The 115,083-nt window shown below is 70.6% G+C and carries 98 protein-coding genes (1 of these 98 only partly in view); 50 read left to right on the top strand and 48 right to left on the bottom strand.

The window, feature by feature from the left end; translation table 11 throughout:
* Both FHS08_RS10975 and FHS08_RS10980 read right to left on the bottom strand, forming a co-directional pair.
* A partial coding sequence (locus tag FHS08_RS10975; protein WP_424960798.1) for an LGFP repeat-containing protein occupies positions 1 to 1,273 on the bottom strand: 1,273 nt, incomplete at its 3' end.
* 115 nt (positions 1,274 to 1,388) lie between these two features.
* Positions 1,389 to 2,936 carry a glycosyltransferase family 39 protein gene (locus FHS08_RS10980; RefSeq protein WP_167038896.1) on the bottom strand — a complete coding sequence of 516 codons (1,548 nt, stop codon included), beginning with the start codon at positions 2,934 to 2,936 and terminating at the stop codon, positions 1,389 to 1,391.
* A gap of 156 nt (positions 2,937 to 3,092) precedes the next feature.
* Between FHS08_RS10980 and FHS08_RS10985 the strand changes: the two genes are divergently transcribed.
* The 4 genes from FHS08_RS10985 to FHS08_RS11000 all read left to right on the top strand — a co-directional run bounded on the left by FHS08_RS10985 (position 3,093) and on the right by FHS08_RS11000 (position 6,682).
* Entirely contained in the window at positions 3,093 to 4,292 is a 1,200-nt protein-coding gene (locus FHS08_RS10985) for a nucleotide sugar dehydrogenase (protein WP_167038898.1), read from the top strand.
* A complete protein-coding gene (locus tag FHS08_RS10990; protein ID WP_167038900.1) occupies positions 4,289 to 5,050 on the top strand; it encodes a glycosyltransferase family 2 protein in 762 nt (253 codons plus the stop codon). Before FHS08_RS10985 ends, FHS08_RS10990 begins: the two co-directional genes overlap by 4 nt.
* Complete coding sequence (locus FHS08_RS10995) at positions 5,050 to 6,078, top strand: NAD-dependent epimerase/dehydratase family protein (RefSeq protein WP_167038902.1); 1,029 nt, start codon at positions 5,050 to 5,052, stop codon at positions 6,076 to 6,078. Before FHS08_RS10990 ends, FHS08_RS10995 begins: the two co-directional genes overlap by 1 nt.
* A gap of 97 nt (positions 6,079 to 6,175) precedes the next feature.
* Complete coding sequence (locus FHS08_RS11000; protein WP_167038904.1) at positions 6,176 to 6,682, top strand: GtrA family protein; 507 nt, start codon at positions 6,176 to 6,178, stop codon at positions 6,680 to 6,682.
* Positions 6,683 to 6,752: 70 nt separating this feature from the next.
* Here FHS08_RS11000 and FHS08_RS11005 read toward each other — a convergent pair whose 3' ends face one another.
* The 3 genes from FHS08_RS11005 to rfbA are packed head-to-tail and all read right to left on the bottom strand — an operon-like array spanning position 6,753 to position 10,008.
* Positions 6,753 to 8,141: a sugar nucleotide-binding protein gene (locus tag FHS08_RS11005; RefSeq protein ID WP_167038906.1), complete on the bottom strand. Its 1,389-nt coding sequence runs from the start codon at positions 8,139 to 8,141 to the stop codon at positions 6,753 to 6,755.
* Positions 8,141 to 9,139: a dTDP-glucose 4,6-dehydratase gene (rfbB, locus tag FHS08_RS11010; protein ID WP_167038908.1), complete on the bottom strand. Its 999-nt coding sequence runs from the start codon at positions 9,137 to 9,139 to the stop codon at positions 8,141 to 8,143. The genes FHS08_RS11005 and rfbB overlap by 1 nt, the downstream gene beginning before the upstream one ends.
* Entirely contained in the window at positions 9,139 to 10,008 is an 870-nt protein-coding gene (gene rfbA, locus FHS08_RS11015) for a glucose-1-phosphate thymidylyltransferase RfbA (RefSeq protein ID WP_167038910.1), read from the bottom strand. The genes rfbB and rfbA overlap by 1 nt, the downstream gene beginning before the upstream one ends.
* A gap of 183 nt (positions 10,009 to 10,191) precedes the next feature.
* Between rfbA and FHS08_RS11020 the strand changes: the two genes are divergently transcribed.
* A complete protein-coding gene (locus tag FHS08_RS11020; protein ID WP_167038912.1) occupies positions 10,192 to 12,339 on the top strand; it encodes a hypothetical protein in 2,148 nt (715 codons plus the stop codon).
* Here FHS08_RS11020 and FHS08_RS11025 read toward each other — a convergent pair.
* The 3 genes from FHS08_RS11025 to FHS08_RS11035 are packed head-to-tail and all read right to left on the bottom strand — an operon-like array spanning position 12,300 to position 15,059.
* On the bottom strand, positions 12,300 to 13,232 hold the full coding sequence (locus tag FHS08_RS11025; RefSeq protein WP_167038914.1) for an NAD-dependent epimerase/dehydratase family protein: 933 nt from the start codon (positions 13,230 to 13,232) through the stop codon (positions 12,300 to 12,302). The genes FHS08_RS11020 and FHS08_RS11025 overlap by 40 nt on opposite strands.
* Positions 13,213 to 14,232: a glycosyltransferase gene (locus tag FHS08_RS11030; protein ID WP_170283196.1), complete on the bottom strand. Its 1,020-nt coding sequence runs from the start codon at positions 14,230 to 14,232 to the stop codon at positions 13,213 to 13,215. Before FHS08_RS11030 ends, FHS08_RS11025 begins: the two co-directional genes overlap by 20 nt.
* On the bottom strand, positions 14,229 to 15,059 hold the full coding sequence (locus FHS08_RS11035) for a glycosyltransferase family 2 protein (RefSeq protein WP_167038916.1): 831 nt from the start codon (positions 15,057 to 15,059) through the stop codon (positions 14,229 to 14,231). The genes FHS08_RS11030 and FHS08_RS11035 overlap by 4 nt, the downstream gene beginning before the upstream one ends.
* Before the next feature lie 159 nt (positions 15,060 to 15,218).
* Here FHS08_RS11035 and FHS08_RS11040 point away from each other — a divergent pair, with 159 nt between their 5' ends.
* Both FHS08_RS11040 and glf read left to right on the top strand, forming a co-directional pair.
* On the top strand, positions 15,219 to 15,716 hold the full coding sequence (locus FHS08_RS11040; RefSeq protein WP_167038918.1) for a GtrA family protein: 498 nt from the start codon (positions 15,219 to 15,221) through the stop codon (positions 15,714 to 15,716).
* Between the two features lie 102 nt (positions 15,717 to 15,818).
* The gene (gene glf, locus FHS08_RS11045) at positions 15,819 to 16,955 is read left to right on the top strand and encodes a UDP-galactopyranose mutase (RefSeq protein WP_167038920.1); all 1,137 of its coding nucleotides are present in this window, start codon (positions 15,819 to 15,821) and stop codon (positions 16,953 to 16,955) included.
* Positions 16,956 to 16,959: 4 nt separating this feature from the next.
* Here glf and FHS08_RS11050 read toward each other — a convergent pair whose 3' ends face one another.
* Entirely contained in the window at positions 16,960 to 19,005 is a 2,046-nt protein-coding gene (locus FHS08_RS11050; RefSeq protein ID WP_167038922.1) for an SGNH hydrolase domain-containing protein, read from the bottom strand.
* A gap of 187 nt (positions 19,006 to 19,192) precedes the next feature.
* Positions 19,193 to 21,475 (bottom strand): hypothetical protein, encoded by a 2,283-nt coding sequence (locus FHS08_RS11055; RefSeq protein WP_167038923.1) that lies wholly within the window; start codon positions 21,473 to 21,475, stop codon positions 19,193 to 19,195.
* Between the two features lie 80 nt (positions 21,476 to 21,555).
* Between FHS08_RS11055 and FHS08_RS11060 the strand changes: the two genes are divergently transcribed.
* The 4 genes from FHS08_RS11060 (at position 21,556) to FHS08_RS11075 (ending at position 24,270) form a co-directional block, all read left to right on the top strand.
* Positions 21,556 to 22,350: an ABC transporter permease gene (locus FHS08_RS11060; protein WP_167038925.1), complete on the top strand. Its 795-nt coding sequence runs from the start codon at positions 21,556 to 21,558 to the stop codon at positions 22,348 to 22,350.
* Positions 22,350 to 23,093 carry an ABC transporter ATP-binding protein gene (locus FHS08_RS11065; protein WP_167038927.1) on the top strand — a complete coding sequence of 248 codons (744 nt, stop codon included), beginning with the start codon at positions 22,350 to 22,352 and terminating at the stop codon, positions 23,091 to 23,093. Before FHS08_RS11060 ends, FHS08_RS11065 begins: the two co-directional genes overlap by 1 nt.
* A 106-nt stretch (positions 23,094 to 23,199) precedes the next feature.
* On the top strand, positions 23,200 to 23,877 hold the full coding sequence (locus FHS08_RS11070) for a glycosyltransferase family 29 protein (protein WP_208382258.1): 678 nt from the start codon (positions 23,200 to 23,202) through the stop codon (positions 23,875 to 23,877).
* Between the two features lie 84 nt (positions 23,878 to 23,961).
* On the top strand, positions 23,962 to 24,270 hold the full coding sequence (locus FHS08_RS11075; RefSeq protein WP_167038932.1) for a hypothetical protein: 309 nt from the start codon (positions 23,962 to 23,964) through the stop codon (positions 24,268 to 24,270).
* Positions 24,271 to 24,277: 7 nt separating this feature from the next.
* Here FHS08_RS11075 and FHS08_RS11080 read toward each other — a convergent pair whose 3' ends face one another.
* The gene (locus FHS08_RS11080; protein ID WP_167038934.1) at positions 24,278 to 24,991 is read right to left on the bottom strand and encodes a cytidylyltransferase domain-containing protein; all 714 of its coding nucleotides are present in this window, start codon (positions 24,989 to 24,991) and stop codon (positions 24,278 to 24,280) included.
* A gap of 39 nt (positions 24,992 to 25,030) precedes the next feature.
* Here FHS08_RS11080 and FHS08_RS11085 point away from each other — a divergent pair, with 39 nt between their 5' ends.
* Positions 25,031 to 25,513 (top strand): GNAT family N-acetyltransferase, encoded by a 483-nt coding sequence (locus FHS08_RS11085; RefSeq protein WP_167038936.1) that lies wholly within the window; start codon positions 25,031 to 25,033, stop codon positions 25,511 to 25,513.
* Here the strand turns inward: FHS08_RS11085 and pseI are convergent.
* From pseI to pseB, 3 genes are read right to left on the bottom strand one after another with little or no spacing between them, the layout of a single operon-like run.
* The gene (pseI, locus tag FHS08_RS11090; protein ID WP_341800387.1) at positions 25,491 to 26,519 is read right to left on the bottom strand and encodes a pseudaminic acid synthase; all 1,029 of its coding nucleotides are present in this window, start codon (positions 26,517 to 26,519) and stop codon (positions 25,491 to 25,493) included. The genes FHS08_RS11085 and pseI overlap by 23 nt on opposite strands.
* Positions 26,520 to 26,527: 8 nt before the next feature.
* Positions 26,528 to 27,658 (bottom strand): DegT/DnrJ/EryC1/StrS family aminotransferase, encoded by a 1,131-nt coding sequence (locus tag FHS08_RS11095; protein ID WP_208382259.1) that lies wholly within the window; start codon positions 27,656 to 27,658, stop codon positions 26,528 to 26,530.
* Entirely contained in the window at positions 27,658 to 28,677 is a 1,020-nt protein-coding gene (gene pseB, locus FHS08_RS11100) for a UDP-N-acetylglucosamine 4,6-dehydratase (inverting) (RefSeq protein WP_208382260.1), read from the bottom strand. Before pseB ends, FHS08_RS11095 begins: the two co-directional genes overlap by 1 nt.
* Positions 28,678 to 28,725: 48 nt before the next feature.
* Between pseB and FHS08_RS17155 the strand changes: the two genes are divergently transcribed.
* Positions 28,726 to 29,730: a glycosyltransferase gene (locus FHS08_RS17155; RefSeq protein ID WP_167038940.1), complete on the top strand. Its 1,005-nt coding sequence runs from the start codon at positions 28,726 to 28,728 to the stop codon at positions 29,728 to 29,730.
* A 7-nt stretch (positions 29,731 to 29,737) separates the two neighbouring features.
* Here FHS08_RS17155 and FHS08_RS11110 read toward each other — a convergent pair whose 3' ends face one another.
* From FHS08_RS11110 to FHS08_RS11120, 3 genes are read right to left on the bottom strand one after another with little or no spacing between them, the layout of a single operon-like run.
* On the bottom strand, positions 29,738 to 30,736 hold the full coding sequence (locus FHS08_RS11110; RefSeq protein WP_167038942.1) for a glycosyltransferase: 999 nt from the start codon (positions 30,734 to 30,736) through the stop codon (positions 29,738 to 29,740).
* A 12-nt stretch (positions 30,737 to 30,748) separates the two neighbouring features.
* Positions 30,749 to 32,083 (bottom strand): O-antigen ligase family protein, encoded by a 1,335-nt coding sequence (locus FHS08_RS11115; protein ID WP_167038944.1) that lies wholly within the window; start codon positions 32,081 to 32,083, stop codon positions 30,749 to 30,751.
* On the bottom strand, positions 32,080 to 33,495 hold the full coding sequence (locus tag FHS08_RS11120; protein WP_167038946.1) for an O-antigen ligase family protein: 1,416 nt from the start codon (positions 33,493 to 33,495) through the stop codon (positions 32,080 to 32,082). The genes FHS08_RS11115 and FHS08_RS11120 overlap by 4 nt, the downstream gene beginning before the upstream one ends.
* A gap of 42 nt (positions 33,496 to 33,537) precedes the next feature.
* Here FHS08_RS11120 and manA point away from each other — a divergent pair, with 42 nt between their 5' ends.
* From manA to FHS08_RS11140, 4 genes are all read left to right on the top strand, one after another.
* Positions 33,538 to 34,710 (top strand): mannose-6-phosphate isomerase, class I, encoded by a 1,173-nt coding sequence (gene manA, locus FHS08_RS11125; protein ID WP_167038948.1) that lies wholly within the window; start codon positions 33,538 to 33,540, stop codon positions 34,708 to 34,710.
* 196 nt (positions 34,711 to 34,906) lie between these two features.
* Entirely contained in the window at positions 34,907 to 35,224 is a 318-nt protein-coding gene (locus tag FHS08_RS11130) for a WhiB family transcriptional regulator (RefSeq protein ID WP_167038950.1), read from the top strand.
* Between the two features lie 146 nt (positions 35,225 to 35,370).
* Positions 35,371 to 38,226 carry a glycosyltransferase gene (locus FHS08_RS11135; protein WP_167038952.1) on the top strand — a complete coding sequence of 952 codons (2,856 nt, stop codon included), beginning with the start codon at positions 35,371 to 35,373 and terminating at the stop codon, positions 38,224 to 38,226.
* Positions 38,223 to 39,629, top strand: a complete 1,407-nt coding sequence (locus tag FHS08_RS11140) for a DUF5719 family protein (protein ID WP_167038954.1) — start codon at positions 38,223 to 38,225, stop codon at positions 39,627 to 39,629. The genes FHS08_RS11135 and FHS08_RS11140 overlap by 4 nt, the downstream gene beginning before the upstream one ends.
* Positions 39,630 to 39,718: 89 nt before the next feature.
* On the opposite strand, the gene FHS08_RS11145 is transcribed toward FHS08_RS11140, so the two are convergent.
* Complete coding sequence (locus FHS08_RS11145; RefSeq protein WP_170283197.1) at positions 39,719 to 40,162, bottom strand: metallopeptidase family protein; 444 nt, start codon at positions 40,160 to 40,162, stop codon at positions 39,719 to 39,721.
* Between the two features lie 221 nt (positions 40,163 to 40,383).
* Between FHS08_RS11145 and FHS08_RS11150 the strand changes: the two genes are divergently transcribed.
* Positions 40,384 to 40,590, top strand: a complete 207-nt coding sequence (locus FHS08_RS11150; RefSeq protein ID WP_167038956.1) for a DUF3499 family protein — start codon at positions 40,384 to 40,386, stop codon at positions 40,588 to 40,590.
* Between the two features lie 41 nt (positions 40,591 to 40,631).
* Positions 40,632 to 42,104, top strand: a complete 1,473-nt coding sequence (ahcY, locus tag FHS08_RS11155; RefSeq protein ID WP_167038958.1) for an adenosylhomocysteinase — start codon at positions 40,632 to 40,634, stop codon at positions 42,102 to 42,104.
* A gap of 35 nt (positions 42,105 to 42,139) precedes the next feature.
* Here ahcY and FHS08_RS11160 read toward each other — a convergent pair whose 3' ends face one another.
* Positions 42,140 to 42,982: an RDD family protein gene (locus FHS08_RS11160; protein ID WP_167038960.1), complete on the bottom strand. Its 843-nt coding sequence runs from the start codon at positions 42,980 to 42,982 to the stop codon at positions 42,140 to 42,142.
* A gap of 16 nt (positions 42,983 to 42,998) precedes the next feature.
* Here FHS08_RS11160 and FHS08_RS11165 point away from each other — a divergent pair, with 16 nt between their 5' ends.
* The 3 genes from FHS08_RS11165 to katG all read left to right on the top strand — a co-directional run bounded on the left by FHS08_RS11165 (position 42,999) and on the right by katG (position 46,867).
* Entirely contained in the window at positions 42,999 to 43,994 is a 996-nt protein-coding gene (locus FHS08_RS11165) for a stage II sporulation protein M (RefSeq protein WP_167038962.1), read from the top strand.
* A gap of 99 nt (positions 43,995 to 44,093) precedes the next feature.
* Positions 44,094 to 44,528 carry a Fur family transcriptional regulator gene (locus FHS08_RS11170; RefSeq protein WP_167038964.1) on the top strand — a complete coding sequence of 145 codons (435 nt, stop codon included), beginning with the start codon at positions 44,094 to 44,096 and terminating at the stop codon, positions 44,526 to 44,528.
* A 50-nt stretch (positions 44,529 to 44,578) separates the two neighbouring features.
* On the top strand, positions 44,579 to 46,867 hold the full coding sequence (katG, locus tag FHS08_RS11175) for a catalase/peroxidase HPI (RefSeq protein WP_167038966.1): 2,289 nt from the start codon (positions 44,579 to 44,581) through the stop codon (positions 46,865 to 46,867).
* Positions 46,868 to 46,946: 79 nt separating this feature from the next.
* On the opposite strand, the gene aqpZ is transcribed toward katG, so the two are convergent.
* From aqpZ to FHS08_RS17305, 6 genes are all read right to left on the bottom strand, one after another.
* A complete protein-coding gene (gene aqpZ, locus FHS08_RS11180) occupies positions 46,947 to 47,744 on the bottom strand; it encodes an aquaporin Z (RefSeq protein WP_167038968.1) in 798 nt (265 codons plus the stop codon).
* 103 nt (positions 47,745 to 47,847) lie between these two features.
* On the bottom strand, positions 47,848 to 49,146 hold the full coding sequence (locus FHS08_RS11185; RefSeq protein WP_167038970.1) for a DUF58 domain-containing protein: 1,299 nt from the start codon (positions 49,144 to 49,146) through the stop codon (positions 47,848 to 47,850).
* A 142-nt stretch (positions 49,147 to 49,288) separates the two neighbouring features.
* Positions 49,289 to 50,260 carry an AAA family ATPase gene (locus tag FHS08_RS11190; protein ID WP_167038972.1) on the bottom strand — a complete coding sequence of 324 codons (972 nt, stop codon included), beginning with the start codon at positions 50,258 to 50,260 and terminating at the stop codon, positions 49,289 to 49,291.
* Positions 50,257 to 51,615: a DUF4350 domain-containing protein gene (locus FHS08_RS11195; RefSeq protein ID WP_208382262.1), complete on the bottom strand. Its 1,359-nt coding sequence runs from the start codon at positions 51,613 to 51,615 to the stop codon at positions 50,257 to 50,259. Before FHS08_RS11195 ends, FHS08_RS11190 begins: the two co-directional genes overlap by 4 nt.
* Positions 51,612 to 52,292 (bottom strand): DUF4129 domain-containing protein, encoded by a 681-nt coding sequence (locus tag FHS08_RS17300; protein WP_167038974.1) that lies wholly within the window; start codon positions 52,290 to 52,292, stop codon positions 51,612 to 51,614. Before FHS08_RS17300 ends, FHS08_RS11195 begins: the two co-directional genes overlap by 4 nt.
* Positions 52,283 to 53,749, bottom strand: coding sequence for a DUF7847 domain-containing protein (locus tag FHS08_RS17305; RefSeq protein WP_167038976.1), 1,467 nt, complete (start codon positions 53,747 to 53,749; stop codon positions 52,283 to 52,285). The genes FHS08_RS17300 and FHS08_RS17305 overlap by 10 nt, the downstream gene beginning before the upstream one ends.
* Before the next feature lie 164 nt (positions 53,750 to 53,913).
* On the opposite strand from FHS08_RS17305, the gene mtrA reads away from it, so the two are divergent.
* The 5 genes from mtrA (at position 53,914) to hpf (ending at position 59,527) form a co-directional block, all read left to right on the top strand.
* A complete protein-coding gene (mtrA, locus tag FHS08_RS11210) occupies positions 53,914 to 54,594 on the top strand; it encodes an MtrAB system response regulator MtrA (protein WP_167038978.1) in 681 nt (226 codons plus the stop codon).
* An 8-nt stretch (positions 54,595 to 54,602) separates the two neighbouring features.
* Positions 54,603 to 56,291: an MtrAB system histidine kinase MtrB gene (mtrB, locus tag FHS08_RS11215; RefSeq protein WP_167038980.1), complete on the top strand. Its 1,689-nt coding sequence runs from the start codon at positions 54,603 to 54,605 to the stop codon at positions 56,289 to 56,291.
* Positions 56,288 to 57,958 (top strand): LpqB family beta-propeller domain-containing protein, encoded by a 1,671-nt coding sequence (locus FHS08_RS11220; RefSeq protein ID WP_167038982.1) that lies wholly within the window; start codon positions 56,288 to 56,290, stop codon positions 57,956 to 57,958. The genes mtrB and FHS08_RS11220 overlap by 4 nt, the downstream gene beginning before the upstream one ends.
* A 92-nt stretch (positions 57,959 to 58,050) precedes the next feature.
* Positions 58,051 to 58,776, top strand: coding sequence for a ComF family protein (locus FHS08_RS11225; protein WP_167038984.1), 726 nt, complete (start codon positions 58,051 to 58,053; stop codon positions 58,774 to 58,776).
* A 91-nt stretch (positions 58,777 to 58,867) separates the two neighbouring features.
* Positions 58,868 to 59,527 carry a ribosome hibernation-promoting factor, HPF/YfiA family gene (gene hpf / locus FHS08_RS11230; RefSeq protein WP_167038986.1) on the top strand — a complete coding sequence of 220 codons (660 nt, stop codon included), beginning with the start codon at positions 58,868 to 58,870 and terminating at the stop codon, positions 59,525 to 59,527.
* 76 nt (positions 59,528 to 59,603) lie between these two features.
* On the opposite strand, the gene FHS08_RS11235 is transcribed toward hpf, so the two are convergent.
* The 10 genes from FHS08_RS11235 to FHS08_RS11280 form a co-directional block, all read right to left on the bottom strand.
* The gene (locus FHS08_RS11235) at positions 59,604 to 60,812 is read right to left on the bottom strand and encodes a YeiH family protein (protein ID WP_167038988.1); all 1,209 of its coding nucleotides are present in this window, start codon (positions 60,810 to 60,812) and stop codon (positions 59,604 to 59,606) included.
* The gene (locus FHS08_RS11240; RefSeq protein ID WP_167038990.1) at positions 60,812 to 60,952 is read right to left on the bottom strand and encodes a hypothetical protein; all 141 of its coding nucleotides are present in this window, start codon (positions 60,950 to 60,952) and stop codon (positions 60,812 to 60,814) included. The genes FHS08_RS11235 and FHS08_RS11240 overlap by 1 nt, the downstream gene beginning before the upstream one ends.
* Positions 60,953 to 61,162: 210 nt before the next feature.
* Positions 61,163 to 62,506 carry a hypothetical protein gene (locus FHS08_RS11245; RefSeq protein ID WP_167038992.1) on the bottom strand — a complete coding sequence of 448 codons (1,344 nt, stop codon included), beginning with the start codon at positions 62,504 to 62,506 and terminating at the stop codon, positions 61,163 to 61,165.
* 154 nt (positions 62,507 to 62,660) lie between these two features.
* A complete protein-coding gene (locus FHS08_RS11250; protein WP_167039842.1) occupies positions 62,661 to 64,352 on the bottom strand; it encodes a DEAD/DEAH box helicase in 1,692 nt (563 codons plus the stop codon).
* A 528-nt stretch (positions 64,353 to 64,880) separates the two neighbouring features.
* A complete protein-coding gene (locus FHS08_RS16940) occupies positions 64,881 to 67,712 on the bottom strand; it encodes an FtsX-like permease family protein (RefSeq protein WP_167038994.1) in 2,832 nt (943 codons plus the stop codon).
* Positions 67,709 to 68,470 (bottom strand): ATP-binding cassette domain-containing protein, encoded by a 762-nt coding sequence (locus FHS08_RS11260; RefSeq protein WP_167038996.1) that lies wholly within the window; start codon positions 68,468 to 68,470, stop codon positions 67,709 to 67,711. Before FHS08_RS11260 ends, FHS08_RS16940 begins: the two co-directional genes overlap by 4 nt.
* Positions 68,467 to 69,093, bottom strand: a complete 627-nt coding sequence (locus FHS08_RS11265) for a PadR family transcriptional regulator (RefSeq protein WP_167038998.1) — start codon at positions 69,091 to 69,093, stop codon at positions 68,467 to 68,469. Before FHS08_RS11265 ends, FHS08_RS11260 begins: the two co-directional genes overlap by 4 nt.
* A gap of 258 nt (positions 69,094 to 69,351) precedes the next feature.
* Positions 69,352 to 70,557: an ABC transporter permease gene (locus FHS08_RS11270; RefSeq protein ID WP_167039001.1), complete on the bottom strand. Its 1,206-nt coding sequence runs from the start codon at positions 70,555 to 70,557 to the stop codon at positions 69,352 to 69,354.
* Complete coding sequence (locus FHS08_RS11275) at positions 70,554 to 71,411, bottom strand: ATP-binding cassette domain-containing protein (RefSeq protein WP_167039003.1); 858 nt, start codon at positions 71,409 to 71,411, stop codon at positions 70,554 to 70,556. Before FHS08_RS11275 ends, FHS08_RS11270 begins: the two co-directional genes overlap by 4 nt.
* Positions 71,408 to 72,337: an efflux RND transporter periplasmic adaptor subunit gene (locus FHS08_RS11280; RefSeq protein ID WP_167039005.1), complete on the bottom strand. Its 930-nt coding sequence runs from the start codon at positions 72,335 to 72,337 to the stop codon at positions 71,408 to 71,410. The genes FHS08_RS11275 and FHS08_RS11280 overlap by 4 nt, the downstream gene beginning before the upstream one ends.
* A gap of 225 nt (positions 72,338 to 72,562) precedes the next feature.
* Between FHS08_RS11280 and secA the strand changes: the two genes are divergently transcribed.
* The 3 genes from secA (at position 72,563) to FHS08_RS11295 (ending at position 77,086) form a co-directional block, all read left to right on the top strand.
* Positions 72,563 to 75,385 (top strand): preprotein translocase subunit SecA, encoded by a 2,823-nt coding sequence (secA, locus tag FHS08_RS11285; RefSeq protein WP_167039007.1) that lies wholly within the window; start codon positions 72,563 to 72,565, stop codon positions 75,383 to 75,385.
* 49 nt (positions 75,386 to 75,434) lie between these two features.
* Entirely contained in the window at positions 75,435 to 76,661 is a 1,227-nt protein-coding gene (locus FHS08_RS11290; protein WP_167039009.1) for a pyridoxal phosphate-dependent aminotransferase, read from the top strand.
* A 71-nt stretch (positions 76,662 to 76,732) separates the two neighbouring features.
* Positions 76,733 to 77,086 carry a hypothetical protein gene (locus FHS08_RS11295; RefSeq protein ID WP_167039011.1) on the top strand — a complete coding sequence of 118 codons (354 nt, stop codon included), beginning with the start codon at positions 76,733 to 76,735 and terminating at the stop codon, positions 77,084 to 77,086.
* Between the two features lie 53 nt (positions 77,087 to 77,139).
* Here the strand turns inward: FHS08_RS11295 and FHS08_RS11300 are convergent, their stop codons facing one another.
* A complete protein-coding gene (locus FHS08_RS11300; RefSeq protein ID WP_424960807.1) occupies positions 77,140 to 77,571 on the bottom strand; it encodes an Rv3235 family protein in 432 nt (143 codons plus the stop codon).
* A 137-nt stretch (positions 77,572 to 77,708) separates the two neighbouring features.
* Between FHS08_RS11300 and FHS08_RS11305 the strand changes: the two genes are divergently transcribed.
* Positions 77,709 to 78,314, top strand: coding sequence for a hypothetical protein (locus tag FHS08_RS11305; protein ID WP_167039015.1), 606 nt, complete (start codon positions 77,709 to 77,711; stop codon positions 78,312 to 78,314).
* A gap of 149 nt (positions 78,315 to 78,463) precedes the next feature.
* On the opposite strand, the gene FHS08_RS11310 is transcribed toward FHS08_RS11305, so the two are convergent.
* Positions 78,464 to 78,745, bottom strand: coding sequence for a helix-turn-helix domain-containing protein (locus FHS08_RS11310; protein ID WP_167039017.1), 282 nt, complete (start codon positions 78,743 to 78,745; stop codon positions 78,464 to 78,466).
* A 99-nt stretch (positions 78,746 to 78,844) separates the two neighbouring features.
* Here FHS08_RS11310 and FHS08_RS11315 point away from each other — a divergent pair, with 99 nt between their 5' ends.
* The 3 genes from FHS08_RS11315 to FHS08_RS11325 all read left to right on the top strand — a co-directional run bounded on the left by FHS08_RS11315 (position 78,845) and on the right by FHS08_RS11325 (position 82,412).
* Positions 78,845 to 79,474, top strand: a complete 630-nt coding sequence (locus FHS08_RS11315; protein WP_167039019.1) for an SAF domain-containing protein — start codon at positions 78,845 to 78,847, stop codon at positions 79,472 to 79,474.
* Positions 79,471 to 80,751 (top strand): nucleotide-binding protein, encoded by a 1,281-nt coding sequence (locus FHS08_RS11320; RefSeq protein WP_167039021.1) that lies wholly within the window; start codon positions 79,471 to 79,473, stop codon positions 80,749 to 80,751. Before FHS08_RS11315 ends, FHS08_RS11320 begins: the two co-directional genes overlap by 4 nt.
* Positions 80,752 to 80,924: 173 nt before the next feature.
* Positions 80,925 to 82,412 (top strand): histidine kinase N-terminal domain-containing protein, encoded by a 1,488-nt coding sequence (locus FHS08_RS11325; protein ID WP_167039022.1) that lies wholly within the window; start codon positions 80,925 to 80,927, stop codon positions 82,410 to 82,412.
* A 53-nt stretch (positions 82,413 to 82,465) separates the two neighbouring features.
* Here the strand turns inward: FHS08_RS11325 and FHS08_RS11330 are convergent, their stop codons facing one another.
* Complete coding sequence (locus FHS08_RS11330; protein WP_018171995.1) at positions 82,466 to 82,714, bottom strand: WhiB family transcriptional regulator; 249 nt, start codon at positions 82,712 to 82,714, stop codon at positions 82,466 to 82,468.
* A gap of 248 nt (positions 82,715 to 82,962) precedes the next feature.
* On the opposite strand from FHS08_RS11330, the gene FHS08_RS11335 reads away from it, so the two are divergent.
* Entirely contained in the window at positions 82,963 to 83,379 is a 417-nt protein-coding gene (locus FHS08_RS11335; protein WP_167039024.1) for a histidine kinase, read from the top strand.
* A gap of 124 nt (positions 83,380 to 83,503) precedes the next feature.
* Here the strand turns inward: FHS08_RS11335 and bcp are convergent, their stop codons facing one another.
* From bcp to aroA, 3 genes are all read right to left on the bottom strand, one after another.
* Positions 83,504 to 83,977 carry a thioredoxin-dependent thiol peroxidase gene (bcp, locus tag FHS08_RS11340; RefSeq protein ID WP_167039026.1) on the bottom strand — a complete coding sequence of 158 codons (474 nt, stop codon included), beginning with the start codon at positions 83,975 to 83,977 and terminating at the stop codon, positions 83,504 to 83,506.
* A 134-nt stretch (positions 83,978 to 84,111) separates the two neighbouring features.
* Positions 84,112 to 85,155 carry a ribosome small subunit-dependent GTPase A gene (rsgA, locus tag FHS08_RS11345; protein WP_167039028.1) on the bottom strand — a complete coding sequence of 348 codons (1,044 nt, stop codon included), beginning with the start codon at positions 85,153 to 85,155 and terminating at the stop codon, positions 84,112 to 84,114.
* Positions 85,152 to 86,528, bottom strand: coding sequence for a 3-phosphoshikimate 1-carboxyvinyltransferase (aroA, locus tag FHS08_RS11350; protein ID WP_167039030.1), 1,377 nt, complete (start codon positions 86,526 to 86,528; stop codon positions 85,152 to 85,154). The genes rsgA and aroA overlap by 4 nt, the downstream gene beginning before the upstream one ends.
* A 36-nt stretch (positions 86,529 to 86,564) precedes the next feature.
* Between aroA and FHS08_RS11355 the strand changes: the two genes are divergently transcribed.
* Both FHS08_RS11355 and FHS08_RS11360 read left to right on the top strand, forming a co-directional pair.
* Complete coding sequence (locus FHS08_RS11355; RefSeq protein ID WP_167039032.1) at positions 86,565 to 87,239, top strand: sigma-70 family RNA polymerase sigma factor; 675 nt, start codon at positions 86,565 to 86,567, stop codon at positions 87,237 to 87,239.
* On the top strand, positions 87,236 to 87,478 hold the full coding sequence (locus FHS08_RS11360) for a zf-HC2 domain-containing protein (protein ID WP_167039034.1): 243 nt from the start codon (positions 87,236 to 87,238) through the stop codon (positions 87,476 to 87,478). The genes FHS08_RS11355 and FHS08_RS11360 overlap by 4 nt, the downstream gene beginning before the upstream one ends.
* Before the next feature lie 104 nt (positions 87,479 to 87,582).
* Here FHS08_RS11360 and FHS08_RS11365 read toward each other — a convergent pair whose 3' ends face one another.
* Complete coding sequence (locus FHS08_RS11365) at positions 87,583 to 88,491, bottom strand: diacylglycerol kinase (protein WP_167039036.1); 909 nt, start codon at positions 88,489 to 88,491, stop codon at positions 87,583 to 87,585.
* Positions 88,488 to 90,137, bottom strand: a complete 1,650-nt coding sequence (locus FHS08_RS11370; protein WP_167039038.1) for an FAD-binding oxidoreductase — start codon at positions 90,135 to 90,137, stop codon at positions 88,488 to 88,490. The genes FHS08_RS11365 and FHS08_RS11370 overlap by 4 nt, the downstream gene beginning before the upstream one ends.
* Positions 90,138 to 90,172: 35 nt before the next feature.
* Here FHS08_RS11370 and FHS08_RS11375 point away from each other — a divergent pair, with 35 nt between their 5' ends.
* From FHS08_RS11375 to FHS08_RS11385, 3 genes are all read left to right on the top strand, one after another.
* Positions 90,173 to 90,760 (top strand): TetR/AcrR family transcriptional regulator, encoded by a 588-nt coding sequence (locus FHS08_RS11375; RefSeq protein ID WP_167039040.1) that lies wholly within the window; start codon positions 90,173 to 90,175, stop codon positions 90,758 to 90,760.
* Positions 90,757 to 92,304: a glycerol-3-phosphate dehydrogenase/oxidase gene (locus FHS08_RS11380; protein ID WP_167039042.1), complete on the top strand. Its 1,548-nt coding sequence runs from the start codon at positions 90,757 to 90,759 to the stop codon at positions 92,302 to 92,304. Before FHS08_RS11375 ends, FHS08_RS11380 begins: the two co-directional genes overlap by 4 nt.
* Positions 92,305 to 92,538: 234 nt before the next feature.
* Entirely contained in the window at positions 92,539 to 93,840 is a 1,302-nt protein-coding gene (locus FHS08_RS11385; protein ID WP_341800388.1) for an APC family permease, read from the top strand.
* A 213-nt stretch (positions 93,841 to 94,053) separates the two neighbouring features.
* On the opposite strand, the gene FHS08_RS11390 is transcribed toward FHS08_RS11385, so the two are convergent.
* Positions 94,054 to 97,770 carry a multifunctional oxoglutarate decarboxylase/oxoglutarate dehydrogenase thiamine pyrophosphate-binding subunit/dihydrolipoyllysine-residue succinyltransferase subunit gene (locus FHS08_RS11390; RefSeq protein WP_167039045.1) on the bottom strand — a complete coding sequence of 1,239 codons (3,717 nt, stop codon included), beginning with the start codon at positions 97,768 to 97,770 and terminating at the stop codon, positions 94,054 to 94,056.
* A 177-nt stretch (positions 97,771 to 97,947) separates the two neighbouring features.
* Between FHS08_RS11390 and guaB1 the strand changes: the two genes are divergently transcribed.
* Entirely contained in the window at positions 97,948 to 99,405 is a 1,458-nt protein-coding gene (gene guaB1, locus FHS08_RS11395; protein ID WP_167039047.1) for a GMP reductase, read from the top strand.
* A gap of 1,225 nt (positions 99,406 to 100,630) precedes the next feature.
* Here the strand turns inward: guaB1 and FHS08_RS16945 are convergent.
* The gene (locus tag FHS08_RS16945; RefSeq protein ID WP_243847279.1) at positions 100,631 to 101,584 is read right to left on the bottom strand and encodes a hypothetical protein; all 954 of its coding nucleotides are present in this window, start codon (positions 101,582 to 101,584) and stop codon (positions 100,631 to 100,633) included.
* A gap of 773 nt (positions 101,585 to 102,357) precedes the next feature.
* On the opposite strand from FHS08_RS16945, the gene FHS08_RS11405 reads away from it, so the two are divergent.
* Together FHS08_RS11405 and FHS08_RS11410 are read left to right on the top strand one after the other, a co-directional pair.
* The gene (locus FHS08_RS11405) at positions 102,358 to 103,683 is read left to right on the top strand and encodes a hemolysin family protein (protein WP_167039847.1); all 1,326 of its coding nucleotides are present in this window, start codon (positions 102,358 to 102,360) and stop codon (positions 103,681 to 103,683) included.
* Complete coding sequence (locus FHS08_RS11410; protein WP_167039050.1) at positions 103,676 to 104,734, top strand: hemolysin family protein; 1,059 nt, start codon at positions 103,676 to 103,678, stop codon at positions 104,732 to 104,734. The genes FHS08_RS11405 and FHS08_RS11410 overlap by 8 nt, the downstream gene beginning before the upstream one ends.
* 386 nt (positions 104,735 to 105,120) lie before the next feature.
* Here the strand turns inward: FHS08_RS11410 and FHS08_RS11415 are convergent, their stop codons facing one another.
* Positions 105,121 to 106,191, bottom strand: coding sequence for an NADH:flavin oxidoreductase/NADH oxidase (locus FHS08_RS11415; protein ID WP_167039052.1), 1,071 nt, complete (start codon positions 106,189 to 106,191; stop codon positions 105,121 to 105,123).
* 33 nt (positions 106,192 to 106,224) lie between these two features.
* Here FHS08_RS11415 and FHS08_RS11420 point away from each other — a divergent pair, with 33 nt between their 5' ends.
* The 5 genes from FHS08_RS11420 to FHS08_RS11440 all read left to right on the top strand — a co-directional run bounded on the left by FHS08_RS11420 (position 106,225) and on the right by FHS08_RS11440 (position 110,904).
* Complete coding sequence (locus FHS08_RS11420) at positions 106,225 to 107,070, top strand: ADP-dependent NAD(P)H-hydrate dehydratase (protein ID WP_167039054.1); 846 nt, start codon at positions 106,225 to 106,227, stop codon at positions 107,068 to 107,070.
* 75 nt (positions 107,071 to 107,145) lie between these two features.
* Positions 107,146 to 108,423 (top strand): glycosyltransferase 87 family protein, encoded by a 1,278-nt coding sequence (locus FHS08_RS11425; RefSeq protein ID WP_170283246.1) that lies wholly within the window; start codon positions 107,146 to 107,148, stop codon positions 108,421 to 108,423.
* Positions 108,424 to 108,449: 26 nt separating this feature from the next.
* Positions 108,450 to 108,767, top strand: coding sequence for a thiamine-binding protein (locus FHS08_RS11430; RefSeq protein WP_167039056.1), 318 nt, complete (start codon positions 108,450 to 108,452; stop codon positions 108,765 to 108,767).
* 92 nt (positions 108,768 to 108,859) lie between these two features.
* Complete coding sequence (locus FHS08_RS11435) at positions 108,860 to 110,098, top strand: MFS transporter (RefSeq protein ID WP_341800389.1); 1,239 nt, start codon at positions 108,860 to 108,862, stop codon at positions 110,096 to 110,098.
* Between the two features lie 29 nt (positions 110,099 to 110,127).
* The gene (locus FHS08_RS11440; protein ID WP_167039058.1) at positions 110,128 to 110,904 is read left to right on the top strand and encodes an NUDIX domain-containing protein; all 777 of its coding nucleotides are present in this window, start codon (positions 110,128 to 110,130) and stop codon (positions 110,902 to 110,904) included.
* A gap of 70 nt (positions 110,905 to 110,974) precedes the next feature.
* Here the strand turns inward: FHS08_RS11440 and metX are convergent, their stop codons facing one another.
* Positions 110,975 to 112,180: a homoserine O-acetyltransferase MetX gene (gene metX, locus FHS08_RS11445; RefSeq protein ID WP_167039060.1), complete on the bottom strand. Its 1,206-nt coding sequence runs from the start codon at positions 112,178 to 112,180 to the stop codon at positions 110,975 to 110,977.
* Between the two features lie 184 nt (positions 112,181 to 112,364).
* Here metX and FHS08_RS11450 point away from each other — a divergent pair, with 184 nt between their 5' ends.
* The gene (locus FHS08_RS11450) at positions 112,365 to 113,303 is read left to right on the top strand and encodes a hypothetical protein (RefSeq protein WP_167039062.1); all 939 of its coding nucleotides are present in this window, start codon (positions 112,365 to 112,367) and stop codon (positions 113,301 to 113,303) included.
* 68 nt (positions 113,304 to 113,371) lie between these two features.
* Here the strand turns inward: FHS08_RS11450 and FHS08_RS11455 are convergent, their stop codons facing one another.
* Entirely contained in the window at positions 113,372 to 114,694 is a 1,323-nt protein-coding gene (locus FHS08_RS11455; protein WP_167039064.1) for a bifunctional o-acetylhomoserine/o-acetylserine sulfhydrylase, read from the bottom strand.
* Positions 114,695 to 114,818: 124 nt separating this feature from the next.
* Between FHS08_RS11455 and FHS08_RS11460 the strand changes: the two genes are divergently transcribed.
* Positions 114,819 to 115,083 carry the 5' portion of an SDR family oxidoreductase gene (locus tag FHS08_RS11460; protein WP_167039066.1) on the top strand. It continues 512 nt past the right edge of the window, so the window shows 265 of its 777 coding nt (coding positions 1-265); it begins with the start codon at positions 114,819 to 114,821; its stop codon lies off the right edge, out of view.

Here is a 115,083-nt window from a genome sequence, read left to right on the forward strand (position 1 = left end):
CGCCGCCGGCGAGTCCGCATCGGACTGCGCTGATCGGGTAGCCGAGGCCGCGTTCGTAGTCGTTGGCGATCCAGACTTCCCTGACCGTGCCCCGGATCGCGTACGTGCCGCTGGTGGACGCGTAGATCACGCCGTTCTGGAAGTCCTGATAGCAGGCGCCGCCGGCGAGTCCGCACTGGGTTGCCCTGGTCGGGTAGCCGAGGCCGCGTTCGTAGTCGTTTGCGCTCCAGACCTGTCTAACGGTGCCCCGGATCGCATACGTGCCGCTACCGGATGAGTAGATCACGCCGTTCTGGTAGTCCTGGTAGCAGCCGTCGCCGACGAGGCCGCACCGGACGGGACTCGTCGCCCCGCCGATCTCGCCAGGAACGCCGGGTGACGCATAGACACCTGCGATCGCCTTCCGAGCAACCGACATGCGCGACAGCGTCTGCGTCGATCCGAACCAGTCGGTGAAGTAATTGTAGAAGTTCCGGTTGCCGTAAGCCGAGCAGGAGTCGCCCGTTCCGTAGCCGGCATTCAAGGCTGCTGCGTTGGGCTGGTACGGCGTGTAGTAGTAGAGGTTCGCCGTCGCCTGGTTGGCGATGAAGACAGGGGATGAGCCGCACGCCGAGTTGGGGTTGTAGAGCACGTTCCATGTCCTGCCGGGCGCGTACCAGGTGAAGTACAGGCTCGTTCCCGGCGGGTTTGCGTACCGCTTGAGCTGTCGCGCGGCTCCATACACCTGATTGAAGAAGCCGTTGTACGTCGTATCGCAGGCGGCCGTGTCAGGGCATCCCTGGCCCATGGCGATCGTATACCGCCACTCGCTCGGCCATACGTGCGTGACGAGACCCTGCTCCTTCTGCAGCGTCACGAGGAGGACCTGCGGGTTGATCCCACAGGCCTGAGCGACCTTGTAGATGATGGTGGAGGCGCGCTCGCGCGAGCCGCCGCTGTAGGGCCCGCACATGGGGTCGGCGGGCGTGCTTCGCGTCGAGTCGTATCGGTCTCGAAGGCACGTGTACCCGGACTGGCAGGCGGGCACCTTCTGCTCGAGGAACGCCTGGATCTCTGCCTCGCCCATCGACCACGTGTCGAAGAACACGCTGTCGCTGATGATGTTGCCCGCGCTGAATCCGGCGAGGTTGGCGGTGATGGCCGGGCCGAGGACGGTTGGCGCAGGGGAACTCGTCGCCGACGCCCCGGTTGGGACGCCGACGATCAGGAGGACGCTCGTCACGGCGGCGAGGATACGGACAGTCGTCGACGAGAGCGCCTGCTTGATGCGCATGAGCACCATTGTGACGGAAGTGAAGCCGACTGTCAGGACCCTCCTGGGTTTTCATGCCCGTCCATCGCGATCATCTGCGCTTTGCGACCATCCTCCCCACCGCGAGGGGACCAGGTCACGACGCCGGCGGATCGATGCGGAAGATCGTGTCCGTCACCGGTATGAGTCGTGTCCCGGCGGGCAGGAACGCCGTGGCGTCGGCCGAGACATCGCACGTCGCGAGATAGGGATAGTCGTTGATGTCGTTGACAGACCAGAACCACTGCCAGTCAGCGTCCGCGCGGAACATGACGCCCTTTCGGTCGGCGTAGTAGAAGATCTGCGGACCCCAGTCGCAGCCCACCGCGACGATCAAGTCGTCGGGCGACGTCTCCGCTTGAAGCGCCAGGGCCAGAGGAGGCAGCGGCTGCGACTTGAGGAACGTGCGAATGATGTCTCCCGCGGCTGGGGTCAGGTACACCGACACGAGGAGGACTGCGACGCCCCCGATCGTCAATGCAATGCGGCGAGCGGGGGCCGAACTGAGCAGGGACGCGATCGACGTGATCGCGTAGGCAGTGATGGCGACCAATGCTGCGACGACCGCCGAGAGGTAATAGGAGTGCACCCAATACAGGTTGAAGAACACGAACGGCCCCGCGAACGCGACCAACGCGAGTCCAGAGAGCGCGAGACGCTCTCGCAGGCTGCCCCGCAGGACGGCACCGATGATCGCGACCGCGATCACGATGGCGATGGGCCCGGTGATCGTCGTCGCGATCCGGTCGAAGATCGTGGCCCACTTGCCGGGGTCGAGCCGGTCCTGCAGAGTGCCGAAGTTCCACTCCCGCAGCGCGGTGCTCGTGACAAAGGGCGTGAGCGGCTGTGCCTCCTTCACAGCATCCGCGTGCTTCGTCCAGAGGGCCGCCGCGACGAGACCCGGAACGATGCCGGCGACGCCGATGGCGCCCCGCATGAGGCCGCGGCGAGTGCCGAGTTCGCGAAGGGCGAGGATGCCGGGAACGATCAGGAACAGACACCACAGGGGTGCGGTCGTCGACTTGACGAGGAAGGCGCCGACGCCCGCCAGCCCCCCCACGACGAGCCAGGGAATGCTCCCCCTTCGCAACCAGTCGTCGACGCCCAGCACCATCAGCAGGGCGAGGGCCACCGCGAAGAACTCCATGAGATGCGCTGCGCCCCACTGCACAGTGAACGGGACGAACTGGAACAGCACTGTCGCCACGATCGCCGTGGGCGTCCCGAAGTACCTCTTGATCAGTATCGCGAGGAGCACCGCAGACACCTGGAAGAAGATCAGAGACAGGATGCGTCCCGCTTCGTCGAGCCCGACGCCTGCGTTGTGCACCAGTGCGACAAGAGCCTGAAAGAGAGGCATCTCCATGGGGACGTCGGAGTGCGGACCGAAGACGGGCAGGGGCGAGGTGAGGAGGTCGATCCCGTTGCGGGCGAACTCGCGCGCCGTCATCGCGGTCTGCGTCTGGCGGAAGGAGTACGCCTCATTGAGCGAGTTGTTCAGCTGGGGAATCCGCAGGATGGTGCCGATCGCGATGAAGGCGCCGATCAGCGGCCACGGCGTGGATCGAGTCCACTCCAGCGCACGCCGCACGGGCGTCTCGGCACGCGATCGGCCCTGTGGGGTGGTCCGGACATCGTCCGTCATCGCTGTTGCTCCTCGTCGCGTTCCAGCCCGAACGCGTCGAGCGTGCTGTTTGGCCCGGCTGAGTCTACCCGTCGTCGCGCGCACCGCCCGGACGGCGGCGCCCGACCCACGGGGTATGATCGACAGGTTGTCAAGACCTGGAAGAGTGGTGATCGGGTGTCATTCGCGAACGACGTCGTGGTAGTCGGCGGGGGAGGGCATGTCGGGCTTCCGCTGGCCATCGCCCTCGCGAGCCGCGGCAAGCGGACGGTCGTGTACGACGTGGCCGAGAGCGCTGTGGCGCGGATCCGACAGGCGCAGATGCCCTTCATCGAGCCTGGTGCGGATGAGATCCTCGAGCGCGTGGTCGCCGCAGGCATGCTCACTGCGACGACCGATCCCGCGTCCGTCGCCACTGCCGAGAACGTCATCGTCGTGATCGGCACGCCGGTGGACGAGCATCTGAACCCCGACCCGAACGCCATTCCGCGTGCACTCGCCACTTGTGCACCGTATTTCCGCGACGGCCAGCTGCTGGCGCTTCGCAGCACCATCTATCCCGGAGTGACCGCGCTCGTGCGCGACATGGTCGACGGCATGGGGCTCGCGATGGACGTCGCCTTCTGCCCGGAGCGCATTGCAGAGCACAAGGCGATGACCGAGCTCTTCGAGCTCCCGCAGATCGTCTCGGGCTACACCCCGGAGGCCATCGCCCGTGCCGGCGCCCTCTTCGGAGCACTCACAGACTCGATCGTCGAGTTGACGCCGGAAGAGGCGGAGCTTGCCAAGCTCTTCACCAACACATGGCGCTACATCAAGTTCGCCGCCGTGAACCAGTTCTACATGATGGCGAACTCCAAGGGCGTCGACTTCGAGCGCGTGCGCGCGGGCCTGACGCAGGACTACCCGCGCGCGAGCGACATGCCCGGCGCGGGCTTCGCAGCCGGCCCTTGCCTCTTCAAGGACACGATGCAGCTGGCGGCCTTCAGCGACAACACGTTCCAGCTCGGCCACTCGGCGATGCTCGTGAACGAGGGACTGCCGCTGTACATCGCGAGTCAGCTCGACGAGTCGCACGACCTCTCGAACAAGACGGTCGGCATCCTCGGCATGGCGTTCAAGGCGGGGTCGGACGACATCCGCTCGAGCCTGTCCTACAAGCTCCAGCGCGTTCTTCGCTTCAAGGCGAAGGAAGTGCTTGCCACCGACCCGCACGTGCCTGCGACGATCGATTCGTCCCTCCTGCCTCTCGACGAGGTCCTCGAGCGCGCGGACATCCTGATCGTCGCCACGCCTCACCGGGAGTACCGCGACATCGAGACCGACAAGCCGGTTGCCGACGTGTGGAATCTCCTCGGCAACGGAGTGCTGATTTGACCGGGGACGGTCCGCGCGTCTCGATCGTCGTCCCGGCATACAACGAAGGCGACGCGATCGCCCCGTTCCTCGAGCGGGTGACCAAGACCGTCACGATCCCCTTCGAGCTGCTCGTCGTGGTCGACACGGCCGATGACACGACCCTTCCCGTGGTCGCGGACGTGACGGCGTCGGATCCCCGCATCCGCGGCGTCATCAACACCCATGGCCGCGGGCCCGCCCAGGCGATACGGTACGGATTCGACGTTGCGGCCGCGCCGACCGTCGTCGTCACGATGGCTGATGGCAGCGATGACCCGCGGCAGATCGATTCGCTCACCGAGCTCGTCGAACGCGGCGTCGTCGTCGCCGCCGGCAGTCGCTACATGGCAGGCGGTCAGCAGATCGGCGGCCCCCGGTTCAAACGGCTTCTCTCTCGGTTGGCGGGCAAGTCGCTCCACCTGTTCGCCAGCATCGGCACGCGTGACGCAACCAACTCGTTCAAGGCGTACAACGCGGACTTCGTTCGCGCCGTGACGATCCAGTCGCGAGACGGCTTCGAGATCGGCCTCGAATTGACGGCCAAAGCACGTCGAGCACGACAGCCCGTCGCAGAGTTGCCGACCATCTGGCTCGATCGCACGGACGGTCAGTCGAACTTCCAGCTGCGGAAGTGGATCCCGAAGTATCTCCGCTGGTACTTCTTCGCTTTCGGGCGCCCCCTGCCCATCAACGAGATCAAAGAAGCCGCTGAGTCCGGCTCGAAGGGAAACAGCTAATGGAGAAGGTCCTCATCACCGGTTCCGCCGGGTTCATCGGCGGATATGTCGTCGAGGAACTGCTTCGCCAGGGCTTCAAGGTCGTGGGCGTCGACAACTATTCGAAGTACGGTCCCGTGAAGAAGTCGTATGACGACCACCCGAACTACGAGCTGGTCGTCGGCGATGTCCTCGACACCGCTCTCATGACCGAGCTGCTCATGGACTGCGACCACTTCATCGCGGGCGCTGCGCTCATCGGTGGAATCTCCTACTTCCACACCTATCAGTACGACCTCATCGCCGCGAACGAGCGCATCATCGCCTCGTCGTGCGACGCGGCGATCGCCGTGAAGAAGGCGGGCGGACGCCTGAAGAAGGTCACGTACATGTCGTCGTCGATGGTCTTCGAGTCGACCGACCGGTGGCCGTCGAAGGAGGGCGACGAACTGCTGGTTCCGCCGCCGCTCTCGTCCTACGGCTTCCAGAAGCTCGCCGTCGAGTACTTCGCTCGCGCGGCGAAGGGCCAGTACGACATCGACTTCACGATCCTGCGTCCCTTCAACTGCGTCGGCATCGGCGAGTCGCGCGCTCTCGGTGACGTCGAGATCCACTCGGGCAACGTGCAGCTCGCGATGAGCCACGTCGTCCCCGACCTCGTCCAGAAGGTGCTCAAGGGTCAGGACCCGCTGCACATCCTTGGCGAGGGCAACCAGGTCCGCCACTACACGTACGGCGGCGACCTCGCGCGCGGCATCGTCCTGACCCTCAACCACCCGGCCGCGCTCAACACGGACTTCAACCTCTCCACCCCCGCGGGTCACACGGTCGTCGAGCTGGCCGAGATCATCTGGCGCAAGGTCAAGGGCGCAGATGTGCCGCTCAACCTCGTGCACGACCCCGCGTTCGAGTTCGACGTGCAGAAGCGCGTCCCGGATGTGACGAAGGCCAAAGAGGTGCTCGGCTTCGAGGCGACCACGACGCTCGAGGACATGCTCGACGAGGTCATCCCCTGGATCGAGAACGCGATCGCCGAAGGCACGATCTAGCACGATCGGCGGCGCCGCGCAGCAGCCCGGCGCCGCCGATTGCAAGGATCGACGCGAGAGAGAGCCGGAAGCCATGCGCATGCCCGACACGTCCCACATGAGGGACTTCCTGATCCGCAATCTGCGGCGGGGCGGGATCTTCCTCGCGATCGGAGGCCTCGGCTTCGTCGTCGACGCGGTCGTCTACAACCTCCTGGTCTTCTCTGGCGGAATCGGTCCGCTCCACCAGTACCCGCTGATCGCGAAGACGATCGCGGTCCTGGCCGGACTCGTCGTGACCTATGTCGGCAACAAGCTGCTGACCTACCGTGATCGCAAAGATCCGGTGAGCTGGTCGCAAGTGCTGCGATACTCCGCGGTGAACGTCCTTGCGATCCTCGTGCAGCTGGGAGCCCTCGGGTTCTCACGGTACGTTCTGGGGCTCGACACCGTTCTGGCTGACAACATCGCCGGGACGATCATCGGCCAAGCGCTCGCGACGGGGCTCCGCTACGTGCTCTACACGCTCTGGGTGTTCCCGCACTCGCCGTCAGTCGATCCCGTCACCTACTTCGAGGACCATCGCGCACAGGACGAGCACACTCACGAAGGTCCTGCTCTCTGACGCGAGGGGCGCACGCGGTTCGGCGAGAATATGCCCCGCGTCATCGATGGGATACGGATCTCGCGGCCGGTCACAACGGAGGGCGTAGCCGTGGCGTGAAGCCGGTCTCCGTGATCTTCGTGAGATCGAGCACGCTGTTGCGCGGTCGCGGCGCCACTGGCACGGTCGACGCATGGAAGTAGTCCTCCGTGCTCACCGCCGTGACTCGCTCAGGATCGTGACCCGACAGATCGAAGACCCGCCGCGCGATGTCCGCCCACGAGGTGGGCGGGCCGCCGCCCGTCAGATTGTAGATGCCGTGCTCGGCCTGGCTCGCGAGCAGGTGGCGGATGCCGCTCGCGACATCCGCCGCGAACGTCAGGCGTCCGATCTGGTCGTCGACGACCTTCGGATCGACGCCGCGCTCTGCGAGCGAGGCCATCGTCTGGACGAAGTTGCGCCCATCGCCGATGACCCACGAGGTGCGCACAATGTAGTGCTTCGGCAGGCTTGCGACGACCGCGTCGCCGGCCGCCTTCGTCTGCCCGTACACACCGAGAGGTGAAAGCGCGTCATCCTCGCGGTAAGGCCGATCGAGCGTGCCGTCGAAGACGTAGTCGCTCGACACGTGCACGAGCGTGATGCCGTTCGCGCCCGCGATCGCTGCGAGGGCCGCGACGCCTGTGACATTGCCCGCCCAGGCCTCCCGGCGCCCTTCGGGCGTCTCGGCGAGGTCGACCGCAGTGAAGGCCGCGGCGTTGATGATCGTGCCATAGTCGCGCCAGCGCCGCGCTGTCGCGAGATCCGGCGACACGAGGTCGAGATCGGCGCGGGTCGCGTACTCGACGTGCCGCGCGTCTCCGAACTCGGCGCGCAGTGCGCGGCCGAGCTGCCCGTTGGCGCCCGTCACGAGGATCTTTCGAGGCGGCATCGGCGTGACGTCGGCGAACCGAGGGTGAGCGAGATCCTTGGCGGACACCTCGGCGCGGTCGAGGGGAATCGGCCACGGGACGGCGGCAGTGTCATCGGCAAGGTTCAGGAAGGTGTAGGTCGCGTCCGGCGACCAGTGGTCGTTGACCAAGTAGGTGTACGAGGTGTCGGGTTCGAGGGTCTGGTATGAGTTACCGACCCCTCGAGGGACGAAGATCGCGCGCGAGGGATCGAGTTCGGTGCTGAACACGGTGCCGAACGTCGGTCCCTCGCGGAGATCGACCCACGCGGCGAACACGCGGCCCGACGCGATCGAGACCCATTTGTCCCATGGCTCGGCGTGGATGCCTCGAGTCGTGCCGACGGCATCGTTGAACGAGATGTTGTTCTGTACGGGGCCGAAGTCGGGGAGGCCGGCCGCGACCATCTTCTCGCGTTGCCAGTTCTCCTTGAACCAGCCGCGACTGTCGCCGTGGACGGGCAGATCCCACACGACGAGCCCGGGGATCGGTGTCTCGGTCGCGCCGAGCGCCTTACCGAACTCCGTCATCACTGGCCCTTCGACGCGTAGAACGCCTCCGTCGCGTCTTTCGCCGGGGCCCACCACGACTCGTTCTCGCGGTACCAGTCGATCGTCGCGGCGAGTCCCGCTTCGAAGTCCTGGTAGGTCGGCTGCCAGCCGAGCTCGGCGCGAAGCTTCGTCGAGTCGATGGCGTAGCGCAGGTCGTGCCCCGCGCGATCGGTCACGTGATCGTAGGCATCCTTCGGCTGTCCCATCGCCTGGAGGATCAGCTCGACGACGTCCTTGTTGTTCTTCTCGCCGTCGGCGCCGATGAGGTACGTCTCGCCGATCTCGCCCTTGTCGAGGATCGTCAGCACGGCAGACGAGTGGTCGTCGGCGTGGATCCAGTCGCGCACGTTCTCGCCCGCGCCGTACAGCTTGGGGCGAATGCCGCGAATCACGTTCGTGATCTGCCGAGGGATGAACTTCTCGACGTGCTGGTACGGGCCGTAGTTGTTCGAGCAGTTCGAGATCGTCGCCTGCACGCCGAAGGAGCGCACCCATGCACGGACGAGAAGGTCGGAGCCTGCCTTCGTCGAGGAGTACGGGCTCGACGGGTTGTAGGGCGTCGATTCGGTGAAGCGCTGAGGGTCGTCGAGCTCGAGGTCGCCGTACACCTCGTCGGTCGAGATGTGGTGGAAGCGTCGGCCGTGCTTGCGCGCTGCCTCGAGCAGCGTGTAGGTGCCGATGATGTTCGTGTCGAGGAACGGGCGCGGGTTGTCGAGCGAGTTGTCGTTGTGCGACTCGGCTGCGTAGTGGACGACGGCATCCGCATCCGCGAACAGGCCGTCGACGAGCGTCGCGTCGGCGATGTCGCCCTGGACGAACGCGAAGCGGTCCTCCGGCAGCCCGTCGAGCGACGCGCGATTGCCCGCATACGTGAGCTTGTCGAGAACCGTGACGTGGTGGTCGGTGTGGGCGATCACATGGTGGACGAAGTTGGAGCCGATGAAGCCGGCGCCTCCGGTCACGAGGAGCCGTGCCATCAGTGTCCCCTCTCCAGGACTTCGAGCAGGTACTTTCCGTATCCTGACTTGACGAGCTTCTCGGCCCGCGCGCGCAGCTCGTCGTCCGACAGGAATCCTTGACGCCACGAGACCTCTTCGGGCACGCCGATCGACAGGCCGGTGCGGCGCTGCATCGTGCGGACGTAGTCCGCGGCATCCGTCATCTGGTCGAACGTCCCTGTGTCGAGCCAGGCGGTGCCGCGGGGGAGCACCTCGACCTGCAGCTTGCTGCGCTCGAGGTAGGCACGGTTGACGTCGGTGATCTCGTACTCGCCGCGAGGGCTCGGTGCGAGGCTGCGGGCGATCTCGACGACATCGTTGTCGTAGAAGTACAGGCCGGGGACCGCGTAGTTGCTCTTGGGCTCGACGGGCTTCTCCTCGAGCGAGACGGCGCGTCCCTCGGCGTCGAACTCGACGACGCCGTAGGCGGCGGGCTCGGCGACCCAGTACGCGAACACGGCACCGCCATCGACATCGGCGTAGCGCTTGAGCTGGGTTCCGAGACGCGGGCCGTACAGCAGGTTGTCGCCGAGGACGAGGGCCACCTTGTCGTCGCCGATGAAGTCGGCTCCGATAGTGAAGGCCTGAGCGAGCCCGTCGGGAGACGGCTGCTTCGCGAAGCTCAGCGAGATGCCGAACTGCGAGCCGTCTCCCAGGAGCCGCTCGAAGAATGGAGCGTCGTGCGGAGTCGTGATGACGAGGATGTCGCTGATCCCGGCGAGTATGAGCGTCGACAGCGGATAGTAGACCATCGGCTTGTCGTAGACGGGGATCAGCTGCTTCGAGACCCCGAGGGTGATGGGATGCAGTCGGGTGCCCGAGCCGCCCGCGAGGATGATGCCTTTCACATGACCATTCTGTCAGGCTCCGGCGCACGATCCCTCCGCGGGACCTGAGGGGCGCCTCAGCACGTGAACGGATCCCGTGGGAGCGTTGGGTAGCCTCTTAGCGTGAGTATCAGCAGGTCAACGTCCGACACGGCGTCCTCAGAGTCCCCGGCGTCGGCTGGCCCGAGGATCTCCGCACATCCCGTGTTCTGGTACCTGTGCAGCATCGCGGCCGTTCTGGTCGTGTGCGCGATGCGTATCGTCCGCGAGCCGCGGTTCTTCTTCTGGGACGACACGCAGCTGGGTGCCTTCGGTCAGTGGTATGGTCTCGGGTCCAGGCTCCTGGCGGGCGAGATCCCGCTGCTGTCTCCGGGCCACTGGCAGGGCGGCAACTACCTTGCGGAAGGCCAGTGGGGCATCTGGAATCCGGTCACCTGGATCGTCGCGATCGGGACGCATCTCATCGACGGGGCGACGGTCTACACGACTCTCGTCAAGATCGCCTTCCTCGTCGCCCTCGCGACGGGCGCGTTCCTGCTCGCGCGTGAGTACGGTGCCTCGCCCTGGTGGGCGGCGGTGGCGGGGTTCACGGCGACGATGGGCGGACAGACCATCTTCATGGACGCGCCGTCCTGGGTGACCGGGCTCCAGAACGTCGCCCTGTTCGCTTTGTGCTGGTGGGCGCTCAAGCGCCACGTCAGCCGAGGAGCGAGTCCCTTCCCGTTCTTCGTGTTCGCCTATCTGCTCGTCACCTTCGGGTACGTCTTCGGCGTGATCGAACTCGCGGTGCTGCTTCTCCTCTTCCTGGTCGCGTCGCGTTGGGAGGGCGCCTGGGTCTCCGCGCGCAGAGTGCTGGTGCTGGGTGCGTTCTCCGGGCTGCTCACGGTGTTCGTGTACCTGCCGGGTCTGCTGACCTCTCCTGTGACCACGAGGTCGGGATCTCAGATCCTCAACGACCAGTTCCTCAACATGGATCTGGGCGACCTCGCGACTTCGTCGATCACGACGGCCACGAGCTCGGTGCACGGATACTGGGGTGACCTGGTACCTGTGCCGCTGCAGTACGTCACGTGGCTCCTCCCGCTCTTCGTACTCGTTCTGCCCGCGACTGCCCGAGTCCTGCGGAGCCTCGTGATCCCCGCGGGCATCCTCGTGGTCACCCTCGCCTTCGTGCTCGGTCCCAGCGTCCTCGGTCCGATCCGATATCCCGCGCGAATGATGCCGTACGCCGTGCTCTGCGTCGCGATCATCTTCGCGGTGCTCGCGTCCCGTCGACGCGATGTTCATCGGCCGAGCAGGGCCAGGGTCCAGTGGGCCATGGGCCTCACCGCTCTCGCGGGATGGCTGGCTTGGGCCGCGCAGCCGTCCTCGTGGGCGTGGGTGCTGCTGGCAACTGCTCTCCAGATCGCGATCATCGCCGCCCTGTTCCTGCCGTGGCGGGGGAGAGTCCTCGTCGCCGCCTCGCCCCAGCGCGTCGCCGCGTCGATCCTGATCGGGTCTCTCGTCGTGCTCGCCCCGCAAGTCGCTCGATACGCGTCGAGCCCGCTGGGGAACTTCAATGTGCCGTCGTCGGTGTCAGCGATGCAAGCCGTTGGCGACGACATCGCGGAGGGGGTCATGGCCGTCGGCGATGTCTACAGCCTGCAGGCCCACCCCGAGTCGTATCGAGAGTCGCTGATCGCGAATCTGTGGTATTTGACGGGCGAGGATGCCGCGAGCGTCTATACGGTTCTACCGTTCACTGCGTTCGCAGAAGACCTCTGCATCGACCTCCGCGGGTACACGTGCCCCGATGCGCTCGACGTCCTGTTCCGAGATCGAGAGCATCCGCTCGTCGACGACATGGCGCTCAACTCCGTCGTCGTGATCAAGGGGAACGGGCTGGAGACTCGTCCCGATGCTCCGAGAGGTTGGACGGTCGAGGATCGCGAGTTCACGTGGGTGCTCCATCGGGACGTACCTGTCGAGACCGCGGGTGACGTCGCTCGGGCGTCTGAGGGACTGCTCGTCGAGACGATAGATCGCACGGACACGAGCGTCACCGTGAGCATCGACAGTGTCCCGCCCGAGGGTGGAGACATCGTGTTCAGCCGCCTCGCGTGGCCCGGATATACGACGAACGCGGGCTCGATCGCGGACCCTGAGAGGGGCTATCTGCTCACGGTGCACGTCGACGCCGCAGACGAGGGCGAGACCCTCACGATCCAGTTCCGTCCTCCGGGCTGGGCGGTCGAGGTCGCTTCGGCGATCGCGGCTGGGCTCATCGGGATCGGCTGGAGCCTCTCGTGGGTAGCGGGGCGCCGCCGGGCAGCTCAGCGGGGCAGCATGTGGGAGGCGAGCACCGCGCGGTAGATGGCGCCTAGCCCCTCCGGCAGAGTCGTGGCGACGAGGCCGTCCAGATCGGGCCACACCTCCGATCGAACGCGCAGGTCTATCGCCTGGCCTGCGGCGCTGCCCTGGCCGAGCACGATCGGGACGGGCTTGCGGCGCAGTCGCGAGATCTCTCCGACGATCGCGCCGATCGACAGCGCGTTCATGGCGCCGACGATCTTGAGCACGGTCGTGCCGGGCGCCTCGCCCGCGACGCGCGTGATAGCGGCGTCGATGACGCGAGCGCAGTCCGTCGCGTAGATGTAGTCGCGAAGCGTGTCGAGCGACACGAAGATCGATGTTGGCTTCCCTGTCACATAGCTCTCGATGATGACCGAGATCAGTCCCTGCCCCTTGCCCAGGTTCTGTCCAGGGCCATAAATGTTGGTCACCCTCGCGATCAGTCCGCGCCATCCGGCAGACGCGACCGCCTCGCGCAGGCTCCCTTCCATGCGGAGCTTGACCTCGCCGTACGCCGAGAGGGGCCTCGGCGGCGTCGACTCCGTGAAGGGAGGATGCGAGCTCCCCGCATATGCGCCGCCCACGCTCGAGGAAAGGAACATCCGTCCCTGACTCGAATTGGCGGCCATCGCCACGCGCGCCTCGTCGAGGAAGGCCTCGTAGACGTCCGCCTCGAGCTCCATCACCGACATCGGCGTCGACGTCACCCCTCGGCCCGCGCTCCAATAGATCTCCCAGGCGCCGTCGCCGACCAGATCGCCGAATCGCTTCAGGCCGGCCCGCAGATCTCTGACTGTGGCATCGGGCGAGCTCCAGTCGATCGGAGCATGGAACGGGACATCACGGCGGACGTTGACGATCTCAGCGCCGAGAAGGCCCCGCCCGATGACCCATCTAGTGGCGGGAGTCGTCATGCCGGTTGCCCAGGGGCCCGTTCTGCGGATCGCGCACGATGAGATACGCGGGTTTCCCCAAGGCCATGTTCACGGCGACGCCGAGGTATTCGGCGATGATACCGAGCGCCACCAGGATCGCGCCCGTGCCGAGGGCCGTGAGCACCATCTGGGATGTCCAGCCTTCGGGGATGTCGCCACCGGCGAGCCTCGCGACGACCAGGTAGAGGGCGAAGGCGATGCCGCCGATCGCGAAGAGCGCTCCGAGTGCCGTGACGACTCGCAGGCCTCGAGTCCCCGAGGTCAGGATCATCCGCCAGAAGTGGCCCATCAGCCTGCGGTAGGAGTAGCCCGAGCGGCGGTCGCCCTCCTCGCGCAGCTCGACGGGCGAGGTCACGATACGCGCGGCGACCCAGGACAGAGCGACATCGAGGTAGACACCGGTCCCGGAGTATGCAGCGACGCTGCGGCCGACCTCGCCGAGGATCAGGCGGTAGCTGTTGAAGTGCGACGCCTTGCCTCCGCCGAACACTGTCTCGAGGAGCCGCTTCGAAACGCGCGAGGCGGCGTTGCGAAGATAGCCGTGCGGCGGCTCGTTGGTGGGCTCGGCGTAGACGACGTCCGCCTCGGCGCGCATCGCCGTGTCGAGGAGCGTTGCGACCGCACGCGGGTCGTGCTGGCCGTCCTCGTCCATCGTGACGACCCAGTCGCCCCCCGAGGAAGCGATCCCAGCGAGCGTCGCAGCGTGCTGGCCGAAGTTGCGGCTCAGCCACACGGGCTTGACGTAGGCGCGCTCGGCGGCGAGAGCGCGGATGACCGCAGCGGATCGGTCCGGGCCGTGATCGAACGCGAGGATCACCTCGTGGACGGCTGCACGATAGCCGTCGGCGGTGACGAATCCGCCGATGAGCGGCTCGATCTCGTCGAGTACGTCGGCCAGCGTGCGCTCGCCCTGGTACACCGGGATGACGACGGAGATTCTGTGTGTGTACGCGTCGGGGACACTCGGGTCGGGGGTCATCGCATTCTCCGTTTGAGTATCTGGTAGCTGAATCGACGAGCGCGTGCCATCAGGGTTGCGCGAACGTCTCCCACGAGGACGTCCATAGCTGAGACCACCGACGGATGAGCCCTGCGCAGCCACCGGTGGAAGGCTCTGGCCTGTGCGGACTGGTCTTTCGTCAGCGCGACGCTCCACTGCGAGGAGCTCATCCGGAACGTCGCGCCGATCTCCGGATCCGGAACGAAGTCGCCCGTCAGCAGCACACGGCTGTAGGTCGCCTGATCGATGAGGTAGGGGAAGTCGCCGAACCAGCCGCCCGTCTCACGAAGCGCGTCGGCCCGCAGCATGACGGAGGCCGGTTCGCCGAACAGATTGGATCCGGCGCGCACCGCTCGGCGCACGGCCTCCGCGCCTGTCGTCCGACGTTCCAGGCCGCGCAGCCCCCAGCCCTTCATGAGGATCTTGCCGTCGGCGTCGACGATGTCGCGCCGGCACGCGGTCGCCGCGGCCCCGGAGGACTCGAGGAGCCCGACCTGGCGGGTCAGGATGCCCGGGCGCAGCACGTCGTCGCCGCACACGAGCTTCACGTATCGGCCGCTCGCGGCTGCGGTCACACGGTTCCAGTTGCGAGCGGCGCCCCCACCCGCCGCTGTGTCGAGGAGCTGCACGCGCGGATCGGAGGCGAAGATCTCGATCACACCGAGGGTGCCATCGGTCGACGCGTGATCGGCGACGATGAGCTCGAAGTCGACGCCCTCCTGCGAGAGTACCGATCGAAGCGTCTCGGCAATCGTACGTTCGTTGTTATAGGCGGGCACAACGACGCTCACGATGGGCGAAGACAAGATCTCGATACTCCTCAGGATCGGCGCGAGGACGCGCAACGACTGCTCGAAGGACTTCTGGCCCGGTCCCCTCCAGCAGCCGTCCACCCTAGCCTACGCAGTCTGTGTGTGGGTCCTGGCCACGCGGAGCTCACAGTGTGCCGGTGTATCGTGTCGACGATGCGAAGCCTGATCCTGGCGATCTCCCGGCGCCCGGAGATCCGGTACATCGTGTTCGGCGGGCTCAATACGGCCTTCTCGTACGCCCTCTTCACGGTCGGGCTGCTCGCACTGCACGCTGTCGGTGTTCCCGGCGACTACGCGATCGCCATCACGTTCAGCTGGCTCGTCTCCAACCTCACTTCTTTCGTGCTGCAGCGGCGATTCGTCTTCCGCGGGACGGGCCATCCGTTCCGCGAGTTCGTCAAGTTCACGTCCGTCACTTTCGGCTCGTTCCTCGCCAATCTCGCGCTGAGCTGGCTGTCGGCAGCGGTGCTGGGATTCGACTCTGCGGCCGAGAAGCTTGTGAGCCAGCTGATTGTGACGATCATCCTCGTGGTCGCGACGTACGTCCTGCACAAGACCTTTTCGTTCCGCAAGCCAGGAGCGGAGCCTGCGGGAATGGTTGCGGTCGAGGCGGACGCCCAGAGCGGGGGCGACGCTCTCAGGAACGGGTGATTCCGGCGAGATAGGCTGGAGGGACGCGGCGGCGCGCTGGATTTCGCCCGCCGCGTCGTCGCGTCCGCTGCGGACGGCATACATTCACAGAAAGCACTGCGCATGGATCTCCTCATCGTCGGCTCCGGCTTCTTCGGCCTCACGATCGCCGAGCGGGCCGCGGCATCCGGTCGCAAGGTCACGGTCATCGACCGCCGTCACCACATCGGCGGCAACGCGTACAGCGAGGACGAGCCGGAGACCGGCATCGAGGTGCACCGCTACGGCGCCCACCTCTTCCACACGTCGAACCCGACGGTGTGGGAGTACGTCAACCGCTTCACGACGTTTACGAACTACGTGCACCGCGTGTACACGAACCACAAGGGCGTCGTGTTCCCGCTGCCGATCAACCTCGGCACGATCAACCAGTTCTTCAACGCGGCGTACAGTCCTGACGAGGCCCGCGCCCTCGTGCATGAGCTCGCGGGGGAGTTCGACCCCAAGTCTGCGCAGAACCTCGAGGAGCGAGGCATCGGCCTCATCGGCCGGCCGCTCTACGAAGCGTTCATCCGCGACTACACGGGCAAGCAGTGGCAGACCGACCCGAAGGATCTGCCGGCCGAGATCATCAGCCGCCTGCCCGTCCGCTACACGTACGACAACCGCTACTTCAACGACACGTGGGAGGGCCTGCCCACCGACGGCTACACGGCGTGGATCGAGCGGATGGCGGATCACCCGAACATCGAGGTCCAGCTCGACGTCGACTTCTTCGACGAGTCGCAGCCGCTCAACAAGAAGGCGACCGTCGGACAGCTGCCGGTCGTCTACACGGGACCCGTCGACCGCTACTTCGACTACGCCGAGGGTGCGCTGTCATGGCGCACGATCGACCTCGAACGGGAAGTTCTCCCCGTCGGCGACTTCCAGGGCACATCCGTCATGAACTACGCGGATGCCGATGTCCCGTACACGCGCATCCACGAGTTCCGCCACTTCCACCCCGAGCGCGCCGACCGCTACCCGACCGACAAGACGGTCATCATGCGCGAGTTCTCACGCTTCGCGGGCCGCGACGACGAGCCGTACTACCCCGTCAACACGGCCGACGACCGCGCGGGCCTGCTCGCCTATCGCGAGCTCGGCAAGGGGGAGAAGGACGTCTACTTCGGCGGACGCCTCGGCACCTATCAGTACCTCGACATGCACATGGCCATCGGGTCGGCGCTGTCGATGTGGAACAACCAGCTCGCGTAACAGGTCAGCGGGAGCCGTCGAGCCAGGGTGAGAGGCGCTCGTCGAGCACCCCGACGAGGCTCAACGCGAACGACCGCGTGAGGTGGTTGTCGTCGGAGTAGACGACGAGCCCGCCGATCCGCGACAGGCATCGGTCGTGCGTGCAGAACGCGTCGTCGAGGTCGATGAGCCCTGCCCCGACGGATGTCGCCGCGTTCGACAGCGGGTCGTCGAACTCTGACTCAGCACGAGGCAGGCTGCACTGAGTCGGCTGTGCTGACGAGAGGCAGTCGACGGCGCTGCCGCCGCCCTGCGGAGGCACAGCGTGCATCTCGGGTGGATCGGTGATGACGACGACGTCCTTTCCCGCATCCTGAAGCCGGACGATCGACCGCTGGACCATGTCCGTCGTGAGGGGGTGGAAGCCCTCGTCGTCCGTCACGTACAGACGCGTCCGGTCTGTCATGACCACCGTCTGGATGCCGGCATCCTCCGCAACGGCCTGCTGGATCCTGTCTGTGACATCGCGGCACTGCTGCGAGGCGGTCGCGTCATACCCCCAGGCGGAACCCGTCACCTCGGAGGACATCATGGCGCAGCCTGAGACGAGGAAGGTGCTGAGACTGCCGCCGCGCTGGATCGCGACGTCGCGAAGGGGCTCTGCGAGCCGGGTCGCGTGCGAATCGCCGACGAGCGCGATGTGGGGGCCGTCGCCGGTGAGATCGCCGAAGTCGCAGCGCACGAAGTCCCCCGAGGTGGCGGCCTGCTCGCACGCGAGGATGTCGTCGGGAGGCACATCGACGGCGAAGGAGCTGAGGGATGCCGCGAGCGGGATCTCCTCGGCGGGGGCGCACGCACTGTCGAGCATCGCCGCGGCGCCATAGCAGTCGGGCTGCTCGGCGACCGGCATCGCGGTAGGGGCTTCGATCCGGTGGGTTGCGAGGGGTAGCGCCACCGCAGCGACGGCGGCCATCGCGACGAGGGTGCTCGCGAACGTCCACCGGGGCTTCGTTCTGACCACGAGGGGCCGCGTGCGGATCGGATCTTCGATGAACGTCTTGGAGGCCCAGCCGAGCAGGATGGAGACGGCGAGCGCCGCGACAGCCCACGCGGTGGACAGGGGAGCGCCCAGGACGTACGGCAGGATGACGATGATGGGCCAGTGCCACAGGTACGTGCCGTAAGAGACGTCGCCGAGGAACTGGACGGGACGGAGCCGGAAGAGTCGGGTCGGCGCGAGCGCGCCGGTCGGCGTTCCGGCTGCGATCATGAGCATCGTGCCACCGACGGGCAGGAGCGCGGTATACGAGGGGAAAGGCGTTGCGCCGGTGTAGAGAAGCATCGCCGCAGCGATGCCGACGAGCCCCGTCCAGGAGGCGAGTGAGGCCGAAAGGCCGGTTCCGAGCGGCGTCCCGAATCGGCGCAGAAGGAGCGCCAGGAGGCCGCCCGCGCCGAACTCCCAAGCCCGCGCGAACGTCGAGAAGTAGGCCACCGAGGGGTCCACGGTGGTAGACCAGATGGAGTACGCGAGGCTCGCCGCGCTCGCGACACCGATGACCGCGAAGACCGTGCCGACCGGTCGTCTCCGCGCCACCGTGGCGATCGCGAACGCGGCCAGGATGAGAAGCGGCCAGACGAGGTAGAACTGCTCTTCGACGCCAAGGCTCCAGAAGTGCTGAACGGGGGACTTGGCGTTCGACAGCGCCATGTAGTCGACCGATTGGGCCGCGAGCGCCCAGTTCTCGGTATAGAGCACGCTCGCGACGATCTCAGATCCGAACTGGCTCCACCGGGCGTCTGGTACGAACAGCCACACACCGAGTGCCGTCGCTGCGAGCACCGTGAGGGACGCGGGGAGGAGCCGCCTCGCCCGACGTGCCCAGAACAGCGGGAGGCGGATCCTGCCGCGGCTCAACCGCTCACGGATCAGGTGATCCGTGATGAGAAAGCCCGACACCACGAAGAAGACGTCGACGCCGACATAGCCTCCCGGCAGCCTTCCGGGCCACAGGTGGAAGAGAAGCACCCCGAGGACGGCGACGGCTCTGAGCGCCTGGATCTCCCGCCTCACCTTGGACTCCTTCGCGTCAGCGGAGGGCGTCGCTGCGGGCGTCGGGAGTCCCGCCGGTGCGAGAGCGGGGGTGGTCGCGGAGAGTTCGTGAGTCATGGGCTGGGCTTCATCAGGGTATTCGCCCGGCTCTGCGAGCTTGCTGTGCGCGGGTAAGTCAGCCGGTCCGGCCGGTGGCGCCCCGGCCACATCACGGCCTGGGTACGCGGTAGATGGTGACGAGAGAATCAGAGTAGACCGGCTCGGCGAGAACAGCGAGTTCGGGAGACACGGACGACTCGCCCTCCGTGGCGATCAGGTAGCGCACGCCGAGGCGGTATGCCTCCCGCAGCGTGTCGCGCGAGGGAGACGCGAACAGCTCCTGGTTGAACTCGAGCAGCTTCTCGTCGAAGACCGGGCGCACGACCGACGACGGTTCGAGCGCCGTCGACGCGGCGACGTACGACCAGGACTCGACGAGGACCCGCCGTCCCGCCAGACCCGACACCCACCACACGCGCGAGTCGCACTTCTCCGACTCGTCCCCCAAGCAGTGGTCGTTCACGGCCATGATCTGATCGGGAGTCGTGTTCTGCGACAGCCATTCGGCGGCCTCGCTCTGCGCGAGCGACAGGCTGGAACGCGCTGAAGCGCTGGAGGCCGGGCCGAGCACCGAATATGGAAGCGACGCGATGATCACTCCCACGACGAAGGCGGCAGCGATGCTGGATGGCAAGCTCGGTCGTCGTTGTCGGCGGCGCAGCGCGAGCGCGAGTCCTATGGCCGCTGCGGCCGCCGCGAGGACCGCAGCCGTCCACGCGAGCGAGGACCAGATGCGAGCAGGAGAGAGAGCCGAGAGCCACGGCGCGACAGCCCACATCGCCCACCCGAAGACCGCCCCACCGAGCACGGCTCCGATCGCGACACGACGGCGTCGAGCGTCGCCGTCCACGGATGCCGCGATCCACCAGCCCGCGAGGATGGCGCCGACCGGGATCGCGGTGTACGCGAAGTAGAGCTCGCTGTAGCCGGGATGCCCGAGGACAAGCGCGGCGGCGATCGCGGCGCCGCACATCCCCGACATCCACCACGCGATCGGATCGCGGCGGAGTTCTCGCTCGAAGACGCTCCCGAGCGCGAACAACGGTCGAACGACGATCAGAGCGACGGCCAGGAGTGAGCCGGCGATGCGTCCCGGACTCGATAGCAGCTGGAGTATCAGCCAGCCGCCGATCCCGGATGCCGGCGGACTCGGTTCTCCACGGACGAATGGCGCCAACGTCAGCACGTGGAGAAGCCTGACCGACGTCCCTGAGCCGCCGCCCGCGACGAGGACCGAAGCTGTCGCGAAGATCACCGCCGCGAGGGCACCGACGATGGCGAACCGACTCCACGGCGCCCTCAGCACGAGCGCCGCGACGAGCGCCGCGACGCACCCTGCAGCGACCAGCGGCAGGGCCGTCGGCTTCGCTCCTGCAGCGACCACGAGCGAGAGCACAACGACTGCCGAAGCACCTACTCCGGCAGTGCGCCCTCGAGCGAGAGCCGTCATCGCAACGATGAGCAGGAGCAGCGGGACGAAGACGTAGAGCTGGGAAGGCGAAAGCGGCCGGAGAGCGTCCTGAAGATCGATCTGAGTCCACCATGGACTGAACACAACGGATGCCGCCGTGAGGAGAGCGGCGATCGCGGCAGCAGTTTGGCGTCGCGCCACGGTATCCGCCGCAGCCGCGACGAGTCCGATGACGAGCAAGGTCAATGCGGCGGGCCACAGCCTCAGCGCGATCACCGTCACATCCAGCCGCGTCACGAGCGCGGCAGCCGCCATGTCGGCGTTGGCGAACCAGTGGTATTGGATCGGGCCAAGCGTCGCTGCCTGCGGAATGCCGAGCGGCATGGCGCGCATCGCCTCCCACACCAGGCTCATATGCCAGAGCAGGTCGGGATACAGCCCCGCGTCCGATGGTGGCAGCTCCCACACCGCCATGAAGCTTCTGCCGGCGTGCACGAGCGCACTCGCTGCCGCCGACGCCACCGCGAACTGAACAGCCGGATGCCACGACCCCGTGGGGCGACGGAAGATCCGGCGTCGCGTCCTCCGAGGGATCAGGAGGAACAGCGTCGCCAGGGGCCACGCCCAGAGCCATGCCCGAACGTCGAGGATGCTCGCGGCGAACCAAGCGAACAGCGTGAGGACGACGCCGGTCGCACCGCCGACGGCGAGGTCGGATGCCCACGAGCGCATGGGACCGAGCAGTGTCCGCGACACAAGCCATCCGGGGCCCGCCACGCCAAGGACGACGTATCCCCCGTATATCGCGATGTCGCCGACGGGCGTGCCATATCGTACGAGCACGCCGACGGCGACCGCGGCAAGACCGAGCAGCCACACGATCCAGAGGAGGTGGACGTGGCGAGAGCCGAAGCGGGACTCGCGTCGGAGCACCTCTTGGCTGGACGCCTCTTCGAGCTTGGCTGTGTGGGGGCGTCGCACCGGACAATCGTAGAGCAGGGCCGCGCCGGGCATGCCTGCGCTCCGCCCGTCGAAGACGCGTCCGCATAGACTCGTTCACCGTGACGACCATCGCCGTCGGCGCCCCGGGGTCCTCCCGCCGCTACCTCCACTCCCTGTGGCTCCTCTCGGCCCGCGACCTCCGCGTCCGGTACGCCACCAGCGCGCTGGGCTACCTATGGTCGGTGCTCGACCCGCTCGTCATGAGCGCGATCTACTGGTTCGTCTTCACGCAGGTCTTCCACCGCTCGAGCGTGGGGGGCGACCCGTACATCGTGTTCCTCATCACGGCGCTGCTTCCGTGGGTGTGGTTCAACTCGGCGGTCTCCGACTTCACGAAGGCCTTCAGCAAGGACGCGCGGCTCGTGCGGTCGACCGCGATCCCGCGCACGATCTGGGTCAACCGGATCGTCTTGAGCAAGGGCATCGAGTTCCTGTGCTCGATCCCCGTGCTCGCGCTGTTCGCGGTCTTCACGGGGGCTGTGCCCGGGTGGGGACTTCTCTGGTTCCCCGTCGCGGTCGTGCTGCAGACCGCCCTGCTCGTGGGCCTCGGGCTGCTCGTCGCGCCCCTGTGCGTCATGTGGGGCGACCTCGAGCGCACGACGCGGCTCATCCTTCGCGCGCTGTTCTACGTGTCGCCCGTCATCTACGGGGTCGCCGACCTGCCGGGTGTGTTCCGGGAGCTGGCCGCTCTCAATCCGCTCGCGGGCATCTTCACGCTCTACCGCATGGGGTTCTTCCCGAACGAGTGGGACACACTGTCCGTCGTCATCAGCGTCGTCCTGACCCTCGGGCTGCTCGTGCTGGGCGCGCTGGTGTTCCGTCGGCTCGAGCCGTCCGTGCTGAAGGAGCTGTGATGGCGGAGAGCGCCGCCATCCGGGTCGAGGGACTCGGCATCCTGTTCCGCCGCAACCGGCGGGGCCGCCGCAGCCTCAAGGATCTGTTCGCCGGCACGTCGCGGCGTTCGCGTCCCGGTGAGTTCTGGGCGCTGCGCGATGTGTCGTTCGACGTGCGACCGGGGGAGTCGATCGGCGTGGTCGGCCGCAACGGACAGGGCAAGTCGACGCTTCTCAAGCTCGTCGCGGGCGTCCTGCTGCCCGACGAGGGCTCGGTGGCGGTGAACGGCGGCGTGGCGCCGCTCATCGAGATCACCGGCGGCTTCGTCGGCGACCTCACGGTGCGCGAGAACGTGCGCCTGACGGCGGGACTGCACGGGATGTCGCGGGCCGAGGTTAACCGTCGCTTCGACGACATCATCGACTTCGCCGAGCTCGCCGAGTCGGTGGACACCCCGTACAAGCACCTGTCCAACGGCATGAAGGTCCGGCTGGCCTTCTCGGTCGTGTCTCAGCTGGAGGAGCCGATCCTGCTCGTCGACGAGGTGCTGGCCGTGGGAGACAAGGCGTTCCGCGAGAAGTGCTACAAGCGCATCGACGAGCTTCTCGCCGAAGGGCGGACCCTCTTCTTCGTATCGCACAACGAGAAGGACCTGCGCCGCTTCTGCACGCGCGGGCTCTACCTCGACAAGGGCCGGCTCGCGCTGGACGCCCCGATCGGCGACGTGCTCGATCGGTACAACGCGGACTACAACGCGGGCTGATCAGAGCCCGCCGCTCTCGCTCATGCGGGAGCAGCGCGCGGCGTATGACTAAGCTGAAACGTCATGGGGAGTATCGCGGTGCTCAATGGGGAGTAGCAGTTTTCTCGTGCGCGACGATGTGCCGACTGAGCAGGAGGCGGCGTTCTATGCCCGCCTGAGGCCCCTTGTGGCGAGTTATGCAGCGACCCATCCCATCAGGCGAGTCGCCGTCGTCGGCAACCAGCCACTCGCGCCCTCCGCGGAACGAGCCGAGCTCATCGACACGGCCGATGTGGTCTTCCGCGTCAACGGCTTCGGCGCCGACGACGCCGAAGGGCCACCCTCCGTCGGCTCCCGCACCGACGTCGTCGTGTTCAATCGAGGGGTTCGTCCCACACCGTGGTTCTTCCAGGACTATGCCGAACGCCTCTACCTGATGATCGAGCCAGGCAGAATGCTGTGGGAGAACCCGAAGATCCCGGATTTCTGGCCCAAAGACTTCGGATTCGTGACGATGCCCAATCGCGAGGTCATCATCCCGCTCGGCCACGCACTCGGGTTGAATCCGAAGACTGAGGGACTCTGGGCTACGACCGGGACTGTCATGCTCTGGATCGCCACTCGGCTGTTCCCAGACACACCGGTGGACGCGGCCGGATTCTCGTTCGTCGACGAACCCGAGCAGTCCGCATGGAACCACGCGTACGGCGACCCCTCGGCGGTCGGATCCGAGCATCGCATCGGGCCCGAATCGACACTCGTACGGAAGTGGATCGCCACCGGACAGGTCGCGTACCACCGCTGAAAACGTGATATCAGGATGGAAGCTATGCTGAATCGAATCCGACGTCGTCTGGATGCTGCCGTCGAGCGCCGAGTCGATCCCCGCGTGGACGCCCGAATCCACGCGATCCGCGAGGAGATCGCACGGGAGAACGCCGACTACGAGTCGCGTCTTGCGGGCACGCAGGCGGACTTCTCTTACCTGCGATCCGAGTTCGATCGGATCGCTCCGCAACTCGCCGCCCTCGAACAGCGGTTCGAGAGCCTGCGCCATGAGCTCTCTGTCGCCGAGCGCGACCCGGACGGCATACTCGCGCAGGCTCGTCGCGAGCATGAGCGAGCCCGCTTGCGTCTTGAGCTCGTCGCACATTATGAAGAGCGTCTGCGCCGCCTCGAGGACGAGAACGCGCCCTAGCGTTGTCTCAGCGGCCAGCGTCGGCTTCCGTTCGGCGGAGATCCGGTCGCCGTGCCATCAGCGCGAGAATCTCGTCCTGGCCGAACAAGGGGTCGCCCCTGTACAACTCGTCATAGACGGCCCGCGCGAAGGAAAGATCGGCGGGGTAGTCGACCGTCCACCTCAGATCGGAGCGATCGGGTACCTGGGTCACGGCGTGAAGGCGGAATCGCTGCGGTCGCCGATAGATACCCAGCGTCACATGCTCGCGCTCTTCGCCCGTCGGGTCGACAGCCGAGAGGGCGCGCAGCGCGGCGGAGCGGACGGCTTCGACATCCAGACCGCGAGGGAACGTGCGGATCATCGCGTTCGAGGTGTAGTCGGCCCCGTGCGCTTCATGCTCGCGGACGACGCGGTCGATGACCGCTGGGTCGGTGAGCACATTGTCGCCGGTCAGACGCACGACGGTGTCCGGCTCGAACTCATCGATGACGGTCAGGAAACGGCTGAGCACGTCATCAAGGCTTCCGCGCCGCACAACCACGCCCGCGGTCTCTGCGACAGCGACGAGGGGATCATCGCTCGGATCGGTCGAGGTCGCGAGAACCAGACCGTCGAGGGTTCGAGCGCGGGAGATGCGTTCGATCGCCCGGAGGATCAGTGGGACGCCGAGCACCGGCGCGAGGACCTTTCCCGGAAGCCGAGAGGAGCTCATCCGGGCCTGGAGAATCGCGAGGGGCACGAAAAGAGGCTACCCGCGAAGCGTCCCTATGCTGAGACCGTGGTGACCGTGCGGCGGGCGAAGGCAGGAGACAGCCGTGACCTCCTTGCGTGGCGAAACGATCCGGAGACGCGCGCAGCCTCCATCGACACCGGCCCCGTACCGCTCGCGACGCACGAGGCGTGGTTCACCCGCGTCCTCGCCGACCCGCATCGGGTTCTCTACATCGGCCTGGACGAGGCCGGAACTTCAATCGGGATGGTTCGCTTCGACCGAGGAGACGATGGCGCCGCGGAGGTGAGCATCAACGTCGCGCCCGCTCAGCGCGGCCGTCGGCTAGGCCGCGCACTGCTGCTCGCCGCGATATCGAGCTATCGGGGCGAGGCCGGCAACGGCACTCTGTATGCGTCCGTCCGCACCGGCAACGCTGCCAGCCTGCGATTGTTCCGAAGAGTCGGGTTCTCCACCGCTGGCGGGTCGAGTGATGTGATCGTGCTCGTCCTGCGCGACGATCGGCGGATCAGCCGAGCAGGTCCCAGCTGAGCGGGGTTCCCTTGACAGCGCCAGTCCGGAACACCCGCCCGATCACGCGGTGCAGATCGGCGGGAGGCAGCCCGCCACCTGGTCGCACGCTCCGGACGTTCGCGTGTGAGGCAACATCTCCGGGCCTCACATCCGCGGAGACATAGAGGGACGGACGGAGCCGGAGTGACTCGGTCTCCGCCGGAGTTGCCCACTGGCTCGCCGAGCCGAGTGCGCGCGCTGCCGCATCGCAGCCCTCGACCAAGAGACGCAGCTCAGTCGGTTCGAGGGAGAACGCGGCATCCACGCCGCCTTCGGCCCTACTCAGTGTGAAGTGCTTCTCGATCACCGAAGCGCCGAGTGCCGTGGCGGCCACAGAGACGCCGATACCCAGCGTGTGGTCGGACAGACCGACCTTGACGCCGAACATGTCTGCCATCACCGGCATCCGCCTGAGGTTCGCGTCGTCTGGAATGGCGGGATAGGAACTGGTGCAGGCCAGAAGTGTGAGGTCGGCGCAGCCACCGTCGATCGCAGCGTCGACCGCTGCCGCGACCTCCGCGATCGACGCAGTCCCCACCGAGATGATCATCGGTTTGCCGGTCTGGGCGACGATCCGGATGAGCGGCGTATCCACGATCTCCAGAGAGGCGATCTTGTAGAGGGGCACGTCGAGCTCCTCGAGGAAGTCGACCGCGGTCTCATCGAACGGCGTGGAGAACGCGACAAGGCCGAGCTCGCGGGCCAGGTCGAAGATGGGTCGATGCCACTCCCAGGGCGTGTGCGCCTCGCGGTAGAGGTCGTACAGCGTGCGGGCGCCCCACAGCGCGTGCCCGTCACTGACGCGGAAGGCAGGACTGTCGACGTCGAGTGTGATCGTGTCAGCAGTGTAGGTCTGGATCTTTACTGCATGCGCGCCTGCGTTCGCTGCCGCTCGCACGATGTCAAGAGCGCGGTCCAGCGAACCGTTGTGGTTCCCGGACATCTCCGCCACGATCATTGGGCCGAGCCGGTCGGCTGATGACACGGGGCCAGTCATTCGAGCGCCCTTCGTACGAGATCGATGACGCGAAGCTGATCGCTCTCGCCGAGACTGGCGTACATCGGGAGCGAGATCTCCTCGGCATAGTACCGCTCGGCAACGGGGCACATTCCGCGGCGGTAGCCGAGATCCTCGAAGTAGGGATGCCAGTAGACCGGAATGTAGTTGACCTGGACCAGCACGCCGTTGGCGCGGAGAAAGTCGAAGACTTCGCGTCTGCGGCCGCCTTGGACGCGAATCGGGAACAGGTGCCACATCGGATCTGTGTCGGGACGGCGCGCAGGAAGGGTGAGCCCCTCGACGTCGGCCAGTCCGTCCATGTAGCGATCGAAGACGCGGGCGCGGGCGGTCTTGAACTCGACGATGCGGCGCAGCTGGCTCAGCCCCAGCGCGCAGAGCACGTCCGGCAGTCTGTAGTTGAGGCCGAGCGAGTGCACCTCCTGGTGCCACGGTCCCTCTTCCGGCCGTCGCTGAAGTGCTCGATCGCGGACGAGACCGTGATTCCGGAATCGTCGGGCAGCCTCGGCGAGCGCCGGGTCATCTGTGACGACGGCGCCACCTTCTGCCGTCGTCATGTTCTTGGTGGGGAAGAACGAGAACGTGGTGATGTCGGCGAGGCTTCCGACGGGGCGTCCGCGGTAGGTCGAGGCGATCGAATGTGCGGCGTCCTCCAGCAGGAGGGCTCCGGATGCGGACGTAAGCGTCTTGAGGGCATCGGCGTCGGAAGGATGTCCGGCGTAGTCGACCGCCGCGACGACCCGCGTCGCGTCGTTCACGAGAGCGGCTGCTGCGCGCGGATCGATGTTGCCCGTGTCCTCTTCGACGTCGGCGAAGACGATCGTCGCTCCCAGCTGTGCCGCGGCCGCTGCGGTGGCGACGAACGTGAGAGCGGGGACGACTACTTCGTCGATCGGCCCGACTCCTGCCGCGGCGTACGCAACATGAAGCGCTGCCGTGCCGTTGCTCGTCGTGATGGCGTCGGACACCCCTGCAGTCGTCGCGATGGCGGCCTCGAACTCGGCTACGCGGGGCCCTGTCGTGAGCCAGTCGCTGCGCAGCGCCTCGACGACAGCCGCGACGTCCTCATCGTCGATCGATTGACGGCCATAGGGAATCGGACCCATCAGTCGAGGGTTTCCAAGATGTCGCGGAGTGCCGCAGTGTCGAGCCACAGGTCGTTGGTGTTGGAGCGGTAGGCGAATCCATCCGGAACCGCCTCACCGTCTGCGGGCGCACGCCAGCCTGTCCATCCGGCGACGGTCGGCAGCACCACATACCGGTCCCCGAGCAGAAGCGTGCGACGGCTGTCGTCTTCGGAGATCATCTCCTCATGCAGCTTCTCTCCAGGCCGGATGCCGATCTCATGGGTCGGCGAGTTCGGAGCGACTGCCTCGACGAGGTCGAGGATCCGCATGCTGGGGATGCGAGGGACATAGAGCTCACCGCCGACCATCTGGTCGAAGGAATCGATGACGAACTGGACTGCCTGCGGCAGCGTGATCCAGAACCTGGTCATACGTGCGTCGGTGATGGGCAGCGACTTGCCCTCGGCCGCGAGCTTCTTGAAGAAGGGGACGACAGAGCCACGACTTCCCATGACGTTGCCATAGCGCACGACGCTGAAGCGCGTCTCGTAACCAGATGCGTAGTGATTGGCTGACTGGAAGAGCTTGTCTGCCGCGAGCTTCGTGGCGCCGTAGAGATTCAACGGGCTGGAGGCTTTGTCGGTCGAGAGCGCGACGACCTTCTTGACTCCGGTGTCGATCGCGGCCTCTATGACGTTCTGCGAACCGACAATGTTGGTGCGGACGTACTCGAACGGGTTGTACTCGGCAGTGTCGACCTGCTTGAGCGCTGCCGCGTGCACGACGTAGTCGACCCCATGCATCGCACGCCGGAGCCGGTGCTCATCGCGAACGTCCCCGATGAACCATCGCAGTCGCGAGTCGTCGCCGAACATCTGCCGGACCTCGTACTGCTTCAGTTCATCACGTGAATACACGACGATGCGTCGGGGGTCGTGCCTTTCGAGCACGTGCGCCATGAACGCCTTCCCGAACGAGCCCGTGCCGCCCGTTATGAGGATCGACGATCCGTCTAGTATTGCGATGATGAACCTCCAAGCCTGCCGATGGGGGAGCATGCTGGCGGCGCAGACACGGCCGGCGGATGTCCCCCGAAGAGCCTACCGGTGAAGGTCATCCTGCGCGCTGACGCGGGCGTCGGCATCGGTGCAGGACATGTGATGCGCTGCCTCACGATCGCCGAGGAGCTTCACGCGCGCGGACATGAGGTGACGCTGTGGGGCTCGCTTGGTGGAGTCCCCTGGCTCGGCGAGAGGGTGACGGCGACAGGCGTGCGTCACCTCGCAAGCGAGCCGTTCTCGCTCGATGTCGATGTGATCGCAGCCGAAGCAGACGTCGTCGTCGTCGACTCGTACACCATCGACCCGGCCGAGATCGGGCGTCTGGATGCGCTGGCACCAGTCCTGGCTGTCATCGACGGGGACGACCGTCGGATCCGAGCGTCGGCGTATCTCGATCAGAATCTGCACGCAGAGGCGTTGCCGTACCCGTCGCATGTCTCGGATCGTCTATACGCCGGAAGCCGGTACGCACTCGTCCGCCGCGAACTGAGCGAACTGCACAGGGTCAGCGCCTGGCCACTGCCCGACGAACCGAGGGTGCTCTGCGTCCTCGGTGGGAGCGATCCGCTTCGCTCGATGCCCCGTGTGGCCGCTGCGCTCTGCACCTTGCCTGAAGAGGTGCGACTCACTCTCGTGACTGCGCCGGAGTCGCTTCAAGATGTGCGCGAACTCGTCGCTGGCCGCGGTGGCGTCAAGGTCGTGCCGCCGACCTCGCATATTGCCGGCCTCCTTGCTGAGTCGGATCTCGTCGTCTCGGCAGCAGGAACGACCGCATGGGATGTCTGCACGATTGGGATGCCGGCAGTGTTCATCGCGGTCGTGGACAATCAGCGCGCAGGACTGCGCGCAATCCTCGACGCGGGCGTCGCGCTCGGCCTGGATGCAACCCACGATGTGGCCTGCATCGACACCGTGGGTCAGCTCGTTGCGATGCTTATCGACGACGAGGATCTGAGAAACGAACAGTCAGCGAGGTGTCGTGAATTGTTCGATGGCCGGGGTCCGGAGCGCGTCGCGGACGCCCTCGAGCTAATGTCCGAGAAGCCTTGAGTCGTCGTCAGGCCTCAAGAGCATGGTCGAGCGGCGGCATCGGCCGCCACGAGGCGTCCCGCGCGATCTTCCGCCCGTCGCGCAGACCGCGGAAGAGGTTCGAGGTGCCGCGCACCTTCCGCTCGACGGCGACGAGCCGGATCAGCTCCTTCATGAACGTCAGGAATGTCCCCGCGCCGAACAGCACCGGGTGGTAGACGTCGAACGCCCGGTAGTAGCGCTTGATGATCGCGCGGTTGCGCATGATGTAGTAGCGGTACGCGTCGCTCGAGGCGTTCATGTGCCGGATGCCCATGTCCCACTGCTTGATCTCGCGTGTGCGGCGCAGCACGAACTCGTCGACGATGACCGACGTCGTCTTGCGCGAGGCGAGCCACCCGTACGTCTGGTCGTCCCAGTAGATGAAGAAGCGGGGATCGGGCAGGCCGATCTGCCGCACGATGTCGCGGTGGATGAACATGCCCTCGAAGCATCCCGAGTTCATGACCTTGTAGCCGGACTTGTCGAAGCTCGCGGGAGCGAAGGGGATCGGGATGCCGAGCGGCTCGGCGATCCTGTACTGCCAGTAGAACTCGCTGCCGTCGTAGTCGTAGCGCCGGCCCTGGATGCTCTTGAACCGCGGCGCCCACTTGCCCATCTTGGCGAGCCCGTCGGGTATGACCTCGACGTCGTCGTCCATGAGCCAGATCCACGTCGACCCGAGCTCGTACGCGACCCGCATGCCTTCGCTGAAGCCGCCCGAGCCGCCCGTGTTGGAGTCGAGGCGACGGTAGACCAGGTTCGTGCCCAGCCGCTCGCGGAACGACTCGACGACGGCTGTCGTGTCGTCGGTCGACGCGTTGTCGACGATCACGAGGTGGCCGGGCTTCGGGTCCATCCGCTCGACGCTCTCGAGGAGGCGGGTCAGGAGCCCCGACCGGTTGTAGGTCACGACGGCGATCGTCGCAGTTGCAGGGTCGAAGGGCTGGGTGCGCGTCGTCACAGGAGTCTCGGTCGTGAGGGGCATGGCCTGAGAATCCTACCGTGCCTGCGTCTCGTCACCCTGGACGTGCGGCAGCTCGGGCCCGGCATCCAGCGCGTCGATCCGCTCCCGCCACGACCTCGAGTGACCTGCCCGCACGGTGCAGACCACCAGCAGCACCCAGCCGACGCCGGTGAGCGTGAAGCTCTCGAACATCGAGTCGACGAGGAGGGCGACGAGCAGGAGGGGCGTCCACGCGTACACGACGGAGCGGCGGTCGCTCGCGACGAGCCATGAGCGCACGAGCGCGATGCCTGCGAGGGCGAGGAAGAGGAGCAGGCCCAGCCACCCGAGCTGCAGGAGCACGTCGAAGTAGGCGTTGAGGGCCGTCGCGTGGCGCTGTCCGAGGGTGAAGTTGATCCCGACGAAGGGCGGCTCGAGCGGGTCCCACGGGCCGAACCATCCCCAGCCCTGCACGGGCTGCAGACGCACGAAGGTCAGCAGCCGCGCCCACAGGCCCGCCCGTGTCGAGAAGTCGCTGCCGGCGCCGAGCATCGCGATGATGGGGTGACGCGCGAGGTAGGCGACGACGATCCCGACGGTCACGACCCCCGCGACGACCCACTGCAGCACCTCGCGCCGGGCGGGCCGCGCGTGCCGCACGAGCCAGAGGACGCCCGTCGCGGCCCCGACCGTGACGGCGAGCACCGACACGGTGGGGGAGTCCGACAGCGCAGCGAGCAGTCCCGCCAGGACGACGGAGAACAGCGAGAGCCCCGGCCGCACGGATTGCGTGCGGTATTCGACGAGGAACGTGATCAGCGCGATGACGGCGGCGAAGCCCAGCAGGTTCCTCGTGCCGAAGATGCCCTGGACGGGCCCGAGCTGCGCGAGGTTGCCCTGGATGTCGAGGAACCGGATCGGCATGTCGATCAGGATGCCGGAGAGGATCTCGAGCCCGAGCGAGATCGACAGGATCCAGCGCATGACGTCGCCCAGCGCCCGCGCGGTCTGCAGCGTGTCGCGCACGTGGCCGATCGTCACGGCGAGCAGCGCGAGCCCCGCCGTCGACACCCAGCTCCAGAAGCTCGCGGGCGCGTTCCGGCTCCAGAACACGCTCAGCAGCGCCCACGCGAGGAAGACGACGAGAGTCGTCGGCACGAGCCGCAGGAACGAGATCTCGCGGCGCCGCACGATCAGGATCGCGACGGCCAGCACGCACAGCGACGCGATGATCGTCGCGTACGTGACGCGTCCGGCCATCCGCTCGATCGCGAACGAGGAGAACACGGTGGCCACCACCGCGATCGTGTACGCCCGCGCGAGGGATGCCGAGGCCAGCACCTCGCTCAGCCAGCGACCGCCGCTCGGACTGCTCGAGCTCGCGGTCACGGCGCTCGCTTGGGGCGAGGCGCACGCACCGCGCCGAGGTCCTGCTCGATCGCGAAGCTCTGCTCGACGGGCCCCACGCCGACGTGCGGCGCCTGCTTGATCTTGAACCCGAGCATGACGAGGAACATCCAGCCCCACAGCAGGAGCGGACCGGACTCGGAGAAGCCCTGCACGAGCAGGATCGTCGCGACGAGCGTCGGCAGCAGCGAGAGAGGCGAATAGGGGCGGTCGGCGCGCAGATCCCAGCGAGGCCGGTCGATCGCGAAGAACCACGCACGCCAGATCAACGCGAGGTAGGCGAGCGCGAGCAGCGTCACGCCGACGGCGCCGAGCTGGAGGAACGCGTCGATCCACATGCTGTGCGCCTGCTGCACGGACTGGCCGTGGTCGATGATCCACCCGTCGAACGCGGGGTCGGCGACGACCCACGGCGTCGCGAACCCCCACCCGGCGACGGGACGCTGCGACGCCCTCTCGAGGACGGCCGCCCAAATCGTCTCGCGCCCCGTCAGGTCGGAGCTGCGGCCCAGCGCCGTGAAGATCTCGTCGCGGAACAGGACGAGTGCGAGCCCGCCGCCCGCGCCCACGGCGGCATACGCGATGTAGTACTTCGTCCGCTCGCCCGGGCGGCGCGCCCGCCTCATGAGGAGCACCGTGGCCAGCACGACGCCGACCGCGACCGCCGCGAGGTACGCCGTCGCGGACGAGGCGCGCAAGAACAGGTACGCCGAGAAGACGATCCACAGGATCAGCATGAACCGCCGAGGCGCGCGGGCGGCGTACCGGATGGCGAACACGACGATCGCGAGCAGAGCGACGGGACCCAGGAGGTTCGCGTTGCCCATGATGCCCTGGAGGCGGCCGCCGTCGAACAGGTTGTCGCGCGACCAGTACTCGATCGGGTCGGACGCCTTCGCGACGACGAAGCCCGGGAGGATCGGCGCCCCGATGAACAGCGACACCCACAGCTCGAACACGAGCGACAGGCCGAGCACCCACTTGAGCGCCGACGCGACCGCCTTGACGAGCTCGCCCCACGTCAGCACCGAGCCGACGAACAGCGCCTGCAGCGTCGTGATCAGCAGCAGGAGGAGCGTCCACGCCGAGACCGCGGGCCACGCCGACCACAGCAGCGACAGGACCGCCCATGCGGCATACGCGAGGGCGAACCACGGGAGCCGACGCCCGTTGACGGGCGGACGCATCACGATCCAGAGGCCGATGGACAGCATCCCGCCCGCGATCACGATGACCGCCGTCACGGCCTCGCCGAACGCGTTGATCCACGCGGTCCCCGCCAGGGCCATGAACAGGACGAAGATGCACCACGCGCGCAGGAGGAGATGGCCCGTCTTCTCGCGCACCGGGGCGGCCGGGGTCGCCGAGACCGGATGCTTCGTGTGGACCGCCATCGTGCATTCAGGGTACCGCGGGGCCGTGTCTAGGCTGATGACATGCTGGTTCCCCTCTCCAACAGTCCGCGCGATTACGCGTGGGGATCGACGACGCTCATCGCCGACCTGGAGTCCCGCTCCGCGTCGGGGCTGCCCGAGGCGGAGGTGTGGTTCGGCGACCATCCCGGCGACCCCGCGCTCGTGCCGGACGGTCGTCCGCTGGGGGAGTGGCTCCAGGCCGAGGGTGCGACGACGGGGGCGCCCGCGCGCCTGCCGTACCTGCTGAAGCTGCTGGCCGCGGCATCCCCTCTCTCGATCCAGGTGCATCCGTCGAAGGAGCAGGCCGAGGCGGGCTTCGCCCGCGAGGAGGCCGCGGGCGTTCCCCGGGACGCCTCGCATCGCCTGTACCGCGACGACAACCACAAGCCCGAGCTCATCGTCGCCGTGAGCGAGACCTTCACTGCGCTCGCGGGGCTGCGCGACCTCGATGCGACCCTCCGCCTGCTCGCAGCGCTCGGCGAGCCCGCGGCTCCGCTCGCCCGCCGTCTGGCGGGGGAGGATGCCGCGACCGCCCTCCGGGACGCGGTGGCGTGGCTGCTGTCGGGGGATGCGCAGAGCGTCGTCGATGCCGTGATCGCAGCGGTAGCGGCCGCCCACGAGCCCGAGTTCGCCGCGGAGCTGTCGGCATCCCGCAGCATCGCATCGGCATACCCCGGCGACCCCGGGGTCGTCGTCGCGCTCCTCATGAACCTCGTCGTCCTTCGTCGGGGCGAGGGTCTGTTCGTTCCCGCGGGCGTTCTCCACGCATATCTCGAGGGGCTCGGCGTCGAGCTCATGGCTGCGAGCGACAACGTGCTGCGCGGAGGACTCACACCCAAGCACATCGACGTCGCAGAGCTCGTGGCCCTTCTCGACGCGACGCCGGGGCGCGAGCCGCGTCTCGTGCCGGCCCCCGTCGGCGCGGGTGTCGAGCGGTTCGACGCGGGCGTCCCCGACTTCTCCCTGCTGCATGCCTCCGTCGCCCCCGACGCGTCCGCCACCGTGCGCCTCGACGGCGTGGCGATCGTCCTCGCGACGGATGGGCGCCCCGAGGTGCGGGGGACGCTCTCGGGGGATGCCGTCGCGCTGACGCCCGGTCGCGCAGTCCTCGTGTCCCCCGACGAGGGCGCGATCGCGCTGTCGGGCTCCGGCGAGGTCTTCGTCGCCGTTCCCGGGACCGCGATCCGAGCCTGATGCAGGGCCGGTCCGTCTGCCGGCGGGCTGAGAGATACCCCATTGTTATCCGTGCACGACACGCCGTCGGCGCGTCGTGAAGGTTCAATCCGGCCTTGAGGCTTTATGGTTCGCGACTTGACCGCGGCGAACTACACGGGTGTAATTATCCGTACACGCGGACCAGCGTGGGGGGTTAAAAGGGTGGGAGAACGAGATGACGGGTTACCGTTCCGGCGTTCCCGACAATTGGTTCGTCGATCCAGTCGATCTGGGCGTTCCGGGGGTGCGTCGTCCGCTCGAGGGCGATGACGATCCGCTCGCGTGGCAGACCGACGCGCTGTGTGCACAGACCGATCCAGAGGCGTTCTTCCCCGAGAAGGGCGGCTCGACGCGAGACGCCAAGCGCATCTGCACGTCGTGCGACGTGCGCAGCCAGTGCCTGGAGTACGCGCTGCAGAACGACGAGCGCTTCGGCATCTGGGGCGGGCTCAGCGAGCGCGAGCGCCGCAAGCTCAAGCGCCGCGCCGGCTGAGCACGCGTCGCTCGTGCGCGCCGCGCGAGGCGATTCCCGTACACGACGGGCCGCGGACGAGCCGAGTGCGGGACAGGCATCCGATCTCGCGCGAACGGCGCGCGCCTCCATACCGTGCGGAGGCGTCCGCCTAGGCTGACGACGTCATGCCCGCCCGAGTCCACGCCCTACTCGTCGTGCGCCCCGACGGGCGCATCCCCGCCGCGCACCATCTGCGGCGGACCCTCAGGGCGCTCGACGAACAGACCCGCAAGCCCGACGCGCTCACGATCGTCGTCTGCGGCGCCGATCCGGGCGTGACCGAGGCGGCCGCCGCATCCGGTGCCGAGTCCGTCATCACGACCTCCGGGGGAACGGGGTTCGCCGCGGCGCTCGCCCTCGCGACGCACCGCGTCGAGGCGGACGCGGTCTGGCTGCTCGCACAGGACACGGCGCCGCAGCCCGAGGCGCTGCACCGGCTCGTCGGAGCGCTCGAGCTGGCTCCGTCCGTCGCCTTCGTCGCGCCCAAGCTCGTGCGCTGGGACGACGCGACGGAGATCGTCTCGCTCGGGGTCGGGATGACGCGGCTCGGCCGCGCAGTCGGCCTCTCGGACGGCGAGCTCGATCAGGGCCAGCACGACGCCGAGGAGGACGTCCTGGGCTCGGACGTGCGCGGCATCCTCGTCCGATCGGACGCGTGGCATGAACTCGGCGGGCTCGACGCAGCCCTCCGCGGGGCCGACGAGGGCCTCGATCTGGGCGTGCGCGCACGACTCGCAGGCGCCCGCGTCTCGCTCGTGCCCGGCGCGCTCGTCGCCGTTGCGGGCGACGGGGTCGCGGGCCCCCCCGCACCCGTCACGCGCCGCAGCCGGCGCCGCCGTGCGTTCGCAGCGCGCACAGCGCAGCTTCACCGCAGGCTCGCGTATGCGCACGCACTCGCCCTCCCGTTCGTCTGGCTCGCGCTCGTGCCCCTCGTGGTGTGGCGCACGGGGGTCCTCCTCGTGCGCAAGACCCCTTCGCTCATCTGGCCGGAGTGGGCGGCGACGCTCGTCGCGTTCTTCCGGCCCGCCGCCGTCGTGAGGTCCCGCCGACGGATACGCCGCGCACGCCGCGCGTCGTGGTCGCAGCTCGCTCCGCTGCGCGTCTCGCACGCCGAGCTGCGGCAGCGCTTCGACGACGATCCCGATGTCCCGACGGGGGATGCCGCGCCCCAGCGGGGCGAGCTGAGGTTCTTCTCCGGCGGGGCAGCGTGGCTCGTGCTGGCGGCGCTCACCGCGTCCGTCGCCGCGTTCCCTGCGCTGCTCGCGTGGCCCGTCCTCGGCGGCGGCGCGCTGGAGCCGCTTCGCTCGACGCTCTCGCAGCTGTGGGGCGACGTCGCCTACGGCAGGCGCGCACTCGGACTCGACACGATCGCCCCCGCCGATCCGTTCGCCGCCGTCATCGCGGTGCTCGGCAGCGCGTGGCCCGTCGAGCCCTCGCGCGTCCTCGTCGTGCTGTGGGTCCTCGCTCTGCCCGTCGCGGCGCTCGGCGGCTGGTTCGCCGCGACGCGCGTCACGGATCGGGCCGTGCTGCGCATCGCCGGCGGCGTCGTCTGGGCGCTCGCGCCGACGTTCCTCGCGGCGCTCACGCAGGGGCGCCCCGCCGCGGTCGTGCTTCATCTGCTGCTGCCGTGGCTGCTCTACGCGGGCTCCGTCGCGCACCGCTCGTGGGTCGCGTCGGGAGCGGCATCCCTGCTCCTCGCCGCCGTCGTCGCGTGCGGACCCTCCCTCGCTCCCGCGCTCGCGGTGCTGTGGGCCGTCACCCTGCTGCTGACGATCGTGGTCCGCGCGGGGCGGGGCGCCGCGCGCGTCATCTGGGTCGCCGTGCCCGCGATCGCGCTCGCCGTGCCGCTCGTGTGGCGGCAGCTCCGGCTCGGCACGCCGCTCGCCGTGCTCGCCGACCCCGGGATGCCGTGGGCGGGCCCGCAGGTCGCCGCCGACAGCGCAGGGCGCGCGCTCCTCGCCGCGGGGTTCCCGACGACCGACCCCGGCGGGTGGACGGCGTTCCTCGCAGACGCACCGACGTGGTGGGTTCCGCTGCTCGCCGCGCCGATCGCGCTCCTCGCGCTCGTCGCGCCGCTCACACAGCGGTGGGCCGCGGGCACGGCCCTCCTGGTGGTGGCGGCTCTCGGCATCGGCACGGCCTTCGCGGCCGTGGGCGTCTCCGTGTCGTTCGCGCAGTCGCAGCCCGTCGCGCTGTGGCCCGGCTCGGGGCTGAGCCTCGCCTGGCTGGGCGCGCTCGGAGGTGCCCTCGTGACGCTCGACGCCGGAATCGCCCCGCGGCTGCGCGCGGCGCGAGCCGCCGCGGCCGTGACGGTCGTCGCGGCCATCGCCGTGCTGTCCGTGCCGTCGCTGACGGCGTTCGCGCGCGATCAGACGCTGCTGCAGAACGGTCCGCGCAGCACCCTCCCCGCGTACGTCGCGGCGGAGGGCCGCGACGATCCCGACGTCGGGACGGTGGTCCTCACGCCGCAGAACTCCGGCGGTGTCGCGGCATCCGTCGTCTGGGGAGGCAGCGAGACACTCGGCAGCCAGTCGACCGTCGTCGCGACGCGGACCGAGGCGTCCGACACGGATGCGCAGCTCGCCGCGCTCACGGCCGATCTCGTCACCTCGACGACGGGCGACGCCGTCGACCGCCTCGTGCGCGCGGGTGTGAGCTTCGTGCTCCTCGCTCCGGCCGCCGTGCCGGAGTCGGATGCCGCGCGCGCCCTGCGCCTGCAGGCGCAGACGTCCCTCGATCAGCGCGACGGACTCGACTCGGTGGGCGACACCTCGAAGGGCGCGCTCTGGCGCGTCGAACCCGACGCCGACCCGCGCCCTGCGCTCTCGGCGGCGGACGCGCGCAGGGCGGGCTGGATCGGCGGCGTCCAGCTCGCCGTCGCCGCGATCGCGCTGCTGCTGGCCATACCGACGGCCGGCACCCGCAGCGCCGCGCGCCGCACCTCACGGGTCGTGGGTCCGTACTGGCAGGAGGGCCGATGAGCGACCGCCGATTCTTCCGCCTGGCGACGACGGGCGCGCGCATGCTGGTCGGCACGCTCGTGGCGGCGGGCTTCGTCGTCGCCGTCGTGACGGCCGTCTCTGTGCCGTGGACGTCGCTCTCGCACGAGCCCGTCCGCATCAGGGCCACCCCGGAGCCGACCGAGACCGTCGTCGTGTGCGACGGGCCCCTGCTCGCGCTCGGTCGGCAGGCGGAGCAGGCGCAGCAGCTCTCGACGGCCTCCGATGTGTCGGTCACGGTCGGCGTCTCGGAGGGCGCCGCGGATCCCTCCGAGACACAGCTCGCGTCGCCCGACCTCCTGGGCGCGGAGGGCGTGCCCGTCTTCACGGCCGAGCCCGCGGACGGTGCCCGGACGGATGTCGCGGCGTCCTCGTCTGCAACCGCCCGCGCCGACGACCTCGCCGGGTTCGCGGCATCCGGATGCCGCCCGCCGCTGCTGGAGTCCTGGCTCGTCGGAGGATCCGGAACCGTCGGCGCGGCCGATCTGGTGCTGCTCTCCAATCCCGGTGACGTCGCGGCGACGGTGCAGCTGACCGTCTTCGGCGCTTCCGGTCCGACGACTCCGCCCGGCGGCAGCCTCGTCATCGCGCCGGGCACGCGCCGGATCGTGCCGCTCGCGGGACTCGCACCCGACGAGCAGAGCCCCGTCATCCGCGTCACGGCGACGGGGGCGCCCGTCCAGGCGGCGCTGCAGACGAGCATCACGCGCACCCTCGTGCCCGGGGGGATGGATCAGTCCGGTGCGATCGCGGCGCCCGAGCAGGACCTCGTGCTGGCGGGGATCATCGCATCGGACGTCACGACGGCGGACGGCCCCGCGACCGTCCTGCGCCTCCTCTCCCCGTCGGCCGACACGACCGCCGAGGTGACGGCGCGGGTGGTCGACAACACGCGACCCGCGGGGGAGCCCCAGACGATCCCTCTCGCCGCGGGACAGCCCGTCGAGGTCGAGCTCGGTCCGCTGCGCACCGGTGTGTACACCGTGACCGTCGCGGCGGGAGCGCCCGTCGTGGGCTCGCTGTGGCAGGCGACGGGACTCGGCGCGGGCGACGACTTCGCGTGGTACACGCCCGCGGACGAGATCGGGGTGCCGACGCTGTTCGCGACCCCAGCGGGGCCCCCGCCTCTCGTGACCGTCGCGAACACCTCCGACGGCGACGTGACGGTGCGGATCGCCGCGACGGACGGCTCGTTCTCGACGGAGGTCGCCGTCGCAGCGGGGACGGCCACGGACCTGCGGCTGCCGTCGCGGGGAGTGTTCCTGCTCGACCCCGGCGGGCCGGGCATCCACGCCGCCGTCTCGTTCTCCGCCGCGGGTGCGCTCGCGGGCTTCCCCGTGTGGCCGGCGGATGCCGCGGAGCAGCCCATCACGGTCTACCCGTAGCGGCGGGTCGTCGCCGCTGCGTGGGGCGGGCGGACGCGCGTCGTCGCGGGCGGCCGGCGGCGCGGCCTCGCGGACGGAGCTCCGTCGCGTCAGAAGTACCGGAACCGGTCGGGGCCCAGATCCCACGGGTCGCGGTCGAGGTACTCCGCGGCGGCGCGGAAGACGCACCCCTCGATCATCATGCGCCGGTGGAAGTCGTCGTCGCGGTGCAGGTGGCTCAGCCGCTCGATCGGGATGCGCCACAGGATGATGCGCTTCTCGTCGGTGAGGACCTGCCAGCGCGGGATGCCGTCGTCGTCGGTCGCGGGCGGCATGTCGCCGATCTCGAAGCTCACGTCGCGCAGCTCCTCCCACGCCGAGCGCAGGAACTCGGCGGCGGTTCCGACCGCGAGATCGAAGCGTTCGGCACGCGTGTCGAGCGGCGGCAGCGGAGGGCGCACGACGGGGCTGCGGTCCTCGCGTCCGTGCCGGCCGTGGCGCGCGGGACGCGATCGCGACGGCGACGACGCCTCTTTCCCCCGACGCCACGCCATGCCCCCATCCTAGGCCTGCGCTCCACGGCGCCGGCTCGGCTGCGGAGGGCGGGATCGGCGATCGCGGGGCAGGCTCGGCGGCGTCGGGATCCGCGGGCTCAGGGGTGTCAGGCGGGGCTCGGCAGGGGGCGCCGACTCGGGGTCGCGGACCGCCGGTCGCGAAGCGGCAGGCGCGGCGCGGCATCCCGCTCCGCGAGGGAAGCATGGCTACCGTGGAGGGGATGCGCGAGAGACTCTGCTCCAAGGTGGGCTGTGCCCGCGAGGCCGTGACGACCCTGACCTTCGACTACGGCGACCAGATGGCGGCGATCGGCCCGCTGGGCCTTTCGGCGGACCCGCATGCGCACGACCTCTGCGCGATCCATACCGATCGGCTGTCGGTGCCCAAGGGCTGGGTCGTGGTCCGTCACGAGACCCTGCGCGTCTGAGACGCCGTGGCCGCGGGGCCGCGGCGTGGGAGAATGGCGGGATGCCGACCCAGAGCCCCGTCGCCGACTCTCGCACGCTCGAGTTCGAGGTCGCCGACCTCGCGCTCGCCGAGGCGGGTCGTCACCAGATCCGACTCGCCGAGAACGAGATGCCCGGGCTCATGGCTCTGCGCGCCGAGTTCGGCGCGGCGCAGCCGCTGAAGGGAGCCCGCATCGCGGGGTCGCTCCACATGACGGTGCAGACCGCCGTGCTCATCGAGACCCTCACGGCGCTCGGGGCCCAGGTGCGCTGGGCGAGCTGCAACATCTTCTCGACGCAGGACGAGGCGGCCGCGGCGATCGTCGTCGGCCCGACCGGCACGGTCGACGTCCCCGCCGGCGTTCCCGTCTTCGCGTGGAAGGGCGAGACCCTCGAGGAGTACTGGCGTCTCGCCGACCGCATCTTCGACTGGTCCGCTGAGGGGTTCGACGGCCCCAACCTCATCCTCGACGACGGCGGAGACGCGACGCTCCTCGTGCACAGGGGAGTCGAGTTCGAGGCGGCGGGCGGGGTTGCGGATGCCGCGCCCGACGACTCCGAGGAGTACCGCATCGTCCTCGCGACGCTGCGGGCGAGCCTCGCGCGCGATCCGCAGCGCTTCACCCGCATGGCCGAGGGGCTCATCGGCGTGACGGAGGAGACGACGACGGGCGTGCACCGCCTGTACGAGCTCGCGGCATCCGAAGCGCTCCTGTTCCCGGCCATCAACGTCAACGACTCCGTCACGAAGTCGAAGTTCGACAACAAGTACGGCATCCGTCACTCGCTGCCCGACGGGCTCAACCGTGCGACCGACGTCCTCATGGGCGGGAAGGTCGTGTTCGTCGTCGGATACGGCGATGTGGGCAAGGGCGCCGCGGAGGCCCTCCGCGGGCAGGGCGCTCGTGTCATCGTCGGCGAGATCGACCCCATCTGTGCGCTGCAGGCCGCGATGGACGGCTTCCAGGTCGCGCGTCTCGACGACGTCGTGGGCCAGGTAGACATCGTCATCACGGGCACGGGCAACGAGAACGTCGTGACCGTCGACCACATCCTGGGGCTCAAGCACCTCGCGATCGTGGGCAACGTCGGCCACTTCGACAACGAGATCGACATGGCGGGCCTGGAATCCCTGCCCGGCGCGTCGAAGGTCGAGATCAAGCCGCAGGTGCACGAATGGCGTCTGCCGAACGGTCGCAGCGTCCTCGTCCTGAGCGAGGGGCGCCTCATGAACCTCGGCAACGCGACGGGGCACCCGTCGTTCGTCATGAGCGCGTCGTTCACGAACCAGGTGCTGGCACAGCTCGAGCTGTTCACGAACACGGCGGCGTACCCCGTCGGCGTGTACGTGCTGCCGAAGGCCCTCGACGAGAAGGTCGCGCGCCTGCACCTGGGTGCGCTCGGGGTCGAGCTCACGACCCTCACCCCGGAGCAGGCCGCGTACATCGGCGTGCCCGTCGAAGGGCCGTACAAGCTCGACCACTACCGGTACTGATCTCCGGATGCCGTGTCCCGCGGCATCCGTCCGCGTCAGCGGTCGGGGAACCCCCGCGGCGCGCCCGTCGCGCCGGCGGTGAGCGCCGCGACGCGCTGGGACTCGAGCACGAGCGCCCGCAGCTCGCGATCGCGCCGCACAGCGACGACCGCGCGGAGGAACGTCTCGGCGTCGACCGCGGGGACGGGCGACACGTGCGTCGCGACGTCCGCGGCGAGGGATGCCGCGACCCGGGCGCGGGCGGCCGGAGCCATCTTCTCGGCGTTCTGTGCGAACTGGGCGGTCCGCCGCGCGAGTCGATCGGGGAGGCGCGCCACGTCGGCGACCGTCGACCAAGGGAGCAGAACGGGCGGGATGCCGGATGCGGGCGCGGGGAGCTTCGGCGTGCGGGTCCGCTCCGCGTAGGTGCCGGCGAGCAGATCGCCGAGTCGCTGCGACCGCCGGGTGAACGCCCCGACGACGGCGGCGACGGCGCCGGCGGTCAGCCAGATCTCCAGGACGCCGACGACCGCGCGGATGAACGCCTGGCGGAAGCCGGACGAGCCGCCGTCCGTGCGGACGACGCGACCGCCGACCGCGAGCTTTCCGAGGCTCCGGCCGCGCGTCGCGGTCTCGACGACGGTGGGAACGACGATCGTCACGAGCACGACGACGACGATCGTCATGGCCTGCTGGAGGCCGGCATCGACGACGCCCTGTGCCGTGAGGAAGCCGGCGACCAGGAGGAACAGCAGGAACAGCGCGATGCCGACGACGACGTCGATGAACGCTCCGAGCGCCCGCAGGAAGAACCCGAGCGGCTGGACGTCGAGCGCGACCGCCTCGCCCGTGAGCACCTCGTCCTGACGGATCTCCACGACGGCGGGGGCAGCGGCCATGCGTAAAGTGAACCACATGGATCTCGACGCCCTGACGGCGGCCCGGCGAGACGAATGGGCACGTCTCGACGCCCTCAGCGGCGCACGCCGACTCACGGGTGAGGAGGTCGACGAGCTCGTCACACGGTACCGCTCGGCATCCGCCGATCTCGCCGACATCAAGACGTCGGCAGGAAGCACCGTTCAGGGCGACCACGTCTCGACGATCCTCGCCCGCGCACGGCTGCGGCTGACCGGGGGGCCCGAGAACGTGCTCCGGCAGATCCCGCGCTTCTTCACGCTGCAGCTTCCGGCGGCCCTGTACCGGGTGCGGTGGACGACGCTCGTCATCGCCGTCGCGTTCGTGATCGCCGTCGCGGTCGTCGCGTTCTGGGTCTCGGGCGATCCAGCTCTGCTCGCGACGCTCGGAACCCACGCAGAGCTCCAATCCCTCGCCGAGAACGACATCACGGCGTACTACAGCGAGGATCCTGCGGGGATCTTCGCGGCCACCGTCTGGACCAACAACGCCTGGATCGCCGCGCAGTGCGTCCTGTTCGGCATCACGGGCTTCTGGCCGGTCGTGGTGCTCGTGCAGAACGCGATGAACGTGGGCGTCCTGACGGCCATCATGCTCGCGTTCGGCCGCGGCGACGTTCTCCTGCTGCACCTCCTCCCGCACGGGCTGCTCGAACTCACGTGCGTCTTCGTCGCGGCCGCCGCAGGGCTGCACATCTTCTGGGCGTGGGTCGCGCCGGGCGCGCGCTCGCGCGCCTCGTCCCTGGCGGCGTCCGGCCGCTCGCTCGCGACCGTCGCGATCGGCCTCGTGTTCGCCCTTGCGCTGTCGGGCGTGATCGAGGGGTTCGTGACGGCGCAGCCGTGGCCGTGGGCGGTCAAGATCGGGATCGGCGCGGCGGCCCTCGCGGCCTTCCTCGTGTACATGCTCGGCGTCGGCCGGCGCGCGCAGCGCCTCGGCGAGACGGGCGACCTCACGGAGTACGAGACGGGGACGCCGATGCTCGTGGCGGGATGACCCTCCGCGCGAGATCGACGCTCCTCCGCGACTCGTCGCGGACACGCGACCGCGAGCACCCAGTTTTGGGCTTCTCAAAACATGCGTAGGCTGGAGAGCATGACGGCGCAGGCGGGATCGATGACGGCGGATGCCATCCGCGGCGCCGGGCTTCGCGTGACCGAGCCGCGGCGCGCCGTGCTGGAGGCGCTGCGCGAGCAGCCCCACGCGAGCGCCGACGACGTGTTGGGCCGCGTCCTGTCGCGCGTCCCCGGCACGAGCCTGCAGTCGGTCTACAACGCGCTCGGCGACTTCGTCGACGCCGGACTCGTGCGCCGCATCGAGCCGGCGGGCCACCCCCGGCTGTTCGAGCTGCGCGTCGACGACAACCACCACCACCTCGTCTGCACGCGCTGCGGAGCCGTGCGCGACGTCGACTGCGTCGTGGGCTCCGAGCCGTGCCTCGCGCCGTCCGAGACCCACGGGTATGCCGTCGAGGTCGCAGAGGTGACGTTCTGGGGCGTCTGCCCCGACTGCGCGGCATCCGCTTCCTGACCCTCGCACCATCGACACCCCCTGACCATCGACACACGGAAGGAAAGCACATGACCGACAACGAGTCCGGCGTCGCCCCCATCGGCGAGCAGGTCGACGAGATCGACCAGGCCGTCACCGTCACCGACACGGAGGAGGCGTACGCCGAAGAGGCGGGGAAGTGCCCCGTCATCCACGCGCAGCCGCACCCGACGAGTGGATCGGCGAACACCGTGTGGTGGCCGAACCAGCTGAACCTGCGCATCCTGAAGAAGAACCCGGCCGTCGCCAACCCGCTCGGCGCGGACTTCGACTACAAGGCCGCGTTCGAGAGCCTCGACCTCGCGGCCGTCAAGGCCGACATCGCCGAGACGCTCACGAAGAGCCAGGACTGGTGGCCCGCCGACTTCGGCAACTACGGCCCGCTCATCATCCGCATGGCCTGGCACAGCGCGGGCACGTACCGCGTCATGGACGGGCGCGGGGGCGGGGGCGCCGGGCAGCAGCGCTTCGCTCCGCTCAACAGCTGGCCCGACAACGTCGGCCTCGACAAGGCCCGCCGGCTGCTGTGGCCGGTCAAGAAGAAGTACGGCCAGTCGATCTCGTGGGCCGACCTCATGATCCTCGCCGGCAACGTCGCGCTCGAGGAGATGGGCTTCGAGACGTTCGGCTTCGCCGGCGGCCGCCCCGACGTGTGGGAGCCGGACGACGACGTGTACTGGGGCCCCGAGACGACGTGGCTCGGAGACCAGCGCTACTCGGGCGAGCGCGACCTCCAGAAGCCGCTCGCCGCCGTGCAGATGGGCCTCATCTACGTCAACCCCGAGGGTCCCAACGCGAACCCCGACCCCGTGCTCGCGGCCATCGACATCCGCGAGACGTTCTCGCGCATGGCGATGAACGATGAGGAGACGGTCGCGCTCATCGCGGGCGGCCACACGTTCGGCAAGACCCACGGCGCCGCGCCCGACTCGAACCTCGAGGACAACCCCGAGGCGGCCGGGCTCGAGCGGCAGGGCCTGGGCTGGAAGAACAACTTCGGCTCGGGCAAGGGCGACGACCAGATCACGTCGGGCCTCGAGGTCACCTGGACGTATCACCCGACCCGGTGGGACAACGAGTTCTTCCACATCCTGTACGCGTACGAGTGGGAGCTGTTCCAGAGCCCCGCCGGCGCTCACCAGTGGCGTCCGGTCGGTGGCGGCGGAGCCGACATGGTCCCGCTCGCTCACAGCGACGGCCGCCGCGAGCCGCGCATGCTCACGACCGACCTCGCCCTGCGCTTCGACCCCGAGTACGAGAGGATCTCGCGGCGCTTCAAGGACGACACGGAGGCCTTCGCCGACGCGTTCGCACGCGCGTGGTTCAAGCTCACCCACCGCGACATGGGTCCCAAGGCCCGCTACCTCGGACCGGAGGTCCCCGCGGAGGAGCTGCTGTGGCAGGATCCCGTGCCCGCCGTCGACCACGAGCTGATCGACGCCGACGACGCGGCCGCTCTCAAGGCGCAGGTGCTCGCGTCCGGCCTGTCGGTCTCGGAGCTCGTCTCGGCGACGTGGGCTGCGGCATCCTCGTTCCGCGGCAGCGACAAGCGCGGCGGCGTCAACGGTGCCCGCATCCGCCTCGCGCCGCAGAAGGACTGGGAGGTCAACAACCCCGCCCAGCTGCAGAAGGTGCTCTCGGCGCTGGGAAGCATCCAGCTCGCGTTCAACTCGTCGCAGGCCGGCGGCAAGAGGGTCTCGCTCGCCGATCTGCTCGTGCTGGCGGGCAACGCGGCCGTCGAGAAGGCCGCGAAGGATGCCGGCGTCGACGTCGAGGTGGACTTCCACCCCGGTCGCACCGACGCGTCGCAGGAGCAGACCGACGTCGAGTCGTTCGGATACCTCGAGCCCGCCGCCGACGGCTTCCGCAACTACCTCGGCCCCCTCGCGACGGCCTCGGGCCTGCCCGCGGAGCACCTGCTGATCGACAAGGCGAACCTGCTGACGCTGAGCGCACCCGAGCTGACGGTGCTCGTCGGCGGTCTTCGCGTGCTCGGCGCCAACTGGGACGGCTCGCCGTACGGCGTCTTCACCGATCGCCCCGGCGTGTTGACGAATGACTTCTTCGTCAACCTCCTCGACCTCGGTACGACCTGGAAGCCGCTCGACCCCGGGTCGCACGCGTTCGAGGGCACGAAGGACGCGACGGGCGAGGTCGTCGGCCGCGGCACGCGCGTCGACCTCCTGTTCGGCTCGAACTCGGAGCTGCGCGCGCTCGCCGAGGTGTACGCGAGCGACGACGCGTCGGAGAAGTTCGTCCGCGACTTCGCGAAGGCGTGGGGCAGGGTCACCGAGCTCGACCGCTTCGACCTGCGCTGACCGGCGGCACGTCGACCGGACCTGCGAACGCAGAGCGGCCCGCCCCTTCCGGGGCGGGCCGCTCTGCGTTCTGCGTCGGCTACCTGGTGCGTGCCTCCCTCTGCGCGGGCGGCGCGGGCTGCCGCTCGAACAGCGCGCGGTGCGCGTAGCCTGCGACCAGTGCGCCCACGATCGGGAAGACGATGAAGACCCACAGCTGCGAGAGCGGACCCACCCCGCCGTAGATCGCGGCGGCGATGGAACGGGCGGGGTTGACCGACGTGTTGTCGATCGGGATCGAGATGAGGTGGATGAGAGTCAGCGTCAGGCCGATCGCGAGCGGAGCGAGAGCCGCCGTGCCCCGCGTCGGATGCGTCACTCCGAGGATGATGAGCACGAAGATGCCCGTCAGCAGGATCTCCGCGATGATCGCGGCGCCCAGTCCGAAGCCGCCGGGGGAGTGGTCGCCGAAGCCGTTCGACGCGAAGCCGCCGTCCTGGGCCTGCGCGAGCCACGCGTCGGCACCGGACCCGGGGCCGAACAGCCCGATCAGCACGATCAGCGTCGTCGCGACGGCGCCGCCGATGATCTGCGCGATGATGTAGCCGACGGTGTCCTTCCACGCGAAGCGGCCCGCAGCGGCGAGCCCGAGAGTGATGGCGGGGTTGAAGTGCCCGCCCGAGACGGGACCCCACGCGTACGCCCCGACGAGGACGGTCAGCCCGAAGGCGAACGCGACGCCGAGGTGCCCGACGCCGAGGGGATTGCCCTCGGAGCCCGTGGGGAAGTTCGCGGCGAACAGTGCCGTGCCGACGCCTCCCAGGACGAGCAGGAGGGTCCCGAAGGCCTCCGCGACGAGCTTGGTAGCCGTGCTGGGTGCCGTGGTCGTGTCCGACATGATGCGGCTCCTTTCTCCGGTCGCGAGCGTAGCGTCCGCTCAGCGATTTCCCAGGGAGGATCACGCAGGAAGCGTCACATCCGGACACGCCCTCGGCCGGCCGCTACAGCCGCCCTGCGGCCTTCAGCGCCAGGTACCTGTCGGCGATGCGGGGCGGGAGCCCCTCGGGCGAGTCCGCGATCGCCTCCGCCCCCGCACGTCCGATCGCCGCGGCGACGAGCGCGGCATCCCGGGCCGAGCGCTCGATCGACGCCGCACGGTAGACGCCCGCCGCATCGGGCCGAGACTCGATCTCGATCGCGTCGGTGACGGACCCGACCAGCACGCGCGAGCGGCGCGCGAGCGCAGGGAGCGACCCCAGGAATCCGCGCGCGGCCTCCGCGGCATCCTGTGCCGTGAGGACGACGACGAGCGACGGACGCGACGTGAGGGAGCGGAGCTGCGCGAACGCGGCATCCCAGTCCGTGTCGATGAGCTGCGGCTCGACGGAGGCCATCGCGTCGACGAGGGCGGGCAGCAGTGCCGGGCCGTCGACCCGCGACACACGCGCGCGCACGACCCGGTCGAACATGACGAGGTGCGTGTGATCGCCTGCGCGGTTCGCGAGGGCCGCGAGCAGGAGCGCAGCCTCCATCGCGGCATCCAGCCGGACGCCGTCGCCGACGCGCGCGGCCGCTGTGCGGCCCGTGTCGATCAGGATCACGACGTGCCGGTCGCGTTCGGGTCGCCACGTCCGCAGCATCGTCGTCGACGACCGGGCGGTCGCCCGCCAGTCGATCGAGCGGACGTCGTCGCCGCGCACGTACTCGCGCAGCGAGTCGAACTCGGTCCCCTCGCCGCGCATCTGCACGCTCGTGCTCCCATCGAGCTCGCGCAGCCGTGCGAGCCGCGACGGGAGGTGCCTGCGCGCCGTGAACGGCGGGAGGACGCGGACGGCGCCCCTGTGCGCGAGCCGCGCCTGGCGTCCCGCAAGCCGCAGGGGCCCATCGGAGCGGACCACGACGAACTCCGACGCGAGCTCGCCCCGGCGCCGGGGATGCAGCGGGATGGAGAGGCTCCGGCTCTCGCCCGCAGGGATGTCGATCTCAGGCCGCGCGGCGCGGGCGCCCGCGGTCGGCTGCCAGGCGTCGCGCACGCGCCCGCGCACCCGGCGCGCGCCGGCGCTGCGCAGACGCAGCGTCGCCTCGACGCGCTCGCCGAGCAGCGCGCGTGGGGGAAGGGACCGCTCGACCCGCAGCGCCCGCGGGTCTGCCGCGATCGCAGCGTCGGCGAGCGCGAGCACGACGCACAGCGCGAGCCATCCGACTGCCGCCGCCCAGGCGTCCACGCCGCCGAGCGCCAGCAGCACGACCGGCACCGCGCCGACGGCGACGAGCACAGGGAACGTGCCGTTCAGGTACACCGGACTCGCCTCGCGTCCTGAGCTGCAGCATCCACCCGCCGAGTCCATGCTCGCTCGCCGAATCCACGTCTGCACCGCGGGAAGCGGGCGTGGACTCGGCGGCCGAAGGTGGACTCGGCGCAGCGGTTGCGGGTGGGGAGCGTCATATCGGAACTCGCGTCTGCTGAAGCACGGAGCCGAGCACGGCGTCGACCGAGACGCCCTCGAGCTCGGCATCCGTCCTCAGCCGGAGCCGGTGCCGCCACGTCGGCACGACGAGCGTCTGCACGTGGTCGGGCGTGATCGCGGGCGATCCGCCGAGCCACGCCCATGCCTTCGCGGCGGCCAGCAGCGCGGTCGCCGCGCGCGGGCTCACCCCCAGCTGCACCGAGGGGCTGCGCCGCGTCGCCTGCGCGAGGTCGACGACGTATCCCAGGACGTCGTCCGAGGCGGTGACGGATGCCGCGGCCCGCTGCGCCGCCCGGATCTCCTCGGCCGTCACGACCTGCCGCAGGCCCGCGCCCGCGAGGTCGCGAGGGTCGAAACCCTGCGCGTGGCGCCGGAGGACATCGAGCTCGGCGTCGCGCGACGGCAGATCGACGACGAGCTTGAGGAGGAAGCGGTCGAGCTGCGCCTCGGGGAGCGTGTACGTGCCCTCGTGCTCGATGGGGTTCTGCGTCGCGGCGACCAGGAAGGGTTCCGGGAGCCTGCGCGTCACGCCGTCGGTGGAGACCTGGCGCTCCTCCATGGCCTCGAGGAGGGCCGCCTGCGTCTTGGGCGGCGTCCGGTTGATCTCGTCCGCGAGCACGATGTTCGTGAAGACGGGACCTTCGCGGAACTCGAACTCGCCCGTCCTCGCGTCGTACACGAGCGAGCCCGACACGTCTCCCGGCATGAGATCCGGCGTGAACTGGATGCGCTTCGTGTCGAGCCCGAGCGCGGTCGAGAAGGCGCGGACGAGAAGCGTCTTCGCAACGCCCGGCACGCCCTCGAGCAGCACGTGGCCGCGGGCGAGGAGCGCGATGAGCACGCCCGTCACGGTGCCGTCCTGGCCGACGACCGCCTTGCCGACTTCGAGACGGACGCGATTGACGGCCTCGCGGAGAGTCGCGTCGTCTGCGGGGGAGTCGGTCATGAGGGGTTCCTTTCGATTCCTGGTCCGGCTGCGGGTCGCGCATCGGTGCCGGTCGTGCGCCCTCTGCCGTCCTGCGTCGGTCGCGGTGCGGGAGCGGGAGCGGCTGCGGGTCCCGGGCCGGTCGCGCTGGCCGACCCTCCCGGGGTGTGCGTGCCGGCGGCGGTGTCCGGCCCTGCGGCGGCGCGCGGAGCGGTCGACGGACGGGCGGCCGCGTGCACAGCGTCCTCGAGTGCGCGCAGCCGGTCGTGCAGCGCGACGAGCTGCGCGTCGGTGCGGGGCAGATCGTCGAGGAGGATGCCGCGCACGGCGATGCGATCCCGCCCTGTGCGGGCGGCTGCGGCATCCGCGATCTCGCCTGCCGACGCGGACGGCCCGAGGGCGAGCACGCGCCCGATGCGTCTCAGCGCGCCGATGCGCAGCTCGTCGGCGGCGTGCACGGCGTCGCGGGAGCGGGAGTACAGGCGGGCCCTGCCCTCGGTCGTCTCGGAGGCGCGCACCGTGACGGGGAGTCGCTCGGCGACGAGCGGGCCGAAGCGCCGCCCGCGCCAGACCGCCGCGGCGAGCGCACTGGCGAGCAGCAGGGCCAGCACGGGGCTCACCCATGACGGCGTCAGCTCGCCCAGGCTCGGGGCCGCGCCCGAGAGGTCGGAGTCGGAGATGCTCGGCACGTACCAGACGACGGTCGCGTGCCGACCCAGGATAGCGAGGGCGAGCGCCGCGTTGCCGTGCACCGCCAGCCGTTCGTTCGTGAACAGGGCGCGTCCGTCTACGGCGCTGCGCCGATGGTCGTCCCCGGACTGCACGAGCAGTCCCCATCCCGCGGGAGTCTCGTAGCAGGACGTGGCCCGTGAGTCCGCGCCCGGGGTGAAGACCGTCCCGGGTGCGACGGCGCCGGCACGGCGCGCCTCGGCGAGATCGCAGCCGGGCTCGACGGCGACCTCGGGCGCCGCGCCGCCGATCGCCGAGTCCGGGAAGAGGAGACGCAGCGTGCGCGTCCGCGGGTCGAGGAGCACGACGTCGGTCGCGGCCGCCGTCAGCGCCGTGACGGCCTCGTCCGAAAGGGCGGGGGCGTCGGGGAGCGCCAGGGTCGCGTCGCCCCGAGCGAGCGCATCCGCGGCGGCCGCGCGGTCGCGCGCGACGACTACGTCGACGCCCTGTCCGCGCAGGAGCTGCGCCACGGCGCGCGTTCCCGTCGGCCCGTGCGAATCGGGGTCGAGCGCGTCGCGCGGCTCCCACACGGCTCGTTGCGCCAGTGCGACGCCGACGAGCGCGACGACGACGATGACCGCGCCGATCACGCCCCACGTCGCGACGCGCCGGGCGCGACCCCGTCGCAGCTCCGTGACGGCGCTCACGCGGGGACCCCCGCCGGATCGTGGACGACGGGGCGCGCCGCCGCGACCGCGTCGTCGACCGCCGCCACGCAGCGATACAGCTCGGCGGTGCCGGGCCGGCGGAGGTAGCGCACGTCGTCGAAGGCGCCGGCGGCGGCCTCGAGCTCGGCCGCCGACGCCGGGAACGAGCGACCGGCCCTCCGCGCGAACGCATGCACGGTCGCCCCCGGGGGAGGATCGACGATCCCCCGCTCGGAGAGTCCGCGCGCGAGCGCGCGGAAGCGCAGGACGATCGCAGCCTCCCACTCGCCCTCCGAAGCACGGGATGCCGCATCCGCCCGCAGCTGCGTCGCCGAGCGGGTCTCGGCCTCCCCGAACAGCTCGGCGGGCACGCGACGCGATCGGGCCGTGGCGCGCGGAACGCCCCACACGAGGATCGCCGTCGCGATGACGCCGATCGCGACGGCGGCCGCGACGAGGGCGACGAGCGAGCCGACGCCCTCCGGGAGCTGGGCCGAGAGGAGATCGGCGACGAAGTCGCCGATGGCGCGCGCGATGCGGTCGAACGCCGTCGGCTGTGCGGCGGCGTACGCGGGGTCGGACAGCTCCTGCTCGGCCCATCGACGGGCGTCGTCGCCCTCCGGCGCGAGCGGAGGACCGGGGATCGCGACGAGGAGCGCCCCGACGGCTAGGCCCACGGCGACTCTCGGTCGGCGGCGGCGCGGTCGTCGTCGGCGGCGGCGGATCGGCCAGGGGCCGTCCACGTCGTCGCGGCGGGCGCATCGGATGGCCGCGGATCCGTCGCTGCGCCGGGTGCGACCGTCCGCGCCGGGTTCGCCGGGTCCGCCGCGGCGCCCGCAGGGATCGGCGACCCCGGCGCGGCGGCGGGCGTATCGGACGGGTGATGTGCGGGCGTGTTCTGCGCGGGCGGGTATCCATACGGCGCGGGCGCGTATCCGCCCTGGGGTCCGTACGCCGGCCCCGGGTACGGCCCGGCCTGCCCCGGCCACGGGTACGAGCCGGGCGCCGCGTGGGGCTGTCCCGGGTACGGCGCCGGCGCCGGGTACGCCGTGCCGTACACGGGGTAACGCGGCGCGGAGGCGACGGGGCGCGGGGCCAGGCTGCGCCCGATGCCGACGGTGTACGGGTCGGGAAGGTCGGCGGCTCCGGCATCCCGAGCATCGACGTACTGGAGCAGATCGAGATCGAGTCCCTCGTGCCGCATGCGGCAGTCGATGTACACGAGGGCGGACGCCGTGCCCTGCACGACGAGCGTGACCGCCTGGATGACGAGCGTGAGCACCTGCGTCACGAGACCCGTCACGAGGAACCCCACGATGGCGCCCGTCGTCGGCTCGCCAGTGGGGGAGAGGATCGTCGTGAACCCCGCGGAGACGAGCGAGAACGGGATGCTGACGACCTGCGCCATCGTCCCGAAGATGAGAGAGATCAGCACCACGATCCCGAACGCCGCCCAGAACCGGCCGCGCGTCAGCCTCCACGATCGCGCGATCGCGCCACCGATCGTGGCCCTCTCGAGCACGATGGCCGACGGGACGAGGAGGAGCTTGGTCGTGAGCCAGAGATACCCGGGGATCGCCGCGAGCACCAGGAGCACGGTCGCGGCGATGGCGGCGGGCGGCGCGACGACGCCGATGAGGAAGATGCCGACAGCGACGACGGCGATGAGGGCGACGCCTGCCGCGAGGAGGAGGAACGAGTACCCGATGAGCCGCCATGCGACGGGTGTGAAGCTCCGCCGCAGCTCGCGCAGCGTCGGCTCCTCCGCCACCGCCGCGTGCGCGACCTCGCGTACGACGACCCCCTGAACGATCGCGCTGAGCGCCCCGACCGCGAGGCCGAGGACGACGGCCGCCGCGATCGTGATCCCCGTCGATCCTGCGAGGACCGACTGGAAGTCGTCCGTCCCCGGGCGCAGCGTCTCCAGGCGGGAGAAGGCCGCCCACGCGACACCGCCGACCGCGAGGATGAGGACGAGGTAGGCGAGCAGCTGGACCCCGAGCGCGAATCCCAGCAGCACGCGCGGGTTCTGCCGCAGCGCCGAGAACGAGCGGCCGAGCATCGTGCCGAACGAGAGAGGGTGGAGCGGGATGATCCCGGGGCGGGATGCCGGCGTCCAGGCCGGATACGTCACTGTTCCTCCGTCGCGATGGGTGCGGTGCCCCTATCGTGTCACACGCCCGTGAAGCGCTCGGCTCGTCCCCAGTCACGGTCCATTACTCTGTGGAGAGCGCCTTCAGGGACGACGCGCCGACGGGCGCAATCCCCGGGGCACAAGCAAAGGACCGACCCGCCCCCATGACTTCACGCATCCTGGTTGTCGACGACGACACCGCGCTCGCCGAGATGATCGGCATCGTGCTGCGCACCGAGGGATTCGACACGGTGTTCTGCGCGGACGGCGCGAAGGCGGTCGACGTGTGGCGCGCCGAGCGCCCCGACCTCATCCTCCTCGACCTCATGCTCCCCGGACTGGACGGCATCGAGGTCTGCACACGCGTGCGGGCGGAATCGGGTGTGCCGATCATCATGCTGACGGCGCGCACAGACACGGCCGACGTCGTCAAGGGGCTCGAGTCCGGTGCGGACGACTACATCGTCAAGCCCTTCAACCCGAAGGAGCTCGTCGCGCGCATCCGCACGCGGCTGCGCCCCGCCGCCCAGCCGACGGGCGATGCCCTGCGCATCGGCGACCTGACGGTCGACGTCGCGGCGCACGAGGTGCGCCGCGGAGACGCCGTCATCGCGCTCACGCCCCTCGAGTTCGAGCTGCTCGTGGCGCTCGCGTCCAAGCCGCAGCAGGTGTTCTCCCGCGAGATGCTCCTCGAGCAGGTGTGGGGCTACCACTACAAGGCCGACACGCGCCTCGTGAACGTCCACGTCCAGCGGCTTCGCGCGAAGGTCGAGGTCGACCCCGACAACCCGAAGATCGTCACGACGGTCCGCGGCGTCGGCTATCGCGCCGGCACCGTCGTCTGAGGGATGCCGTGGCAGAGGCTCGCACGGCGACCGCGGCGGTGCCCACGCCGCTGACGGGATGGCGCGACTGGCGCGCGTGGCCCGGCAACCTCGCCGCCGTGTGGCGCAGATCGCTGCGCTTCCGCACGATCGTGGTCACTCTCGCGCTGTCGGCGCTCGCCGTGACGGTCGCGTGCGCCCTCATGGCTCTGTTCATCCGCAACGACCTGTTCACGTCGCGCCTCAACCAGGTGCTGAGCATCTCGCGCAGCGCGACGGAGGCGGCCCAGGAGACGCTGGACGCGGCATCCTTCGACGGCGACGGCGCTCAGCTGCAGAACCTCATGAGCGCCGCATACGGGACGATCGCGCAGCAGTCGTCGAGCGGAATGATCGCGGCGTTCCGCATCGACAGGACGCCGTCGCCCATCGCGCCGCAGGACTTCGCATCGTTCCCCGACGAGTCGCTCATCACGGAGGGCATGCGCGACGCCGTGCAGAACGGCACAGCGAGCCAATGGTGGCAGTCGGTCGACCTCGGCCGCGCCGACGGCGGGCCCCGGCCCGGCATCGTCGTGGGGCAGCAGCTGGAGGTGCCGCAGGTCGGCCCGTACGAGCTGTACATCGTGTACGACCTCGACGGCCCGTCGCAGACCCTCGCGTTCGTGCAGGGCGTGCTGTGGATCGTCGGGGTGGGACTCGTGTTGCTGATCGGCGGCATCTCCTGGATCGTCCTGCGGTCCGTCACGACCCCGATCCGCAACGCCGCAGACACGAGCGCGCGGCTCGCGGCAGGCGAGCTCCAGGTGCGGCTGCCCGTCCGCGGCGAGGACGAGCTCGCGACGCTCGGGCGCTCGTTCAACGCGATGGCCGACAGTATCGAGTCGCAGATCAAGGAGCTCGCCGACCTCTCGCTCGTGCAGCAGCGGTTCGTCTCCGACGTGTCGCACGAGCTGCGCACGCCGCTCACGACGATCCGGCTCGCGGCCGACATGATCAACGACCAGCGCGACGAGTTCGACCCGACGACGGCGCGCGCGGCCGAGCTGCTGAACGCTCAGGTGCAGCGGTTCGAGACGCTCCTGACCGACCTGCTCGAGATCAGCCGGTACGACGCCGGGTCCGTCCAGCTCGAACGCGAGCCGACGAGCCTCGCGCACCTCGCGGAGGACGTCATCGAGTCGATGCACCAGCTCGCGCAGCAGCACGGGACGGAGGTCCGCCTCGTGGCGCCCGGGGGGTATTCCCCCGTCGACATGGATCCTCGGCGTGTGCGCCGAGTCGTGCGCAACCTCCTGGGCAACGCGATCGAGCACGGCGAGGGCAGGCCCGTCGTCGTCACGGTCGACAGCGATCAGCAGGCCGTCGCGCTGGGCGTGCGAGACTTCGGGCTCGGGATGAAGCCCGGCGACGTCGAGCGTGTGTTCGACCGGTTCTGGCGCGCCGATCCGTCGCGCACGCGGACGATCGGAGGGACCGGCCTCGGCCTGTCGATCGCCCTCGGAGACGCGCGCCTGCACGGCGGAGAGCTCGCGGTCTGGTCGGAAGTGGGGCGCGGCTCGAACTTCGTCCTCACGATCCCCCGGCACTCTGGCCGCCTCAAGGCGCCGTCGCCGGTCCGGGTCGACCCCGGCGAGGAGGACGGCGTCCAGGCGCTCGATCTGACCCAGCCGATCGACCTGCCGGTGCGCGGCGCGCAGACGGGAGGAGCGCAATGAGGCGGGGACGCGGCATCCTGTCGGCGCTCGCCGCCGTCGTGGCGGTCGTCGCGCTGGCGGGATGCGCGGGACTCGACACGTCGGGCCCCGTCAACATGGGGCACGCGGACGACGGACAGAACGCTCAGCTCCCCGACATCGCCTTCCGCCCCGACAGCCCGCAGACCGGAGCCACTCCCGACCAGATCGTGGCGGGATTCCTGCGCGCGGGGTCCGGCCCTTCGGGCGGCTGGAGTGTCGCGCAGGAGTTCCTCGCACCGGAGTTCCGCACGACATGGAAGCCCCAGGCGGGGGTGACGATCGACATCGCGGGCGATCGGCTGCCCGTCGTGCACGAGGACGGCAGCGTGACGGTGACGCTGACGCCCGTCGCGACCGTCGACGCCACCGGCGCGTACGAGCCGTCGGAGCTGGGGTCGACCGAGATCGCGTTCGCCCTCGAGCAGATCGACGGCGAGTGGCGCATCACGCAAGCGCCGGACGGGCTGGTCCTCGATCGGGACCAGTTCACGAACGTGTTCCGCCGCTACTCGCTCATGTACTTCGACCCGTCGTGGCAGTTCCTCGTGCCCGACGTGCGGTGGTTCACCTCGACCGGCGTCGCCAAGCAGATCGTGGACGCCCTCCTCGACGGCCGGCCCTCGCCGTGGCTCGCCGACTCCGTCGTGACGGCCTTCCCGGAGGGGACGACGCTCGCGGGGCGCTCGGTGCCCGCGCCCGATGGCGTCGCCCAGGTCGACCTGACCGCCGAGGCGCTGACGGCCGAAGGCGACGCGTTCGACCGCATGCAGACCCAGCTCGTCGAGAGCCTGCGCGGCGCAGGCGTCTCCGCCGTCCAGATGTACGTCGGGGCCGCGCAGCTCGATGCGACGCCGATCGAGACGCGGTCGACGCGCGTGGGCACGCTGCCGCTCGTGCGGACCGAGGGCGGCTTCGGCTTCCTCGCGGGGGACGAGCTCTCGCCCATCCCCGGGCTGTCGAAGGCGATCGAGGAGCTGCCCGTCGCCGCCGTCCAGGTCTCGCGCGATCAGGACTTCGCGGGCGTCCGGCTCGCGGACGGCACTGTCGTCCGCGTCGAGGCGGACGGATCCTCGCTTCCGCTCGACGCGCGCGCGGGCCTGGTGGATCCGACGGTCGATCCGCAGGGGTTCGTGTGGACCGTGCCGCGTGGCGCGCCCGGCGGCGTCGCGGCGTACGCGCGCGACGGCGTGCGCATCGCCGTCGCGGATGCCTGGCCCGGCGCCTCGCAGATCGCCGGCATCGCGGTCTCCCGAGACGGCACGCGCATCGCGGCGGTCGTCACGACAGGAGGTCGGACGGCGGTGTGGATCTCGGGCATCGTGCGCGACGCCGACGGCGTTCCCCAGCGGCTCGCGGGCGACTCCCTCACCCTCAGCTTCGCGCCGGGCGTGGGGGCGGGCATCGCGTGGATCGACGACGTGAGCCTGGGCATCCTGTCTCGCGACGGCGACTCGTCGGTCGTCGTCGAGCAGGCGGTCGGCGGTCAGGCCGTCGAGACGGCGGCGCCGGCGTCGGCGGCCTCGATCGCGGGGGGCACCGCCTCCTCGCCTGCGCGGCTGCGGACGGCCGACGGCGCGCTGCTCATCCAGCGCGGCACGAACTGGCAGCAGACCGCGTCGGGCATCGCGCTGCTCGCGACGCAGTAGCCGCTCCTCCCCAGCGCAGTCCCACCGGGGCGGGTCCACCGCGGGGGACGCACCTCCCACCGCGTCGCCCGAGCGCAGGCAGTCTGGCCGGCATGCGCGACTCCTCCTCCACCGTCGTCCGCCGCGCGCTCGCCGATGCGCTCGCGCTCGTCCTGCCCGTGGAGTGCGCGGGATGCGGCATCCCCGACGCCTCGCTGTGCGAGACGTGCGCAAGGGGGCTCGAGCCGCACGTGTCGCGCCGCGACCTCGGCGGAGGCCTCGCCGTATGGTCGGGGCTGTCGTTCGACGCCTCGCGGGCACGCGTCGTGCGCACCCTCAAGGAGGACGGGCGCACGGGCCTCGCAAGAGCCCTCGCGCCCGCGCTGCGGGCGGCCGTCGCAGAGGCGGTGCGGGGGGACGCCGCGCGCGCCGGAGCCTTGGCGCGCACCGACGCCGCGGCGCGCTCGTCCGCGGGAGTCGTCGTCGTGCCGGTGCCCACCTCGCGCGCGGCCTTCCGCCGTCGCGGGTTCCGCGTCGTCGACCTCGTCGCGCGCCGGGCCGGTCTGCGCGTCCGGCCCCTCCTGCGGATCGCGCGGGCGACCGTCGACCAGCGCGGCCTCGCGCGCGAAGCGCGGCGTCGCAACGTCGCGGGGTCGCTTCGAGCGCGGGATGCCGCGGGCCTGCGCGTGCTCGTCATCGACGACGTCGTGACGACGGGTGCGACTCTCGCCGAGGCGGCTCGAGCGCTGCGCGCCGCGGGGGCGGAGGTCGTGGGCGCCGCCGCCGTCGCCGCGACCCCTTCGTGGAGCGATCGGCGCGTCACATCGCACACCGGGTGATGAAACTCCCAGCCGTGGGCACTACGGTTGGGGGGACAAGGCGACTGAAGGTCCGCCCTTGACCGGGAGGACCGGAACAAGGAGGTCAGGGATGGAAACCAGCATCGTCGGCGTGGGAGTGAGCATCACGGATCGCTTCCGCTCGGTCGTCGAGGAGAAGTCCGCCCGGATCGCGAATCTCGCTCCGCGGGCACAGACCCTCGACGTCAAGGTCACGCATCGCGCGTACCACAACGGGCGAATGGAAGACGACACGGTCGAGCTCACGCTGACCGGCAAGGGCCCCATCATCCGCGCCGAGGCGACGGACGGCGACAAATTCGCCGCACTCGACATGGCGGTCGACAAGCTCGCCGAGCAGGTTCGACGTGCGAAGGACAAGCGCGTCGACGCCCGCAACCGGCCGCGCGGCGCCAAGCTCGACAAGGGCAACGGCGCCATCTCCGGGATCGACGTCCAGCCCGCATCCGTCGAGGTGCTCCGCGCCGTCGCGACGGGGGAGATCCCGATCGTGACGGGCAACGAGGAGGAAGAGGGCTACACGCCCGTCGTCATCCGCACGAAGCAGTTCGACCCCGAGTGGATGACCGTCGAGGAAGCCGTCGACCGCATGGAACTGGTCGGCCACGACTTCTTCCTGTTCATCGACGCGCGCAGCGACCACCCGAGCGTCGTGTACCGCCGCAAGGGCTGGGACTACGGCGTGATCTCGCTCACGACCCAGGCGGCTCCCATCGAGCTCGCCTCGTAGCGAGCCGCGAACGACAGAGGACGGATGCCGCGCGGCATCCGTCCTCCGTCGTTCCGGGCCCTGTGGCCCGAACCCCCTACGCCGCGAACAGCCACCCGAACAGGACGAAGGCCAGCGCGAGCGCGAGCACGATGTTGACGATCGTCGCGAGGAAGAACGCCAGGACGGGCCTCGCGCCGGCGCGCTTGACCGCCGCGACGCTGAACCCGAGCCCGATGCTGCTGAACCCGAAGATGAACGCCCACGTGCGCACGTTGTTGATCGTCGCGATGACGGGCTTGGTCGCATCCGCGTCGCCGACCGCCGCGATGTAGATCGTCGCGACGACCGAGGCGAGGATGAACCCGAGGACGAACTTCGGGAACCTGTGCCAGATGTCGCCGACCCGCGGACGCTCCGTGACACCGGCGTCGGGCACCTTGATCGTGAAGTACAGCGTCAGCAGCACCGCCACGATGCCGATGAGCGCGTTCTGCGTCGTCTTGACGATCGTCGCGATCTGCAGGGCCTCCTCGCCCGCGAGGGAGCCCGCAGCCGTCACGGCGGCGGTCGTGTCGATGTTGCCGCCGATCCACGCGCCCGTGACCGCCGGCGAGAGGCCGAGCAGTCCCGCGAGCCATGGCAGCAGGAAGATCGAGGGCAGCGCGAACAGCACGACGAGGCTCGCGACGTAGCCGAGCTGCTCGCGCTTGGCCTGCACGGCGCCGGCGGCGGCGATCGCGGCGCTCACGCCGCAGATCGACACCGCGCTCGACAGCAGCGCGCGCGTCTTCTCCTCGACGCCGAGCTTTCCCGCGACCCACCACGTGAAGAAGAAGACGCCCGAGATCAGCAGGATCGCCTGGATGATCGCCGGTCCGATGTTCTTCGCGATGACGCCGAGATCGACCGACGCACCGAGCAGCACGAGGCCGACCTTGATGAACAGCTCGGTGCGGAATCCCGCCGCGATCCGGTCGCGGACGCCGAACTGGTACAGCACGACGTTGCCGAGAAGGCCGAGCGCGATCGCGTAGACGGGGAACTCGAGCGCCGCGCCGATGCTCTCGAGCGGCGTGCCCGCCGTCCAGATCGGCACGTTCTTGGAGAGGAGCCACGTGAGCACGCCGACGACGAAGACGGCGACCAGGCCTGCTGTGGTCCACCCCCAGCCGGGCTTCGCGGTGGCCGCAGCGGCGTCCGGGATCTGGAGCTCGTCAGGTGTCACGCGGCGCGGCGCGGCCGGCGCCGTGTCCGTCGCCTCGGCGAGGTCGGATGCCGTGCCCGGCGTTTTGTTCTCGGCCATCAGGGGATCACGCTCCCCGGGACGATGCCGAAAAGCAGGACGAGGAACAGGCCGAGACCGACGAAGGTCGCGAGCCAGTCCTCGTCCCAGACGAACCACGGGCGCCGGTCCGGCGCCTTCGCGGGCTGTGCGTCTGCCATGAGACGACTCCTATCGAGAGGGGGGATGCTGTCGAGCAGACAGTGCTAGGACGCTAGCGATGCGCTCGAGAGCGCGACAGGGTCGCCCGTAACCGACGTTCAGGCGGCGTCACACATCGACACAGGCCGTCTCGCTCCGACGCGTGCGGCCCTCGGAATGCAGGCGACGGATGCCGCAGCCGGCCGGCGCGGCATCCGTCGCCCGTGGGGTCAGTCGAAGATGCCGTCGAGGATCGAGCCGATGACGAGGCCGCCGAGGATGCCGCCGAGCATGTTGCCGCCCTGCCCCTGGCCCTGGCCCGGCCCGCCCCAGCTGCCGGGACCGCCGGGCGGACGGGACGAGTCGATGTCGCGCTGCGCGAGCTGAAGGCCCTCGTTCGCGAGGAAGGCGACCCTGCGCGCGAGCGCGAGCGCGTGCTCGCGCTGCTCCTCGAGGATCGGCTGCGCGAGGGTCGACGCCCGCTGGCCGAGGAACGCGTCGAGGTCTGTGCGCGTGCGGTCGGCCTCGGCGACGCGGGTCCGGGCGTCGGCTCCGATCCAGCCGCGATGCCCCGCGATGACGTCCTTCACGATCGCGAGCTGACGATCGGCGTCGTCGATCGCGTTGCGCACCTGCTCGGGCGGGATGACGGGACGGGCCGCCCGCTCGCGCTCGGCCGCGATCGCGGAGTCCAGGGCCGTGTTCGCCTCGCGCAGGCGCGTCAGGTGCGCGAACGGATCGGTGTTGACGCCCGCCGCGGGCAGCGACCTGAGGGCTGCGTCGAGCGCGGCTGCCGCGGCGAGCACGGTCGGCGCCTGCGGCGCGGTGCGCACGGCGATGAGGTCGCCGCGGGAGTCGTCGATGATGGCGGCGAGCGTCGACTCGGCCCTGAGTGCCTCGATCTCGTAGTTCTCGACGGCGTCGACGAGCGCCTCGGCACGCCTGATCGACTCGATCGAGGCTTCGAGGGCGAGGTTGGCCTGCTCGCGCTGTCCGGCCTCGCGCCGGCGTTCGGCCACGGACGCGCTGTGCTCGGCGAACCCGATGAGCTGCTCGGCCTCCGAGGGGTTCGCGTCGACCTGCGCGAGCGCGTCCGCCGAGTAGCGGGCCGCGAGGCGGCCGATGGTCTCGCGGATGTGGGGGATCCGCGCGCGGAGGGCCGCGGCGTCCCTGCGCACACTGGCCAGGATCTCGGGAGCACGACGCGCACGTGCGATCGGCTCGGCGAGCGCTCCCGTGCGGTCGTCGAGGAGCTCGTCGGCCCACTCGCACAACTGCAGGATGCGCGCGTTGCGGGTGCGCAGCTCCTCGGCCGTGTCGGGGATCTCGTCGTGGTTGAGCTGGTTGAGGTGGAACGCCTCGCCGAGGTGGTGCGTGACCGCCGCGAGCGCGTCGCGCAGGTCCTTCGTGGGCTGGATGCCGAGCTCGGCCTCTGCGAAGGCGAGCTCGTCGGTCGTCGTGCGGATGCGCTCGTCGGCGGCGACCAGCGCGGACCTCGCGCGGCGCGCGAGATCGGCATCCTGCGCGTCGAGCTGCTCGCGCTCCTTCTTGCGAGTGCCCCAGAAACCTGCCATGCACTGATCCTAGGTTCCGACGGGCTTCGTCCAGCTGGGCGTTCGCCGACGACGCCCGCGCGTCGGCCCGGAGCTCGCCACCCGCCGAGTGTCGACGACATGCGGTGGCGGTGGTCGCGCATCCCGCGGGTCTGGACGGTCGCCGGTGGCGCCCCTATCGGGTGCGGCGCCCTGGGCCTCCCGTGTCGAGGCGCAGCTCGATGAGCCGGCCCGAGATGCGGGTGTCGGCGAGCCGCCCGAGCGTGTCCTGCGGGAGATCGGCGGGGAGCTCGACGAGCGAGAAGTCCGGACGGATCTGGATCGCGCCGAAGTCGCCACGGCTCAGCCCGCCCTCGTTCGCGAGGGCGCCGACGATCTGCCGCGGCTCGACGCGGTGGCGCTTCCCGACCGCGATGCGATACGTCGCGAACCGTCCGCCGCTCGGGCGTGCGCGCCGCTCCGGCCGGTCGCCGCGATCGTCGCGCCGGTCGCGGTCGAAGCGCGACGGCCGGTCGTCGCGCTCGAAGCGCTCGCCGCGCTCGCGCCGCGGGGGCTCGGGCTCGGGGTCGAGCAGGAGCGGCGAGTCGCCCTGCGCGACGACGGCGAGGGCAGCGGCGACGTCGACTTCGGGCACGTCGTGGTGGCGGACGTAATGGGCGACGATGTCGCGGAACCGCTCGATGCGGTCGCTGCTCTCCAGGGCCGCCGTGATGCGGTCGTCGAATCGCGAGAGGCGCGTGATGTTGACCTCGTCGACGCTCGGCAGCTGCATCTCGGTCAGCTCCTGCCTCGTCGCGCGCTCGATCGCGCGTACGAGCCCGCGCTCGCGGGGCGTGACGAAGCTGATCGCGTCGCCCGTGCGGCCTGCGCGGCCCGTGCGGCCGATGCGGTGCACGTACGACTCCGTGTCGGTCGGGATGTCGAAGTTCACGACGTGCGAGATGCGCTCGACGTCGAGGCCGCGGGCTGCGACATCCGTCGCCACGAGGATGTCGAGCTTGCCCGACTTGAGCTGGTTCACGGTGCGCTCGCGCTGCACCTGCGCGATGTCGCCGTTGATCGCGGCCGCCGAGTAGCCGCGGGCGCGGAGCTTCTCGGCGACCTCCTCCGTCGCGCTCTTCGTGCGGGCGAAGACGATCATCCCCTCGAAGTTCTCGACCTCGAGGATGCGGGTGAGGGCGTCGATCTTCTGCGGGAACGAGACGATCAGGTACCGCTGCGTGATCGTCGCCGAGGTCGTGGTCTTGGTCTTGACCGTGATCTCTTCCGGGTCGTGCAGGTACTGCTGCGACATCCGCCGGATCGCTGCCGGCATCGTCGCGGAGAACAGCGCGACCTGCTTCGTGTCGGGCGTGTCGGCGAGGATCGTCTCGACGTCCTCGGCGAAGCCCATCTTGAGCATCTCGTCCGCCTCGTCGAGCACGAGGTACCTGAGCTCGGAGAGGTCGAGCGTGCCCTTGTCGAGGTGGTCCATGATGCGGCCGGGGGTGCCGACGACGATGTGGACGCCGCGGCGCAGCGCCGACAGCTGCACGCCGTACCCCTGTCCGCCGTAGACGGGCAGGATGTGCACGCCGCGCACGTGCGACCCGTACTTCTCGAACGCCTCGCACACCTGCAGCGCGAGCTCGCGGGTGGGGGCCAGGACGAGCGCCTGCGGGCTCTTCTGCGAGACGTCGAGCCGGTCGAGGATCGGCAGCGCGAAGGCCGCCGTCTTTCCCGTCCCGGTCTGTGCGAGCCCGACGACGTCGCGGCCCGCGAGCAGCGTCGGGATCGTCGCGGCCTGGATCGCGGAGGGCGTCTCGTACCCGACGTCGTGCAGTGCCTTGAGCACCGCCTCGCCCAGTCCGAGATCGGCGAACGTCATCGCGGCGGGCTCTTCGGGAGCCTCGGCCTCGATCGGGGCGTCGGTGGAGGTCACGCTTCAGGTTAGTGCGCGCCGCCTGTGAGGCGACAGGATGCCGCGCCCCGCGGCATCCTGTCTCGTCTCGTCCCTGCGCCCACGGCGCGGGTTCCGCCCTTCACAGACGTCGCAGAATCGCGCGGTCCTCGCAGGGGTGGCGTCGATCCGTGCGGAGCGCGCCTGCGACTGCGAAGTCTGTGAGGGCCTTGCCGCACGATCCTCGGGCGGACGAGTGGGCGTCAGCGCCGCGAGAGGCTCGCGGAGACGAGGTCGCTCAGGTCGATGGGCTGCGTCGGGGGCAGGGTGAGGGCGGCGGGGTCGATCGGTGCGGGGCTCATGGTGCATCCTCTCTGGGGTTCATCTGTACATGTCCGGATGGTGCGGATCCGTTCCACGCGAGATCCCGGAACTCGGAGATCTCCCCGTCTTCGGATGGATTCCGGGTCGAGCCGCCGATTCCCGGCCGATCCACGCGATCGGGCGACGGACGTCTCACGCGATCGCCGTCCGGCGCGTGAGCTCAGGATGCCGCGGCGGCACGAGCCAGTTCGCCACCGCCATCACGAGCGGAAGGCCCACCGCGAGCCCCGCGAGCCACGGCCACGGCGTGTCTGCCATGCTCGCCGCCCCGACGTCGCGCTGGTCGAGGCCGAGCGTGATGCCCCACATGGGGATGACGCCCGCGATCGTGCCCATGACCGATCCGAGGCCGACGAGCACGAGCGCCTGCCACAGCGCGATCGACCGGCGCAGCAGCGGTGTCGCGCCGACGGCAGTGAGGGTCGCGTCGTCGGGGCGACGCTCGACGCGCGACAGGCCGAGCGCGATCGATCCCGCGGCGAGCACGAGCGCGCCGACCGCCCCGAGGATCAGCCACAGCCAGGGGTCGGGGGCCGGAGGGCCGCTCTCGAACTGCGACGAGATGCCGCCGCTGGTGCCGGGGATCGATGCGCGCAGGTCGAGCTCGTCGAGGGTCTCCTGCGCCGGCGGCTCGTCGTACGCGCCGATCACCGTCCTCACGGCCGTCGGCAGGCCGATGGCCTCCGCCGTCGCGGGCGAGACGATGAGCTCCCACGGGAGGGAGTGGGGTGTGGACACGCGCACGGCGGGCAACGTCAGCTCGCCGAGCGGGGCGGGGAGCGTGTCGTACAGACCCAGGAGGACGTCCGACCCGTCCCACTCGTGCAGGGTGACCGAGCCGTCCGAGAGCAGGGTTCCGGATGCCCACCGGTTGTCGAGCACGAGAGCGCCGCCGTCGCGGAAGACGCGCAGCGCGGACTCCGGCGGCGTCGTCCCGAGCACGGTGGCGAGCTCATCCTCGGCGATCGCCACGGGCGGACTCGAACCGAGGAGGCGCCCTGCCGCGGTCTGGCACGGGCCGACGGTGGCGGGATCATCGCAGTCGGCCATGCCGAAGCGCTCGGGGCGGAGAGTCGTGCGGAGCCGCTCGTCGGTCGGCCCGTCCCCGCGATACTCGTCGACCGAAGGCTCGCCCCGCACCACGGCGACCGCGTCGGGATCGGTCGCCTCGAGAGCGGCGATCGCCTCGCGCTCGGTCGCTTCCGAGAGCTCGTCGACGCCCCACACGTTCACGACGACGCTCCCCTCCGGCCCCTGCCACCAATGGGACCGTCCCGACGCCGCGCCCGAGATCGCGACGGCCGAGAGGGCGAAGGATGCCAGGAACACACAGGCGGCGATCGCGGCGAACGCGGGGACGATCCGAGCCGGGTTGGCCGCGGCATCCCTCACCGCGAGACGGGTCGCGAGCCCGAACCGCGACGCCCAGCGTGCGATGAGCGTGAGGAGCCAGTGCCCGGCGACGATCACGCCCACCTGGAACACGATGGGTCCGCCGACGATCGCCCAGGTGGCCAGGACGAAGGGAGGAGAGCCGTAGTCGGGATGCTCGCTCGCGCGCAGGCCGGCGAGGATCAGCCCGCCGGTCGCCGAAAGCCCCACCCCGATCGCGATGAGGAGCAGCCCCCACAGCGGCCGCTTCGTCCGAAGCGTCACGGGGCGGCGCGCGCCGCGCAGCGCCTGCAGCACGTCACCGCGGGTCGCGGCACGGGCGGGCAGCAGCGCAGCGACCGTGCCGACGGCGACGGCGAACGCCACGATGCCGGCCAGCCCCCACCAGGGCACGTAGAACCCCCAGAAGCTCGCGTTCCGGCCGTCGTCGAGGAGCATGAGCGCGGGCCACGCGGCCGCGACGCCGAGGGCCGCGCCCACGACGCCGCCCGCCAGTCCGAGCACGGTGCCCTGCAGCAGGACGAGCCGCATGAGCGACGCCCTGGGCGCGCCGACGCTGGAGGCCACAGCCAGCGCGTGCTGCTGTCGCCGTGTGCTCACCGAGAACGCGGCGCCGGCCAGAAGCACGACGAGGTAGCCGCTGAACCCCGCGACGAGGGCGGTCGCGGAGGCCAGCGCGAACGCCGTGCCGGGATCGACGTACCGCCCGTCCTCGCGCTCGAGCATGAGGTCCCGTGCGAACACGATCACGCCTTCGCGATTGAACTCCGTCAGCTCATCGGCCGTCGGCTGCCAGTCCGGCGTGAACCACGTGCGCGTCTCGCGGATCGCCTCGAGTGCGGCGGTTGCCGGGACGAAGACCGTCTGCTCGGCGTCGGTGCGCGACGCGTCCTTGAGAACGCCCGTGATGACGAAGGATGCCTGCGGGCTGGTCAGCTCGATCGTGTCTCCGACCTGCGCGTGCAGCCGTCGCAGGGCGCCGGGCGACGCCATGGCCTCGTTCTGTCCCTGCGGCCGTTCGCCCGACAGGAACTCGTAGCGTCCCTCCAGCGACGGGTCCCATGCCTCGCCCACGACGGCGTCGAGCCCGCCGATGCCGCCGGGTGTCTGTGCGACGACCCGCGCGGAGCCGACCTCGATGACGCGCGTCGCCGTGGGCAGCAGCGTCGAGGGATCGTCGAGAGGCGCGAGCACCTCGTTGACCGGCTCGCCGGTCTTCTGATCGCGGTCGATCTCCCACCACCACGGATCCTCTGCCGACTGCGTGAGCGACGGGTCGGGCCCGCTCACGGGCTCGAGCCTCGCGTCGGCCCGGCCGAGCTCGGCGTCGACCTCGTCCGCGAGGGTCGGCTGGTGGCTCTGGAATACCACGAGCCCGCCCGAGAGGAGCATCATCGGCACGGCGACGAGCGCCACGACGAGCAGGCTGGCCCCCCTCGATCGCCATGTGGCGCGCCGTGCGAGGCGCAGCTCGGCGCGCAGGCGCGGCCACCCGCCGCGCATCGGGGATGCGGCATCCGACGTCTCGTCGGATGGCGTCGTGCCGGTGGGCGCCTCCAGCACCTCCGTCACCGGTGGCCTCCCGCGAGGAGCGTCTCCGCGCCGTCGCGGCGCGTCTCGTCGACGATGCGGCCGTCGCGGAGGAACACGATGCGGTCGGCCCACGCCGCGTGCCGCGCTTCATGCGTCACGAGGATCGCGGCGGCTCCGGCATCCACCCGCGCCCGCAGCATCCGAAGCACCGTCTCGCCCGTCACGGAGTCGAGCGCGCCCGTGGGCTCGTCGGCGAGGATGAGGCGCCGGCCGCCGACGACGGCGCGCGCGATCGCGACGCGCTGCTGCTGACCGCCCGAGAGGTCGTCGGGGTACGAGTCGAGCTTGTCGGCGAGGCCGACGGCGGCGAGCGCGTCGAGGCCGGCGCGGCGCGCGACACGGGCCCGGAAGCCGTCGAGCTCGAGCGGCAGCATCACGTTCTCGATCGCCGTGAGGGTCGGGATGAGGTTGAAGTCCTGGAAGACGAAGCCGAGCGACCGTCTGCGCAGCTTCGCGAGGCCTGACGGCGACACGGTGGACAGGAAGGTCCCCTCGATGACGACCTCGCCCGTCGTGGGCGTGGCGAGGCCGCCCGCGATCGACAGAAGCGTCGACTTGCCCGAGCCCGACGCCCCCATGATCGCGACGAGCTCGCCGCGATCGACCTCGAGGTCGACGCCCGAGAGCGCCGAGACCGCCGTCGCGCCGTGACCGTACTGCTGCGTGACGCCGACCAGGCGCAGGACCGGTCCCTGATCGGGCGGCCCCGGCCGCTGAGGCTCTCGAAGGGCGGTCACTTCGACGCCTCGACAGGCTCGACGAGCGGAGAGACGGATGCCGCAGCCGGCCGCCCGCGCTTGGGCCGCTCGGTCGACAGCTCGAGCGCCATCGCGCGCTGCGGATGCAGCGCGAGCCGTTGCTCCGTGTGGTCGAGCCAGCGGACCTCGGCCTCCGCCGCGAAGATCATCGAGTCGACGACGAGCGACCAGGCGAGCTCTTCGGGTCCGTCGGGGTTGGCCCCCGCGTACTTGGCGCGGTGCAGCGCCTGCAGCTGTGCGAGGGAGGCCCGCCGCTGCGTCTGGATGACCTCCGCGACCTCGACGCCGGGGAGGGTCGCGGCGACGGCGAGCTTGATCGCGAGCTCGTCGCGCGTCGCCAGCCCTCGTTCGACGGGAGACGCGAGCCACGAGCGCACCTCGTCGCGTCCGGCGTCCGTGATCTCCCAGTACACATGGCCCTGCTCGTCGACATCGCCCTTGCCGACGAGTCCGTCGCGTTCGAGCCGGTCGAGGGTGTTGTAGATCTGGCCCACGTTGAGAGGCCAGGTGGAGCCCGTGCGGCGATCGAACTCGGATCTGAGCTGGTAGCCGTAGCAGGGCCCCTGATCGAGGATGGCCAGCAGGCTCTGGCGTACCGACATCCGCCGCTCCTTCGTCGTCGACCCGGCGATGATACCGGGTATCTAGTTTCCGAGTATATACATACCCAGTATCGAGTCAAGGCTGCTGCATCCCGGCGCGCCACGCGAAGGACCAGTCGCGAGTCCACGTGATCTCGCCGAGTCCATGCCTCTCAGCCACACGACCGGCATGGATTGGGCACGGATGCATGGATTCGCGGGACCGGCGGGGATGCCGCGGCCCACGCCCCGCGAGGGGCGCAGGGCGAGGCAACCCGTTCAGAAGCGCAGAGCCTCGATGACCTTCGCCCGCACCGCGACGAGAGCGGGGATGAACCCCGCGAGCGCGCCGATCGCGACGGCGGCCACGAGCCCCGTGATCGCGGCGCGCATGGGGAACGGCGGGATGTCCTGCAGGCCCTGGAACATCTGCAGCACGAACGGCGCGCGCAGCACGGCGATGGCGATCGCGATGCCGATGACGCCTGCGACGGCGGTCGCCACGACGCTCTCGAGCAGCACCGACGAGAAGATGCGCCCGCCGGTCGCTCCGAAGCTGCGGCGGACGCCGATCTCTCGGATGCGCTGACGCATCGCGACCAGCTGGATGTTGACGAGGCCCAGCCCGCCGAGCAGGAGCACGAGGCCCGCGATCGAGCCTGTGATGAGCTCGAAGATCATCGAGCCGGCCTGCGCCTCGGGGCGTGAGCCCCAGTCGCTGCGGTTGACGTGGACCTCGGCGTTCTCGAGCCCCGCGCGCAGGTCCATCGCGAGGACGGGACCGATGTCTGCCGCCATCTCGCCCGGCACCCAGATCTCCCATGACACGAACAGGTCTGCGGGCAGGGCGTCGACGCGTGACGTGTAGCTGTCGTAGAGCATCGTGATGCGCTTCTCCTGATCGCCGTCGTACTGGCGGGGCGTGACCCCGACGACGGGGTAGGTGCCCGCGAGCTCGCCTCCCAGGCGGAGCGTGAAGCCGTCGAGGTCGGGCCGGCCGTAGACGTCCCACAGCGGCTCAGTGATGACCACGGGAGCCGCGAGCAGCTGCTCGTCGCCGTCGCGCAGCCATCTGCCCTCGACGAGGGGAGTGCGATGGATGACGGGATACGCCGGGTCGATGAGCCGTGTCATGGCGGGCTGCACCTGGTCCGGCGTCTGCAGCTGCACCGTGAGCTGATCGACGATCCGCGTCGAATGCGAGAACTCGAACCGCTCCGAGACGCGCTGCACGCGATCGTCGAACGCCTCCCAGTCCAGCATCGACCCGTCCGTGCTGTTGGCCGACACCATGAGCGTCGCGACGCGGCCGCCCGATCGGTCGGACTGCTCGGCCTGGAACTGGCGCTGGAACTCGCCGAGCGCGACGACGGCCGTCAGCGCCGCCACCGAGACGGCGATGCCGATGAGGCTCAGGAGCACACGGAGCTTGTGGTGGCGCAGCTCGGCCCAGGCGTCGCTGAGCGCGCCGACGATGCCGCTCACGGTGCCGCCGCCGCGGCATCCGGACCGGCGTTCGCAGCGGCCGCACCCACTCTCGTGCCCGGCGCGGCCGTCTGCTCGGCGCCGGCCAGCGCCGCGCGGGCCTCGGCGCCCCAGACGCCCGCGGGCGCCTCGGCGATGGACCCGAGCGCCGTCTCGCGGAACGCGAGATCGAGCTCGACGGGGGAGAGGATGCCGGCCTCGAGACGGTAGTGGCGGCGGGCGCGCGCCGCGACGTGCACGTCGTGGGTGATCGTCACGAGCGCGGCATCCACCTCCGACGCGATCTCGTCGAGCAGGGTCATGACGGCGCCGCCCGTCTCGACGTCGAGCGCTCCCGTCGGCTCGTCCGCGAGGATCAGCGCAGGGCGGCGGACGAGCGCACGGGCGATCGCGACGCGCTGCTGCTCGCCTCCCGAGAGCTGCTCGGGCGGCGACTCGAGCCGATGCGACAGCCCGACGCGGTCGAGCATCTCGGCGGCGACCCTGTGACGCGACCAGAACGCGCGCCCTGACGCGTAGCTGAGCGGCATCGCGACGTTCTCGAGCGCCGATCGGCCCGCGAGAAGGTTGAACTGCTGGAAGACGAAGCCCACGTTGCGTCCGCGGAGACGGTCGAGCCGGGACTGGCCCATCCGGCCCACGGGCCGCTCGCGGAACGAGACGGAGCCGCTCGAGGGGCGGTCGAGCATTCCGAGGATGTTGAGGAGCGTCGACTTCCCCGAGCCGCTGCGCCCGACGATCGACACGTGGTCGCCCGCCGCGACGTCGAGGTCGACGCCGCGCAGGATGTCGAGCCGCGTATCGTCGGGGAGCAGGACGTGCTTCGTGACGCCCTCGAGGAGGACGAGGCTCACCAGCTCCACCCCTGAGGCTCGCAGTACTGGCCGCCCATCCCGTCGTCGTAGCAGACGGGCTCGTTCGCCGCGGCAAGTCCTGGGACGAACTGACGGATCTGCTCGCCCTCCTCGAGGCCCTCCGTGACCTGGACGACGGTGCCGTCGCTCACGCCGAGCGCGATGGTGCGCTCCACCGGCTCGGCGCCGTCGCCCGCGTCGACCCAGACGATGCCCGACTCCGCTCCGCCCTTGACGGCGGTCGTCGGCACGACGAGTGCGTCGGAGACCGTTCCGATGTTGATGTCGAGCTGTGCCTGCAGTCCCGCGAAGACGACCTGCTCGGCCGGTACCGCGCAGCGGACGCTCGTCGTGCCGTCGTCGGCGACCTGCACCTTCAGTCCTGTGCACGTGAACGGCGCGGGTCCGCCCTGGATCGAGACGGATGCCTCGGACGGCGCGTTGAGCAGCCGGTAGAGCTGCACCGGCTCGACGGTGCTGAGGACGTGGAAGCGTGCGGGCGTGAGCTTCACGAGCTCGGCGCCCACCGCCGTCGCCTGGCCCTTGACGACCGCGAGCTCCGACACGTCGCCCGCCTCGGGAGCCACGACGTCGAACTTCTTGACGGGATACGTCTGCGTGATCGTGAAGAGCGCCTGACCGGCCGCGACCGACTGCCCCTCGCCGACGTGCACCGCCGTCACGGTGCCGTCGATCTCTGAGCGGATCGGGAACGACTCATCCCGTGCGATCGTGCCGGTGAGGCTCAGCGCGTTGACGACCTCGCCGCGCTCGACGGCGACGACGGTGTCGGCGATCCGTGCGGTGGGCTCGAGAGCCGCCTCCGGGGGGTCGGCGAAGAACGCGATCTTCACGAGGGCTGCGGCGATCGCGCCGAAGACGAGGACCATGAGGATCGGGAAGATCCATCGGCGCCAGACGACCATGACATCCTCTCCGGCGCACGCTGCGCCTGCCGTTGGGGGCATCATGCATACCCCGTATGTAATTGCCGAGCGTACCGATCGGCGCCGCTGCGCGCCGTTGTCCACAGCCCGTTCCTAGGTCACGGGCGGATAACATGGGTAGGTATGCCTGTGACCCGGCGCGTCCGCGCACGGCCGGGCGGCACCGACGCCGAGGGCGTCGCACCCGACAGATGGAGACACTCCGTGGCCAACCCGATCGAGAAACTGCTTCGCGCCGGCGAAGGACGCATCCTCCGGCGCCTCCAGCAGGTCGTGAAGGCCGTCGGCGCCCTCGAAGAGGACTACGCCCAGCTCACCGACGACGAGCTGCGCAACGAGACGGCCGAGCTCCGCGAGCGGTACGAGAAGGGCGAGACCCTCGACCAGCTCATGCCCGAGGCGTTCGCCGCCGTCCGCGAGGCGGCCAAGCGCACGCTCGGTCAGCGCCACTACGACGTGCAGATCATGGGTGGCGCGGCCCTGCACCTCGGCAACATCGCCGAGATGAAGACCGGTGAGGGCAAGACGCTCGTCGCGACCCTTCCCGCGTACCTCAACGCGATCGCGGGCAAGGGCGTCCACGTCATCACGGTCAACGACTTCCTCGCGAGCTACCAGGCCGACCTCATGGGCCGCATCTTCCGCGCCCTCGGCATGACGACCGGCACGATCGTCGCCGGTCAGACCCCCGACATCCGCCGCGAGCAGTACAACGCCGACATCACGTACGGAACCAACAACGAGTTCGGCTTCGACTACCTGCGCGACAACATGGCCTGGCGCAAGGAGGACCTCGTCCAGCGCGGCCACTTCTACGCGATCGTCGACGAGGTCGACTCGATCCTCATCGACGAGGCCCGCACGCCCCTCATCATCTCGGGCCCGTCGTCGGGCGAGGCCAACCGCTGGTTCATGGAGTTCGCCAAGATCGCCAAGACCCTCGAGCCCGGCGTCGACTACGAGGTCGACGAGAAGAAGCGCACGATCGGCGTGCTCGAGCCGGGCATCGAGAAGGTCGAGGACTACCTCGGCATCGACAACCTGTACGAGTCGGCGAACACGCCGCTCATCTCGTTCCTCAACAACTCGATCAAGGCGCTGGCGCTGTTCAAGCGCGACACCGACTACGTCGTCATGAACGACGAGGTCATGATCGTCGACGAGCACACGGGCCGCATCCTCGTCGGTCGCCGCTACAACGAGGGCATCCACCAGGCGATCGAGGCGAAGGAGAACGTTCCGGTCAAGGCCGAGAACCAGACCCTCGCGACCGTCACGCTGCAGAACTACTTCCGCCTGTACGAGAAGCTCTCGGGCATGACCGGAACGGCCGAGACCGAGGCCGCCGAGTTCATGTCGACGTACCAGCTCGGCGTCGTCCCGATCCCGACGAACAAGCCCATGATCCGCAAGGACCAGGCCGACCTCGTCTACAAGAACGAGCAGGCGAAGTTCGCGCAGGTCGTCGAGGACATCGCGCAGCGCCACGCGGCGGGCCAGCCCGTGCTCGTCGGCACGGTGAGCGTCGAGAAGAGCGAGTACCTGTCGCGCCTGCTGGCCAAGAAGGGCATCAAGCACGAGGTCCTCAACGCGAAGAACCACGCGCGCGAGGCAGAGATCGTCGCCCGCGCGGGGCGCCTGGGCGCAGTCACCGTCGCGACCAACATGGCGGGCCGCGGAACCGACATCATGCTCGGCGGCAACTCCGAGTTCCTCGCCGTGCAGGAGATGAAGGCGAAGGGACTCGATCCCGTCGAGACGCCCGACGACTACGAGGCGGAATGGGATGCCGTGTACCAGGCGACCCGTGACGTCGTCGCGCAGGAGGCGGCCAAGGTCGTCGAGGCGGGCGGCCTGTATGTGCTCGGCACGGAGCGGCACGAGTCGCGCCGCATCGACAACCAGCTCCGCGGACGGTCCGGCCGTCAGGGCGACCCCGGCGAGAGCCGCTTCTACCTGTCCCTGACAGACGACCTCATGCGACTGTTCCAGTCGGGTGCGGCCGAGGCGATCCTCGCCCGAACGAACTTCCCCGACGATGTCGCGATCGAGTCGAACATGGTCTCGCGCGCGATCAAGAGCGCGCAGTCGCAGGTCGAGGCGCGCAACGCCGAGATCCGCAAGAACGTGCTCAAGTACGACGACGTGCTCAACCGACAGCGCGAGGCGATCTACTCCGACCGCCGCCACATCCTGCAGGGCGACGACATCGCCGACCGCGTGCAGCACTTCATCGAGGACGCCATCAAGGCCGTCATCGACGACCACACGGGCTCGGGGCACACCGAGAGCTGGGACTTCGACGCGCTCTGGACCGAGCTCAAGACGCTCTACCCCGTGAGCGTCACGATCGACGAGGTCGTCGCGGAGGCGGGGACCAAGGGACGCATCACGTCGGAGGGCCTCACTCGCGAGATCCTCTCGGACGCGCAGATCGCCTACGCCAAGCGCCAGGAGACCCTCGGCGAGGCCGCGACCCGCGAGCTCGAGCGGCGCGTCGTGCTGCAGGTGCTCGACCGTCGCTGGCGGGACCACCTCTACGAGATGGACTACCTCAAGGACGGCATCGGCCTGCGGGCCATGGCCCAGCGCGACCCGCTCATCGAGTATCAGCGCGAGGGCTACACGATGTTCCAGGCGATGATGGGGCAGATCAAGGAGGAGTCGGTCGGCTACCTCTACAACCTCGAGGTCGAGGTGCGCCGCGCGGAGACCGGCGACACCGCCCAGGTCGAGGCGAAGGGCCTTGCGGCACCCGCCGTCGAGCAGCAGCGACTGCAGTACTCGGCCGCCAACGACGCGGGCGAGGTCGAGGTGCGCAACGACCGCGGCCAGGTGCAGCGCGCCGCGACGGACAAGCTCCGCCAGGCCGCAGCCGCAGCGGCAGCGGCGGCGCCGTCCGCAGGACAGCCGCAGCAGGAGGCCGCTCGCGGCGCATTCGGTCAGCGCACCGAGGCGCCCGCCCAGGCGGGCCAGGCGGCCCCGCAGAACCGCGCGCAGCGCCGGGCGGCAGACAAGCGCAAGTAGGGCCACCGGGGGTCGATTGGCACTTTCGACCCCCCGGTATCCTGATCCGATGAGTCCCCTCCGCATCCTCGACCAGTCGAGCAAGCTCAAGAACGTCCTGTACGAGATCCGCGGACAGGCGCTCGTCGAGGCCGACAGGCTCGAGGCCGAGGGCCATACGATCCTCAAGCTCAACACCGGCAACCCGGCGTCCTTCGGGTTCGAGGCGCCGTTCCAGATCGTCCGCGACATGATCGAGGCGATGCCCCACGCGCACGGGTACAGCGAGAGCCGCGGCATCCCGTCGGCGCGTCGCGCCGTCGTGTACCGCTACGAGGAGGACCCGACCTTCCCACGGTTCACGCCCGACGACGTCTTCCTCGGCAACGGTGTCTCCGAGCTCATCACGATGGTCATGCAGGCGCTGCTCGACGAGGGCGACGAGGTGCTCATCCCCGCTCCGGACTATCCGCTGTGGACGGCGATGACGAGCCTCGGGGGCGGCACCCCTGTGCACTACCGCTGCGACAGCGAGAACGGCTGGCAGCCCGACCTCGAGGACATCCGTGCGAAGGTCACTCCGCGCACGAAGGCGATCGTCGTCATCAACCCCAACAACCCGACGGGCGCCGTCTACACGCGCGAGATCCTCGAGGGGATCGCCGACATCGCGCGCGAGAACTCGCTGCTGCTGCTGTCCGACGAGATCTACGACCGCATCCTGTTCGACGACGCGCAGCACATCCCGATGGCCTCCGTCGCCCCCGACCTGCTGTGCCTCACGTTCAACGGACTCTCCAAGACGTACCGCGTCGCAGGGTACCGGTCGGGCTGGCTGGTCGTGACGGGCCCGAAGGATCACGCGAAAGGCTTCCTCGAAGGGGTCAATCTGCTCGCGTCCACGCGACTGTGCCCCAACGTGCCTGCGCAGCACGCCGTGCAGGCGGCGCTGTCGGGGGTGCAGTCGATCGACGCCCTCATCGCGCCGTCGGGCAGGCTGCACGAGCAGCGGGATGCCGCGTGGGAGGCGCTCGAGCGCATCCCCGGGGTCTCGTGCCACCGGCCGCAGGGCGCGCTGTACGCGTTCCCGCGCTTCGATCCCGAGGTGCACGAGATCAGGGACGACCAGAAGCTCGTGCTCGACTTCCTCCTCGCCGAGAAGGTGCTGCTCGTCCCGGGGACGGGCTTCAACTGGCCGACGCCCGACCATGTGCGCATCGTGACGCTCCCCGAGGCGCGCGTGCTCACCGAGGCGATCGAACGCCTGGGCAACTTCCTCTCGTCGTACCGGCAGTGACGCGTCGACGGATGCCGCGGCATCCGTCAAGCCCCCTCCGTCGACCTGCGAGCGCGCGTACCGTGCTGCGCATGGGCATCGAACTCAACGAACCGGCGCTGCGGCAGGCGCGCTCCCTCGTGCGCGACGGCAAGGTCGTGCGCGACGACCGGGATGCGTGGTCCGAGGCCGCGCCGACGGCTGACGAGGAGAACGCGTTCATCGAGCGGGATGGATGGACGGCCTACTCCCACTGGCACCTCGGGAAGGACCCCGACGAGGATCCGCGGACGAAGCAGGCCTACTCGTTCCCGTACGGCGACTTCCGTCGAGTGCACCGTGCGGGAGTCATCTCGGGCGAGAGCCGCGCGGGCCAGTACGACCACCTCGAGATACGGGATGCGCTGAGGGCTCTGCTCGAGCTCATCGACGCGGACTCGTCGTGACACGAGGGACCGAGCCGGCCACGCCGTTGTGACCGAGCCCGGAGTCGGGGTTCCTAGAGGAGGGCGAGGGAGGTCGCGCGCCAGCGGCCGTCCATGCCTTCGAGCCGCATCGCCACGGCGCGGGTGCGGGCCGGCCCCCTCACGATGACGACGGCCTCGACGACGCCGTCGGCGGGCGACGACTGCCGCACCGACATGATCGTGTGCACCGGCCGCGTGGCGGGGACGCCACGCGCGCTGCGCGCGCGGGCCGCGAGGTTCGCCCGCACCACGAGCTTGCGATACGCGTCCTCCGTGAGCCAGCGGGTGAGCTGGTCGACGTCGCGAACCCCGGCGAACACCTCGAGCACGCCTCGGGTGAGGTTGCCGAGGAGCGGCTCGGGGTCCGGAAGGGCTTGCGAGGGCGTCCGCTGCGGCGCGAAGAAGCTCGAGAGCTCCATCGCGTCGGCGGACGGATTCATGCGGGCCGTGCCCGCAGGCGGCATTGCCATGGGTGCCTATCTCGACAGGGGGGATGTCTTGCCGGACAGTAGAACACATCGTCAACTCATAGCGAAATCCCAGCAAAGCGCTCTGTGGATAATCCTCCGGCGATGTCGTCGCGCTGCCCTAATCTCGCGGAGTGCGCTGGGATCGCTTGTTCGACGACCTCGAGGATCAACTCGCCTCCGAGTGGGAGGCGGAGCGCGCCGCGCTCGACACCGAGGCCGAGCGGCTGAGGCTGTCGCGCGTCGCCCTCCGTGAGTGGCTCGAGGCGATCGCAGGCCAGGCAGGGGGCGCGACGCCCTCCATCGAGCTCGTCGACGGCACGGTCCTGTCGGGGCACGTGGAGGGCGTCGGCGCCGACTGGATCGCGCTCGAGCCGTCGGGGTCGCGCCCGGCGACGCTCCTCGTGCCGCTGTCCTCGATCGCGTCCATCGGCATGGCCCACGCCGACGTGCTCCGCAGTGCGCGGCCCGCTGCGACCGCCCGCTCCCCGCTCGCCGACCGGCTGACCCTCGGATACGTTCTGCGCGACCTCGTCAGGCGGCGGGCGGGCGTCGCCCTGCAGCTCGCCACCGGTCGGCTCCTGACGGGGACGATCGATCGGGCGGGAGCGGATCACCTCGACCTCGCTCTGCACGACCCCGGTGCCCCCCGGCGCGCATCGGAGGTGACGGGGCACCGCCTCGTGGCCTTCTCGGCGATCGCGTTCGTCCGCGTCGAGCATCCGACGGCGCTGGTCTGATCGGGCGTGCGGGCCCGGCATGCGCGTTCCACGGCGTGATGCGGCAGGAGAGCGAGATCCGGGATGCCGGGCGACTCCCGCTGCGCGGCATCCGCTCACCGTGTCGGCGGCACGGCATCGCGTCGCCGGCCCGCCGGGGTCGCGACGGGTCAGTCCGCGTGCTTGACGATGCCCGTGCCCCACAGCTCGGGGAAGCTCGCCTCGCTCGTCTGGCGCCAGAGCGCCATGCGGCGCTCGAGCTCGATCTGTGCCGACAGGTACTCGGCGACGCTCTGCTCCTCGATCCGCAGCCGCGCGGGGGAGCCGACGCGAGCGCCGCGCAGCTGCGCGCGGGCGACGAGGTCGGCCACTTCGTCGACGCTGACGCCCAGCACCTCCGCCACCTGGGCGGGCGCGAGGAGGCGCACGGCGGACACCTGGGACTCGAGCATGTCCCCCATTATGGCGACACGACCTCCTTGCGCGCAGGGGCGTCTGCGCGCTGTGGATAAACGCGGAGCCCCTCGCGAGGTCTGGTTCACGATGGGTGGATGACCGCTCTCGATGCCGCCCGCCCTCGTCCCCGCGCGCCCTGGGGCGACGCGCGCTTCTTCCTCGGCGTCGTCCTCATCGCAGCCTCCGTCGCGGGAGTGTGGTTCGTCGTGGCGGCCGCGAGGCAGACGGCGCCCGTCTTCGCCGCCGTCCGCACGATCGCACCGGGCGAGGCGCTCTCGGATGCCGACCTCACGGTCGTGGACGTGGCCCTCGGCCAGGTGGGCGACGCGTATCTCGCGCCAGGGGCGCTCGACTCCGGCCTCGTCGCGACGCGCACGATCGCGGCGGGCGAGCTCGTTCCTGCGAGCGCCGTCGGCGATGCCGAGGCGGTCAGGACGACGAGCGTCGTCGTGCGCAGCGCCGTCGACGTGCCTGCGTCGGTCGACTCCGGCACCGTCGTCGAGGTGTGGGCGGCGCCGCTGCTCGAGCATGGGGAGCACGACGCGCCGCGCATCCTCGTCGCGGACGCGACCGTCGTCTCGGTGACGCGCGACGACTCGATGATCGGCGGGGGAGCGGCGGCGCTCGAGCTTGTCATCCCGCGGACCGACGTCGCCGCGACGCTCGCCGCGATCGCGGGCGACGCGGCCCTCTCGGTCGTGCCGACGACGGGCGGCACGAGGTGAGGGTCGTCGTCGCGGTCGACGGACCGCGCGGGCAGGCGCTCGGCGCCGCGCTCGAACGCGACGGAGTCGAGGTGATCGCGGTCGTCGAGTCCGCCGCGCCCGCGTCGTTCGCGGGCGACCGGATGCCGCACGCCGGCGACGACCTCGCCGCAGCGCTCGACGGCGCCGACGCCGTCGTGCTGCAGGCCGACCGCGCGACGCTCACGGCAGCGCTCGTCGCCGTGTGCGACCGCCGCGGCGTGCGCATCGTGCCGCTGTGCGACACGGAGACCGACCGGCGTCTCGCGGCGGGCTTCGGACTCGGCGACCCGCTGCCGCTCGAGATCGAGCCCTGGCGGCTCGCCGATGCGCTGCACGGAGGGCTGCGACTCGAGGGGACGACATCCGCGGACGCCGTCGGCGAGGCGCGGACGTCGCCGCGGACCATCGTCGTGTGGGGTCCCGCGGGAGCCCCCGGACGCTCGACGCTCGCGATCGAGCTGGCCGCGGAGCTCGCGCGGGGCGGGCGTCGTGTCGCGCTCGTCGACGCCGACGCGCACGCCCCTTCGATCGCGCTGCAGCTCGGACTCGCCGACGAGGGTCCCGGCTTCGCCGCCGCGTGCCGCCAGGCGGAGCGGGGCGGTCTCGACGCCCACGAGCTCGCCCGCATCAGCGCGCCGCTGGGCCGCACGGGAGTCGACGTGCTGACGGGCATCAACAGGCCGTCGCGGTGGCCCGAGCTTGGCGACGCGCGCGTGACGGCCGCGCTCGGAGCGTGCCGCGACTGGGCCGACTATACGGTGGTCGACGTCGCGGCCTCGCTCGAACGCGACGAGGAGATCGTGAGCGACCTGGAAGGCCCCCGGCGCAACGCCGCGACGCTCGCGGCGCTGAAGGCGGCCGATCTCGTCGTCGCGGTCGCCGCCGCCGATCCCGTCGGGATCTCTCGTTTCCTGCGTGCGCATGCCGAGCTGCGCGCCGTCATCGGCGTGACGCCCGTCGTGGTCGTCGCCAACCGCCTCCGCCCCGGCGCTCTCGGCATCGATGCGCGCGGCCAGGTGCGTCGCACGCTCGATCGCTTCGCCGGCATCCGCGATGTGTGGTTCGTCCCCTCCGATGCGCGATCGACGGATGCCGCGCTGCTCGCCGCGCGCCCCGTCGCCGAGATCGCGCCGAAGTCGCCCCTGACCCTCGCGGTGCGGCGTCTCGTGGGCGAGGCGATCGCTCACGCTCCCGAGCGGTCGGCGCCGGGGCGCGGCATCCGTCGCCCCTCGCGCGGCGAGCGCGACGCGGCCTGAGGGCCGAGGCGGCCTGACCGCGACGTCGGGTCGGCGCCGCCGGAACGCGAGGCGGCCTGACGGTGCGGCGTGAACGCGACGCGGCCTGACCGCGCGGCGGCCTGACCGCGACGTCGGGTCGGCGCCGCCGGCACGTTCGCGGCACCGACTCTCCCCGCCCCTAGGCTGGACGGGTGTCGACCCTCAGCGATCTCGTCTATGCCCAGGGGCGCTCCAGCGCCGCAGACGTGGAGTGGCTCCACCGGCTCGCGGGCGACGGGCAGCTGCTCGCCGACCTCGCCTTCGCAGACATCGTGATCTGGGTGCCGACGTCGGACGACTCGTTCATCGCCGTCGCGCACACGCGGCCCGGCGGGGCGGCGACGCTCTTCTATCGCGACATCGTCGGCGACCGCGTGCGACCGCAGTGGCGAACGCAGGTGAGGGACGCCTTCCAGACGGGAGGCATCGTCGACTCGGCATCCCCCGACTGGTTCGAGGAGACGCCAACGCGCGTGCGCGCGGTCCCCATCGTGCGCCACGGGAAGGGGGAGGGGCCGCGCCGCATCGGCGTGCTCACGCGGCACACGAATCTCGGCGACGCACGCACGCCGTCACGCCAGCAGATCACGTTCAACGACTGCGCCGACGAGCTGTTCGGCATGGTCGCATCGGGCGAGTTCCCCGATCTCACCGCCCCCACGTCGCCGCGCCGCGGCGCGCCGCGCGCATCCGACGGGCTCATCCGGCTCGACGTCGACGGCATGACGACGTTCGCGAGCCCCAACGCCCTCTCCGCCTTCAACCGGCTCGGGTTCGACGACGAGCTCGAAGGCGAGTCGCTCGTCGAGGTCGTGACGCGCATCCTGCCAGAAAAGCGGCAGTTCGACGAGTCGCTCCCCGTCGTCCTGACGGGGCGGGCGCCATGGCGCAGCGACATCGACGCGCGCGGAGTGACCGTCTCGCTGCGCACGATCCCGCTGCGAGACCACGGCACGCGCATCGGCGCGATCGTCCTCTGTCGCGACGTGACGGAGATCCGTCACCAGGAGCAGGAGCTCATCACGAAGGACGCGACGATCCGCGAGATCCACCACCGCGTCAAGAACAACCTGCAGACGGTCGCGTCGCTCCTGCGCATCCAGGCGCGCCGCTCGCACTCGGACGAGGCCCGCGAAGCGCTCACGCAGGCGATGCGCCGCGTCGCCGCGATCGCGGTCGTGCACGACACCCTCTCCGAGGGGCTCGCGCAGAACGTCGACTTCGACGATGTCTTCGACCGGGTGCTCAAGCTCGTCGCAGAGGTGGCCGCGGGCGTCAACACCCGTGCGCGCACGCACACCAGCGGCACCTTCGGGACGCTTCCGAGCGAGTACGCGACTCCTCTCGCGCTGGCGCTGACCGAGCTCGTCACGAACGCCGTCGAGCACGGTCTGGCCGGCAAGGAGGGCGACGTCGAGATCGTCGCCGAGCGCTCGGAGGAGCAGCTCGCCGTCCGGGTGCGCGACACGGGGTCGGGCCTGCCCGAGGGCCAGGTCGGCCGAGGACTGGGCACTCAGATCGTCCGCACGCTCATCCAGGGCGAGCTCGGCGGCACGATCGACTGGCACACGATCATGGGCAGCGGCACGGAGGTCACGATCGAGATCCCGCTGCGCTACCTCGAGCGTTCGCCGCGCTGAGCCGTTCCGCCGCCCCGCGGCGCGCTACTCGTTCGAGAGGCCGCGGGCGCGGCTCAGGACGCGCGGCGGGCGCGGGCAGCGCGGCGCTTGAGGGCGCGGCGCTCGTCCTCGGAGAGGCCGCCCCACACACCCGAGTCCTGGCCGGTCTCGAGGGCGTACTGGAGGCAGATCTCGGTCACCGTGCATCGTGCGCACACCGACTTGGCCTTCTCGATCTGGTCGACGGCCGGACCCGTGTTCCCGACGGGGAAGAAGAGTTCGGGGTCGACTGTCAAGCAGGCGGCCTTGTCGCGCCAATCCATGGTGATGCTCCTTGGTCGGAAGTGGGTGTGTGTCCAGGGCCCTTATTCGGGTCGGATACCCTGTGGGAAGTGCGAGCGAATGCCCGCCCCACGTCGCTGTGGGAGCACACGGCTTCATCAATGGTCCCACAGGGGTCAGGGCGAATCAAGGGATCACCCGGCGATTTCTGTGGTCTTGGCTGTGCATTCCCTCCACGGCATGGAGGATTCTCACAACGAATCCGCAGGGATCGAGGAAAATGTCTGGAATGACAACAAACACCCCCTCACGGGTCGCCGCAATCCTGCTATGGCTCGAGGGGTGCGCCGTCCTCGCGCTCGCGGTGTGGCAGGTCTTCGCAGCCGCGGGGGGCGACGCCGGGTCGTTCACGAGCGCGATCGCGCTGATCGTGCTCACGGTCGTCGCCGGCGTGGCCGTCCTCGCGTTCGGCGTCGGGGTATGGCGCGCGCAGTCGTGGGGGCGGTCCGGCGGCATCGTGACGCAGGCGCTCATCCTCGCGGTCGCGCTCGGCGCGGCGACGGGCGCCTACGCGCATCCCCTCACGGGTCTCGCGCTCGCCGTGCCCGCCGCAGCCGCGTTCGTCGCGCTCGTGATGTCGGCGCGCCGTGCGGGCGCGGATGCGCGCGCCGACGCGTCCGGCGAACCGCCGGCAGCGGAGCGCTGATCGGCCGGCGGCCCAGGAAGGCCGAGACGGTCGGGGCCGTCCGCTGACGCGCCGGCCGCGGCATCCGGAACCGGGCCGCGTGGCGAGGCATCCGGCCATCCGTCCCGATCTGCCGGGAACCGGACTATGCGACTGCGAGGAGCCTGCGCAGGCGTGCGACGTGGCCGGTCGCCCGGATGTTGTACAGCGCATGCTCGATGCGGCCCTTCCGATCGAGCACGAACGTCGAGCGGATGACGCCCTGGACGACCTTGCCGTAGTTCAGCTTGTCGCCCCACGTGCAGTACTTCGCGTGCACCCTGTGGTCGGGGTCGCTCAGCAGGTCGTAGGCGAGCCCGTCGCGCTCGCGGAAGCGGCGGAGCTTCTCGGGCAGATCGCGTGAGATGCCCAGCACGGTGTACCCGGCCGACTGCAGCGGGGCGAGGCTGTCGCGGAAGTCGCACGCCTCCTTCGTGCAGCCGAGCGTCATGGCCTCCGGGTAGAAGAACAGGATGACCCGTCCGCCGCGCAGGTCCCTGAGGGTCACGGGCCGCTCGTCCTGGTCGAGCAGCGTGAAGGCGGGCGCGAGGGAACCGGGTTCGAGGCGGAGGGCGGTCATCGTTCCAGCCTAGGCGCGCCCGTCCGAGAGGCCGCCGAGGGCGCGAGCGCCGTGAGGGCCTTCGAGAAGCGGGCGGATGCCGCGTCCCGTGCGCTCGGCGGCCCGTCCTCTCGGCGCGATCACGGCCGCGCGGGTCAGCCCTTGTCGGCGAACGTGCCGAGCAGGCGCTGCAGCGAGTCGAAGCGCTCCGCGCCGCGGGGCCCGAGGCGCCCTTCCGCGACGGCCTCCGCGATCGCGCAGTCCGGCGCATCGGGCAGGTGCGTGCAGCCCCGGGGACACTCCTCGGCGATGAGCGCCAGGTCGGTGAACCCCTTGAGCAGGTTGGCGGGGTCGACGTGGCCGAGCCCGAACGAGCGGACGCCCGGCGTGTCGATGACCCAGCCGCGGCCGCCCTCGCCCACGTAGCGCAGCGACACGGTCGAGCTCGACGTGTGGCGTCCGCGGCCGGTGACCACGTTGACGTGGCCCGTCGCGCGCATGGCGCTCGGCACGAGGGCGTTCACGAGCGTCGACTTGCCGACGCCGGAGTGGCCGACGAAGACCGTCGAGTGGCCGACGAGCGCGCCGCCGATCCGCTCGACCGGCATTCCGTCGCGCGCGCTCGTGAAGACCTCGAGGTCGAGTCCGTCGAAGTGCGCGAGGAAGCCGGACGGGTCGGCGAGGTCGGTCTTGGTCACGACGAGAAGGGGCCGGATGCCGGCATCCAATGCCGCCACGAGATACCTGTCGACGAGCCGTTCGCGAGGCTCGGGGTCGGCGGCCGCGACGACGATGAGCATCTGGTCGGCGTTCGCGACGACGATCCGCTCGACCTGGTCTGTGTCGTCGGCCGAGCGCCGCAGGAGCGAGGTGCGCTCCTCGATCCCGATGATCCGCGCGAGCGTGCCGTCCTCGCCCGACGTGTCGCCGACGATCCGCGCGAGGTCGCCCGTCACGATCGGGCTCTTGCGGAGCTCGCGCGCGCGGACGGCGAGCACGTGGCGCTCATCGGGCTCGTCCTCGTCCACCAGGACCGTGTATCGGCCCCGGTCGACACCGAGCACGCGTGCGATCTCGGCATCCGCGTGGGCGGGACGACGCTTCGTCCTCGGGCGATTGGCCTTCGGATTGGGGCGGACGCGGACGTCGGACTCGTCGAACTCCGGTTCGTCGTCGTCCGAGTCGTCGAGCCAGCTCACGATGCCTGCAGCGCCTCCGACCGGGGAGCCGTGTCGTCGGGGGTGCCGTCGAGCATGCGCTGCCACAGCTGCGGGAACTCCGGCATCGTCTTGGCGGTCGTGCCGATGTCGTCGACGACGACGCCCGGGACGGCGAGGCCGACCAGCGCGCCCGTCGTCGCGAGCCGATGGTCGTGATGCGCTCGCCACACGCCCCCGTGCAGGGGACGGGGCACGATCCGGATGCCGTCGGCGAGCTCGTGCGCCTCTCCGCCGAGACTGCGCAGCTCGCCGACGAGCGCGGCGATGCGATCGGTCTCGTGGCCGCGGATGTGCCCGATGCCGTAGAGCGTCGTCGGAGCCTGCGCGAACGCCGCGAGGGCGAAGATCGTGGGCGTCAGCTCGCCGGCGGCCGACAGGTCGAGGTCGACGCCCTGGATGCCGCCTGCGCCGGACGTGACCGTCAGCGCGCCGCCGCGTCGCGAGACGCGGGCGCCCATGACGGAGAGGATGTCGGTGAGCATCGCCCCCGGCTGCGTCGAGTGCGCGGGCCAGCCCCGCACCGAGACGGATCCGCCCGCGATCATCGCCGCCCCGAGGAACGGGGCCGCGTTGGAGAGGTCGGGCTCGATCGCGACATCCTTGCCGCGGATGGCGCCCGCAGGCACGACCCATTCGCCGGCGGCGGGCCGCTCGACGTGGACGCCGCGGTGCGCGAGCGCCTCGATCGTCATGTCGATGTGCGGCATGCTCGGCAGCCGCGGGCCGGAATGGATGAGGTGCATGCCCACGTCGAAGCGCGGGGCTGCGAGCAGGAGCCCTGACACGAACTGGCTCGACGCGCTCGCGTCGATCACGATCTCCCCGCCGCGGACATGGCCGCGGCCCTTCACCGTGAACGGGAGCGCCCAGTGACCGCCGTCGTCGATGTCGACGCCGATGTCGCGCAGCGCCTTGATCATGGCGCCCATGGGCCTGTGCAGCGCGCTCTCGTGAGCCGTGAGCGTGACGTCTCCGTGGCCGAAGCCCGCGAGCGCCGCGACGAACCGCATGACGGTCCCTGCCTGGCCGCAGTCGACGACCGTGCCTCCGCGCAGCGGCCACACGGGAGTCACGACGAGGTCGTCGCCGAACGTGCCGACGCCGTCGACCGCCTCGATCCCGACGCCGAGGGCGCGCAGCGCCTCGACCATGCGGACGGAGTCGTCGGAGTGCAGCGGCGCCGCGAGGCGGCTCGGGCCGTCGGCTAGCGCCGCGAGGATGAGCTCGCGGTTCGTGAGGGACTTGGACCCGGGAACCGTGACCGTCGCACGAAGAGAGGCCTCAGCGACCGGCGCGCTCCAGCGCCCGCGTCGCACTGGCGCGGATCGGGGGGAATACCCATCGGCTGTCATCAGGTTCTACCCTACTGAACCCCTGGAAGGAGGCGGATGTACGCCACTCTCGATCTCGCCGCTCCGGCGCTCTCCGTATCGTGGGAGGGCCCGGACGTAGACTGGCGCGTGATGGACGACCAGGCACCGGCCGTGACCGACACCAGCGCGCAGTTCGAGGAGCAGGCCCTCCCGTTCATGGATCAGCTGTACGCCGCCGCGATGCGCATGACGCGCAATCCGGCGGATGCAGCCGACCTCGTGCAGGAGACCTTCGTCAAGGCGTTCGCGTCGTGGAAGACGTTCACGCAGGGGACCAACCTCAAGGCGTGGCTGTACCGCATCCTCACCAACACCTACATCAACACGTACCGCAAGAAGCAGCGCGAGCCCTACCAGGGCACGATCGACGATCTCGAGGACTGGCAGCTCGGCGGCGCGGAGTCGACGACGGCCACGAGCAGCCGCTCTGCCGAGGCCGAGGCGATCGACCACATGCCGGCATCCGTCGTGAAAGACGCGCTGCAGGCGATCCCGGAGGACTTCCGGCTGGCGGTGTACCTCGCAGACGTCGAGGGCTTCGCCTACCAGGAGATCGCCGACATCATGAAGACCCCCATCGGCACGGTCATGAGCCGCCTGCACCGCGGCAGGCGAATGCTCCGTGAACTGCTCGCCGACTACGCGAAGGAACGCGGCATCGACACGGCCGCCACGAGGAGCACGAAATGACGGACTGCGGCTGCGAGAAGGCGCGGCGCGACCTCGAGGAGTACCTCCGCCACGAGGTGTGCAAGACCGAATACGCCGACATCCAGGAGCACCTCGAGCATTGCGCGGCATGCCGCGACGAGGCCCTCGTCGCCACGACGCTGACCGAGGTGCTCGCGCGAGCGTGCAAGGAGACGGCGCCTGAGCAGCTGCGCGATCAGGTGCTCGCGAAGCTGCGCGCCGCGCACGCGACGGCCTGAGCCCGGGTACGTTCCGACATCCGGATGCCGCGGCAGCCCCGGCGTGCGCATGACCACGCTGTCGTGGGCGAGCTGGCGGAGGATCCCGGCCGCCCGCTGCGTCCTCACTCCGGCGGCGCGAAGATCCGCAGGGAGCCCGGGACGATGTCGACCGCGAGGGGGAGCACCCCGATCGGGTCGCCGTCGGCGTAGGCCGTCACGCCCGGCGACGCCAGCCGCGCGGACCGCACGCGAAAGGTCGACACCTCGGGAACGGACGTATGCGTGCCCTTGTACACCTTCGGGAGCAGCCGCAGGAGCCGCAGCCGCCCCGCGGGGCGCACGAGCGTCACGTCGAGCAGGCCGTCGGCGGGATCGGCATCCGGGCAGATCGGGATGCCGCCTCCGTACGTGCGGCCGTTGCCGACCGTGGCCATGACGAGCTCGCCTGTGATGCGCTCGGTCGTGCCGTCCTCGAGGTCGAGCTCGACGTCGTACGGGATCCCCGCGAGCGTCAGGAACTCGATGAGGATCGCGATGTTGTACCGCGATCCTCCGCGCGGCCACCGCATCGCGTTGGCGCGGTCGTTGACTCTCGAGTCGAACCCGCTCGCGAGCACCGAGCCGAACAGCCGCGTCGACCCGTCGCCGCGCGTGACGCGCGCGAGGTCGATGTCGCGCGTCACGCCCGCAGCGATCGTCTGCGCGGCGCGTGCGACATCCATCTCCTTGAGCCCGAGAGTGCCGGCGATGTCGTTCCCGGTTCCCGACGGGATGATGCCGAGAGGGATGCCGGTGGCTCCCACCTCCTGGATCGCGAGGTTGACCGTGCCGTCTCCGCCCGCCACGACGACGGCGTCGGGACCGAGCCCGATCGCCGTCCGGAGCAGCTCGGTCGACTCGGCCGCGCTGCCCCCGCTGATGATGGTCGTGCGCAGGCCATGAGCGCGCAGGAGCTCGGCGGCCTGGGGCGCAGCGCCCGTGTGGGCTCCTCCGCGCGCCGCGGGATTGACGAGGATCACGACGTTCTTCATGCACCCTCCGGGCTCGGGGCCCCGACGAGGGCACCGGGGTTCATGATGCCGTGCGGATCGAGCGTCGCCTTCACGGCGCGCAGGACGGCGACGCCGAGCGGTCCGATCTCGGCCTCGAGGTAGGGGCGGTGATCCCGGCCGATGGCATGGTGATGCGTGATCGTGCCGTGGGCGTCGAGGATCGCGCGGGACGCGGCATCCTTCGCCCTCGTCCACTGCGCGACGGGATCGGCCGTCAGTGCCGCGACGCACGTGAAGTACAGCGAGGCGCCCGCCGGATACACGTGCGAGATGTGGCACATGACGACGGGCTTCGTCCCGGCCGCGCTCAGCGCCTCGGTCAGCGCCGTCGTCACGGCGGACTTCAGCGTCGCGAGGTTCGCCCACGTCGTGGCCGTCTCGAGCGTCTCGGCCAGGACGCCGCCGTCGAGGAGCGTGTCGCGCAGCGCGGGCGAGGCGAATCTGCCGCGCTCCCACGACCGGGCCGGATCCTCGCCCCTGGGCTTGGCGCCGTGGGCGGCGAACACGGACTCCAGCGCGTCGCGCGTCGCGCGGGCCTCGGCATCCGTCGCGCCCTCGAACGTGGCCACGGCGAGGCATCCGCGCATGCGGGCGAAATGGCCGCCGAGCGTCGCGTTGACGCGCGTCTCGGTCTCGTCGCTGAGCCGAAGCACCGTAGGACGGATGCCGCGCTGCGTCGCCTCGCGCAGCGCCGACGTGCCGCGCTCGAAGTCGGGGAACGACCACGCGCCGTACGCCGTCGCGGCGGGCACGGGCCGGATGCGGACCGTGACCTCGGTGAGCACGCCGAACGCGCCCTCGGATCCGAGGAAGAGCTCGCGCAGATCGGGGCCTGCGGCGCTCGCGGGGGCGCGTCCGAGCACGAGCTCGCCGACGGGCGTCGCGACCCTCAGGGCGTGCACGAGATCGTCGAAGCGACCGTATCCGCGAGAGGCCTGACCGCTCGATCGCGTCGCGGCGAACCCGCCCAAGGACGCGTACTCGAAGCTCTGCGGGAAATGGCCGAGCGTGAAGCCGCGCGCACCGAGGAGCTCCTCGGCCTGCGGGCCCGTCGTACCGGCGCCGAACGTCGCGAGCAGCGATGCCTCGTCGATGCCGTAGAGGCCGGCCGTGCGGGCCAGGTCGAGCGCGACGACGGCGCGATGCGCGCCGGACTCGGGCTCGACGCCGCCGACGACGCTCGTGCCGCCGCCGAACGGAACGACGGCGATGCCGCGCGTGTCGCAGGTCGCGAGCACGGCGAGCGTCTCGGCGTGCGACGCCGGGGAGACGACGGCATCCGGCGCCGACTGCAGCTCGCCCAGGCGGCGCGCGAGGAGGTCGGGCGTGCTCTTGCCGCCGAGATGCAGCGCGCGGGCGGAGTCGTCGGTCGTCGCATGCGCGGGGCCGACGACGGCGCCGAGCGCCGCGAGGTCGTCGCCGCCCAGGCGGCTCGGGATGAGGGCCGGCGCCGTGCGCCGGGGGACGGGATGCGCCCTGCCCGGCAGCAGTGCTGCCACGATCGCACGCGCCCCGGGGGGAAGGTGCGCCCGGGTCGTGCCCCACGCATCCCAGTCCGAGCGGGGTGCCGGTGACGGGATCGCGATCGGGGCGCGCTCGGGCTCGGCGGGCGTCATCGTCGACATGGGCGACAGTATGACACATTATGTATGGTTGTCCCATGGTCGATGCCGCCCACGAGTCCTCCGCGACCTCCGCCACCGTCGCCGTGCTCCTCGACGCCGCGCTCGCGGAAGTGCTCGCGCACGGCATCCGCCGCACGACGGCATCCGACATCGCGCGACGCGCGGGCGTGGCCCGGCAGACCCTGTACCGCTACTGGCCCGACGTGCAGACGCTCTTCGCGGCGCTCGTGACGCGCGAGCTGCTCGCCGTCCTCCCGCGCGTGGAGGCGACCGGCCTCGACGGACTCGTCGACCTGCTCGTCACCACGGCCGACGGCATCCGGCGCATGCCTCTCGTCGACCGTCTGCGCGACACCGACCCCGAGCTGTTCGCCCGGTACGTCCTCGAGCGCGTCGGCACGAGCCAGCGGGCGATCCACGCCGACCTCGCGCGCCGCATCGATGCGGGACAACGCGCCGGCTTCGTGCGTCCGGGGCATCCCGACCGCATCGCGGCCATGCTGCTGCTGACGATCCAGTCGGCCGTGCAGTCGGCTCCGATCGTCGCGGAGTGGCTCCCGGCCCAGGCGTGGGCGCACGAGCTCGCCCTCATCGTCCGCGGCTACCTGGCGGTCGACGCATGAGGATCGTCGGTCGCACCCCTCGTCCGTCGGCGCTGACCGCCGTTCGCCGCTCGCGGGAGCTCGCGCGGCTCGGCGACGACCCCCGCGTCGACGTCCTCGTCATCGGCGGCGGGATCACGGGCGCGGGCCTCGCGCTGGATGCCGCCAGCCGCGGCCTTCGGACCGTCCTGGTCGAGAAGCACGATCTCGCCTTCGGCACGAGCCGATGGAGCTCGAAGCTCGTGCACGGCGGCCTTCGGTATCTCGCGTCGGGCCAGCTCGGCATCGCGCACGAGAGCGCCGCCGAGCGGCACCTGCTCATGACGCGCATCGCGCCGCACCTCACCCGCGCCGTGCCGCTCGTCGTGCCGCTGTTCGAGCCCGACCATCTCGCCCGCGGGGCGTACATCGGCGTGGGCTACGGCCTCGGCGACGGACTGCGCCGCGTGGTCGGGACGCCTGACGCCGTCCTGCACGCGCCGGGGCCCATCGGCCGGGCCGAGACGCTGCGGCTCGTCCCCGGCATCCGCGCGGAGCACCTGCGCGGCGCGATGCGCGGCTGGGACGGGCAGCTCATCGACGACGCGCGGCTCGTCGTCGCCGTCGCACGGACGGCCGCGGGGCACGGGGCCCTCGTGCTCACCCGCGTCGAGGCGGTCGCCGTCGACGGGGAGAGCGCGCTGCTGAGGGATGCGCTGACGGGGGAGGAGCTGTCCGTCTCCGCGCGCGCCGTCGTGAGCGCCGCGGGCGTCTGGGCGGGCGCCCTCGACCCCGACGTGCGCCTCCGCCCGAGCCGCGGGACGCACCTCGTCGTCGACACCGAGCGGCTCGGCGGCGCGGACGCCTCGCTCACGGTGCCCGTGCCGGGCTCGCGGAGCCGCTATGTCTTCACGGTGCCGGCGTCGCACGGACGCACCTACATCGGGCTCACGGACGTGCCCGCGGACGGACCGATCCCCGACGTCCCGCACGCGACCGACGCCGAGATCGACATGCTCCTGGGCGTCGTCAACACCGTTCTCGCCGAGCCGCTCACGCGCGCCGACCTCGTCGGGACGTTCGCGGGCCTGCGGCCCCTGCTGTCGCATGCGGGCACCGACGAGACGAGCGACTTGTCGCGCCGGCACGCGATCATCGAGTCGGATGCCGGCATCCTGAGCGTCGTCGGCGGCAAGCTCACGACCTATCGCCGCATGGCGCAGGACGGCATCGACGAAGCCGTCCGCCGACGGCGGCTGCCGACGGCGCAGCCGTCGCGCACGCGCTCGCTCCCGCTCGTGGGGGCCTGGCCGCGCGAGCGGCTCGCCGAGATCCCGGCGCCGCCACGGCTCGTCCGCAGGTACGGCGCGGAGGCGCCGTTCGCGGCATCCCTCCCCGGGGGTCCGGGCGCCGCGAGGGGCGTCACGGCGCAGGAGCTCGAATGGGGAGTGCGCGTCGAGGGAGCACTGACGATCGACGACCTGCTCGACCGCCGCACGCGGCTCGGTCTGGTCGCCGCGGATCGCGAGCAGTCGACGGATGCCGCCGCCGCCGCGTTCGCGCGGGCCGGGGTCGATCCGGCCTGAGCGGGGGTCGCGCGGGGCGCACGGCGTGCGCGCACGCGTGCGCGCCCCCGTGCTCGCCCCGTGCTCGCCGACGTGCTCGCCCCCGTGCTCGCCGCCGTGCGGACGGCCGGACGCGGTCGCGGCGTGCGGCGCGTGGCCTGATCCCCGGCGCCGTGACGGATGCTGGCAGGAATCCGCCCACGCTCGACCGCCGGCGCGGAACGCAGCGTCGGAGGGCCGGGGGAGACTGGATCGGTGACCACGAGGCTCCCCGTCGCGCCGGCTCCGGCCTCCGCAGGGGCCGCCCACGCGCGCAACGGCACGCTCGGCCTCCCGCAGGGCATCGCGCTGTACATCGCGTCGGTGCTGGGGACAGGGCTCCTCGTGCTGCCCGGTCTGGCGGCCGAGGTCGCGGGGCCGGCGAGCGTCGTCGCCGTCGTCGCGGTGATCGCGCTGTCGATCCCGCTCGCGGGCACGTTCGCGGCGCTCGCGGCCCGCTATCCCGACCCCGGCGGTGTCGCGAGCTACGCGCGGCGCGCGCTCGGCGACACCGTCGCCCGCATGACGGGGTACTGGTTCATGTTCGGCGTCGCGGCGGGCGCACCCGTCGTGGCGGTGCTCGGCGCCGAGTACGTGACGGCCGTCGTGGGCGTCGACAGAGCCATGATCCCGGTGCTCGCTGCGGCGATCTTCCTGCCGCCGTTCGCCGTCAACGCCTTCGGCGTCCGGCTCGCCGGCTGGGTGCAGTTCGTCCTGACGGGTCTGCTGCTCGCGGTCGTGGTGCTCGTCGTCGCGCTCGCAGCGCCCGCCGTCGAGCCGCAGAACTTCACGCCGTTCCTGCCGCACGGGTGGGCAGGTGTGGGCACCGCGGTCAGCCTGTTCGTGTGGGCGTTCGCGGGGTGGGAGGTCGGCACGCACATCTCCGGCGAGTTCCGCAACCCTCGTCGCGACATCCCGCTCGCCACGGGCATCGCGCTCGTCGTCACGGGTGCCTGCTACCTCGTGCTCCAGGTCGTGACGGTCGGCGCGCTCGGCGGAGCCGCGGGCGACGGGCAGGTGCCCCTGCTCGAGCTCGCCCGCCTCGGATCGACGGATCTCGGCACCGTCCTGGTCGGCACGATCGCGGCGATCGTCGCGCTCGGAGTCCTCAACGCCTACCTCGCGGCGTTCGCGAAGCTCGGTTCGTCGCTCGCCGTCAACCGCGACCTGCCGCGATGGTTCGCGAGAGGCGCCGAAGCGGGCGGCATCCCTCGTCGCGCCCTCGCCCTGACGGGAGCGACGTTCCTCGCGTACTTCGTGCTCATGCTCGCGACGGGCATCGACCTCACGCCGTTCATCCTCGTGCACACCAGCAGCATGGTGGCGATCTATGCGATCGGCATGGTCGCCGCCGTGCGGCTGCTGCGCCGCGGCACACCGGGCTGGTGGATGGCGCTGGTCGCGACCGTGCTGTGCGCCGGCATGCTCGCCCTCGCGGTGCGATCGCTCCTTCCCGCCGCCGTCCTCGCGATCGTGGCCGTCGCCGTCACGGTGTGGCGGCGCATCCGTCGTCGCTGAGGCCTCGCGCCGCCCGCGCCCTGCGCTCGCACCGTCGCGCGTCTCGGCACGGCCGCGCCGCGCCGCACCGCTCGGAACCGCTCCGGGCCGCGCCGAACCACGGCGAGCCGCGCCGAACCACGCCCCCCGCGTCGCGACGCGCGGGGCGCAGCGGCGAGATCAAGCGGGGACGGATGCCGCGGCATCCGTCCCCGCTTTCGCGAAGCGCGATGGCTACAGCGTCAGCGCCTTCTGCAGCAGCTCGGCCTGCTCGACGGCATGGATCTTCGGCGAGCCCGTCGCAGGCGAGGCGGCGGCCTTGCGCGAGACGCGGCGGATCGTGCGACCGTGCAGGTGCTTGACGAGCTCGAGCGCGATGAAGGGCCACGCGCCCTGGTTCTCGGGCTCGTCCTGCACCCACACGAGCTCGGCGCCGGGGTAGCTGTCGATGACGGCGTTGAGCTCGGCGACGGGCGCCGGGTAGTACTGCTCGAGCCGCACGAGCGCGATCTCGGGGTTCGGGTTCTTCTCGAGCTCGGACGCGAGATCCCAGTGGATCTTGCCGGCGTGCAGGAGGACGCGCTTGACGGCGGCCTTGTCGATCGGGCGCGAATCGTCGAGCACGGGCTCGAAGCGACCCGTCACGAAGTCCGCCACGGGGCTCGTGGCGCCGCGCAGACGCAGCATCGCCTTCGGCGTGAAGACGATGAGAGGACGCCGAGGGCGCTGGTAGGCCTGACGGCGCAGGAGGTGGAAGTACGACGCCGGCGTCGAGGGGCGCGCGACCGTCATGTTGTCCTGCGCGCACATCTGCAGGTAGCGCTCGATGCGCGCCGACGAATGGTCGGGGCCCTGGCCCTCGTAGCCGTGGGGGAGCAGGAGCACGACGCCCGACTGCTGACCCCACTTCTGCTCGGCGGCCGAGATGTACTCGTCGATGACCGACTGTGCTCCGTTGGCGAAGTCGCCGAACTGTCCCTCCCACAGCACGAGGGAGTCGGCGCGCTCGACCGAGTAGCCGTACTCGAACGCCATCGCGGCGTACTCGCTCAGGAGCGAGTCGTACACGAAGAACCGGCCCTGGTTGTCGGACAGGTTCGTGAGCGGGATCCACTCCTGACCGTTCGCGCGGTCGTGCAGGACGGCGTGGCGCTGCACGAACGTGCCGCGGCGCGAGTCCTGACCGGCGAGGCGGACGTTCGTGCCCTCGAGCAGGAGCGAGCCGTAGGCGAGGAGCTCGCCGAACGCCCAGTCGATCGCGCCGCTGCGGCTCATGTCGAGGCGCTTGTCGAGCAGCTGCTGCAGCTTCGGGTGCACCGTGAAGCCCTCGGGCTTGTTGACGAACGTGTCGCCGATGAGCTGGACGACCTCCCTGCCGACGCCGGTCGTCTCGGGGGCGCCGGAGACGGGCTCGACGGCCACGGCATCCGCCACGATGCCCGACGCGCCCGTCTGCGCGGCGTGCGTCTCGGCGAAGGCGATCTCGAGACGGTCCTGGAAGTCGCGCTTGGCCTGCTCGTACTCCTCTTCGGTGATGTCTCCGCGGCCGACGAGGGCTTCGACGTACAGGCGGCGCACGGAGCGCTTCGCCTCGATGAGGTTCGTCATGAGGGGCTGCGTCATCGACGGGTCGTCGCCCTCGTTGTGCCCGCGGCGACGGTAGCAGACGAGGTCGATCACGACGTCGCGGTGGAAGCGCTCGCGGTACGCGAACGCGACCTGTGCCACCCGGACGACGGCCTCGGGGTCGTCGCCGTTGACGTGGAAGATCGGCGCCTGGATCGTCTTGGCGACATCCGTCGCGTACACCGACGAGCGGCCGTCGCCCGGCACCGTCGTGAAGCCGACCTGGTTGTTGACCACGACGTGGATCGTGCCGCCCGTGCGGTAGCCGCGCAGCTGCGACATCTGCAGCGTCTCGACGACGACGCCCTGACCGGCGAACGCCGCGTCGCCGTGGACGAGCAGCGGCAGCCACGAGAACGTGCCGATCGGCTTGCGGTCCTGCTTGGCGCGCACGATGCCCTCGAGCACGCCGTCGACGGTCTCGAGGTGGGAGGGGTTCGCGGCCAGGAGCACGGGGACCTCCTGCCCGCCGTCTGCGATGAAGGTGCCCTCCGTGCCGAGGTGGTACTTGACGTCGCCCGAGCCGCTCTTGCTGCCGACGGCCACTGCGCCCTCGAACTCGCGGAAGACCTGGCCGTACGTCTTGCCGGCGATGTTCGTGAGCACGTTGAGGCGGCCGCGGTGGGCCATGCCGATGCCGACGCCATCGAGCCCGGCGAGCGCGGCGCCCTGCAGGATCTCGTCGAGGAGCGGGATGAGGGACTCGCCGCCTTCGAGGCTGAAGCGCTTCTGGCCGACGTACTTCGTCTGCAGGAACGTCTCGAACGCCTCGGCCTGGTTGAGCTTGTCGAGGATGCGGAGCTGCTCGTCGTGGCCGGGCTTCTCGTACTTGAGCTCGACGTTCTGCTGGAACCACGCACGCTGCTCGGGGTCCTGGATGTGCATGTACTCGATGCCGATCGTGCGGCAGTACGAGTCGCGGAGCACGCCCAGGATGTCGCGCAGCTTCATGATGCGCTTGCCGCCGAAGCCGCCCGTGACGAACTCGCGGTCGAGGTCCCAGAACGTGAGCCCGTGGTTCTCGATCTCGAGGTCGGGGTGGGTGCGCTGCACGTACTCGAGCGGGTCGATGTCGGCCATGAGGTGGCCGCGGACGCGGAACGCGTTGATGAGCTCCTGCACGCGCGCCGTCTTGTCGACGCGCTCGGCGAGGTCGACGTTGATGTCGGCGGCCCAGTGGATGGGGGCGTAGGGGATGCGGAGGGCGGAGAAGATGCTGTCGTAGAAGCCGCGCTGCCCGATGAGCAGCTCGTGCACCTTCTTGAGGAACTCGCCCGAGCCCGCGCCCTGGATGACCCGGTGGTCGTACGTGCTCGTGAGGGTGATGGTCTTGCCGATCGCGAGCTCGTTGAGCGTCTTGTCGCTCGCGCCCTGGAACTCGGCAGGGTACTCGAGGGCGCCGGCGCCGACGATGCACCCCTGACCCTTCATGAGGCGCGGCACGGAGTGCACGGTGCCGATGCCGCCCGGATTGGTCAGCGAGATCGTCGTTCCCTGGAAGTCGCCCGGCGTCAGCTTGTTGCCGCGGGCGCGGGACACGAGGTCCTCGTACGACGCGAGGTACTCGCCGAACGTGAGGGTGTCGGCGCGTTTGATGCTCGGGACGAGGAGCGCGCGCGTGCCGTCGGGCTTGGGAAGGTCGATCGCGATGCCCAGGTTGATGTGTGCGGGCGCCACGACCGACGGCTTGCCGTCGATCGCGGCGTAGAACACGTTCTGGCTCGGGAACTCCTTGAGCGCCTGGATGATCGCCCAGCCGATGAGGTGCGTGAAGCTCACCTTGCCGCCGCGCGTGCGCGACATGTGGTTGTTGATCACGATCCGGTTGTCGATCATGAGCTTCGCAGGAACGGTGCGCACGCTCGTCGCGGTGGGCATCGTGAGCGACTCGTCCATGTTGGCGGCGAGGGTCTTGGGCAGGCCGCGCAGCGGCGTGACGCGATCCTCCTCCGTCGAGGCCTCGCCCGTCGACGGCGTGACGCTCGGCGCCTGCGCGGGGATCGGCTGGGCCGATGCGGGCTTGGCGGTCGTGCGCGCGATGGGCTGCGCGCCGATGACGGGGATGGGCGCCGTCACGGGCTTCGGCTCGACCGGTGCCGCCGATGCCGGCTTCGCGACCTCGGATGCCGGCTGCGTCGGCGCCGAGGGGACGCGCACAGCGGGCGCCTCGCCGGCGGGATGGTAGGCCTCGAGAATCGGCCACCACGCCTTGTCCACTGAGTTCTTGTCGACCTTGAACTGCTCGAAGAGTTCCTCGACGAGCCACTCATTGGCTCCGAACTCCCCTTCGCTCGAAGTCCCGACGCCCGTCACCTGGCTCGACACGCTCGATCGCCTGCTTTCCTCAGTGAAGATTGGAGAACGTGCGGGGCAGGATGCCGCCCACACGCACGACTGACAAGCCTAACCCAGTCTGATGAGCACTTTCCCTGTCCTGGAGTTGCGTTCGGGCACGAACATGCATCATTATCCGCGCGACGTGGAGTCACTACCCTGGGGATCGTGGAATTCTACGGTGAGCAGCCCGACGTCGACCTGACTTACTCGGACGTCTTCCTCGTCCCGCGTCGCTCATCCGTCACGAGCCGCCTCGATGTCGATCTCTCCCCGGGCGACGGCACGAACGCCACCATCCCGCTCGTATCGGCCAACATGAACTCCGTCACGGGGGCACGACTGGCGGCGACGCTCGCGCGCCGCGGCGGACTCGGCGTCCTGCCGCAGGACATGCCCCTGCAGGAGCTGGATGCCGCGATCCGCTGGGTCAAGGCGCAGCCCGTGCCGTGGGACACGCCTCTCGTCCTCCCGCCCGAGGCGACGGTCGCCGATGCGTCGCGGCTGCTGCCGGCGACGGACGGCCACGGCATCGTCGTGTCGGCGGCCGCGCCCGCGGCGCTCAAGATCGACGACGTGCTCGGGGTCGTCCCCGCCAGGCGCCTGGGCACGGCGCTGCCCGACGCGCGCCTCGGCGACCTCGCCCGCGGGCGCGCGGCGTCCATCGACGCCGACGACGTCGAGAGCGCGCGACATGCGTTCGACCTCATCGTCGGCGCGGGGGCGGAGACCGTGTGCGTCCTGCACCACGGCTTCGTCGTCGGCACGCTGTCGAGCCGCACGGCGCTGCGCTCGACCCTGTATCGGCCCGCCGTCGACGACGACGGCCGCCTCATCGTCGCGGCAGCCGTCGGGATCAACGGAGACGTCGCGGCGAAGGCGCAGGCGCTCGCGGCCGCCGGCGTCGACCTGCTCGTCGTCGACACGGCGCACGGTCACCAGGAGGGGATGCTGCGAGCGCTGCGCACCGTGTCGGAGCTCGACCTCGGCATCCCGATCGCAGCGGGCAACGTCGTGACGGCCGAAGGCGTGCACGATCTCGTCGCGGCGGGCGCCGACATCCTGAAGGTAGGCGTCGGACCGGGAGCGATGTGCACGACCCGCATGATGACGGCCGTCGGCCGCCCGCAGTTCTCCGCCGTCCTCGAGACGAGCGAGGCCGCGCGGATCATGGGCGCGCACGTGTGGGCCGACGGCGGCGTGCGCTACCCGCGCGACGTCGCGCTCGCGCTCGCCGCGGGCGCGGCATCCGTCATGATCGGATCGTGGTTCGCCGGCACGATCGAGGCGCCGGGCGAGCTGCTCGCCGACGACGACGGCAAGGTCTACAAGGAGTCGTGGGGGATGGCCTCGACGAAGGCCGTGCACGAGCGATTCGGGCGTCTCGACCCGTACGAGCTGGCCCGCAAGGAGCTCTTCGCGGAGGGCATCTCGTCTTCGAGGATCTACCTCGATCCGCTGCGACCCGGCCTCGAGGACCTGCTCGACATGATCACGTCGGGCGTCCGGTCGTCCTTCACCTACGCCGGCGCGTCGACGATCGCCGAGTTCCACGACCGAGCACGCGTCGGCCTGCAGTCCGCCGCCGGCTACGAAGAGGGCAAGGCGCTCCCGGTCAGCTGGTAGCGCTGCACGGTGACGGATGCCGCAGCCGCGGCGTCCGTGCGTGCAGGCGTGCGGCGTCCGGGCGGGCGGGCGGGCGTGCGGGGTCCGGGCGTGCGGCGTCCGGGCGGGCTGGCCCGGCGCCGATCCCACGTTCCCGCGACGGCGGGTGTTCGGTGCGCGGGCGGCGTGGTTCCCGCGTCTGCGGGTGTTCGGTGCAACCGCGGCGCATAGGAGCGGCGCCTTCGCACGAGTGTGCAGCGGTCGGGTGGTCAGGCCTGGGTCTCGCGTCTGCGGCTGTTCGGTGCGCGGGGGCGCGTGGTTCCCGCGTCTGCGGGTGTTCGGTGCGCGGGGCGGCGTGGTTCCCGCCTCTGCGGGTGTTCGGTGCCACCGCGGCGCATGGAAGCGGCGCCTCTGCACGAAAGGGCAGCGGTGGGGTGGTCAGGCGTGGTTCCCGCGACTGCGGCTGTTCGGTGCGCGGGGGCGCGTGGTTCCCGCGTCTGCGGGTGTTCGGTGCGCGGGAGCGGCGTGGTTCCCGCGACTGCGGGAGTTCGGTGCAACCGCGGCGCATAGAAGCGGCGCCTTTGCACGAGTGTGCAGCGGTCGGGTGGTCAGGCGTGGTTCCCGCGTCTGCGGGTGTTCGGTGTGCGCGGGGCGGCGTGGTTCTCGCGACTGCGGGTGTTCGGTGCCACCGCGGTGCATAGGAGCGGCGCCTCTGCACGAAAGGGCAGCGGTGGGGTGGTCAGGCGTGGTTCCCATGACTGCGGCTGTTCGGTGCGCGGGGGCGCGTGGTTCCCGCGTCTGCGGGTGTTCGGTGCGACCGCGGCGCGTGGGCTGAACCCCTTGCGAACACGTGAGGAGGTCGGATGCAGCGAACCGGCGCACGGCGATCCCGCCGCTGAAGCCGATCATCCCGGCGGGACGTCGTTCGATCCCGCGGCGCATTGGTGTCACGGTGCCTCACGGCACGTGGGCCGCACAGTCGTATGTGTCACCGCACATCGGTCGCGCGGCGCCGAGATCTCGCGGCATCGAGGACTCGCCGCATCCGGGTCTCATGGCGCCGAGATCTCGCGGCGCCCAGTCGCGTGACTGCACCTTCTTTTGCGCCCGCCGCTCCTCTCGGCCCGCGACGGAGGCGAGGAGCCGGATGCGCGGAGCCGTCGCGCACCGCTGACCGTGGGGATGCACGGAGGCGGGGCTGTCGTGTGAGACGACCGGCGCGGGATGCCGTGGCGGAGCGATCCCGTCACGGCCGCGGGAGCACGCTCGGGAGGCCCGATCCCGTCAGGATGTCGTAGATCGCGCGCGGGACATCGGCATCCTTCGCCTCCCATCGTGAGAACGCGCGCACCTCCCGGCGGATCTCGTTCTCGCGGTTCTTCTCGTCGATGACCGCCTGCTCCGCGGTCCGGCCGTCGAGGAACGCCGGATCGAGGTACTTCGCTCTTCCGTCGATCTCGCACCAGTGGTCGTGCTCCGGGAAGTACAGGTCGGCGAAGACGACGCGTCCGCTTGCGAGCACCCGCCGCTCCTGGAGGCGCGGCCTCGGAAAGCCGAGCTGCGCGACGAGGACTCGACTCTGCGACTCCCGGACGTTGGCTGCGAGCGGGCTCGCGAAAGAGATCGCCCGGAGCGCACGGGCCTCTCCGCGTCGTCCTCGCTGGGACTCCCACAGCTCGGCGATCACGCCGAGATCGGCCAGCGCGCCGCCGTCGCGTCCCGACCAGATCGCCTGGTCGACGACCGACACCCCGCGCACGAACGGCTCGGCCCGGGCCAGGTCGAGCGCGGTCTGGGCAGGGGTCGTGATCGCATGGATGCCAAAGGGCACGGTCTCGATGCCTTCGAGGTCGCGGGTCCGTCGGCGGATGAGTCCGCTGGAGCGGCCGCCACCTGCGGCAGGACAGGTGACGTCGATGCGCTCGGGCCACGCGCCGAGCACGTCGATGTCCCACCACGCCGCCGCGGCGAAGTGCGAGAACACGACCGGGCCGCGCACCCGACGAACGATCTCCGAGAGCCGCGCTCGATGCCGCTCGATCGGCAGGAGAGCGCGCCACTCGTTCGTGCGGACGAACGCGCCCGCGGCGATCCTCGTCCAGCTGCCGTCGTCGAGCGCACGCCTCAGCTTCCGGTTGTCGATCGGGTCGATGCGGTCGCGCCGGCGGACGACGTCGAGGGGCAGCGTGAGCTGGTTCACCCTCCGAGCCTGCGCCGCCCGAGAGGCCGACCGCCGACCCCGTCGCACGGCGGTGGAGCGAATCGGTGCATCTGCCCCGGGGGAGGAGCCGAGGAGCGGATCAGGACGCCGTGTCGCGGCATCCTGATTCCCGCGTGTGCGGCTGTTCGGTGCATCTGCTGCGGATGGATGCGCCGCGGTTGCACGGAGGTGCCGCGGTCGTGCGGCCGGCGGGTTCGCGGCGCACGGAAGTGCCGCGGTCGTGTGGTCGCCGCGGGTTCCGGGCCGCAGGGCGATCGTGGTGCGGGCGCTGCATCCATGCCGTGGCCCGGTGCGGCGTGCGGCATCCTGATTCCTGCGTGTGCGGCTGTTCGGTGCATCTGCTGCGGATGGATGCGCCGCCCTCGCACGGATGTGGCGCGGTCGTGCGACCGGCGGGTCGCGTCGCACGGAAGTGCCGCGGTTATGTGGTCGGCGGCGGGCACGGGGCCGCGGCGTCGCACGGATGTGCCGCGGTCGTGCGACCGGGCGGGGCCGCGGCGGCGCACGGAGGTGCCGCGGTCGTGTGACCGGGCGGGGCCGCGGGGGTGCACAATCCGCGGTCCGCGTGATTGCGCAGCGCAGCGGGGACCCTCCCGAGGGCGTGACGGATGGATGCCGGCGGCCGACGTCGGGCGCGGCATCCCCGCATCGCACTCCATGCCTGCCCGTAGAATGAGCGGCACGATGGACGACCCTCCCAGTTGCAGACGCCGGCCCCACGAACCGACTCCCATCCACGGGGGTGATGCGTGATGGACTACGTCATGCTGGCCGTGGGGCTCCTCCTGGTCATCGGCACGGGCCTGTTCGTCGCGTCCGAGTTCGCGCTCGTCAATCTCGACCGTGCCGACCTCGAAGCGCGGCGCGACCGCGGCGAGACGCGTCTCGGGCTGACGATCGCGGCGCTGAAGATCACCTCGACGCACCTCTCGAGCGCGCAGCTGGGCATCACGCTCACGACGCTGCTGACGGGCTACACGATGGAGCCGGCGATCTCGAACCTCCTCGGACCCGTGCTCGCCGCATGGGGCGTTCCGCGTGCCGCGGTGAGCCCCATCGCGGTCTTCGTGGGCGTGGCGGTAGCCACGATCCTGTCGATGATCCTCGGCGAGCTCGTCCCGAAGAATTTCGCCCTCGCGCTTCCCCGGCAGACGGCGAAGCTCGTCATCCCCTTCCAGACGGCGTTCACGGTCGTGTTCCGACCGGCCATCTCCGTGCTCAACGGCAGCGCGAACGGCGTCCTGCGCGCGCTCGGGATCGAGCCGAAGGAGGAGCTTTCCGGAGCCCGGACGGCCGAGGAGCTCTCGAGCCTCGTGCGCCGCTCCGCGAGCGCCGGCGTGCTCGAGGAGGACACGGCATCCCTCCTCGACCGCAGCCTCACCTTCTCGCGCCTCACGGCGGCCGACGTCATGACCCCTCGACCGAGCATCCATGCCGTCGCCGCCGGCGACTCGGCCAACGACGTCATCCAGCTCGCGCGCCGCACAGGACACAGCCGGTTCCCCGTGTACGACGACGACATGGACGACATCGTCGGCGTCGTGCATCTCAAAGCCGCCGTCGGGGTCCCGCGCGATCGCCGCGCCGACGTTCCCGCGGCGGCACTCGCGACCGAGCCCCTGCGCGTGCCTGAGGCCGTGCACCTCGACACGCTGATCTCGGAGCTCCGTGCCCGCGGCTATCAGATGGCGGTCGTCGTGGACGAGTACGGCGGCACTGCGGGCGTCGCGACGCTGGAGGACCTCGTCGAGGAGATCGTCGGCGAAGTCCTCGACGAGCACGACCGGCGGAAGGCCGGCATCGTCCGCGCGGGCGCCTCGGTGACGCTGCCGGGCGACCTGCGGCCCGACGAGGTGCTCGACCGCACGGGCATCCGCGTGCCCGAGGGCGACGTCTACGACACGGTCGGCGGCTTCGTCATGAGCGTGCTCGAGCGCATCCCCGCGGTCGGCGACGAGGTCGAGATCGAAGACGGGATGCTGCGGGTGCAGCGCATGGACGGACGCAGGGTCGATCGGATCTCGTTCACCCCGCGACCGGCCGACGCCGACGCGGAGGGCGGTGACGGCGATGAGTGACTGGGCCGGCATCGCATGGCTGTTCGTCCTGCTGATCGCGAACGCGTTCTTCGTGGGCGCGGAGTTCGCGGTCATCTCGGCGCGCCGCTCGCAGATCGAGCCGCTCGCCGAGAAGGGCATCCGCTCGGCCAAGACGGCGCTGTACGCCATGGAGCACGCGACGCTCATGCTCGCGACGAGCCAGCTGGGCATCACGATCTGCTCGCTGCTGATCCTGAACGTCTCGGAGCCCGCGATCCACCACCTGCTCGCGGCGCCGCTCGGGCTCACGGGGTGGGGCGAGGCCGCGATCGACACGGTCGCGTTCGTCATCACCCTCGTCGTCGTATCGTACCTGCACGTCGTGTTCGGCGAGCTCGTGCCGAAGAACATCGCCTTCTCCGTGCCCGATCGCGCCGTGCTCATGCTGGCGGTGCCGCTCGTGTGGATCTCGAAGGTGTTCCACCCGCTCATCGTGTCGCTCAACTGGATCGCCAACCACACGCTGCGCCTGTTCCGCGTCGAGCCGAAGGACGAGGCCGCGTCGACCTTCACGCTCGACGAGGTCGCGACGATCGTCAACCAGTCCCGCATCGAAGGCGTCCTGGACGACGCCGCGGGAACGGTCGCGGCGGCCGTCGAGTTCACCGACAAGAAGGCGATGGATGTCGCGGTCCCGCTCGCCGACCTCGTGACGCTGCCCGAATCGACGACCCCCGACGAGATCGAGCGGGCCGTCGCGAAGCACGGCTTCTCGCGATACGTCATCGTCGGGTCAGACGGCGTGCCGCTCGGGTACGTGCACCTCAAGGACGTGCTGCGGGCCGCGGAGGGTCCGGATGCCGAGTCCGACGTCGTGCGTCCGATCGGCTCGCGCCGCATCCATCACATGGTGCCCGTGCTCGAGACGACCGATCTCGAGGACGCACTCGCGACGATGCGCCGCGAGGGCCGTCACCTCGCGCAGGTGCGGGATGCCGCGGGTCGCACGACGGCCGTGCTCTTCCTCGAGGACATCATCGAGGAGCTCGTGGGCGAAGTGCAGGACGCGACGAGGCGTCGGATCTACTGACGCAGGCGCCGACGCGGCGCCGGCTCGGCTCAGCTTCGCCACGCGGGCTCGACCGACGATCGACGGCGACGCCACGCGGGCTCGACCGACGATCGACCCCGAACCGGCGCGGGCGCCGTGCTGGATCCGCCCGGCGGCGCGGCCTGGCTCGACGTCGCGGATGGTTGAGCCGAGCCGGGCTCGGCTCAGCGGTTCGCCTCGGCCCGGCTCCGCGGCGCCGACCTCGGCTCCAGTGGCCCGGCTCCGCGCCGCGCATGGCTGAGCCGCGCGGCATGGCTGAGTCGCGCTGCCCCCCGGCTCCGCGGCGCCGCACAGCTGAGCCGCGGCATGGCTGAGTCGCGCGGCCCTCGCCCACAGCGGCCCGGCTCCGCCGAGCCGGCCGCGGCTCAGCGGTGCGGCCGCGCGCGGAGGTACTGCGCCGGCCAGTAGTCCAGCTCGACGCCCAGCTCTGCGGAGGCGCGCAGCGCGAGGTGCGGGTCGCGCAGCCACTCGCGGCCGGCCATGATGGCGTCGGCGTCGCCCGCCTGCAGGATCGCCTCGGCCTGCGCGGCATCCGTGATGAGACCCACGGCGCTGACGGGGACGCCCGCCTCGCGGCGCACACGGGCGGCGAGCCCGACCTGGTAGCCCGGGCCGAGCTCGATGCGCTGGTGCGCGACGAGGCCGCCGCTGGAGATGTCGAAGAAGTCGGCGCCACGATCGGCGGCCCAGCGCGCGACGATGGCGGTCTCCTCGACGCTCCAGCCGCCCTCCGCCCAGTCGGTCGCGGAGAACCGCACGAACAGAGGAGCCTGGCGTGCGGCATCCCGCACCGCCTCGACGACCCGCAGGACGAGTCGCGCGCGGTTCTCGAGCGAGCCGCCGTACTCGTCGTCGCGCCGGTTCGACAGGGGCGAGAGGAACTGGTGCAGGAGGTAGCCGTGCGCCGCATGGATCTCGAGCACGTCGAAGCCTGCGTCGACGGCCCGGCGCGCGGCGGCGGCGAAGTCGGCGACGACCTGCTCGATGCCGTCGCGGTCGAGCTCGACGGGCTCTGCGAAGCCCTCGAACGCGACGGCGGACGGGGCGACCGTCTGCCAGCCGCCGTCGTGGATCGGAACGCTGCCGTGGTGACCCGAGAACGGCGACCACGTCGACGCCTTGCGTCCCGCGTGCGCGAGCTGGATGCCCGCGACGGCGCCGCGCGCGTGGACGGCGGCGACGATCGGAGCCCATGCGTCGCGCTGACCTGCGGTCCAGATGCCCGTGTCGTCCGGCGAGATCCGCCCCTCGGGAGAGACCGCGGTCGCCTCGGCCATCACGAGTCCCGCTCCGCCCGACGCGAACTGAGCGAGGTGCGTGTGGTGCCACTCCTGCGGAACGCCCTCGACGGCGCTGTACTGGCACATCGGCGACACCCAGAGCCGGTTGCGGAACGTGACGTCGCGGATCGCGTACGGGGAGAACAGCAGGCTCATGGAGTGGCTCCCAAGCGGCGGTAGGGTGTGGCCATGGTCGAGGCCCGCACGTGGACGAGGGATGACGCGGCACGGTCCCTGCTCGGGCCAACCGCTTCGGATGACAAGTATTCCCGAGGCGTCGTCGGGCTGCGCACCGGATCGGGGCAGTATCCCGGCGCCGCCGTCATCGGGGTCGAGGCCGCGTGGCGCACGGGTGTCGGGATGGTGCGGTACGTGGGCCCCACGCGCGCGTCCGACCTCGTGCTGCACAGACGCCCTGAGACCGTGACGGTGGACGGACGCGTGCAGGCCTGGGTCGTGGGCTCCGGGACGGATCCCGCGGAGCGGACGGATGCCGAGACCGCCGCGCTGCGCGGCATCCTGGCGGGCGAGGTCCCGGTCGTCGTCGACGCGGGGGCGCTCGGCCTCGCGATCGGGGCGTCCGCGCCGCTCGTCGTGACCCCGCACGACCGCGAGCACGTGCGCCTGCGCAGCGAGCTCGGCCTCGCCGACGCGGGACCCGACCGCGTGGCCGCAGCGTGCGAGACCGCGCGCGCGCTGGGCGGGACGGTGCTCCTCAAGGGCGCGGAGACGATCGTCGCCACTCCCGCCGGGTGGACCGCCCTCGTCGCCTCGGGCACGCCGTGGCTCGCGACGGCGGGCACGGGCGACGTGCTCGCGGGAGTCCTCGGCGGGCTCGTCGCGGTGGCCCAGGCGCACGGCGGGCCGCAGGATGACGAGGCCCTCGGCCCGCTCGCCGCATCCGCCGCGTGGCTGCACGGCCGCGCCGCGACGGTGGCCGCGGCATCCCTCGGCCCTGCGGGAGGGCCCATCACGGCGCTGGACGTCGCCGACTCGCTCCCCGGGATCGTGAGCGGCCTGCTCACGCGGCGCTGAGCCCTCGCTCCGCACGGCGAGCTCGGCGCGGACGGCGCACGGGGCCCGCGTCGGGACCGCCCGTAGGATGGGGGCGTGTCGAGGCGGGCGGTGCTGTGGATCGCGTTCGCCGTCGTGCACGTCGGCGTCGCGGTGCTCGGATTCCGGCTGCCGAACCAGCCGATGGGCGACGTCTACAACGTCTACGAGCGCTGGTCGGGGGCGTGGCTCCACGGGGGATACGTCGATCCGAGCTGGTACTCGATGGTCTCGGAGCGCACGCACGTCGGCTTCGTCGGGATCACCGAGCCGTGGGTGTACCCGCAGCTGGCGCTCGTGCCGATGCTCCTGGCCTGGCTGTTCGCGTGGGCAGGGGGCTACACGATCGGGTGGGCGATCCTCGTCACCGTCGCGGATGCCGCGGCCTTCGCGCTGCTCGTCGGCACCGGCCGCGCGACGGGCCGGACCGTCGCCGCGTGGTTCTGGCTGAGCTTCATCGCGCTCCTGGGCCCCGTCGGGATCTACCGGCTGGACGGCTTCACGGTGCCGCTCGCGATCGCGGGGTGCCTGTGGCTCGTCGGGCGCCCCTGGCTCGGGTCGGCGCTTCTGGCGATCGCGACGTGGATCAAGGTGTGGCCGGCCGCGCTCGTCGTCGCAGCCGTCGTCGCACTTCGACGCCGGCTGGTGGTCGTCGCGGCAGGGCTCGCGGTCTCGGCGGCGACGCTCCTGGTCGTCGTGGTGCTCGGCGGCGGCGCGCATGCCTTCGGCTTCATCGCCGACCAGTCCGACCGCGGCATCCAGCTCGAGGCGCCCGTCGGGACGCTCTATCTGTGGCAGGCGGTCGCGGGCGTCGCGGGCTCGTCCGTCTACTACGACTTCGACCTCATCACGTTCCAGGTGACGGGACCGCACGTCGACGCCGTCATCGCGGTCATGACTCCGCTGCAGATCCTCGCTGTGGTCGCGCTCGCGGCTCCGGGCGCGGTCAAGGTGTGGCGCGGCGCGAGCTTCGCGGCGCTGTTCCCGCGCCTGGCCCTGGGGCTCGTCCTCGCGTTCATCGTCTTCAACAAGGTCGGCTCGCCGCAGTACATGACGTGGATCGTCGCACCGCTCGTCGTCGGGATGGTCGTCGACCGCCGCCACTGGTGGGGTCCCGCGGCGCTCGCACTCGCGATCGCGTTCCTCACGCAGGCCGTCTACCCGCTCACCTACTGGCAGCTCGTCAGCGCGCAGCCCATCCCCGCGGCGCTCCTGACGGCGCGCAACGTGCTCCTGGTCGCGCTCTTCGCCTGGGTCGTCGTCATGATCGCGCGCGTCGCGCCGCACCCGCACGTCCACGCCCGGCTGCAGCGGCAGCGGGCCGCGGCATCCTGATCCGTCATCGAACCCGGGAGGTTCCCATGCTCGTCGCCTTCTCCGTCGCACCGAGCGGCACCGGACGCGCGGACGGCTCCGTGCACGACGCCGTCGCAGCGGCCGTGCGGGTCGTCCGCGACAGCGGTCTGCCGCACCGCACGACCTCGATGTTCACCGAGATCGAGGGGGAGTGGGATGCCGTCTTCGAGGTCGTGCGCCTCGCGACCGAAGCGGTGCTGCCGTTCGGCTCCCGCGTCTCGCTCGTGCTCAAGGCCGACATCCGCCCCGGGTATACGGGCGAGCTCGACGCGAAGGTCGAGCGCCTGGAGCGGGCGCTCGCGGCTTCCCCGGACGACGCCTGACCTCCCGCCGCGGCGGACGCGACGGCGAACAGCGCGGGAGCGGGTCTCGAATCGATTCGACAGGATGCCGCGGCCGGCGCTAGCATGACCGCGTGACCTCGTCGAGCGCCCGTCCGCGCGCAGCCGCGCCCGCGCTGCTGTCCCTCGCGATCGGGAGCTTCGGCATCGGCATGACGGAGTTCGTCGTCATGGGCCTGCTTCCGAACATCGCGCAGGACCTCCTGCCGGCGCAGTGGGCGGCGAGCCCCGAGCACGCGATCGCCCAGACGGGCTGGCTCATCAGCCTGTATGCGCTGGGAGTCGTGATCGGCGCGCCGACGATCGCCGGGTCTGTCGCCCGCTTTCCGCGGCATCGCGTCATGGTGTGCCTCGCCCTCGCGCTCACGCTCTTCAACGCGCTGACGTTCCTGCTCCCGTCGTTCGGGCTGGTCGCGGCATCCCGGTTGCTTGCGGGCCTTCCGCACGGCGCCTACTTCGGGATCGGCGCACTCGTCGCGGCGGACGCCCTCGGACCGGGCAAGCGCGCGAAGGGCGTCGCGTTCGTCCTGACGGGGCTCACGATCGCGAACGTCGTCGGCGTGCCGCTGGGCACGTTCCTCGGGCAGCAGGTGGGATGGCGTGCCGCGTTCGTCGTCGTCGCGTCGATCTTCGCCCTCGCGACCGTCTGCATCGCACTGTTCGTCCCCGCGCACGCGGGCGACCCCGCACGCACTCTCCGGGCCGAGCTCAAGGTCTTCCGCATCGGGCAGGTGTGGCTCGCGCTCGGCGTCGGCGCGATCGGGTTCGGCGGGTTCTTCGCGGTCTACAGCTACGTCGCGCCGATGGTGACCGAGGTCGCCGGATCGCCGGAGTGGGTCGTGCCCATCGTGCTCGTGCTCATGGGCGTCGGGATGACGATCGGCAACCTCGTGGGGGGCCACCTCGCCGACGTCGACCTGAAGCGCACGCTCGTGGGAGGGCTCCTCGCCCTCGCCCTCGTGCTCGCGCTCCTGGCCGTGACGTCGCACTGGATCTGGGCCCTGGGGTTCTTCGTGTTCGCGACGGGCTTCGTCTCATCGGTGCTGAGCCCGACGATCCAGACGCGCCTCATGGACGTCGCGCAGGACAACCAGTCGATCGCGGCGGCGCTGAACCACTCCGCCCTCAACATCGGCAACAGCCTGGGCGCGTTCCTCGGGGGCGTCGTCATCGCGCTGGGGCTCGGGTTCGTCGCGCCCGCGTGGGTCGGCGTCGCGCTCGCGCTCTCGGGCCTCGGGATCGCGCTCGCGAGCCTCGCGACAGAGCGTGCGCGCGCGGCCTCGGCCGTCCGCCGACCCGCCGCCGACGGATGACGAGACGGACGCCGCTCTAGGCTGAACCCGTGCCCGCCGCCGCGCCCCAGCCTCCGGATCGCGTCTCGCGCGCGCTCGCCGACTCGATCGCCGAGGCCCGGCCCCGCAGGCCGGGCGACGCCGAAGATCCCGGCATCCCCGTCGCCGCCACCGTGCTCGTGCTGCGCGACGGCGCCCGAGGGCCGGAGGTGCTCATGATCGAGCGGCCAGATCGCGGTTCGTTCGCGGGCGCCTGGGTCTTCCCGGGCGGCAAGCTCGAGCCGCAGGATGCCGTCGGCGCGGAGGCGGCCGCCGAGCCGGTCGAGCGCGAAGAGGCGTCCGCGCGACGCGCGGGCACTCGCGAGACGTGGGAGGAGGTCGGGCTGCACCTCGATCCGGGCGTGCTCCTCGCGGTGTCGCGGTGGGACCCGCCGCCCGGGATCGCACTGCGCATCCGCACGTGGTTCTTCGCCGTGCACTCGCCCGACGGCGCCCTCGCGCTGTCGGCCGATGAGGCGGTCTCTGCGGAGTGGGTGCGCCCAGACGACGTGCTCGAGCGCCACGGACGCGGCGAGCTCACGCTGTATCCGCCGACATGGGTGACGCTCCACGGCCTTTCGGGCCAGGGCGACGTCGGGGCGCTCCTGGACGTGCTGCGTCTGCGCGGCGTCGAGCACTTCGAGACCGTCGCCCGGAGCGCCGCCGACGGACCCCTCTTCCTCTGGCACGGGGATGCCGAGTACGACCAGGACACGCAGGCGCCGGCATCCGCCCGCCACCGCCTCGAGGCGGGCGCGCTGCCGTGGCGGTACACGCGCGACGCGTGATTCGGCCGCGGAGCATGCTCCGTGCCGCCTGACGGGGATCGGCCGAGCGTCGCCTCGCGGTCGCGGCCCCTCAGGACTCCAGCAGCCGCCGCACGTGCGAGCCGACCGCGTGGGTCTCGATGAGGAAGCCGTCGTGGCCGAAGTCGCTCGCCAGGGCGACGGCGCGGTCGCCGTCGAGGGTGCTCCGGATGCCGCGCGCGATGCGATGCTGACCGTCGATCGGGAAGAGCCGGTCGCTGTCGATGCCGAGCACGAGGGCGGTCGCGGTCACGCGCGCGAGCGCGTCTTCGATTCCGCCGCGGTCGCGTCCGACGTCGTGCGAGTTCATCGCGTTGACGAGCACGAGGTACGTGTTCGCGTCGAAGCGGCGCGTGAAGCGGTTGCCGTGGAAGTCGAGGTACGACTCGACCGCGAACCTCCCGCCGTGGCCGAGCGGGCTCACGCCCGACTGCCACGACCGCTGGAAGCGCTGGTTGAGCTCCGTCGGCGATCGATAGTTCAGCAGCGCCATCCGCCGCGCGAGGGCGAGCCCGCGATGGGGCCCGTCGCCGTCGCCGGCGTCGTAGTACTCGCCGCCCTGGAAGCGCGGATCGATCTGGATGGCCTCCAGCTGCACGGAGTTCAGCGCGATCTGGTCGGCCGTGTTGACGGGCGGAGCAGACAGGATGCCGACCCGCGCGACGCGCTCCGGCATCCCGATCGCCCATTCGAGAGCGTGCATGCCGCCCATCGAGCCGCCCAGCACGCCCGCCCAGACGTCGATGCCGAGCGCGTCGGCGAGGCGCACCTGCGCTGCGACCTGGTCACGGATCGTGAGGTAGGGGAAGCGCGAGGCCCACTCGTAGCCGTCGGGCGCGATGCTGGCGGGGCCCGTCGAGCCCTGGCATCCTCCCAGCATGTTCGGCGCGACGACGAACCAGCGGTCGGTGTCGATCGCGGCGCCCGGGCCGACGATGTCGTCCCACCAGCCGGCGGTGGGATGCCCCGGCCCCGCCGGTCCGCGCACGTGGCTGTCGCCCGTGAGGGCGTGCAGCACGAGCACGGCGTTGTCGCGGGCGGCGTTGAGCCCGCCCCACGTCTCGTACGCGAGACGATAGCCCGGCAGCTCGCGGCCGCCCTCCGTCCGGAACGACCCGAACGCCGCGAAGCGCCTGTCGCCGACGGCGTCGCCGTCTCGCCATGCGCCCGTCGCGGGCGGGCGCCCCAGGAGCAGGCGCGCGTCGGCCTCCGTCACCGGTGCCGACGGCACGGTGTCTTCGGAGGTCTGCCAGTCCATCGGTCCATTGTCGCGGGTGCCGCGGGGTCGGGCGGCACTGTTACGCGACGGCGCGCGTGACGGCGGGGAATCCCGGGCGAGGCGCGGGATCGGGTGCCCGGCCCCGCAGGTCGCGGTCGATCCCCGCGGCCGGGCACGGCGCCGCCGTGGAGGCGTGTCCCCGGGCGGGAGTAGCGTCTCGCGAATGGACCCCGTCATCGACTACCTCATGCGGGGAGACCCCGCGATCCGCTGGCAGGTCATGGCCGGCCTGCTCGATGCGCCGGCCGACGAGGTCGCGGCTGAGCGCGCGAGAGTCGCGACGGAAGGCTGGGGAGCACGGATGCTCGCCGCGCAGGCCGACGACGGCCGCTGGGACGGCGGCACGTACCGCCCGGGCTGGGTCGACGAGGAACGGCCGTTCTTCGACGCCTGGACGGCGACGCACTTCTCGCTGCAGGCGCTGTGGGAGTTCGGCCTCGACCCCTCGAGCCCCCAGGCGCGCCGGGCGATCGAGAGGGTCCGCGACAACGTGACGTGGGAGTACGACGGCGCGCCCTACTTCGACGGCGAGGTCGAGCCGTGCGTCAACGGCATCGCGATGGCGGTCGGGGCGTACTTCGGCGAGCCGGTCGACAGGATCGTCGAGACGACCGTCGGCCAGCGCCTCGGCGACGGCGGCTGGAACTGCTGGATGGAGGAGAGCTCGGTCTCGTCGTTCCACTCCACGATCTGCGTGCTGGAGGGGCTGCGCGAGTGGGAGAGGGCGACCGGCGGCACCGCCGGGTCCCGCGAGGCCCGCCGCACGGGGGAGGAGTACCTGCTCGAGCGCGGCCTCTACCGGAGGAGGTCGACGGGCGAGATCGCCGATCCGCGCATGACGATGCTCTCGTTCCCCGTGCGTTGGTTCCACGACATCCTGCGCGGTCTCGACCACTTCCGGCTCGTCGATCGCCGCGATGAGCGCCTCGCCGACGCCGTGGCTCTCCTTCGCTCGAAGGCCGACGCCAACGGCATGTTCGCGTACGAGAACTGCCACGAGGGTCCGCGGCTGTTCGCGATGGAGCAGGAGGGCGAGGGCTTCCCGAGCCGCTGGGTGACGCTGCGGGCGCTGCGCGTCCTGCGCTGGTGGGACGCCGCCTGAGCCGGGCCGTGCAGACGACGGATGCCTCGGACCGCGCGGTCCGAGGCATCCGTGTTCCCGAGTCAGGGTCAGGCGCGCGCGGCCTCCGAGACGCGGCGGGCGGCGGTGAGCGCCTGCTCGAGGTCGGCCTTGAGGTCGTCGATGTTCTCGAGTCCGACCGACAGCCGCACGAGGCCGGGCGTGACGCCCGTCGTCAGCTGCTGCTCGGGCGTGAGCTGGGAGTGCGTCGTCGACGCGGGGTGGATGACGAGCGAGCGCACGTCGCCGATGTTGGCGAGGTGGCTGAACAGGGTCAGCGAGTTGACGAACTCGCGGCCGGCCTGGACACCGCCCTTGAGCTCGAACGACAGCACGGCCCCGACGCCCTTCGGCGCGTACCGGTTCGCAGCCGCGTACCAGGGCGATGTCGGAAGGCCCGAATAGTTGACGGACGCGATGTCGGGGTGGTTCTCGAGCCACTCCGCGATCTCCTGCGCGTTCTGGACATGACGCTCGACGCGCAGCGAAAGCGTCTCGATGCCCTGGATGAGCAGCCAGGCGCTCTGCGGAGAGATCGCCGAGCCGAGGTCGCGCAGCAGCTGGACACGGGCCTTGATGATGTACGCGAGGCCGTCGCCCACGGCCTGCGTGTAGACGGCGCCGTGGTACGACGGGTCGGGCGTCGACAGGCCGGGGAAGCGGTTGGCGTGCTCCGACCACGGGAACGTGCCGCCGTCCACGATGACGCCGCCGATGACCGTGCCGTGGCCGCCGAGGAACTTCGTCGCGGAGTGGACGACGATGTCGGCGCCGTGCTCGAAGGGCTTGATGAGGTAGGGGGTCGCGATCGTGTTGTCGACGATGAGCGGGATGCCGGCCTCGTGCGCGATGTCGGCGACCGTGCGGATGTCGAGCACGTTGATCTTCGGGTTGCCGATCGTCTCGGCGAAGAAGAGCTTCGTGTTCGGACGGATCGCGGCGCGCCACTCGTCGGCGTCGTCCTGGTTCTCGACGAACGTCGTCTCGATGCCGAGCTTCGCGAAGGTGTACTTGAAGAGGTTGTAGGTGCCGCCGTAGATCGAGCTGGACGAGACGATGTGGTCGCCCGCCTGGGCGATGTTGAGCACGGCGAACGTCTCGGCCGCCTGACCGCTGGCCACCAGGAGCGCGCCCGTACCGCCTTCGAGGGCCGCGAGGCGCTCCTCGACGACCGCCTGCGTGGGGTTCTGGATGCGCGTGTAGATGTTGCCGAACTCGGCGAGCGCGAAGAGGTTCGCGGCGTGGTCGGCGCTGTCGAACACGTAGGACGTCGTCTGGTAGATCGGGGTCGCGCGCGCCTTCGTGACCGGATCGGGCTGCGCGCCCGAGTGGATCTGCTTGGTCTCGAAGCGCCAGTTCTCGGCAGCGGTCATGATGGCTCCTGCGGGTCAGGTGGCCCGCGTCGAGCGACGCGGCCTTGTCCGAGGGTACGAAGCGCGCCATGTGTCGACAACGTCTGGGAAATGTGACGTAACCTCTGCCGGTACCGTGGGAGCCATGACCAGACGTGCAGTCGTGACGGGAGCGAGCTCAGGCATAGGAGAGGCCACCGCGAGGGCGCTGCGGGCGAGCGGATGGGATGTCGTCGCCGTCGCGCGGCGAGCCGAGCGCCTGCAGGCGCTCGAAGACGAGATCGGCGTCGCCGCCTACGCGGCCGACCTCACGAGTCCTGCAGACATCGAGGCGCTCACGGAGTGGCTCGCCGGCTCCGGTCCCGTTCATGCGCTCGTCCACGTCGCGGGCGGAGCGCGGGGGACCGACC

The sequence above is a fragment of the Microbacterium ulmi genome, from assembly GCF_011759705.1.
GTDB lineage: Bacteria > Actinomycetota > Actinomycetes > Actinomycetales > Microbacteriaceae > Microbacterium > Microbacterium ulmi.

What these genes read in the sequence shown, in the direction of transcription:
- FHS08_RS10980 (WP_167038896.1), bottom strand. Translation starts at nt 2,936, where the DNA reads ATGACGGACGATGTCCGGACCACCCCACAGGGCCGATCGCGTGCCGAG.
- FHS08_RS10995 (WP_167038902.1), top strand. Translation starts at nt 5,050, where the DNA reads ATGGAGAAGGTCCTCATCACCGGTTCCGCCGGGTTCATCGGCGGATAT.
- FHS08_RS11000 (WP_167038904.1), top strand. Translation starts at nt 6,176, where the DNA reads ATGAGGGACTTCCTGATCCGCAATCTGCGGCGGGGCGGGATCTTCCTC.
- FHS08_RS11005 (WP_167038906.1), bottom strand. Translation starts at nt 8,141, where the DNA reads ATGACGGAGTTCGGTAAGGCGCTCGGCGCGACCGAGACACCGATCCCC.
- rfbB (WP_167038908.1), bottom strand. Translation starts at nt 9,139, where the DNA reads ATGGCACGGCTCCTCGTGACCGGAGGCGCCGGCTTCATCGGCTCCAAC.
- FHS08_RS11025 (WP_167038914.1), bottom strand. Translation starts at nt 13,232, where the DNA reads ATGACGACTCCCGCCACTAGATGGGTCATCGGGCGGGGCCTTCTCGGC.
- FHS08_RS11030 (WP_170283196.1), bottom strand. Translation starts at nt 14,232, where the DNA reads ATGACCCCCGACCCGAGTGTCCCCGACGCGTACACACACAGAATCTCC.
- FHS08_RS11040 (WP_167038918.1), top strand. Translation starts at nt 15,219, where the DNA reads ATGCGAAGCCTGATCCTGGCGATCTCCCGGCGCCCGGAGATCCGGTAC.
- glf (WP_167038920.1), top strand. Translation starts at nt 15,819, where the DNA reads ATGGATCTCCTCATCGTCGGCTCCGGCTTCTTCGGCCTCACGATCGCC.
- FHS08_RS11065 (WP_167038927.1), top strand. Translation starts at nt 22,350, where the DNA reads ATGGCGGAGAGCGCCGCCATCCGGGTCGAGGGACTCGGCATCCTGTTC.
- FHS08_RS11095 (WP_208382259.1), bottom strand. Translation starts at nt 27,658, where the DNA reads ATGGGTCCGATTCCCTATGGCCGTCAATCGATCGACGATGAGGACGTC.
- pseB (WP_208382260.1), bottom strand. Translation starts at nt 28,677, where the DNA reads ATGCTCCCCCATCGGCAGGCTTGGAGGTTCATCATCGCAATACTAGAC.
- FHS08_RS11110 (WP_167038942.1), bottom strand. Translation starts at nt 30,736, where the DNA reads ATGCCCCTCACGACCGAGACTCCTGTGACGACGCGCACCCAGCCCTTC.
- FHS08_RS11120 (WP_167038946.1), bottom strand. Translation starts at nt 33,495, where the DNA reads ATGGCGGTCCACACGAAGCATCCGGTCTCGGCGACCCCGGCCGCCCCG.
- manA (WP_167038948.1), top strand. Translation starts at nt 33,538, where the DNA reads ATGCTGGTTCCCCTCTCCAACAGTCCGCGCGATTACGCGTGGGGATCG.
- FHS08_RS11130 (WP_167038950.1), top strand. Translation starts at nt 34,907, where the DNA reads ATGACGGGTTACCGTTCCGGCGTTCCCGACAATTGGTTCGTCGATCCA.
- FHS08_RS11135 (WP_167038952.1), top strand. Translation starts at nt 35,371, where the DNA reads ATGCCCGCCCGAGTCCACGCCCTACTCGTCGTGCGCCCCGACGGGCGC.
- FHS08_RS11140 (WP_167038954.1), top strand. Translation starts at nt 38,223, where the DNA reads ATGAGCGACCGCCGATTCTTCCGCCTGGCGACGACGGGCGCGCGCATG.
- FHS08_RS11145 (WP_170283197.1), bottom strand. Translation starts at nt 40,162, where the DNA reads ATGGCGTGGCGTCGGGGGAAAGAGGCGTCGTCGCCGTCGCGATCGCGT.
- FHS08_RS11150 (WP_167038956.1), top strand. Translation starts at nt 40,384, where the DNA reads ATGCGCGAGAGACTCTGCTCCAAGGTGGGCTGTGCCCGCGAGGCCGTG.
- ahcY (WP_167038958.1), top strand. Translation starts at nt 40,632, where the DNA reads ATGCCGACCCAGAGCCCCGTCGCCGACTCTCGCACGCTCGAGTTCGAG.
- FHS08_RS11160 (WP_167038960.1), bottom strand. Translation starts at nt 42,982, where the DNA reads ATGGCCGCTGCCCCCGCCGTCGTGGAGATCCGTCAGGACGAGGTGCTC.
- FHS08_RS11165 (WP_167038962.1), top strand. Translation starts at nt 42,999, where the DNA reads ATGGATCTCGACGCCCTGACGGCGGCCCGGCGAGACGAATGGGCACGT.
- FHS08_RS11170 (WP_167038964.1), top strand. Translation starts at nt 44,094, where the DNA reads ATGACGGCGCAGGCGGGATCGATGACGGCGGATGCCATCCGCGGCGCC.
- katG (WP_167038966.1), top strand. Translation starts at nt 44,579, where the DNA reads ATGACCGACAACGAGTCCGGCGTCGCCCCCATCGGCGAGCAGGTCGAC.
- aqpZ (WP_167038968.1), bottom strand. Translation starts at nt 47,744, where the DNA reads ATGTCGGACACGACCACGGCACCCAGCACGGCTACCAAGCTCGTCGCG.
- FHS08_RS11190 (WP_167038972.1), bottom strand. Translation starts at nt 50,260, where the DNA reads ATGACCGACTCCCCCGCAGACGACGCGACTCTCCGCGAGGCCGTCAAT.
- mtrA (WP_167038978.1), top strand. Translation starts at nt 53,914, where the DNA reads ATGACTTCACGCATCCTGGTTGTCGACGACGACACCGCGCTCGCCGAG.
- FHS08_RS11220 (WP_167038982.1), top strand. Translation starts at nt 56,288, where the DNA reads ATGAGGCGGGGACGCGGCATCCTGTCGGCGCTCGCCGCCGTCGTGGCG.
- FHS08_RS11225 (WP_167038984.1), top strand. Translation starts at nt 58,051, where the DNA reads ATGCGCGACTCCTCCTCCACCGTCGTCCGCCGCGCGCTCGCCGATGCG.
- hpf (WP_167038986.1), top strand. Translation starts at nt 58,868, where the DNA reads ATGGAAACCAGCATCGTCGGCGTGGGAGTGAGCATCACGGATCGCTTC.
- FHS08_RS11235 (WP_167038988.1), bottom strand. Translation starts at nt 60,812, where the DNA reads ATGGCCGAGAACAAAACGCCGGGCACGGCATCCGACCTCGCCGAGGCG.
- FHS08_RS11240 (WP_167038990.1), bottom strand. Translation starts at nt 60,952, where the DNA reads ATGGCAGACGCACAGCCCGCGAAGGCGCCGGACCGGCGCCCGTGGTTC.
- FHS08_RS11245 (WP_167038992.1), bottom strand. Translation starts at nt 62,506, where the DNA reads ATGGCAGGTTTCTGGGGCACTCGCAAGAAGGAGCGCGAGCAGCTCGAC.
- FHS08_RS11250 (WP_167039842.1), bottom strand. Translation starts at nt 64,352, where the DNA reads ATGACGTTCGCCGATCTCGGACTGGGCGAGGCGGTGCTCAAGGCACTG.
- FHS08_RS11265 (WP_167038998.1), bottom strand. Translation starts at nt 69,093, where the DNA reads ATGTCGGTACGCCAGAGCCTGCTGGCCATCCTCGATCAGGGGCCCTGC.
- FHS08_RS11280 (WP_167039005.1), bottom strand. Translation starts at nt 72,337, where the DNA reads ATGGTCGTCTGGCGCCGATGGATCTTCCCGATCCTCATGGTCCTCGTC.
- FHS08_RS11290 (WP_167039009.1), top strand. Translation starts at nt 75,435, where the DNA reads ATGAGTCCCCTCCGCATCCTCGACCAGTCGAGCAAGCTCAAGAACGTC.
- FHS08_RS11295 (WP_167039011.1), top strand. Translation starts at nt 76,733, where the DNA reads ATGGGCATCGAACTCAACGAACCGGCGCTGCGGCAGGCGCGCTCCCTC.
- FHS08_RS11300 (WP_424960807.1), bottom strand. Translation starts at nt 77,571, where the DNA reads ATGCCGCCTGCGGGCACGGCCCGCATGAATCCGTCCGCCGACGCGATG.
- FHS08_RS11310 (WP_167039017.1), bottom strand. Translation starts at nt 78,745, where the DNA reads ATGCTCGAGTCCCAGGTGTCCGCCGTGCGCCTCCTCGCGCCCGCCCAG.
- FHS08_RS11315 (WP_167039019.1), top strand. Translation starts at nt 78,845, where the DNA reads ATGACCGCTCTCGATGCCGCCCGCCCTCGTCCCCGCGCGCCCTGGGGC.
- FHS08_RS11330 (WP_018171995.1), bottom strand. Translation starts at nt 82,714, where the DNA reads ATGGATTGGCGCGACAAGGCCGCCTGCTTGACAGTCGACCCCGAACTC.
- FHS08_RS11335 (WP_167039024.1), top strand. Translation starts at nt 82,963, where the DNA reads ATGACAACAAACACCCCCTCACGGGTCGCCGCAATCCTGCTATGGCTC.
- bcp (WP_167039026.1), bottom strand. Translation starts at nt 83,977, where the DNA reads ATGACCGCCCTCCGCCTCGAACCCGGTTCCCTCGCGCCCGCCTTCACG.
- aroA (WP_167039030.1), bottom strand. Translation starts at nt 86,528, where the DNA reads ATGACAGCCGATGGGTATTCCCCCCGATCCGCGCCAGTGCGACGCGGG.
- FHS08_RS11355 (WP_167039032.1), top strand. Translation starts at nt 86,565, where the DNA reads ATGTACGCCACTCTCGATCTCGCCGCTCCGGCGCTCTCCGTATCGTGG.
- FHS08_RS11360 (WP_167039034.1), top strand. Translation starts at nt 87,236, where the DNA reads ATGACGGACTGCGGCTGCGAGAAGGCGCGGCGCGACCTCGAGGAGTAC.
- FHS08_RS11365 (WP_167039036.1), bottom strand. Translation starts at nt 88,491, where the DNA reads ATGAAGAACGTCGTGATCCTCGTCAATCCCGCGGCGCGCGGAGGAGCC.
- FHS08_RS11370 (WP_167039038.1), bottom strand. Translation starts at nt 90,137, where the DNA reads ATGTCGACGATGACGCCCGCCGAGCCCGAGCGCGCCCCGATCGCGATC.
- FHS08_RS11375 (WP_167039040.1), top strand. Translation starts at nt 90,173, where the DNA reads ATGGTCGATGCCGCCCACGAGTCCTCCGCGACCTCCGCCACCGTCGCC.
- FHS08_RS11380 (WP_167039042.1), top strand. Translation starts at nt 90,757, where the DNA reads ATGAGGATCGTCGGTCGCACCCCTCGTCCGTCGGCGCTGACCGCCGTT.
- FHS08_RS11405 (WP_167039847.1), top strand. Translation starts at nt 102,358, where the DNA reads ATGGACTACGTCATGCTGGCCGTGGGGCTCCTCCTGGTCATCGGCACG.
- FHS08_RS11410 (WP_167039050.1), top strand. Translation starts at nt 103,676, where the DNA reads ATGAGTGACTGGGCCGGCATCGCATGGCTGTTCGTCCTGCTGATCGCG.
- FHS08_RS11415 (WP_167039052.1), bottom strand. Translation starts at nt 106,191, where the DNA reads ATGAGCCTGCTGTTCTCCCCGTACGCGATCCGCGACGTCACGTTCCGC.
- FHS08_RS11420 (WP_167039054.1), top strand. Translation starts at nt 106,225, where the DNA reads ATGGTCGAGGCCCGCACGTGGACGAGGGATGACGCGGCACGGTCCCTG.
- FHS08_RS11430 (WP_167039056.1), top strand. Translation starts at nt 108,450, where the DNA reads ATGCTCGTCGCCTTCTCCGTCGCACCGAGCGGCACCGGACGCGCGGAC.
- metX (WP_167039060.1), bottom strand. Translation starts at nt 112,180, where the DNA reads ATGGACTGGCAGACCTCCGAAGACACCGTGCCGTCGGCACCGGTGACG.
- FHS08_RS11450 (WP_167039062.1), top strand. Translation starts at nt 112,365, where the DNA reads ATGGACCCCGTCATCGACTACCTCATGCGGGGAGACCCCGCGATCCGC.
- FHS08_RS11455 (WP_167039064.1), bottom strand. Translation starts at nt 114,694, where the DNA reads ATGACCGCTGCCGAGAACTGGCGCTTCGAGACCAAGCAGATCCACTCG.